Below are 113,177 nucleotides of genomic sequence, written 5' to 3'. Positions count from 1 at the left end.
CAGAACTTTTCCCAGATCAAAAACCTCGTCCTTTCGCCCTAGCAGACAAACTGGAGACAGATGCAACTATTGGCGGATATCCCATTTGGCAAGGTGAAGGAAAGTGGCGAATCGTTGATTTGGTTCGCTCAGACAGTACAGGTTCTGCAGCATCAGTACCGCTGGGAACTGCACGCTTCTTTCAATCTGAAGGCAAACAGTGGATTGCTGCGATGGAAGTTCGGAGCAACCTCCAAAGCGGCAGTGGTTTTTGGAACGGAGAGCCGTGCAAACGGGACGACATGTTGTTCAAACTGCAACTTGGAGCAGGGCGGGAAGACAACTGCGTCACCATTAATCACATTACCCGCTACATGAGCAACCCAGGCGGCAAAGCTGCGGAACTCTATGCACTGCTCAAGGAACAAGGTGTAGACATACCACCTACTGTTCTTTTGATTCAACTCACACGAAATGGACTCAGTCAACGGATGTTGCACTACTACATTTGGATCAATCCGGAACTTGTAGGCTTCGCCCGTGAGACTGAAAGTGAATGGGGCCGCAACCCTTGGAACAAGACAATGTCTTTCAATGACCCTGCCAAAAAGCAATACATTGAAGCCCTTACGATTTGGGCCACTAAATTTGTCAACCAAATGGACAATGGATTGAAGCAGAAGCCCGATGCATTTAGCCAGATTCCGACTTGGCGCGGCATTGCGGATGGCGTTGTCAAGGCGGAAGTTGTGAAGACAAAAATTATTCTGGATTGATCACAAAAAAACCCACTATTTACAAAAATAGCCGGACTGTCTTTCAGGACATGCCGGCTTTTTATTTTGTAGTCTTGCTCTATCAGACGTCCAAACGCACACCCGTTGCCGTGTTAAACCAGTTGGTGTTCGCAGGGCTCACGCGCAAGCCCACCTGATCGCCCGACTTCCACTGGGCGCTGGGCGCAGTGCGCACGGTCACGTCGCCTGCAGCGGTCTTGACCACCACATAGGTGTCGGCGCCGGTGGGTTCCACCACCATCACTTCACCACGCCAAGAGGCATCGGCCAGCAGTTCGATGTGCTCGGGGCGCACGCCCAGCGTGGCATCGCCGGTTGCGGGGGTAGCCAGCTCCAGGCTGCTGCCATTGAAGCTGAATCGGCCTTGGGCTCCAGAGGTTTCCACGTGGCCCTTGATCAGGTTCATAGTCGGCGAGCCGATGAAGGTGGCCACGTAGGTGTTGGCCGGGCGGTTGTAGATGTCGTCAGGCGTACCGATTTGCTGCAGGATGCCGTCCTTCATGACCGCAATGCGGCTGCCCAGGGTCATGGCTTCGATCTGGTCGTGCGTCACATACACGCTGGTGATTCCACTGACTTGGTGCAGGCGCTTGATTTCGGCGCGCATTTCGACGCGCAGCTTGGCGTCCAAGTTGGAGAGTGGCTCGTCAAACAAGAAGAGCTGGGGGTCGCGTGCCAAAGCACGGCCCATGGCCACGCGCTGGCGCTGACCGCCAGACAGCTGCGCAGGGCGGCGGTCCAGCAAATGTTCGATCTGCAGCATGGCAGCGACTTCGGCAATGCGCTTTTTGCGCTGCTCCAAAGGCACCTTGCGCATTTCCAGCGCGAAGCCGATGTTGTCGGCCACGCTCATGGTGGGGTACAGCGCGTAGCTCTGGAACACCATGGCAATGTCGCGCTGCGCGGGGGCCACGCCCACCACGTTTTTGCCGGCGATGCGCAGTTCGCCTTCGGAAGGTTCTTCCAGGCCGGCAATGATGTTGAGCAGCGTGGACTTGCCGCAGCCAGAGGGGCCGACCAGGATCAGGAACTCGCCGGGGGCGACGTCGATTTCGATTTTCTTGAGGACTTCAACGGCTTTGTCGCCCTTGCCGAAAACTTTGCGAATGCCTGCGATTTGGAGAGAAGCTGCCATTTTTTTATCCTTTCACCGCGCCGGCGGTGAGACCTTTCACGAAGTATTGACCTGCCAGTACATAGACCAACATGGTGGGAAGACCGGCAATCACGGCCGCAGCCATGTCGACGTTGTAGCTCTTGACGCTGCTGGAGGTGTTGGCCATGTTGTTCAGGCCCACGGTGATGGGTTTGCTGTCCGCGCCGCTGAAGGCCACGCCAAACAGGAAGTCGTTCCAGATGTTGGTGAATTGCCAAATCAGGGTCACCATCAAGATGGGCGTGGACATGGGCACCACGATGCGGAAGAAGATGCGCCAGAAGCCGGCACCGTCAATGCGCGCGGCGTTGACCAGTTCTTTGGGAATGGCGGTGTAGTAGTTGCGGAAGAACAGCGTAGTACCGGCCAAACCTGCGATGCAGTGCACCAGGATCAGACCACCCAGTGAGCTGGACAGACCCAGAAAACCGAGCACCTGGCTCATGGGCAGCAGCACCACCTGGAAGGGCATGAACACGCCAAACAGCATGAACCCAAACAACACCTCGCTGCCCTTGAACTTCCACATCGACAGCACGTAGCCATTGATGGCGCCCCAGGCGGTGGAGATGATCACGGCCGGCACGGCCATGATGACGGAGTTGACAAAGTAAGGCTGCAGGCCGCGGCAGTCGACCCCGGTACAGGCGGAGGACCAGGCCAGTTGCCAGGACTCGAAGTTGAGCCCATGTGGCAGGCTCAGCAAGTTGCCCGAACGGATTTGCTCGGCGTCCTTGAAGGACGTGGCCAGCATCACGTAGAGCGGCGCGAGGAAGAAGAAGGCGGCGATCAGCAGAACGCCGTAGATCAGGATGCGGGGGAGGTTTTTGGACAACATAGTTTGCGATCGTGGATTAGCGGTCGTGCGGTTTGGCGCGCAATTCGCTGTACAGATAAGGCACCACGAGGGCGGCCACAAAGGCCAGCATCATGGTGGCGCTGGCGGCCCCCAGGCCGATCTGGCCGCGTGTGAAGCTCATGGTGTACATGAAGGTGGCAGGCACATCGGACGAGAAGCCCGGGCCGCCGGACGTCAGGGCCATCACCAGGTCAAAACTCTTGATGGACAGGTGCGACAACACCAGCACGGTGGAGAACACCACGGGGCGCAGGATGGGCAAAATGATGCGCCAGTAGATGCGGGGCAGCGAGGCGCCGTCGATTTGGGCTGCCTTGATGATGCTGTCGTCAATGCCGCGCAAGCCGGCCAACGACAGGGCCATGGCAAAACCAGCGGACTGCCAGATGCCGGCAATCACCACGCAGTAAATAGCGGTGTCAGACTGCACCAGCCAGTCAAAGCTGAAGCTGGCCCAGCCCAGGTCGTGCATGAGTTTTTCCAGGCCCAGGCTGGGGTTCAAGATCCACTTCCAGGCGGTGCCGGTCACGATGAACGAGAGCGCCATGGGGTACAGGTACACGGTGCGCAGCACGCCCTCAAAGCGGATTTTCTGGTCCAGAAAAATCGCCAGGCCCATGCCCAAAATCATGGAACCCCCTACGTACAACACGCTGAACAGGCCCAGGTTCTTGAGCGCCACGTACCAGCGATCCATTTCCCACAGGCGCACGTACTGCTCCAGCCCCACAAATTCTTCGTAGTTGGGCAGCATGCGCGAGCCGGTGACGGAGAGCACGCCGTTCCAGATCATGAAGCCGTAGATGAAGGCGAAGCCGAGCACAAAGCCCGGGGCGATCACCAGCTTGGGTAGGATGTTTTCAAGGGTTTTCATACGTTTCATTTCTGTTTGGGGGCGCTCACCGCCAACAGCTTGGACAGAGTTTCAGCGACTGTCAATTTGTCGTTGTTCCAGAACTCGGACACCGCCGTGCGCATGGCGGCCTGTTGCGACGACGACAGCGCCATGCCGTGGGCCACCGAAGGCACCAAGGTGCCGCTGGCAGACGTGGACACAAAGTCTTTGCTGGATGTCTTGGCGCAGTCGTCAAACTTGTCCATGGGCATGCCCAGACGCACGGGGATGGAGCCCTTGCGCAGGTTGAATTTTTCCTGGAAGTCCTTGCCCATCAGCAGGTAGGCCAGGTAGCCCTGGGCCTTTTGTGCCTCCCAGCCCTTGAGCTGGAACATGGCAAAGGAGTCCACGTTGAAGGTGTAGGCCTTGTCGGTGCCCGGCGCAGCCGAGCAGGTGAAGTCTTTACCGGGGGTTTGGCCTGCAGCCAAGAATTCGCCCTTGGCCCAGTCGCCCATGAACTGGAAACCGGCCTTGCCGTTGATGACCAGCTCGGTGGTCACGTTCCAGTCGCGCCCGAGCGATTTGTCATCGGTGTAGCCCTTGATGCGGCGAAACACTTCCAGCGACTTTTTCATCTCGTCGCTGCTCAGGGCCGCGCGGTCCAGCTTGACCAGGGCTTTGTCGTAAAACGCGGGGCCACCCACGCCCAAGACCACGGATTCAAACACCGTGAAGTCCTGCCAGTCCTGGCCGCCATGGGCCACGGCCACAAAGCCGGCTGCCTTGATCTTGTCGGCAGCGGCAAAAAATTCGTCGTAGGTTTTGGGCAGCGCGGCAACGCCTGCCTTCTTCAGCACGGCAGAGTTGGCCCACAGCCAGTTCACACGGTGCACATTCACGGGCACGGCCACGTAACGGCCTTTGTATTTCATCTGGTCTGCCACCACCTTGGGCAAGACCTCGTCCCATTTTTCAAACGATGCCATGGCATCGAGGCTGGTCAGCACGTTGAGCTCGGCCCATTCCTGAATGGCGGGGCCCTTGATGTTGGCCGCTGCCGGCGCATTGCCCACCAGCACACGCTGCTTGAGCACGGCCATGGCGTTTTGTCCGCCGCCGCCAGTCACCGTGAAATCCCGCCAGGTGTGGCCGCGTTGGGCCATCATGCCTTTGAGTTCGGCTACCGATTTGGCTTCACCGCCCGATGTCCAGTAGTGGAGCACCTCCACCTCGCCAGCCCACAGGCTCGCACCAGCACACAGGGCCACACCGGCCCACAGGCAACGCAAAGAGGATTGGAATGACATGGGGAGCAATCGTGGAAGGGAACGCCCAAACTTGAAACAGCCCCACCCCCGTGGAGGGATGGGGCGTCTGCTTGGCTAGACACTGGCGCTTGCGCGCCAGCACGACTTACTTGGTCGCAGCAGCCTTGGCGATGTTCTTCACACCGTCAGCCACGGAGATCTTGTCGTCGTTCCAGAACTGGGACACGGCATCCTTGATCGCGCCTTCAGCAGCAGGCTTGATGGCCATGCCGTGAGCCACGGAGGGCACCAGACCACCGGACTTGGCGGTGTCCACAAAGTCCTTGGCAGAGGTCTTGGCGCAGTCGTCAAACTTGTCCATCTTCATGTTCAGGCGCACAGGGATGGAACCCTTGTTCAGGTTGAACACTTCCTGGAACTCGGTGCCCATGATGGAAGCAGCCAGATCGCCTTGGGCCTTTTGGGCACCAGCGTCCTTGAGCTTGTACATGGCGAAGGAGTCCACGTTGAAGGTGTAAGCGTTGGAGGTGCCTGGAGCGGCAGCGCAGATGTAGTCCTTGCCAGGCACCTTGCCAGCAGCAGAGAACTCACCCTTGGCCCAGTCACCCATGAACTGGAAGGCTGCCTTCTCTTGGATCACCATGGCGGTGGCCAGGTTCCAGTCGCGGCCAGGAGCGGCTGCGTCGGTGTAACCCTTGATCTTGCGGAAGGTTTCCAGCACCTTGGTCATGGTGGCGCTGGTCAGCGCTTTTTCGTCGAGCTTGATCAGTGCGTCGTTGTAGAACTTGGTGCCACCCACGCCCAGAGCCACGGACTCAAAGGTGGTGAAGTCTTGCCAGTTCTGGCCACCGTGTGCCACGGGGATCAGGCCAGCCTTCTTGACTTTTTCAGCAGCGGCGAAGAATTCGTCCCAGGTCTTAGGAGTGGAGGTCACGCCAGCCTTTTTCAAGACAGCGGAGTTCGCCCACATCCAGTTCACGCGGTGCACGTTCACGGGAGCAGCCACGTAGTTGCCCTTGTACTTCATGACGTCAGCCACCACCTTGGGCAGCAGGTCGTCCCACTTTTCGGCCTTGGCAGTGGCGTCCAGGTTGGCCAACACGCCTTCAGCAGCCCATTCTTGGATAGCTGGGCCCTTGATTTGGGCTGCAGCAGGAGGATTACCGCTCACCACACGGCTCTTCAGCACGGTGGCAGCGTTGTCGCCAGCGCCACCGGCCACGGCAAAGTCTTTCCAGACGTGGCCCTTGGCTTGCATGATCTTCTTCAGCTCAGCAACCGATTTGGCTTCACCGCCGGATGTCCAGTAGTGCAGGACTTCCACTTCACCAGCCACAGCGGCCGAACCAGCAACCACGAGTGCCACTGCGGTGGCGAGTTTAGAAAGCTTCAACATCTTGTCTCCAAAAAAGTTTTGTCTTCGTAGCCCCTTGGTGGGGCCCAAAGCAACGTTGAATTCGGACCGGCACCATGCCAATTCGAATTAATTAATTTTTCATTAATTTTTAACGCTGAACTACTAGGAGTTTCCCTAGGGCCGATTAAATCAAGCCGACTGATTAAAAATCAGGGCACCACCAGCGCCAGGGCGGCGTAGTCGCCCACCTGCTCGCCCAAACCCGCAGGCACAATGTCCACGCCCTGGGTCAGCGCAGGCAGCTTGCCCTGCAAGTAGGCCTGCAGCTTGGGCAGCAGGTAGTCGCGGTTGTGCCAAAAGACGCTGCCGCCCACGCTGATGCGTTGCAGGTCCAGCGTGGCCACCATGTTGAACAGGGTGCGGCCCATGACCTCACACAAACCATCAATAATGGCCACTGCGTCCGTATTACCTGCGCGAGCAGCTATAAAAAGCATAGCAGCATCGGCAAAACCGTCTTTGCCAAACCGGCGTGGAATGGCGTTACCTGCCACCAAGCCCTCGACATCGCCCACCAAACCGCAGCCGCACAGGGCATCGTCATTGCTGATGACAAAGGTGTGGCCCGCGTGGCCCGCGTTGCCGTTCTTGCCGCGCAAAATGTGCCCGTCCACACACAAGCCCATGCCAATGCCGGTGCTCCAGGTCACGTAGGCGCAGTTGTCCAGCCCCTGCAGGGCACCCCAGCGGCGCTCGGCTTCCAGAGCCCCCACGCCATCGTTCTCCACACGCACATTCGGAAAAGCGGCCTTCAACGGGGCTTCCAACAGCGCGGTGGCCCAGTCATTGGGCAGGCCACGCGCCTTGCCGGCCAGGCCGCCGCAGATATTGGGGCCCGCCAGCTCGACCATGCCTTGGTTGATGACAAAGGGGCCGCAGGTGGCCACCCCCACCGCAGAAATGTCGGCCACGGCAATACCTGCCAGCGCACAGCTTTCGCCAATCATGCGAATGATCTGCTGTGCCAGCGCGTCGTTGTTGCCGACCTTGGCGGTAGGTTCCGATACTTTGCCGCGCACGCCTTGGGCGTCGGCCACATTCACAGCCACCTTGGTGCCGCCGATATCCACACAGGCCACCGGCGGGCAGCCAGCGGGCAGTTGAACAATGGGGGTTGACGTTGTTGTTGCCATAGTGATGGTGCTCCTCAATTACTGGCGGCCGTAGTCGTCTTGCAGACGCACGATGTCGTCTTCGCCCAGGTAGGCGCCAAACTGCACCTCGACAATCTCGACCGGCTCGGTGGTCAGGTTGGCCAGGCGGTGCACCTGCCCCACCGCGATGTCGCAGTGCTGGCCCTGTGTCAGCTCAAACACCTGGTCATCCAGCGTGATGCGGGCCGTGCCCTGGGTCACCACCCAGTGCTCGGCGCGCTGGTGGTGCTTTTGCAGGCTCAGCTGCTGGCCCGGCAGCACACCAATGCGCTTGATCTTGTTGCCCGCCACCTCCGACACGGTCTCGTACCAGCCCCAGGGGCGGAGTGTGCGTTCAATGGTCTCAGTGCGGTGGGTGGTGGTCATGATGAAACATTCCTTAAAACTCGCGGCCGATACTACCTTGCAAGCACCCCCGGCTGTTACGACTTCGTTACCAGCAGGCCGTTGCGCCTGGCCTTTTACAACCGATGGGTTCTGTCACCACGGGCAAAGCCCCGCAGAGGGAGGTCAACGCCGCGGCCGAGAGCAATGACCTTAAAAAACTCGCCCATCTCGTGCTCCAGGATGAGCTTTTGTGCGGCGACACGCTCTGGCAAGGGTGCGTCTTGCATGGCCTCGACCAGGCCGCAATTGATCAGAAAGTGGGCTTGGCTGGTGTAGCCCAGCACGTCCAGCCCGGCGTCCTGCGCTGCCAGCGCAATGCCGGTGAAATTGACGTGGGCAGTGATGTCCTTGAGGCCCACGGCCTGCAGCGGATCCGGGTCGCTCCGGTGCGCTTGGTGGCACATCACCGTGCCCATGTGGCGCTGCACATGGTAGTACTCACTCTCGGGGAAACCATAGTCCAGCAACAAGGCGGCGCCCAGCACCAAACGGTCTGCCAGGGTGCGTGCAAAGGCTTCCCCCTGGGGGTGAATCTCCGTCAGGTAGTCGTGCGCACCCTCAATCTCCACCGGCGGGCGCAGGGCGGTGGGGCGGTCGCTCCACTGCAAAGCGCCCTGCTCCACCACCACGCCGCGCTCATGCCAGACACCGCTTTTGCGCACCAACAGCTGCACCGGCATGGCGTCCAGCACCTCGTTGCCCACCACCACACCACGCATTTGCTCCGGCAGCGCGCTGACCCAGCGCACCTTGCCGGCGTGGGACGCCAGCGTCTGCGCCTGCCGCGCCTTGAGCGAATCGGACAGGTCCACAATCGTGTAGCAACGCACCTGGTCACCCAAGGCGTCCAGCAGTTGCAGGGCCAAAGCCCCTGTGCCCGCACCAAACTCCCACACTTCGTCCGTACCGGTAGCGGCCAGCACCTGGGCCACCTGGCGGGCCAGGGCCTGGCCAAACAAGGGGGTCATTTCGGGTGCAGTCACAAAGTCGCTGCCCGCGCCTACCACACCTTCAGCACGCTGCAAGCCCTGGGGCATTTGGCCGAATTTGGACAGGCCATTGGCGTAGTAACCCAGGCCGGGGGTGTAGAGGGCCTGGCCCATAAAGGCGTCAAAACCCTGCCAGCCCCCGGCTTTTTCGATGGCATCCGCGATAATTCGGGTCAGGCTGGCCGGAATGCTTTCGGCAGTGAACATGAACAACGGTCTCGTGTTTGGTAAAGCCAAGGATTATCTTGCCCCCTCACCCCCACCCTGCTCAAGGACTATTTGGTGCTTAAACGCGTGCTCATTACCGGTGGCGCCCATCGCCTGGGTGCGCTGCTGTGCGCCCAGTTTGCGCAAGCCGGTTGGGAGGTGTGGTGCCATTACCAGCGCAGCGCCGACGCGGCCGATGCGCTATGCGCAAGCCTGCGCACCCAAGGGTATGCAGCCCATGCCATCCACGCCGACCTGGCCCAAGAGGACAGCCGTCGCGCCATGGTGCAACAAATCAGCGCCCAATCGGGCCCGCTGCACTGCCTGGTCAACAACGCGTCCAGCTTCGAGCCCGACAGTGGCCAGGCCATGGACGTGGACGGAGCCCGCCAGCAAATCGAGGTCAACCTGCTGGCCCCTCTGTCGCTGTCAAGCCTGATGGCACAAACCGATGCCAACGAGCCCGCAGGTGCGCGCAGCATCATCCACGTGCTGGACCAAAAGGTCTTTAACCTGAACCCCGACTATTTTTCGTACACCCTGACCAAGCTGGCGCTGGAACGCGCCGTGGCCTTGCAGGCGCAGGCGCTGGCACCGGCCATCCGCGTGTGCGGGGTGGCGCCGGGGCTGATGTTTTTGAGCGGTCCGCAAACCCAGGACAACTTTGACCAAGCCGCCCGCGTGAACCTGCAGCGCCTGCCGTTGGACCCGGCGCAGGTGGCCGCCACCTGCGTGTTTCTGGCACAAAACCCCGCCATCAACGGCGTGACCATTGCGGTGGACAACGGGCAGCACCTGGTGCCACTGGCGCGCGACGTGATGTTCATGGTGCCCGCCGCCCAGGAATCCGCAGCATGAGCGAACGCATTTTTGAAACCCTGGCCGTGCAGTGCCGCCGCCTGTTTCTGCGTGACCACGTGGTGCCGGTGCAAATTGGCGCGCACGATTTTGAAAAAGGTGTGGCGCAGCGCCTGGTGTTCAACGTCGAATTGTTTGTGCCCTATGCCAGCACCACCCCCAAGGCCGACAAGCTGGCCGAAGTGGTGGACTACGACTTTGTGCGCGAAGTGATTGCGACCCGCATCTCGCGCGGGCATATCGAATTGCAGGAAACCCTGTGCGACGATTTGGCCGCCCTGTTGCTGGCCCACCCACAGGTGCGCGCTGTGCGCCTGTCCACCCAAAAACCGGACGTGTACCCCGACTGTGCGGGTGTGGGCGTTGAAGTATTCCGCATGAAAGGCATGAACGCATGAAGGCCAGCACCGGTCACCAAACCCTGACCCTGACGGGCCTGCGCTTTGACGCCAACCTGGGCATTCTGGAGTCGGAAAAAACCGCCCCCCAGCCGATCCAGGTGGACGCCGAACTCAGTCTGGGCACCCAGCCGCTGCTTCCGCACGACGATGACATCAACCATGTGCTGGACTACCGCAAGGTGCGCCAGATCATCATCGCGGAGTGCACCGCCGAACACGTGAACCTGCTGGAAACGCTGATTGGCAAACTGGCCAACCGCCTGATGCAACTGCCCGGCGTGCTGGGCGTGCGGGTGAAGATTGCCAAGCTGGAAATTTTTGAAGATTGTGAAGTGGCCATCCGCATGGAATCGGGCCAGTGGTAAGGCGCTTGGCGCAATGGAGAAGACTATGAGTGCAGTGTGGGTAGAAGATGAAACCGCCGAGGCCGCAGAAGCGGCAACCGCGAACCGGAACAAAGAACTGAAGATCGAGCGCGAAACGCACAAGCTCGAAAAACGCCTCTGCCGCCAGATGGGGCAGGCCATCATGGACTTCAACATGATCGAAGAAGGCGACCGCGTGATGGTGTGCATGTCCGGCGGCAAGGACAGCTACGGCATGCTCGACATCCTGCTCAAGATGCAGCAGCGTGCGCCCATCAACTTCGAGATCGTCGCAGTCAACCTGGACCAGAAGCAGCCGGGCTTTCCCGACCACATCCTCCCCGAATACCTGGCCAAGCTGGGCGTGGAGTTCCATATCGAGACGCAGGACACCTACTCCATCGTCAAGAAGAACATTCCCGAAGGCAAGACCATGTGCAGCCTGTGCAGCCGCCTGCGCCGGGGCATTTTGTACAACGTGGCGCGCAGGCTCAAGTGCAACAAACTCGCGCTGGGCCACCACCGCGACGACATGCTGCAGACGTTTTTCCTGAACATGTTCTTTGGTGGCAAGCTCAAGGGCATGCCCCCCAAACTCACCAGCGACAACGGCGAGTTTGTGGTGATCCGCCCGCTGGCCTATGTGGCCGAAAAAGACCTGATCCGCTGGGCCGCCCACCGCGAGTTCCCCATCATTCCCTGCTCGCTGTGTGGCAGCCAAACCAACCTGCAGCGCGTGCAGATTGGCAACATGCTGCGCGACTGGGAAAAGCAGTACCCGGGCCGTGCCGAGACCATGTTCACGGCCCTGCAAAACGTGGTGCCCTCGCATTTGATGGACCACAGCAAACACGACTTCAAAGGCATACGCCCCACCGGCGTGGAGGACGAGAACGGTGACAAGGCGTTTGACGAAGAAGAGTTTCCCGCGCCGGCACTGCCCAGCCTGAGCGGCTTGCCGGGCGTACAGGTCGTCACCCTCTAAGGAGCCATCCATGGCGCTTGATCTGTGGTTTCGCCGCGCACTGCTGGTGCTTGCCGCCGCCGCACTCACGGGCTGCGCGCTGCCGCGCATGATTGACAGCGATGTGCAGAGCTTTGTGGGCAACGCCCCCGCCCTCACGGGCGCGAGTTACCGGTTCGAGCGCCTGCCCTCGCAGGCGGACGACGCCAACCAGGACCACATCGAAGCGCTGGCGCAAGAGGCCTTGGACCACATTGGCCTGCAGCGCAGCGACACTGCGCCGCGTTACCTGGCGCAGGTGAATCTGTCGGTCGACACCATGCGCAACCCGCACTACCGTCCGCCCCGCCCCCGTTTGGTGGTGGGGGCCAATGGCGCAGTGTACGAAGAGTGGCCCTGGACTCTGAGTGTGGAGACCCCCTGGTACCGCCACCGCGTCCAACTGCTGCTGCGCGACGGCGGAACGGGCCAGCTTGCGTATGAAACCGCGGCGGTGTTTGAAGGCCCCTGGCGCGATACCCTGAACCTGCTGCCCCCCATGTTGGAGGCTGCACTGAAGGACTACCCCCTCCCCGGCAAACGCCGCGTGGTGGTGGAGTTGCCTGCCACCAACCGCAGCGAGCGCTGAATGGGGGCGACCCGCATCATTGCCGTGCGCCACGGCGAAACGGCCTGGAACGTGGACACCCGCATCCAGGGGCAGCTCGATATTGGCCTGAATGACCGCGGCCTCTGGCAGGCGCAGCGCGTGGGCCTGGCGCTGGCCGATGAAGCCATTGACCACATCTACAGCAGCGACCTTTCGCGCGCCCACACCACCGCGCAGGCCATTGCACAGCACAGCAGCACCCCCAGCGCGCGCACCGTGCGCCTGCACACCGGCCTGCGCGAGCGCGGCTTTGGCACGTTTGAGGGCCAGACCTGGGCCGCCATTGCGGAGCAGTGGCCCGAAGAATCACGCCGCTGGAAGCAGCGCGACCCGCACTTTGCACCGCCCGGCGGCGAAACGCCCACGCAGCTGCTGGCACGGGTCTCACGCACCGTGAACGAGATCGCCGTCCAACACCGGGGCGAGCACATCGTGCTGGTGGCGCATGGCGGCGTGATGGACATGCTCTACCGCCTGGCCACGCAGCAGGAGCTGCACGCCCCGCGCACCTGGGAGCTGGGCAATGCCGCCATCAACCGCCTGCTGTGGACCCCCGACGCCCTGACCCTGGTGGGCTGGGCCGACACGCGCCACCTGGATGAGGCCGCGCTGGACGAATCCAGCACCTGACACGGAGTACCCCCATGGGCCACTACCTCTTGCACGCAGGCTCGGTCCCCTGGCAGGACCAGTTGCTCTACGCGGGCCTCATCCTTGCGGCCCTCGTAGTGCTGTTTGGCCTGCTCTGGTGGCGCAAGCGCGCGAGCCGGCCCGCACAGGGCGACTTTGCGGCGCTGGCCACCCAGGCCAATGTGGCCGAGGCTCTGGCCGCCCAGGACCGCAGCCCGCTGGCTGACGCGGCCGAGGCGTGGGAGCAGACCCAGCAGGCCGTGGCTACCGTGAAGACGGGCGTAGAACGCGCCCTGGCCCTGGTCTTTGTGCTGCTCTCGGGCCTGGGCTTCCTCATCAGCCTCACGGCCGTATTGGGCGATGCGTTCCGCTTCCCGAATATTTCCTGGGGCTCGCTGCTGTTCTGGCTGGCGCTGGGTGCCGTCTGCGCCTGGTTTGCACGGGTGCAGTGGCGCGATTTCCGCGGCAAATAGTCAGCCCGCTCTACACCGGCCTAGGGTTGTCCCGCTCGGCACCAAGCGCTTGCTCGGCAAAAATGCCGGCATGAGCAAAGTCATCGTATTCGCCACCCCCGTTTTTCTGCTGCTGATCGCCCTGGAGTTCTTCTGGAGCCGCCGCGCAACCGCCCGCGTGCCCAGCGCACAGGCCTACCGGCTGAATGACGCCATCAACAGCATCAGCCTGGGCATCCTGAGCCAGGTGGGCGGCGTGCTCACCAAGGTGCTGAGCGTGGGCATTTACACCGCCGTGTTCGGCGCCGTGGCCCTCTTTACCGATTTGGAGTTCTGGAAGAGCTGGTACGGCGTGCTGCTGGCGCTGGTGTTCTACGACTTCTGCTATTACTGGCTGCACCGTGCCGGCCATGTGGTTGCGCTGTTTTGGGCGGCCCACGTGGTGCACCACCAGAGCCAGCACTACAACCTGTCCACCGCGCTGCGCCAAACCAGCAGCGGCGCCCTGTTTGGCTGGATCTTCTACCTGCCCATGGCGATTGCCGGTGTGCCGCCGCTGATCTTTGGCATCGTCGCCCTGATCGACCTGCTCTACCAGTTTTGGGTGCATACCGAGCAAGTCGGCAAGCTGGGCTGGTTTGACCGCGTGTTCTGCTCGCCCAGCAACCACCGCGTGCACCATGCGGTGAACGACCCGTACATCGACAAAAACTACGGCGGCATTCTGGTGCTGTGGGACCGCTGGTTTGGCACCTTCACCGAAGAGAAGGAGCCCTGCGTCTACGGCACCCGCGGCCCGCTGAACAGCTGGGACCCGCTCTGGGCCAACGCCGATGTCTACTGGGGCCTGGCCAAAGACAGCTGGGCCACCCGCCGCTGGAGCGACAAGGTCCGCGTGTGGTTCAAGCCGCCCGGCTGGCAACCCGCCGACCTGGCCGCGGCCCACCCCAAACCCGCCTTCCGGCTGGAACAAATGCAAACCTACAACCCGCCCCTGCGCCCCGGCCAGCAGTGGTTTGCCGGCCTGCAGTTTCTGGCCTTGTTGGGCGCCGTGGCGGGCTACCTGTGGGTGGCCGATTCGCTCCCCTTCGCCCACGCCGCCGCGGGCTGCATGGCCCTGTCGGCCGGGGTGTGGGCGCTGGGCCGCTACCTGCAGCACAGCCTGCATGCGCTGGAAGTCCTGGCCGTGGAAGCCGCCGCGCTGGCCACGCTGGGTGCCATGGAACTGTTGCCTTACTACCTGTTCACCAAGCCGCTGGTGATGGTGATTGCTATGCTTTTCGTAGCTACTCGCGCATATTCCACGGGCGCTAGTGGCACATTTGGCGCTAAATCTCGCACCTTGCTGCTCGGAGCGCTGCTGTTCTCGCTGGGGGGGGATGTGTTCCTCATGCTGCCGGGCGACTACTTCATTCCCGGCCTGGCCTCGTTTTTGGTAGCCCATGTGTTTTACATCGCCCTGTTCCGCCAGGGCGCGGGCTGGTTTGTGCAACGCCAGGCGCTCTGGGGCCTGCTGGCCTTTGGTGCACTGATGTACGGGGTGTTGTGGGGCAACCTGGGCGACCCGGTGCTCAAGGGTGCCGTGGCTGCGTACGTCACGGTGATCTGCCTGATGGCCGCACAGGCCTGGTCGCGGGCCCATGTGTACGGCGACGCGGCAGCGCGCTGGGTGGCGGTGGGGGCTTGTGTGTTCATGCTCAGCGACTCGCTGATTGCCATCAACAAGTTCCTCACCCCCGTACCCCTGGCCTCGTTCTGGATTTTGCTGACCTACTACGCGGCCCAGTTGCTGATCGTGCACCACGTGGTGCGCACACGCAGCACCCCACCCGCCCAGGCCTGACTCAGTCGCCCAGCAGGTCCACCGCCGGGCCGGCGGGCGCCGTCACCCCCAAGTGCCGGTAGGCGGCCAGCGTGGCAATGCGTCCACGTGGCGTGCGCTGCAGGTAGCCTTGCTGGATCAGGTAGGGCTCGATCACGTCTTCAATGGTTTCGCGCTCTTCGCCGATGCTGGCGGCAATGTTGTCCAGCCCCACGGGGCCGCCGTCAAAGCGGTGGATCACCGCCTCCAGCAGTTTGCGGTCCATCAGGTCCAGACCTTGGGGGTCCACATCCAGCATGGCCAGCGCACGGTTGGCCATTTCCAACGTGATGGTGCCCGCGCCCTTGACCTCCGCATAGTCGCGCACCCGGCGCAGCAGGCGGTTGGCAATACGCGGCGTGCCGCGCGAGCGGCGGGCAATCTCGAAGCCGCCATCCTCATCCATGGGCACACCCAGCAGGCCCGCGCTGCGCTTGACGATGCGGGCCAGCTCCTCATTCGTATAAAACTCCAGCCGCGCCACGATGCCAAAGCGGTCGCGCAGCGGGTTGGTCAGCATGCCGGCGCGCGTGGTGGCGCCCACCAGGGTGAACGGCTGCAGGTCCAGCTTGATGGAGCGGGCTGCCGGGCCTTCGCCGATCATGATGTCGATCTTGTAGTCCTCCAGCGCGGGGTACAAGATCTCCTCCACCACGGCCGAGAGGCGGTGGATTTCATCAATGAAGAGAACGTCGTTCTTTTCCAGCCCCGTCAGCAGCGCGGCCAGGTCCTTGGGTTTTTCCAGCACCGGCCCACTGGTCTGGCGCAGGTTCACGCCCAGCTCATGGGCAATGATGTGGGAGAGCGTGGTCTTGCCCAGGCCGGGCGGGCCAAACAGCAGCACATGGTCCAGCGCCTCACCGCGTTTTTGTGCCGCACCGATGAAAATCTCCAACTGCTCGCGCACCTTGGTCTGGCCCACGTACTCGTCCAGCAGCTTGGGCCGCAGCGCACGCTCGATCGCCTCTTCACTGCTGGAGGTGGGGGCGGCAGACACCACCCGGCTGGCACCAGCGGGCACGGGGGGAATGGCAAAGTCGTCGGTCTGGATGCTCACGCAGGGGGCCTGTAGGTTGCAAAATGGGCGAAACACGGGGTGGGTTGCCACTATAGCCTGCACGGGGCGACGCTCAAGAAGCAGGCCACAACTGCCGATAGCAGAGGTAAGCCCCATTGTCCCGACCGTGCACGTCTGAAAGGCCATGCCCCCATGTTCTCCCGCCGCCCCACAGCTTTGCACCGATCCTTGGCACCGTCCAGACTCCTGGGCGCACTGCTTCTGACTGGCATGGCGCTTGGCGCCGGCCAAGTCCACGCCAACGACCCGCCCCCCGCCCCCAAGGCGGCCGCCAAGAAACCGGTGGCCGACATCACGGCCACCAGCGCCGCCAGCCCCAAAGAAGTGGGCGACCAGTTGCGCGAGGCCCTGGGCACCGCGGTGCCCGCCAAGAAAAAACTCACCATCGTGGTCAGCGGCAAAGCCGCCGGCAATGGCACACCGGCACCGGTGAGCGCCAAAACCGCGCGCGCAGCCGCCGTGGTGGGCCATGGGCAAACGGTGCATATTTCCTCGGTGGCTGCAGCACCTGCTGCAGACGCCCACGGTGGTGAGGCGCACTGGGCCTACGAGGGTGAGGCTGGTCCGCAGGCCTGGGCCAAGCTCAAGCCCGACTTCAACGTCTGTGCCCTGGGAAAACGCCAGTCCCCCATCAACATTGAAGACGGCAACACCCTGCAGGGCCCGGCGGAAGCGGTGAAGTTCAACTACGTGCCGAGCAACGGCACCGTGGTCAACAACGGCCACACCATCCAGGTGGATGTGCAGGGTGACAACAGCATCACTGTGCGCGGATCGCGCTACCGGCTGCTGCAATTCCACTTCCACTCCCCGTCCGAGGAACAAATCAACGGGCAACGGGCCGCCATGGTGGTGCACCTGGTGCACAAGAGTGACGAGGGCCAACTGGCTGTGGTGGCGGTGCTGCTGCAGCCCGGTGAGACCAACCCCCTGATCGACAAGGTCTGGACCTACATGCCGCTGGACGCGGGTGACCGCGTGCGCATGCCGCGCGAGCTGCTCAACCTCAACGAACTGCTGCCCGCCGACCAGCGCTACTACCAGTTCATGGGCTCACTGACCACGCCACCCTGCACCGAAGGGGTGTTGTGGATGGTGCTCAAGCAGCCCTCGCCGCTCAGCCGCAGCCAGCTCAAGCTCTTCACCCAGCTCTATCCCAACAACGCCCGCCCGGTGCAAGCCCTGAATGGCCGTCCGGTGCGCGAAGCACAGTAATTTGCTATCAATTAAGTAGCTTCTCGCGCACTATCTACGGGCGCCAGAGGCTTATTTGGCCAATGCCTTCAGGGCCAGCTTGATACCGTCGCTGACACCCACATCCTTGGGCAGGGCCTTGAGGGCGACCGCCGCCTCCTTGTCGCTGTAGCCCAGGGCCAGCAGCGCCTGCAGGATGTCGGATTGCGCGTCCCCCACCGCCCCCATGGGCGCGCCGAGGTCGGCCCCCAGCTTGCCCTTGAGCTCCAGCAGCAGCCGTTCGGCCGTCTTCTTGCCGATGCCCGGCACCTTGATCAGACGCCCCGCCTCCTGCAGGGTCACAGCCTGCGCCAGGTCCCCCACATCCATGCCGGACAACACCGAGAGCGCGGTGCGCGGCCCCACGCCCGAGATTTTGATCAACTCGCGGAAGGCCTCGCGCTCGGTGCTGGTGGCAAAACCATAGAGGATTTGCGCGTCTTCCCGCACCACGAAGTGGGTCAGCAGGCTCACCTTGTGACCGTCCGCGGGCAGGTTGTAGAAGGTGCTCATGGGCACCTGCACCTCGTAGCCCACACCGCCACAGTCGATGATGATCTGTGGCGGGTTTTTGTCGCTGACGATGCCTGTGAGTTTGCCGATCATGGGGTGGGGTCCGGGTTCTGGGGTGGTGGGTGGCCGACAGGGCCAACATTAGGGACAATGCAGGGGTCGCGCGCTCGTAGCGCCCATTCGCACTCAACCTGCTTTGCCGGATTATCAGCTTGATTCTCAAACACATCTTCACCCCGCTGAACAACACGCGCCTCTCGCACCTGTGCGGCCCGACCGATGAGCACCTGCGCACCATCGAGCGTGAACTGGAGGTGCGCATTGCCCACCGGCATGAGCAGTTCAAGGTGGAAGGTGCCAAGGCCAAAGCCCAGCGCGCCCTGGAAATGCTGCAAGCCCTGTACGAGATTGCCGGACGGCCGATCGCGGCCTCTACCGTGCAGCTCATGCTCAGTGGCGATGGCGGCATGGACGGTGAAGACGGCCCCAGCCTCTCCACCCGCCGCGCCGACCTCAAGCCGCGCAGCCAGAACCAGGCGCTGTACCTGGACAACATTGCCGAGTTCGACATTACGTTTGGCATCGGCCCGGCCGGCACCGGCAAGACCTACCTGGCCGTGGCCGCCGCGGTGGACGCACTGCAGCGCAGCGCGGTGCAGCGCATTGTGCTGACGCGCCCGGCCGTGGAAGCCGGTGAGCGCCTGGGCTTTTTGCCGGGCGACCTGAATCAGAAGGTGGACCCGTATCTGCGCCCGCTGTACGACGCGCTCTACGACCTAATGGGCTACGACCAGGTGCACAAGGCGTTTGAGCGCCAGCAGCTGGAAATTGCGCCACTGGCCTTCATGCGCGGGCGCACGCTGAACAACGCGTTTGTGATCCTGGACGAGGCGCAAAACACCACGCCCGAGCAGATGAAGATGTTTTTGACACGCGTGGGCTTTGGCACCAAAACGGTCATTACCGGCGACGTGAGCCAGATCGACCTGCCCAAGTCGCAAATGAGTGGCCTGGTGGATGCCGAGCGCATCCTGCGCCGCACGCCGGGCATTGCCATCACGCGCCTGACCAGCGCCGACATCGTGCGCCACCCGCTGGTGGCCCGCATCGTGGATGCCTACGAGGCCGCGCGGCTGGAAGACCTGCCGCAGATTGCTATCCCCGAGCCGGAACCCGAGTTGCCCCGCGTGGGCCTGCCCAAAGCCCGCACACCGCGCCGCAACCCAACCCTTTGATGCCCTGAACACCATGCTCCCAGAACTCAGCCTCTCCCTGCAATTCGGCAAAATCAAAGACGCCGACCAACACCGCGACGCCCTCAAGCGCCACAAAGTCATCCGCTGGATCCGCAACACCCTGGAGGTGGAGGGTGAGATCACCGTGCGCATCGTGGACGCCGAAGAAGGCCAGACCCTGAACCGCGAGTATCGCCAGAAGGACTACGCCACCAACGTGCTGACCTTCGACTACACCCAGGAGCCCGTCACCGCCGACCTGGTGCTGTGCGCGCCGGTGATCGCCAAAGAAGCCAAAGAACAAAAGAAAACGCTGGAAGCCCACTACGCCCACATGATCGTGCACGGCACCCTGCACGCCCAAGGCTGGGACCACGAACTGGACGAAGACGCCGAAGTGATGGAGCTGCGCGAGAGCGAGATCATGGCGCGGCTGGGGTTCAAGAACCCGTATTGAGATGCGTGTGGGCCTGCGCTACTTCGGAACGCAGCTCGGGGATGGGGCCTGCGTTTTGCGCCGGTCAAGGAGGGGCCCACGCAGCGGGCGGGGGACACGGAGCAACACGCAGGCCCGATCCCCGGGTACGTGAGCACCAGTCAATTTGCATATCTTTTAACCCTCTAGCCCCCGCCCCATATGCGCGAGCAGCTACCAAATGCATAGCAAAACTCACTGGCTTCTGAGTATCGGCCTGCTGCTCGCAGGGGTTTCGCAGGCGCAGACCTGGAACTTCTCGCCGCCGCGCGATACCTTCCAGCCCGAGGCGCTGCTGGACCTGCGCAGCCTGAACGAAACCACCGCCGGGGAAACCGGCTTTGTGCGGGCGACTGCCGAGGGTGACCTGGTGCGGGGCGACGGCAAGCCGCTGCGCGTATGGGCCATCAACACCCATGTGGCTGGCCGCACCGGCCAGACACGCCCGCAGTGGCCGCTGGGGGCACCCGATCTGGCCCGCCACGCCCGCTTCATGGCCAAACGCGGCGTCAACATGGTGCGGCTGCACCAGCAAATCAGCCCGGCGCTGGACAAAACGCCGAACGCAGCCATCACCGACATCAACCTGGCCGAACGCGACGCCATCTGGCGCTCCGTGGCGGCCATGCGCAAAGAGGGCATTTACACCACGCTCTCGCCCTACTGGGCCGTGTCCATGAAGTTTGCCGCGGCCTGGGGCATAGCGGGGGGCGACAAACAGTCGGCGCTGGGCCTGCTGTTTTTTGACCCCACGCTGCAGGCGGCCTACAAGGCCTGGTGGCGCGCACTGTTGACCGAGCCCAATCCCTACACCGGCATCCCGCTGGCGCAGGACCCCAGCGTGGCCATCCTGCAGTTGCAAAACGAGGACAGCCTGCTGTTCTGGAGCGTAAACGGCATCCAGGGCCCCCAGCGTCTGGCGCTGGAGCGCCGCTATGGCGAATTTCTGGCGCGCAAGTACGGCAGCCTGGACCAGGCCCTGGCCCAGTGGAAGGGCGCCGCCGATGCGGGCGACGCGCCGCAAGACGGCCGCGTCGCGCTGCTCAACCTGTGGGAGCTGACCCAGCCCCCGCGCGACTGGCCCCTGGTGGGCGACCCGCAGGACCTGCGCGGTGGCAAGGCCCTGCGCCGGGCCGACCAGACCGAGTTTTATGCGCGCACCATGCACAGCTTCAACACCGGCATGGTGCAGTACCTGCGCCAGACCCTGGGCGCGCGGCAGCTGGTGAACGCCGGCAACTGGAAAACCGGCAGCACCCGCTACCTCAACGATGCGGAGCGCTGGTCCTACACCGCGGGCGAGGTGGATGCCGCCAACGTCTACACCGGGGGCCTGCACAAGGGGGTGAACAACGGCTGGGCGCTGATGAAGGATGACCAGTTCACCAACGAGAGCATCTTGCACCGCCCGGACAAACTGCCCATCAACCTGAAGCAAACCCAGGGGCGGCCCATGCTGCTGACGGAGGGCAACTGGGTGCTGCCCAACAATTTTGGGGCCGAGGGGCCGTTTCTGGTCTCGGCCTACGCGGCCCTGAGTGGGGTGGACGGGTACTACTGGTTCGCAACCGGCGACGAGGGCTGGACGCCGCCACAGTCGGCCAATGGCTACCTGCCTTCGCAAGGCAAATGGCTATTTGCCACGCCCGAGATTCTGGGCAGCTTTCCGGCCGCGGCATTGGCTTTTCGCATGGGTTATGTACGCCGTGGCACGCCGGTGGTGCTGGAGCAGCGCACGCTGAACGCGCTGTGGCAACGCAAGGCCCCGCTGATTGCGGAAGAAACCAGCTTCGACCCCAACCGCGACACTGGCGACGCCCCGCTGCGCGACGGCCAGGCCACCAGCGCACGCGCCCAGGCCTTCCAGGTCGGGCCCGTGCTGGTGGCCTACGGCCCCCCAAAAACCGCCAGCACCGTGGTGCCACTGGCGCCCTGGGTCGCACCGGGGCAGATCACCTCCAACACCGGGGAGCTGGTGTGGAACACCCTGCTGGGCTACTGCACGGTGAACACCCCGCGGGCCCAGGGGGTGGTGGCCCACTTTGGCAATGCCGCCACCCACCAGTTGCAGGATGTGCGCTTTCGCTCCGGCAACACCTTTGGCGCCGCCATGGCGGTGTCCATGGACGGCGAACCGCTGCGCGCCTCCCAAAAAATTCTGGTTCAATTTGCCACCCAAAGCCGCCCCAACGGCTGGAAAGAAAGCCCGGCCACCCTGGCGCTGGACAACGGCGCCACGGCACCAGGCTTTGTCTTGGAATCGTTCGGCCAGTCGCCTTGGCAAGTGCAGTCTGCGGACCTGGAGATCACGGTGCGCAACCCCCACATCCGCCGCGGCACGGTGCTGGACATGAACGGCATGGCCCTGCAAACCCTGCCGCTCACCCGCAACGGCGAGCTGGCCAGCGTCAAGTTCCCGCCCAACGCGATGTACCTGGTGCTGCAGTAGTACGGTGGGGTGGGACTGGAACAAAGCCGAATTACAAGCCCTTTAAGGCTCCAACCCCGGTGGATACTGCGCAAGCAGCTACCAAATCAATAGCAATCAGGCAGCAGGCGCCACCCGCATCGGAACCGTCACAGGTCCGTCATTGACCAGCTCCACCTGCATGTCCGCCGCAAAAATGCCAGTCTGCACAAGGGAGTGCGCAACGCGGGCCTGGGCCACAAAATAGTCGTACAAACGCCGCCCCTCGTCGGGCGCTGCGGCACCTTTGAAACTGGGGCGGTTGCCACCCGAGGTGTCTGCCGCCAGCGTGAACTGGCTCACGATGAGCAAGCCGCCGTGCAGACCCGCACCATCCAGGTCTTGCACGCTGCGGTTCATCTTGCCTTCGGCATCGCTGAAGATGCGCAGTTTGAGCAGCTTGGCCAAGAGCTTGTCGCCCTGCGCCTCGGTATCACCCTGCTCGGCACACACCAGCACCAGCAGGCCCTGATTGATCTTGCCGACCGTGGCGCCGTCCACCACCACCTGGGCGCGGCGGACGCGCTGTACCAAAGCAAGCATGGCGTGGAATCAGGCGAGGGTCACGCGGGCGAACTTGCGCTTGCCCACCTGCAGCACATAGGTGCCGGCACCGAGCTTGAGGCCCTTGTCGCTCACCACATTGCTATCGATGCGCACACCACCACCGTCGATGAGACGGTTGCCCTCGCCGCTGGACGCCGCCAAGTTGGCAGACTTGAGCAACGCGCCAATACCGACCGGCGCACCGCCCTCACCCAAAGGCAGGCTGATCTCGTCGATCTGGTCCGGCACGCCGCCCTTGCTGCGGTTGATGAAGTCCTGTTCGGCGGCATCGGCCGCGGCGGCGCTGTGGAAGCGCGCCGTGATTTCCTTGGCCAGCGCCACCTTGGCGTCCTTGGGGTTGCGCCCGCCTTCCACCTCGGCCTTGAGAGCGGCAATGGCCGCCTCAGACTGGAAGCTCAGCAACGTGTACCACTTCCACATCAGCACGTCCGAGATGGACAGCACCTTGGCGAACATGGTGTTGGCGTCTTCGCTGATGCCGATGTAGTTGTTCTTGCTCTTGGACATCTTCTCCACGCCGTCCAGGCCTTCGAGCAGCGGCATGGTCAGGATGCACTGCGGCTCCTGGCCGTACTCGGCCTGCAGCGTGCGGCCCATGAGCAGATTGAACTTCTGGTCGGTGCCACCCAGCTCCAGATCGCTCTCCAGCGCCACGGAGTCGTAGCCCTGCATCAGGGGGTAGAGAAATTCGTGCACGGCAATCGGGGTGCCGGCCTTGAAGCGGTCATGGAAATCGTTGCGCTCCATCATGCGGGCCACGGTGTAGCGGCTGGCCAGCTGGATCATGCCGCGTGCGCCCAGCGGGTCGCTCCACTCGCTGTTGTAGCGCAACTCGGTTTTGGTCGGGTCCAGGATCTTGTCGGCCTGGGCGCGGTAGGTTTCGGCGTTGACCTTGATCTGCTCGGCGGTCAGCGGCGGACGCGTGCTGTTGCGTCCCGATGGATCGCCAATCATGCTGGTGAAGTCACCAATCAAAAAGATGACGGTGTGGCCCAGATCTTGCAATTGCCGCATCTTGTTCAGTACCACGGTGTGGCCGATGTGGATGTCCGGCGCGGTGGGGTCCAGCCCCAGCTTGATACGCAGCGGCTTGCCGGTGGCTTCCGACTTGGCGAGCTTTTTCACCCACTCGTCTTGCGGCAGCAGTTCTTCCACACCGCGCAGGGTCACAGCCAAGGCTTCGCGGACACGATCGCTTACAACTAATGGGGGGCTTGAGGCTTGATTCATAAGGGTTTTTTCTTGTTGCCGGGGGATACGCGACCGCTATACTGCGGGCTCTCTCCTGCAACGTGTTCGTTGCCAGCGGCTGGATTTTAGTCGTGCCGCCCCATCCACCGGAGTCCCAGATTTTGAAACACGGATTGACATCCGCCGTAGAAGCCTGTTTTGCCTACGTGCGCAACCTGGCACAACGCCACCCCCAACGTATCACCGCCGTCATGGCCGCCCTCTTGGTAGGCGGTACTGGCGCCACCTTTGCAGTGGCCAATCTGGCCCCCGACGCTGCCGATCTGCCGGTTCGCACGGTGGTGGAGTCGCTCCCCCTGCAACTGGTGCTGCCCGAGGCCACCCTCGCGGCCCTGCCCGCAACGCCCTTGTACCGCTCGGAGCTTACGCGCTCCACCGACACGGCAGACAGCCTGCTCAAACGTCTGGGCGTGTTTGACCCCGCTGCCGCCGCGTTCTTGCGCACCAACAACCAGGTGCAACAAATGCTGCTGGGCCGCGCGGGCCGCAATGTCACAGCAGAGGTGGATGGCCAACAGTCGCTGCTGAGCCTGACGGCCCGCTGGAGCCCGCAGGACGACGGCACCTTCAAACGCCTGAGCATCCGCAAGCAAGGGGCAGACTTCACGGCCCAGCTGGAAACCCTGCCGCTGGTCGCGTCCACCCGTTTGGGCGGCGGCGTGATCCAGACCTCGCTGTTTGCCGCCACCGACGACGCCCGCCTGCCGGATGCGATTGCCGTGCAGTTGGCCGAAATTTTCTCGGGCGATATCGACTTTCACCGCGCCTTGCGCAAGGGAGACCACTTCTCGGTGGCCTACGAAACCCTGGAGGGTGATGGCGAACCTTTGCGCTCCGGCCGTGTGCTGAGTGCCGAATTTGTGAATGCGGGCAAGGCCCACCAGGCCATGTGGTTCCGCGAACCCAGCGCCGCAGAAGCCGCCAAGGGTGGCTACTACACCCTCGAAGGCGAAAGCCTGCGTCGCGCCTTCCTGGCATCGCCCATGGAGTTTTCGCGCGTAAGCAGCGGCTTCAAGATGCGCTTCCACCCCATCTTGCAAAAATGGCGTGCCCACCTGGGTGTGGACTACGCTGCAGCCACTGGCACATCCGTGCGCACAGTGGCTGACGGCGTGGTCGACTTTGCAGGCGTGCAAAACGGCTTTGGCAATGTGGTGATGGTGAAGCACCGCAACAACCAAACCACGGTGTATGCCCACCTGAGCCGCATTGGCGTCAAAAAGGGGCAAACCGTGAGCCAAGGCCAGCACATTGGTGCGGTGGGCTCCACCGGCTGGGCTACCGGCCCGCACCTGCACTTTGAATTCCGCGTCAACGGCGTGCACCACGACCCGCTGACCATTGCCCGCCAAAGCGAATCCATTCCGGTCACGGCCTCCGCCAAACCCCTGTTTGACAAGGCCGCGGCCCAGGTTCGCGCGCAACTCAGCGCCGCAGCCCAGCTCAGCCTGGCCAGCGCAGAATAAGCTGCCCCTCGGTGTCCGAGCTGTACATTGGATTGATGTCCGGCACCTCGCTGGATGGCGTGGACGGGGTACTTGCCGATTTCGCCGCAGGGCAAATGCGTGTGCTGCACCACTGCAGCGCGCCCTTCCCCCCCGATTTGCGCGCCGAACTGCTGGCCCTGAACAGCACCGGCACCGACGAATTGCACCGTGCCGCACTAGCGGGCAACGCCTTGGCGCGCAGCTATGCGGATGTAGTGCAACGCTTGCTTGCCGCCACCCACACGGCGCCTGGCTCGGTGCGGGCCATAGGCGCCCATGGACAAACGGTTCGCCACCGCCCCCGAGAATTCGACCGTACCGGCTATACCTTGCAGCTCAACCAGCCGGCCCTGCTCGCCGAGCTGTGCGGCATCGATGTGGTGGCCGACTTTCGCAGCCGGGATGTGGCTGCCGGTGGCCAGGGCGCACCGTTGGTGCCGCCCTTTCACCACGCATTTTTCGGGCAGACCGACGCAGCACTGGCCGTTCTGAATATTGGCGGCATTTCCAACGTCACCCTCCTGAACCCGGCGTCGGACACGCCAGTCTTGGGGTTTGACTGCGGGCCCGGCAATGCGTTGATGGACGACTGGTGTTACCGCCACACAGGTCAGCCTTATGACGATGCAGGACAGTGGGCCGCCGGTGGCCAAATAGACACGGCCTTGTTGGCCATGTTGCTCAGCGAGCCGTTCTTTGACCAGCCCCCTCCAAAAAGCACGGGGCGGGATCTGTTCAATGCCACCTGGCTGGCGCAGCACCTGCGGCGATTCGAAGCCCTGTCGCCCCAGGATGTACAGGCCACTGTGACCGAGCTGACCGCCCTCTCCTGCGCCCAAGCCCTGCACACCATGGCGCCGACTTGTCACACCCTGGTCGTGTGTGGTGGTGGTGCCCTGAACACCTATCTATTGCAACGCTTGGCACACCACCTGCCAGGCTGTCAGGTCCAGTCGTCCGAAGTCCGAGGGCTCCCCCCCCTGCAGGTCGAGGCCACCGCCTTTGCCTGGCTGGCCCGCCAGGCCTGCCTGCGCCACACCGCAAGCCTTCCAAAAGTAACGGGCGCCCAAGGCGCCCGCATACTCGGTGCAATCTACCCTGCCTGAGCAGGGCACAGCAACACAATCAGGTCGAGAACGAAGAGCCGCAACCGCAGGTGGTGGTGGCGTTGGGATTCTTGATCACGAATTGCGCACCCTGCAGGTCTTCCTTGTAGTCAATCTCGGCACCCACCAAGTACTGGTAACTCATGGCATCGATCAACAAGGACACCCCGTTCTTGGTCATGGTGGTGTCGTCTTCGTTGGTGATTTCGTCAAAGGTGAAACCGTACTGAAAACCGGAACAGCCACCGCCTTGCACAAACACGCGCAGTTTCAGATCGGGGTTGCCCTCTTCCGCGATCAGGTCTGCCACCTTGGCGGCAGCACTGTCGGTAAACAGGATGGGGGCAGGCATTTCAGTTTGGATTTTTTCAGCAACGGCGCTCATGGAACACTCCGGTCTCAATCAGGATAGGGCAAATAGTACAGGAATCCGCTCGGGAATTCTTTCACTGGTTATTTGCCGCTAGTTTCAGTGTGGGCTTTTCTTCGCTGTCCAGCATCGGGCGCAGCTGGCCGGCAATCAGGGCACCTTGGTGCATTTCCAGCGCGGCATACTCCACATCACCTTCGATGCGGGCCTTGGGCTGCAATTCCAGCATGTGGCGGGCGTGGATGGGGCCTTTTACGGTGCCATTGACAATGATGTGGTCTGCCGTGATTTCGCCGGTAATGCTGGCGGAATCGGAGATCACCAAGATGCTGGCACCGCCGTCACTGGCAAGCACATTGCCGACGATGCTGCCATCAACGCGCAATCCGTCCGAAAAGGTCATATTGCCTTCAATCTTGGTACCTTCGGCAATCAGGCTTTTGATCGGGGGCTGTTTCTTTTTATTGAACATGGTGAACCTCTGTAAAAACTACAGCTTGATGGACTGGGCCGCACGAACGACCGCACCGTCAAGAACCCGTGCCGAGACACTTTTGACAAGCACCTGAGGAGGAAGCGCCAACTCGCCCTCCATGCGACCGTACTGTTTCACCTTGATTGGCATGGGCCCATCAGGCAAGGTAGCGGTCCAGGGTTTGCCATTCACCGTGCCCGCAAAAGTGATTTCCAAACGACCATTGAACTCTTGCGTGTTGCGACCCGGCTGCATCACCAGCGTCTGCCATTTTAGCGTCGTCGGGGCAATGAGTTCGGCCTGCAAACCACGGATGGCAAGACCTTCCACCGCACCTGCAGGAATCAATTTTTCAAAGAAACCCAAATCATCACGCAGCAGGCGGTTGTCAGCCTCCAACTGCTTGACTTGCGCCAACAGCTTTTCGTGCGAGGCTTTTTCCGCCGTCACCAGTGTGTCGGCAGTATTGGCGACCGACTGCGCTTCATCCCGTTCGGCCTTGACCGCAACCAACTCGGACCGCAGAGTCGTGACCTCGGTCCTGAGCTGCAGCAACTCGTCTTTGGAGCCCTTCTCCAGACCCGCAATGTCTTTGCCGAACTCAAAGGCCCACAAACCAATTGCAGCACAGAAGCCCAGCACAATCGCCAGCACGGCCCAACGAAACGGCCACGGCAGGGCGCTGCGCACGGCCATGCGGGGGGCACTGATGGTGAGGCGGCGGCGGAGCAGGCGAAATCTCATGGAGGGCGAAGTCTAGCAGCCCAAAAAGAAAAACCGCCAGGATTTGCACCCTGGCGGTTTTTGCAATTGCAACGATTCGTTGCCGGCGATTAACGCTTGGAGAACTGCTTGCGACGGCGAGCGCCGTGGAAGCCGACCTTCTTACGTTCGACTTCACGTGCATCACGTGTCACGAAGCCAGCCTGGCTCAAGACGGGCTTGAGGGTTGCGTCGTAGTCGATCAAAGCGCGGGTAATACCGTGGCGGGTTGCACCAGCCTGGCCAGACTCACCACCGCCAGCCACGTTGACCATGATGTCAAACGTTTCAGCGTGGTTGGTCAACAGCAGGGGCTGTTTGCAGATCATGATGGAAGTTGCACGACCGAAGAAGTTTTCGATCGCTTTGCCGTTCACCACGATTTGGCCGGAGCCTTTTTTCAGAAACACGCGGGCGACGCTGGATTTGCGACGGCCAGTGCCATTGTTCCATTCACCGATCATTGGGCGGCCTCACGTTTCACAGCGTTGTTGGAAATACCAGCGATGTCCAAAACCTTGGGCTGCTGGGCTGTGTGGGGGTGCTCGGCACCGCCATAAACCTTGAGCTTCTTGATCATGGCGTAGCCCAGGGGACCCTTGGGCAGCATGCCCTTGACGGCTTTTTCCAAAGCGCGGCCGGGGTGCTTGGCTTGCATGTCGCGGAAGTTGGTGGCTGTAATGCCGCCGGGGTAACCCGAGTGGCGGTAGTACACCTTGTCAATCGGCTTGGCGCCGGTGACACGCAACTGGGATGCGTTGATGATGACGATGAAGTCACCGGTATCGACGTGAGGCGTGTAAATGGCCTTGTGTTTGCCGCGCAAACGGAGAGCAACTTCGCTGGCTACTCGTCCGAGGACCTTGTCGGTCGCGTCAATCACAAACCACTCGTGCACGACCTCAGCGGGTTTTGCGCTGAAAGTAGACATGAGATTTTCCTAAAAGGAGTGGGTTTGGTGGGTTCTTTTCCACGGTCGGCGTTCCTCTGATGGGAATCTCTTAGGTGGGGAACATTTGGCACCTACCCCCTGAAGGGCGATGCCAAATGACTTCGCCGCGGAACCGCTTAGGCGCTGCGAAGCCCTCGATTATACAAAAAATGTTGAAAAGCCCAAACCCGATGCAGGTCAAGGGCTGAAAGCCTTGTTGTTTTGGCTTTCCCAACGCTTGCGATCGGCAATGCACACTGGCAACTGCGCATATTCCGGCTTTTGGCATTCTTGATACACACACATGCTGCGCGTCCACACACTGGCATTGGGGCACAACTCCGGCGTCGCAGTCGGCGCCACCGGGGCGGAGGCCGCGACCACCGCGGGCCGGCCCTCTGCCCGGACCGGCTTGGCCGGCACGGCAGCAGGCTTTTCCGGCACGGCGGATGTAACTTTGGATGGCACGGGCTTGGACTGAACGACAGCCGGCGCAACAGGACGGGCTGGCATGGCACTGGCCGCCTGAGGTGCCGTCTCGGTTGCCGTGGCCAACGCGCTGGACGCAGCGGCCGGCATCGGTGACTCCTGCACCACAACAGGTTTGCGCAATGCCAAGTAAGCACTCACCATCAGCAACAAGGCCACCGACACCAACCCTCCCCAAAACACCCAATTGGCAACGACGGGGGCACTGGTTTTGCGCCCGGCAGCCCCGCGCGTGCGCTGCGCCCTGCGGACGGCCGTGTTATCGCTGCCCTCCCGACGGTTGCGCTTGGCCGCCAAGGACTGGGTACGTGGCTGAGGAGCGGGCTGCGTGGTGAGCAAGGCCGTGGTTGGGGTATTTGCGTGCTGCGTGTCAGTGTCCAGAGTCACATTGGGACCCAGAGCCTCGCGCCAGTCAAACCGCGCCATGTCAAATGGCGGCTGCAACAGCATTTCCTGGGCAAACGCATCCACACTTTGCGGGCGGTGGTCAGGCTCGATGGCCAGCGCATGGGCCACAGTCCGCACAAAGTCAGGCGTATAGGCTTGGCCAAAGTGTGTTTGTGCCGTCTGGGCCACCTGCGCAAACGGCGGCATGCGGTCACGCACCACCCGAAACGTCGCGGGCAAGGGCGACTCGTTGCACACGCAGCCGTGCACCACGGCCGCCAGGGCGTACAAGTCGGTCCAGGGCCCCTCGCGCAGATCGGGTGCATCGGCGTACTGCTCGATCGGTGCGTAGTTGACTTTCAGGATGGCGGTATGTTTGTGGCTGCTGTCCAGAATGGCGCGCCGGGCGGCCCCCAAATCCAGCAGCACGGGTGGTCCCACATCCTGCAGGAAGATGTTGTCAGGCGACACATCGCGGTGCAACATGGAGTTGCCATGCAGTACCCGCAAGGCCTCAAGCACCGACCACAGCACTTGGCGCAACCACGCCTCAGGGGGCGGGCCGCTCATGCGCCGACGGGCCTCCTTGAGCGTCATCCCTTCATAGAGCGGCATGGCCATGTAGGCGGTGTTATTGGCCTCCCAGAAGCGATAGACCTTGACCAAGGAGGGGTGCTCAAAACGCGCCAGCAGACGTGCTTCCTCCATAAAGGATTGCAAACCGGTCTGAAAAGGCTGGGTGTCGGCCGTGGAGCGCGCGGTCAGCGCCAGGCTTGCATCACGCCCCACCAGGGCCGAGGGCATGTATTCCTTGATAGCCACAGGGCGATGCAAGGTGTGGTCATACCCCCGGTAAACCATGCCAAATCCACCCACCCCCAAAAGCGACTGCACTTCAAACTCGCCCAGCATCGCGCCGGGTGGCAAAGCATCAACATGCCCCAAGGGGACCGCAACAGACGCACCGGGCGGGGATGTTCTTTCACGCATTCTGTAACTGTGTAGAGATCGCGGCGCGAGGCCTTGCGGAACTTGCGGGCCCGTGTGTCCAACGATTACGCCTGTGGCGTGGGTGCCCTGCGTGGGTATCATAGGGGATGTTTAGTTACCGCCACGCCTTTCACGCCGGCAACCATGCCGACGTCCTCAAACACACCGTCCTGCTGGCGGTTCTGCGCTATATGACGCAGAAAGACACCGCCCTCAATGTGTTTGACACCCATGCCGGAGCCGGCCTGTACCGCCTGGATGGTGATTACGCCAAGACCAGCGAAGAGGCCGCGGAAGGATTCTTAAAACTGGTGGGTGCAAAACCCAAACAACCGTTTGCCCCTGCGCTGCAGGACTATGTCGACATGGTGGCGGGCTTCAACAGCGGAGAGCGCTGGAGCGTGTACCCAGGTTCGCCCTTCATCATCCAGAGCCTGCTGCGTGAGCGCGACAAGCTCAAGCTCTATGAACTGCACCCCACCGACACCAAAACCCTGATGGCCAATGTGGCCCAACTGGAGGCAGGCCGCCAAGTCGCCATCCTGCGCGAGGATGGTTTTGAGGGACTCAAAAAGTTTCTGCCGCCGCCGTCACGCCGCGCCCTGGTGCTGTGCGACCCCAGCTACGAGGTAAAGAACGACTACGGCCGCGTGCTCGACATGGTGGCGGATGCGCTGCTGCGCTTTGCCACCGGCACCTATGCCGTGTGGTACCCCATCATCCCCCGGCCCGAAGCACACGACCTGCCCAAGCGCCTGAAAACCATGGCCAACAAAGCGGGCAAGTCCTGGCTGCATGCCACGCTGACGGTCAAGTCCAGCAAGCTGACGCAGGATGCACAAGGCGAAGTCGTTCGCCCCGGGCTGCCCGCCAGCGGCATGTTCCTGATCAACCCGCCGCACACGCTGAAGGCCCAGCTCAAAGATGCCCTCCCGCAGATGGTGGAGCTGCTGGGGCAGGACAGCAACGCCGCGTTTACGCTGGATTCCGCAGGCTAAGTTGGCAAACGCCCCATCAACCAATGGGGCGTACGCAAATCTCAGCTGGCTGACAAGCCCAGGTTCTGGCACAGCGCCAAGGTGGCAGCGCTTTGGTTCATGGTGTAGAAGTGCAGCGCAGGCGCCCCACCGGCGCGCAACTGCTCACACAAGTCCGTCACCACTTCCAGGCCAAAGGCCTTGATCGAGGCCACATCGTCCCCATAGCTTTGCAGGCGCAGGCGAATCCAGCGCGGGATCTCGGCGCCGGAGGCATCCGAGAAGCGCATCAGCTGCGTGGAGCTGGTGATGGGCATGATGCCAGGCACCACCGGCACCTCCAGCCCCAGCGCATCCACCTCTTCCACAAAGCGGAAATAGGCGTCAGAGTTGTAGAAATACTGGGTGATGGCCGAATTGGCACCGGCCTTGACCTTGGCGGCAAACGCCTGCAAATCGCTGGCAGGTGACTTGGCTTGGGGATGCACCTCGGGGTAGGCCGCCACCTCAATGTGGAAGTCGTCCCCCGTCTCGGCGCGGATAAAGGCCACCAGATCACTCGCGTAGTGGAACTCGCCGCCGGCGCCATAGCCGCTGGGCAGGTCCCCACGCAGAGCCACCAGGCGCTTCACGCCCATGGCCTTGAGCGTGGCCAGTTGCGCGCGCACCGTGTCTTTGGTGGCACCAATGCACGAGAAGTGTGACGCCGCGCTCACCCCTTCGGCAAGGATCTCGCGCACGGCGCCGAAAGTGCCTTCTTGCGTGGAACCGCCGGCACCAAAGGTGACCGAACAAAATTCCGGCTGGAGCGCATACAGCTGCTGGCGCACGCCACGCAGCTTCTCCGCACCTTCGGGCGTCTTGGGGGGGAAGAACTCCAGGCTCAGGGGAATTCGGTCGTTGGCAAACATCAGCATCTCCGTCTCACCGGCCCCGCACATGCGGGAATGGTGCTCAGCCCGCCTTGCGGGCGAAAATGAAAAATTCGCGGTTACCGTCGCCACCTTCGATGGACGAGTCGAACCACGCGGTGACCGTCAGGCCCAGTTCGGCGCAGGCCTCGCGCAGGCGCTGTTCGACGATGGCATACATGGCCGGGTCTTTGACAATCCCCCCCTTGCCCACCTGGCCCGGCTGCAGCTCAAACTGCGGCTTCACCAGGGTCAACAGGGAGCCACCCGCTTTGAGCAGGGACACAGCAGCGGGCAACACCAGTGTCTGGGAGATAAAGGACAGGTCCGCCACGAGCACGTCAAACGGCGGAGCGAACTCCGCAGGCAAGGCGGCCAGCTCTGCGTCGTCACCCTCGGAAGGAGGTTCGGCGCCGATCTCGGAGTCATCGAAATCCTCGAAGGTCTCGCCGTCTTCTTCAAGGTCAAATTGCCCCTCAGCGCCCGTACTATCTGCGTAAGCAGCTATCAAATCTGTAGCGGACAAGGTGCGTGCATTGACCCCTTCCACACACAAGACCCGGGCATCCCCGCGCAGGCTGGGGTGCAGCTGGGCGCTGCCCACGTCCACCCCCACCACCGACTGGGCGCCCGCCTGCAGCAGGCAGTCGGTGAAACCACCGGTGCTCTGCCCCACATCCAGACAACGCAAGCCCGCCACTGACAGGCCTACGTGTTTGAGCGCCGCCTCCAGCTTCAGGCCACCGCGCGACACATAACGTGCCTCGGAGTCGTCCAGCAGCTGGATGGGGGCGTCTTCGGGCACATCGTCGCCGTTTTTGACCACGCGCTTCCAGACTTCCCCGCCCACCTCCATCTTTTGCCATTGCACGCCGTCGGCGATCAGGCGCTGTGCTTGCGAGCGGGTGCTGGCCAGCCCGCGCTGTACCAGCAGTTGGTCTATACGCATGGAATCCTTGGCTTAGTAGCGGTAAGTGTCTTTTTTGTACGGACCGGCTTTGGAAACACCGATGTACGCAGCCTGCTCGTCGGTCAATTCGGTCAGCATGGCACCCACCTTCTTCAGGTGCAAACGGGCCACTTTTTCGTCCAGGTGCTTGGGCAACACGTAGACCTTGCCGGCCTTGTATTCCTTGGGCTTGGTGAACAGCTCGATTTGCGCAATGGTCTGGTTGGCAAAGCTGGACGACATCACAAAGCTGGGGTGGCCGGTGCCGCAACCCAGGTTCACCAGACGGCCCTTGGCCAGCAGGATGATGCGCTTCTCGGCCTTCTTGCCGCTCTTGGGGAAGATCACGTGGTCAACCTGGGGCTTGATCTCTTCCCACTTGCACTTGGACAGGGAGGCAACGTCAATTTCATTGTCGAAGTGACCGATGTTGCAAACGATGGCCTGGTCCTTCATCGCATCCATGTGCTTGTAAGTGATGACGTTCTTGTTGCCGGTCGTGGTCACAAAAATATCGGCCTTGTCGGCGGCATATTCCATGGTCACGACCTTGTAACCTTCCATCGCAGCCTGCAGGGCGTTGATCGGGTCAATCTCGGTCACCCACACCTGGGCGCTCAAAGCGCGCAGGGCCTGGGCGGAGCCCTTGCCCACGTCGCCGTAGCCGGCCACCAAGGCCACCTTGCCGGCGATCATCACGTCGGTGGCGCGCTTGATGCCGTCCACCAGGGATTCGCGGCAGCCGTACAGGTTGTCAAACTTGCTCTTGGTCACCGAGTCGTTCACGTTGATGGCGCGCAGGGCCAGCGTGCCCTTGGCGGACATTTCCTCCAGGCGCATCACACCCGTGGTCGTTTCTTCGGTTACGCCAATGATGTTTTTCAGGCGGCGGCTATACCAGGTGGGGTCCAGCTTGAGCTTGGCCTTGATGCTGTTGAACAGGCAAATTTCTTCGTGGCTGCCGGGCTTGGCCAACACCTTGATGTCCTTCTCGGCACGGGCACCCAAGTGCATCAACAAGGTGGCATCGCCACCGTCGTCCAGAATCATGTTGGGGCCTTCAGCCGCGGTGCCCTTCTTGCCGCTGAACTCAAAAATGCGGTGGGTGTAGTCCCAGTAGTCTTCCAGGGTCTCTCCCTTGACGGCAAACACCGGCGTGCCGGTGGCGGCAATCGCGGCGGCGGCATGGTCCTGGGTCGAGAAAATGTTGCACGAAGCCCAGCGCACATCGGCGCCCAAGGCTTTCAGCGTTTCAATCAGCACGCCAGTCTGGATGGTCATGTGCAGCGAGCCGGTGATGCGTGCACCCTTCAGGGGCTGGCTCTTGGTGAATTCCTCGCGGATGGCCATCAGACCGGGCATTTCGGTTTCGGCAATGGTCAGCTCTTTGCGCCCCCAGGCGGCCAGGCCGATGTCGGCAATCTGAAAATCTTCAGCGGCAGCCGCTGCAACTTTGGCGACGATTGTCTTGGCCACAGCGGCCTTCGATGTCTTGGGGGTCTTGGTGGGTTTCAATACAGCGCTCATGGTGTGCTCCAAACGTTCATTTGCATAAGCACTGGCGGCATGGGGGGAGTTTTCAAAACCAACTCACCGCACACGACCAGTGGGTGAGCGCCGTTGACAGGCACGGCGCAGGACGCGGCGTGTTTTCCGAGCCTCACTCGCGGCACCCACGTGGCATGGGCGGCGAGCTGCAACGCTCCTCGGAAGTGGGGGATTTTAGCGCGTTGCTGCGGAGCGCAATAGCCCCGCAGCACCAAGCCCGCAGAAAAAGGTCAAGCTTGCCTCACCGGGCCCGTGCTGCTGCCCAGCTGCAAGGCCGGCTGGCGCAGCACTTGGTAGGGGCCGTCTTGCGGGGCGCGCAATACCTGCATCACCATCTCGGCCAACGCCATGCCTGTCGTCTGCGGGGTGGGCTGCGTGACGGTGGTGACATCGAGCCCGGTGAGGAGGGTGTCTTGCGGAATATCGCCATGGACCACGACCGAGATGTCTTGCCCCACATGCAAACCGGCATCGATGAGCCCGCGGATCAGGCCCACCCCCCCGAGGTTGTTGTCCACCAACACGGCCGTGGGTTTGGGTTGCAGCGCGAGCAACCGTGCCGCCGCCTGCAAACCGCTGCGGCGGTCGTTCACGCCCCCCATGCAGTAACTCGCAGGGATGTCCACCCCGGCCGTGGCCAGAGCGTCCACAAAACCCCGGTGGCGCTGGTAGGCAAAGTTCAGCACCAGCGGTGCATGCACATACGCAATGCGGGTGTGGCCCAGCGCCAGCAAATGCTCCACCGCCAATCGGCTGCCCATGTCATTGTCAAAGTCCAGCCACGAGTAGTGGTCGCACTGCGCCGTGCGGCCATAGCCCACAAAGGGGTAGCCCTTGTCCAGCAGGTAATCCACGCGCGGGTCTTGCACCCGGGTGTTGGGCACAATCACCGCGTCCACCCGCCCGCCCCGGAACAGGCGTTCATAGATTTCCAGCTCGGTCTCGTTTTTGGCCACGGCCAGCAGCAGGTCCAGGTGGTCGCGTTCCAGCCGTTCGGCCAGGCCATCGGCCATGTCCAGGAACTGCGGGTTGCCCAGATTCTCGACGGCTGCGGAATACACAATGCCCACGGCGTCCGTGTTGCCACGCACCAGGCGGCGCGCGCCGGCGTCAGGCCGGTAACCCATGGCAGCCGCCATCTCCTGCACGCGCAGGCGGGTCTGCTCGTTCACATCGGTGTAGCCATTCAGGGCGCGGCTGACCGTGGAGGTAGACAGGCCCAAGGCCTGTGCCAGTTGCTTGATATTGGTCGTGCCACCGCTTTTTTGCATGGCGGGAGTGTAGATGCCCAAGGGATGGAATCAGTCCCTGCCGCTCCGGGCACCACGACGGCGCATCATGCCGGAGCCGCTTGCCAGCAGCGAGGGCCCTAAAATCCCCCCCTTTGCCTCAGCCGCTGCCTGCAGCCCTCCCCCTCCATGTCTTTTCTTGCCGAAACCCGCCGCCGCCGCACCTTTGCCATCATTTCTCACCCGGACGCCGGCAAGACCACGCTGACCGAAAAACTGCTGCTGTTCTCGGGCGCGATCCAGATTGCTGGCTCGGTCAAGGCGCGCAAGGCCAGCCGCCATGCCACCTCCGACTGGATGGAAATCGAAAAGCAGCGCGGCATCTCGGTGGCCTCGTCGGTGATGCAGATGGCCTACCGCGACCACGTCATCAACCTGCTGGACACCCCGGGCCACAAGGACTTCTCCGAAGACACCTACCGCGTGCTGACCGCCGTGGACTCGGCACTGATGGTGATTGACGCGGCCAACGGCGTGGAAGCGCAGACGCGCCGCCTGATCGAGGTCTGCCGCCAGCGCGATACGCCCATCATCACGTTTGTGAACAAGATGGACCGCGAAGTGCGCGAGCCGCTGGACATCCTCGACGAGATCGAACGCGAGCTGGGCATGCCCTGCGTGCCCATGACCTGGCCCGTGGGCCAGGGCAAGGCCTTTGGTGGCATCGTCAACCTGCGCACCCAGGCCATGACCGTGTTTGAGAGCGGCAGCGAACGCCGCCCGCAGGACTTTGACACCGTGTCGCTGGACAACGCCGACTCCCTGTCCCAGCGCTTTGGCCACGAGTGGACCACCGCCATGGAGAGCATGGAGCTGGCCACCGGCGCCAGCCCTGCCTGGGACCTGGAAGCCTTTTTGGCCGGCAAACAGACCCCTGTGTTCTTTGGCTCGGGTGTGAACAACTTTGGGGTGATGGAGGTGCTGGACGCATTGGTCGATCTGGCCCCCAGCCCGCAAAGCCGCACCAGTACCACGCTGGTGAACCGCCAGCCCGTGGTGAAAGAAGTGCAGCCCGAAGACGAGGCCTTCAGTGGCGTGGTGTTCAAGGTGCAGGCCAATATGGACGCCAACCACCGCGACCGCATTGCCTTTGTGCGCATGGCCAGTGGCAAATACACACCGGGCATGAAACTCAAGGTCATGCGCACCGCCAAAGAGCTGCGCCCCACGTCGGTGGTGACCTTCATGAGCCAGCGCCGCGAGGCGGTGGAAGAGGCCTACGCGGGCGACATCGTGGGCTTTACCACCCACGGCGGCGTGCAGCTGGGCGACACGATCACCGATGGCAGCGTGAACCTGATGTACACCGGCCTGCCCTTCTTTGCGCCCGAAATGTTCATGACCGTGGTGCTGAAAAACCCCTTGCGTACCAAGCAGCTGCAGCAGGGCCTGGCCCAGCTGGGTGAGGAAGGTGCCATCCAGGTGTTCAAGCCCGAGATGGGCGGCAACATGCTCCTGGGCGCAGTCGGCCAGCTGCAGTTTGAAGTGGTGCAGCACCGCCTGAAGGCCGAATACGACGCCGACATTCGCCTGGAAGGCAGCCAGTACACCGGCGCACGCTGGATCACGGCCGACAGTCCGGCCGAACTGCGCGAGTTTGTCTACGCCTACCCCCAGCGCATGGCCAAGGACGCGGCCGACACGCTGGCCTACCTGTGCACCAGCCCGTATGACGTGCGCCTGGCGCAGGAGCGTTTCCCCAAGATCCACTTCCACCCGCTGCGCGAGCATGCGGGCTTGGCGCTGCAAAGCGCGGGCTGAGGGTCCACACGCCAGCCGCAGTAAGATAAAAAGCCCGCTGACCCCAGTGGGCTTTTTTATTGGCTTGACCGGACAGGAGCTCCCATGACATTTCCCTCTTCCCTGCGCCTCGCCAGCGCCCTGCTGCTGGCAGCCCTGGGCACTGCCGCCAGCGCAGAACAACTGCAACTGCGCATCCTGGAGACCACCGATGTGCACATGAACCTGCTGAGCTACGACTACTACCAGGACAAGCCCACCGACCAGTACGGCCTGGCGCGCGCTATCAGCCTGATCAAGGCCGCGCGCAACGAGGCGCCCAACAGCTTGCTGTTTGACAACGGCGACCTGCTGCAGGGCAACCCGCTGGGCGATGTGGTGGCGCGCGTGGCGCCGCTGCAGGCTGGCCAGACGCACCCCGCCTACAAGGTCATGAACCCGCTGGGCTACGACGCCGCCAACCTGGGCAACCACGAGTTCAACTACGGCCTGGACTTTTTGCGTCGCACCGTTGCCGGGGCCGGCTTCCCCTATGTGAACGCCAACGTGCTGCTGGCCGACGGCAAGCAGGACAGCGCCAGCCCCACCCACGCCTTCACCCCCTATGTGCTGCTGGACCGCAGCTTCAAGGACGCCAATGGCAAGGCCCACGCGCTGCGCGTGGGTGTGATCGGCTTTGTGCCGCCACAAATCATGCAGTGGGACAAGGCCAACCTGGAAGGCAAGGTGGTCACGCGCGACATGGTGGACATGGCCCGCCGCTATGTGCCCGAGATGCGGGCCAAGGGCGCGCAGTTGGTGATCGCCATCCCCCACTCTGGCTTTGAAAAAGGCGAGGTCGGCAGCTTTGCGGAAAATGCCGTGTCGCGCCTGGCCGAAGTGCCCGGGGTGGACGCGATTCTGTTCGGCCATGCGCATGCCGAATTTCCCGGCAAGGCCTTTGCCAGCTACCCCAAGGTGGACATCGCGCGCGGCACCATCAATGGCGTACCCGCCGTCATGCCCGGCCGCTGGGGCGACCACCTGGGCGTGATCGACCTGACGCTGGACAACCGCAGCGGCAGCTGGAAGGTGGTGGGCAGCCAGGCCGCCATCCGCCCTATCTTTGACCGCACCGCCAAACAGTCGCTGGCGGCCGAAGATCCGATGGTGATGCAGCTTATTGGCGCGGAGCACCAGCGCACGCTGGACTATGTGCGCAACAAGGTGGCCCAGAGCAGCGCGCCCATCTACAGCTACTTTGCACAGGTGGCGGATGACCCGTCCATCCAGATCGTGTCCAACGCACAGATTGCCTATGTGAAGCGCGCCATGCAGGGCACCGACTACGAGAAGTACCCGGTGCTCTCGGCTGCCGCGCCTTTCAAGGCGGGCGGGCGCCAGGGCTGGAACTACTACACCGACATTCCTGCCGGTCCCCTGGCCATCAAGCACATGGCCGACCTCTACATCTACCCCAACACGCTCAAGGCCATGCTGATCACCGGCGCAGAGGTGCGCGAATGGCTGGAAATGTCAGCCGGCCAGTTCCTGCGCATCGACCCGCAGGGCCCGGCACGCCAGCCACTCATCAACGACGCCTTCCCGTCCTACAACTTCGATGTGATCGACGGTGTGCAGTATGAGATCGACGTGAGCCAGCCCGCCCGCTACGACGCCAAGGGCCAGCTCGCCAACCCGGACGCCCACCGCATCCGCACGCTGCTGTTTGAAGGCAAGCCCATCGTGGACACGGCCCGCTTTGTGGTCGCCACCAACAACTACCGCGCATTTGGCGGCGGCAACTTCCCCGGCCTGAAGGCCGACAAGGTGGTGCTGGACGCGCCCGACGAAAACCGCCAGGCCCTGGTGGAGTACCTGCGCATGTCGGACAAACTGGCGGCGGACCACACCGTCAACCCGTCTGCCGACGGCAACTGGCGCATCGCCCGCATCGCCGGTGTGCACCCCACCTTTCTGTCGGGCAGCGCGGCCAGCCGCTTTCTGGGCCAGCACCAGGAGATCCGGCTGGTGCAGGACAACGGCGACGGCTCCGCCCTCTACGAGCTGGTGGACTGAGGCCGGCTAGGGCGTGTACTGCCAGCCGTTGGGGTTGGTGTCGGCCTGGTGGCACAGGGCCAGCCCCAGCTCGGTGACCGAGCCGCTGAAACACACCAAGATGGCTTGGTGGGTGGCCCACTGGCGATTGCAGTGTTTCTGGAAGTTGGTCTTGAGCCGGCCCTTGCGGTGCTCGGCCCACATCTGCAGCACCGACGGGTTCTGGGCCTCGGCCTGGTACTCCAGCACCATGGCATGCCAGTCTTCGATGAGCGCATCCATCTTGCTGGCGGCACGCTGGCAGGTGAAGGCCTGGTCGCCCCGCGTCTGTGCCGCGGCGCCCCAGGCCAGCAGCCACAATGACAACCCCATGACGACCCAACGCTGCATCACCAACTCCCGGACAATGGCGCCTTTGTGCGCACAAGCCGCAGCATACCCAACCGCCGCATGCAAGCCCTGACCCTTTGGCCCCAAGAAGCCCGCCGCAAGCTGGTGGGCGTGTTCACCGACATTGACGACACCCTGACCACCGAGGGTGCCATCACGCCCGACGCGCTGCAGGCGCTGGCCGACCTCAAGGCCGCGGGCCTCATCGTCATCCCCATCACCGGGCGCCCCATTGGTTGGTGCGAACCCTTCATGGCGGGCACCCACGGCGCCGCTTGGCCCGTGGACGCCATGGTGGCGGAGAACGGGGCGGTGGCGTTTGCGCATCAAAAAGGCCTGCAGAGCGCATGGAATATGCGCGAACCGCTATCAAAACTGTATCAACAAGACGTCGCCACGCGTACCGACAACCAGGCCCGCATGCAGGCCATCGCCGCGCAGGTGATGGCCGAGGTGCCCGGCGTGCAACTCAGCCGCGACAGCGCCGGGCGCGAAACCGACCTGGCGTTTGACTACGCCGAGTTTGCCCGCCACTCGCCCGAGACCGTGCAGCAGGTACTGGCCGTGCTGCAGCGCGCGGGCATGCAGACCACGGTGAGCAGCATCCACATCCACGGTTGTTTTGGCAACTTCAACAAATGGCAGGGGGCCTGCTGGATTGCCCAGGCGCTGTTGGGACGCGACTTACCGAACGAACGGGACCGCTGGGTGTTTGTCGGTGACTCGGGCAACGACCAGGCCATGTTTGCGCACTTCACGCATAGCGTGGGGGTGGCCAATATTGCGCGCTTTGTGCCACAGCTGGCGCACCTGCCGGGCTATGTGACTGCAGCCGAGCGCGGCGCCGGCTTTGCCGAAGTGGCGCGGGCCATTCTGCAGGCCCGCAGCCCATGACGGACGCAAGCGCTCGCCGCACGTCGACGGGCTCGCTCCTGGGCCTGCTCAGCGTGTTTGGCTCCACGCTGTTCCAGCTGTCGGGGGTGTTCATGCTGTCGCCACTGATGCTGGTGCTGCTGAAAGAGCGCGACGTGTCCACCACCGTGGCGGGCCTGTTTGCGGCCACCACCTGGCTGGGCATCTTCATCGTCACCCCGTTTGCCGCCGCACTCACCCGGCGCTGGGGCCAGCGCACCACCATGTGGTTTGCCTCCGGCGCGCCGCTGCTGGCGGCCATCGGATTTTTGACCACCGACGCGCTCTGGCTGTGGTTTGCGCTGGAACTGCTTGCAGGCGTGGCGGGCGGGCTGCGCTGGGTGCTGGCCGAGGCCTTCATTGCCGAGTTCTCCCCGTCGGACCGGCTGGGCCGCACCATCGGCATCTACGCCACCATGGTGGGGGCCACCTTCATCATCGGCCCCACGCTGCTGGCCTGGGTGGGCTCGGACGGCCCTGCGGCGCTGGGCCTGGCGATTGCCCTGCTCAGCATCGGGCTGGCGTGGACCACGCAGATCCCCGTGGTGGCGCCGCATGCCGAATCGGCCCACGCGCCGGTAGGCCTGCACGGCCTGTGGCTGGCAGTGCGGAACCACCCCATCATCATGCTGGCCGGCTTTATTGGCGGTTTTTTTGAACTGGGCCTGGCCTCCATCCTGCCGCTCTACGGCCTGGCCATGGGCTTGGGGGCCGCAGCGGCGGCGCTGTTGATTTCGGTGAGCGGACTCGGCAGCACCCTGATTGCCATTCCGGTGGGCATGGTGGCGGATCGTTTTACCGACAAGGTCCGCGGGCGACGCACGCTGATGGCGGTATGTGTAGCCATCGCCCTGCTGGCCGCCTGCGGGCTGCTGTTGGTGGCGCAGGCGCAGTGGCTGGCCTGGCCCATTGTGTTTGTGCTCGGTGCGGCGGGTAGCAGCCTCTACACCCTCAGCATGACGGATATCGGCGCGCGGGAGCAGGGCATCCCCCTGGTCAACAGCACCGCCGTGCTGGTGTTGAACTACACGCTGGGCGGGCTGGTGGCCTCGGCCATATCAGGGGCCTTGATTGATTGGTCCCCCACCGCAGGGTTTCCGCTCGTGCTGATTGCGGTGGCCGCCATCGGTTGGTTCGCCCTGCTGCGCACCTGGCGCAGCGGCACGGTCTAACGCCCTGCGGGCGTGCCCTATTTGCCGGACTTTTTGGGGACGGCTTTCGTCTTTTTGCCGACTGCTTTGGCGGCAGGTTTGGTGGCCGCTTTCTTCTTGGCCTTGGCGGTTTTTTTGACCGCAGCCCGCTTGGGAGCGGTCGATTTTGGCGGTATCAGGTCTTCCACCGACATGCCCGCGCTTTGTGCCATCGCCCCCCAGCTCAGGCCCTGGGCGCGCTGCGGCAGCACACCAGGCAGCACCTTGGGGCCGTTGGCCGTATCGACGGTGCCGCCATGCAAAGCCGCCTGGATTTGCGCGCCGCTGGGCTGGGTCACACCTTCTTGCGCCAAGGTGGCTTGCGCCAGCTTGAGCGCCAGGCGCGTTTCGCCATAACCCAGCGCACCGGTGGCAGGCACCCCACCGGCCACCCCGCTGGGGTCCAGCGCCTGACCGCTTTGCAGGCTCTGCACCAACACCGCGGTGTCCTGCGGGCTGCCCACCCAGGGGGCGAACTCGGTCACCAAGCGCTCGGTGTAAGCATCGTCGGCATAGGCCAGTGATGGCGCACCGGCACCGGCCATCAGGGTACCCAGCAAGCTGGCCAGCAGCCAGCGGCGGGGCCCGGCGCACAGGCGCGCCGGCAACAAGAAAATTCGGGTCATGGGGCAGGAGCTTAGCCGCACCGGGACGGCCCGGCGTGCAGCCAATGGTTAAGCAGCGGTAAAACCTTGCAGCACGTTCACCGCGTTGATACCCACCTCTTCCACCGCATAACCGCCTTCAAAGACAAAGGCCGTGGGCAAGCCAGCGCGCGCCAGCCGTTCGCCCACGCGCAGGTAGTCATAGCTCTTCAAGGTGAAGCCCGAGATCGGGTCGCCCTCAAAGGTGTCCATGCCCAGCGACACCACCAGTGCCTCTGCACCAAACTTGGCAATGGCCGCCAGCGACGTGTCCAGCGCCTGCGCCCAAGTGGCGTAATCAGTGCCACGCGGCAGCGGCAAGTTCAGGTTGGCACCCAGACCTGCGCCCTGCCCGGTTTCGTCGGCATGGCCCAGGTAGAACGGGTACTCGGTGCGCGGATCGCCATGGATGCTGGCAAAGAACACATCGGGCCGCTCGTAAAAGATGGCCTGCGTGCCGTTGCCATGGTGGTAGTCCACATCCAGCACGGCCACCTTCTGCATGCCGGCGTTACGCAGGTGCTGCGCGGCCAACGCGGCGTTGTTGAGGAAGCAGTAGCCGCCAAAAAAGTCCGCGCCCGCGTGGTGGCCCGGCGGGCGGCTCAGCGCAAACGAGGCACGGTCGCCGTCCAGCAGGGCCTGCGCCGCACTCAGCGCGCAATGGGCGCCAGCACGCGCCGCCACCCAGGTGCCGCTGGTAAAGGGCGAGCCCGCGTCGTACGAATACAGACCCACCTTGGCGGCAAAGTTGTCCGGCTCGATGTCGGTGCGGAAGGTGCGTGTGGGCCACACCGAGGGCAGGATGTCCTTGTCGGCGTTGGCCGGGTCCAGCGCCACCCACTGGTCCCAGGCCGTGGCCAAGAAATTCAGGTAGCGCGGGCTGTGGATGGCGGTGAGCGCGCTGTCGTCAAAGGCCTGGGCTTGTAGCACGGTGCCCAGCTGGCGGCGCTGCAACTCGGCCAGCACATGGTCGGCGCGGGCCGGTACCTCAAAACACGGCACCAGCGCGCCACGGAACATTTCGACCTTGCCCTGGTGCTGGGCGTGCAGGTGGTTGTAGAAGGTTTTCATGGTTTAGGCATCAAATAGGGCTTCAGCCCCCGTGGATATTGCGCAAACAGCTATTCTTTATATAGCAGACTCAGACCTTCTGGGTGATGCGGGCACCCAGCGCCAACAGTTTTTCGTCCAGCTTTTCGTAGCCGCGCTGGATCATGTTGGCGTTCTGCACGGTGGACTTGCCGCTGGCGCACAGGGCGGCGCCCAAGAGGGCCATGCCGGCACGGATGTCGGGCGACGGCAGCGTGGTGGCGCGCAGTTTGCTGCGTCCGCTGATGACCACGCGGTGCGGGTCGCACACCACGGCGGCGGCGCCCATGGCGATGAGCTTGTCGACAAAGTACAGGCGCGACTCGAACATCTTCTCGAAGAACAGCACATTGCCCTCCACCTGCGTGGCCAGGGTGATCATGCAGCTCATCTGGTCGGTGGCGAACTGGGGCCAGGGGCCGTCGCCAATCACCGGCATGGCGCCGTCAAAGTCGCGGGTGACCTGCATGCGCTGGTTGCCGGACAGGAAGATGTGTTTGTCGTGCAAGTCGATCTTGACGCCCAGGGTCTCGAACACGCGGTGGCACATGCCGTAGGCGTGTTTGTCGGTGCCCTCCACCGTGATTTCGCCACCAGTGGCGGCGGCCAGCGCCAGGTAGGACGCGGCTTCGATGTGGTCGTGGCACACGGTGTAGCGGGTGCCGTGCAGCGAGTCCACACCTTCCACGCTGAGCTGGTTGGTGCCGATGCCGCTGATCTTGGCGCCCATGGCGTTGAGCAGATGGGCCAGGTCTTGCACATGCGGCTCGCAGGCGGCGTTGCGGATCAGCGTGTGGCCGCGGCTCACCACGGCGGCCATGAGGATGTGCTCGGTGCCGGTCACCGACGGTTCGTCAAAAAACAGCTCGGCGCCGGTGAGCGGGCCGGGCATGGTGAAGTCGTAAGTGCCATCGATGCTGACCTTGGCGCCCAGCTTCATCAGGCCGTAGAAGTGTGTGTCCAGCCGGCGGCGGCCAATGACGTCGCCCCCCGGCGGGTACAGGCGCGCGGAGCCAGTGCGATGCAAGAGGCCGGCCACACACAGGATGGAGGTGCGCACCTTGTTGCACAGGGCCTGGCCGATTTCGCTGGTGCGCACGCTGGCCACATGGATGCTGACGCGCTCGCCACTGCGCTCCACCTTGCCGCCGAGCGCAATGATCACGTCCAGCATGTGGCGCACATCAATGATGTCGGGCACGTTGTCGAGGATGACCTCCTGGTCCGTCAGGATGCAGGCCGCAATCATGGGCAGGATGGCGTTTTTGTTGCCGGAAGCGCGAATGGTGCCCCGCAGGGGCACGCCGCCTTCAATTTCGAATGTGGACATGGTTTAGGAGATAAGTGATTGATGAGATTGAGGGCATTGTTCGCTCGGCTTAAACGGCCAAGCCAGCGGCAATGTTCGTAAAGCGCTGCAGCACAAGGCCTGCGCGTGCGCTCTGTGAAACGATGCCGGGCAATACGTTGGTGAAATCAGGGTGCTGCAAAAGCTCGCCAAAGGTAGATGCTACAAAGCTCCGCACATCGGTTGGCGCGGATCTCATCTCAACGGCCAGCTCTTCGCGGCCATCAACTACCGCGATGACGTCTTCCAGATCATGGCTCATGTAGACGTCATTGTTACCCCGGTCTTTAAATGCTTCCAGCTTGGTAGCCATAAAGTACGGCGCAGACAGATGCCGCAGTTGCAAACCTGAAGGCAAGGTTGCGGTGTTTGCCGCTTCGAAACCTGGTTTGTACCAGCGGTTGGCAAAGCCAAGCACCTTCTCGTCCAGAGGTACCAAGTCCAGCTGCATGCCATTCCAGTACCACCGGAATGGCGGTGTGTTGTCAGCCATGGTTTGCTTGAAACCCAGATCCATGAGCTGCCGCGCAAGTGCGTGGTATCCCACCAGCGAGGCCACTTCGACAATGGCGTCGACATCCTCAGTAGCCCGTGCATCCGCAACGATGGGCTGGGTTATCAGCAATCCAGTTGCGCAACCACCCACAAACACCACCTGCTCTCGCAACCCACCCATCGCGTTGGCAATGGATGTAAGCAAGTCAAGGTTCGGATTAGCCATACATGGGCCTCTCTGCGGGCTTGGGGCCGTCGGGGTAAATCAATAACGGCAGTCGTTTGAGCGCCATGCCCCGCTCACGGGCCCGGCCTACGCGTAGCGCATCAAACAAGGCCAGCATTTCGTAAAGCTTGGTGTCTTGCATTGCGGCAAAAGGCACGCTGGGGTGCAATGGCTCCAGCCCCTGCCCACGTACCGAACCATTGGGGTGCGGCCACACCCAATCATCAGAGCCCGGCGCGAACACACTCGTAAACGCTGGCGCGCTGTGGCTGGTGGGCACGCCCACCGAGACAGGCAGCCTATCGGCTGGGAATGCATATTTGGCCCCATGCACGGCAAACTCTGCCAAGTTGCGGCCGTGCACTTTGGCAGGATTATCCGCGCTGCCGGTGCTGTCAGAAGAGTCCGCCCTGGCCCGGCGGGGCCGCGCCTGTACGCGATAAACCGCACCACCCTCTTGTACGCCTGGTGCAACCTCTGGCGGCGGAATCAACAAAGCGGTATCGACCAACAGCCCCGCCTGCAAGCCGCGCTTGATGCAGGCATGGGCCTCCGACACACTGATGCCCAGCTCCTGCGCCAGCCGCGCATACGTCCAGCGCTGCTCACCCCAAGCCACCAGCTTGAGGGCAACCAGGAAGTCTTGAGGTTTCAGTTGCATTTACATTCAATATTCGTGAATCGCGAATATTGAATGTAAATGAATGGATGACCAAAGGCAAGTCATGAATGAAATTAACCTCTAGCCCATGCAGATACTGCGCAAGCAGCTATCAAAACAGGAGTGAATTAGCCCCGTGCCCGCACCGCCAGCTCGTCATACCCGGTTGCCGCGTCCGGCTCGCGGCTGAACTGCCAGTCGGGCAGCAGGGCCAGCAGCACCTCGGCCGTAGTGAGCACGGTGCAACCCGGCGCCACATGCCCGCCCAGCACCTGGCCCGTGGCAGTGGAAATGGCCATGTGCATGTGGGAGGCGGTCTTGCCACCCTCAGTCACCGCCACCGTGCCCGACAGCGTGAGGATTTCCATGCTCTCGGTCAGCCGCGTGGGCTGCGCCGCGCCCGCAAGGCGAATGCCAGCTGTGGACAGGCTGCCAATGCCGGACAACACGAAGGCCGCGCGGCAGTTCTGGCTCTGCACCGCGGCTTCCAGCGCGGCGCGCAGGTCCTGGCCGGGGGTGAGGCGGATGGGGAAGGTTTTCATGGATTTCATATCAAATCAGCCTCCAGCCCTTATGGAGTATGCGCAAGCAGCTATACAAAACGTAGCAAATCAGGCCTTGTGCGGCGGCAACACCACCACAATTTCGAGCCCCGGCTGCGCATTGCGCACGGCAAAACTGCCGCCATGCGCCTGTGCCACCAGACGGCACAGGTAGAGGCCCAGGCCGACGCCGCCGCCTTCGCGGGTGCGGGCTGCGTCGGGGCGGAAGAAGGGTTGGCCCAGGTGGGGGATCTGGTCGTCTGCCACGCCAGGGCCAAAGTCGCGCACGGTGATTTGCACGGCGCCGCCCGCCAGCGGCTGCACCTCGATGCGTGGTGCGGCGCTGCCCTCGTGGCTGTGGCGCAGGGCGTTGTCCAGCAGGTTGCGCACCAGCAGGCGCATGCGGGTCGGGTCTAGCGGCAGCCGGGGCAAGGCGGCGGGCAGCGTGGTGTTGATGGACGGTGCGCCCGAGCCATCGGGTTGCGCGTGGGCGATTTGCAGTTCGCACACCACATCGCGCACCAGCGCGGGCAGGTCTACCGCCTCGCGGTGCAGCGCTGCATGCGGGCTGGCCAGGCGTTCACTCTCCAACAGGTCGGTCACCAGGTCGCGCATGAGGGCCAGGTCGCGCAGCAGGGCTTCGCGGCTGGGCTGCACCTCGGTGGATTCGGGCAGCAGTTCGGTGTTCAGGCGGGCGCGGGTGAGCGGGCTGCGCAGCTCGTGGCTGATGGCCAGCAGCAAGGTGCGTTTGGCTTCCAGCATCTGGTGGATGTCGGCGCCCATGGTGTTGATGGTGGCGGCCAGCTCGCCCAGTTCGTCCGGATGGTGGGCGTGGCGCACCGGGATGTTTTGGGCAAAGTCGCCCGCGCCAAAGCGCAGGGCACCGGCGCGGATATCGTCCAGCGGACGCAGCATGCGGCGCACCCACTTGTAGGCCACCCAGGTCAACAGCAGCAAAGTGGTCAGGGTGACCCAGCCGATGAAGCGGGGCTTTTGGTTCCAGGCTTGCACGCTGATCCCGAACTGGACGCGGTGCCCGTCGGCCGTGGTGCGCTGGAAGAACTTGTATTCCTCCCCGGGGCCGTGGTCGTCGTACATCCAGTCCAGCTCGGGCTCCTGCGGGTGGCTGCGCCAGTTGAGTTGCGGGCCGCTGATGCGGATGCTCAGGGGCAGGTGCTCGGTCAGGGCCAGGGCCCTTGCGGTGCTGGGTGGGCTGCCAATATCGGCGGCCAGGCGGTCCACATAATCGGTGAGCAGGGGCTTGGCCACGGCGCGCCAGCTGGCCCCGATGGCCGCCTGCATGCCGAAGGTAAATGCGGCCGCCATGGTAAGCGCCAGCACCACAAACAGGGCCACCAGCTTCACGCGCAGCGAATGCGCCAGCGCGTGTTTGGCACGGCGGTGCGCCATGACACAGAACTTGAGCCCCCGGAATTTCATGTGGCGCTACCGGCCAAGGCCAGGGTGTAGCCAGCGTTGCGCAGGGTTTTGATGCAGTCCAGCGGCTCCAGCTTCTTGCGCAGGCGGCTCACCACGATGTCCACCGCGCGGGTGTAGAGCTCGGCCTCATGGCCGCGCAGCTGGTTGAGGATGTCGTCGCGGCTGAACACCTTGCCGGGCGCACGCGCCAGCAGCAACAGCAAATCGAACTCGGTGCTGGTGAGGTCCACCGCCTCGCCCTGGCGCAGCACGGTGCGGGTGGTGGCGTTGACCTGCAGGCCGTCAAACAGCAGCGTGTTGGCATCGGGCGGCGCCATCTTGGCGGCCACGGGCGCACGGCGGCGCAGCACGGTTTGCACACGGGCCACCAGTTCGCGTGGCTCGAAGGGTTTGGGCACGTAGTCGTCGGCCCCCAGCTCCAGGCCCACCACGCGGTCCATCACCTCGCCGCGCGCAGTGAGCATGAGGATGGGAATGTCGCTCTCCTTGCGGATGGCGCGGCACAGGGCAAAGCCATCCATCTCGGGCAGCATCACGTCCAAGATGGCGGCATCAATGCCGCCCTGCTGCAGACGCGCCAGCCCCTCGCTGGGGCGCAGCGCACACTCCAGCGCCATGTCAAACCGCGCAAAGTACGCGGCCAGCGGGCCACCGAGTTGGGTGTCGTCGTCGATCAGCAGGATGCGGTGCATACGTTGGGGCTAGTGGGCGGCCTGCGCATTGTCCCACCGGCTGCGGTGGCGCAGGATGAGGGTGCGCAGGCGCTGCCGCTCAGCCTCCGGCAGGCTGTCAAAGTGGTCCGCGGCCTGGCGCACGGCCTGCAGCACCTGCGGCACATAGCCGGGTCGGCGCTCCAGCAGGGTGTGGGCGTGCTCCCGGTCAAACCGGGGGCCCCACACCAGCGCCATGATTTCGGCATGGGGTTCCTCGTAGCCCTCAAACACCACGGGACCATAGGCCCGGAGTGGCGCGGCAATGGCGTTCAATGCGGCGGTGGCCATGGCGCTCACCCGCGGCTGAACCAGTGGCCGCGACCTTCCATATAGTCGCGCACTTTTTGTTGTTGCACCGGGTTCAGGCTGTTGTAGAAGTCGGCCAGCGCGGCAATCACTTCGGGGCTCTTGGCCTGCAGGGCGGTGGTTTTTTCGTTGATGAGGGCCTGGGCCCGCACGGCATCAAACTTCTCCCCGGCCATCAGTGCTTGCAACTCGGCACGGGGGTTCTTGGTCTGACCGATGAGTGCGGTGCGCTGCTCGAACAGCTTGTCGCCCAACACGCTCAAGCGCTTCTTCTGGTCTTCGTTGAGGTCGAGCTTGCTGGCGGCCTTGTCCACCATCTTGTCGCGCTTCTGGGCGTATTGCTCGGCGTTCATGCTGGCGCCGACTTCGTGGCGGCTGCCAGCGCAGGCGGCAAGGCCACCGACCAACACGGTGGCGGTCAGGGCCCCCAAAAGGGTGCGTTTGAGGCTGATGCGGGAGAAGTGAGTCATGGCGGTCTTTCGTGTCCCACAGGACGGGTTGAACATGACCGCCATGGTGCCGCCGGGGCCCTGACACTGGGTGTCAGGGCAGTTTCGCTTTGTTTCGGTTTATGTCGCTCAAAAGGCGTAGTTCAGCGCCAGCAGCGCCGAGTTGGCACTGGACTTGCGCACCATGGGCGCGTCTTTGGCGTCGCCCAGCAGCTGGGTATGGCGCAGCCCGCCCGTCAGCGACCACTGCGGGCTGATCAGGTAGGTCAGGGCCACACGCGCGCTCACGTCCCGCGGGCCGGCCGAGGGGGTGTAGACGGCATAACCGCTGGCCTGGGCCTGCTGGGCCGTAACACCGAAGTAGGACTGCAAGTAGTCTGCATTGGCGTAGGTCACACTCAGCTCGCTGCCCAGGCGCCAGCTGGCCCCCAAGGGCTGGCCGTACTCCAGCCCCAGGTCCCACAGCGCCCCTTTGTTACCCACACCAGAACCCGCACGCAGGCTGGTTTTGGCCGCAAAGCCCTGGCCCAGGGCATAGCGGGCAAAGCCGCCCAGCTCCGCGCTGGCGTCCACACTGCCCAGGCCGCGCAAGGCGCTGCTGCGCCCCTCCTCGCGCCCCATGTCAACACCGAGCTTGAGGCCATACTGCAGCGCACCCGTGCTCCACTGGCGCCCCACGCCATTGATACCAGCGAACCACCCATTGGCCCAGGTGTAGTCCAGCGTGGGCAGCACCAGGGTGCGTGTTTCGTCCGAGCCCTGGTACTCGTAGCCGCCGATCGCGACCAGCCCCACTCGCCCACCGTCTTTGGGAGCTTGCTGGGCGTGGGCACCCCCCACGAATGTGGTGCCGACAACAGCCAACGCGGAAAGAGACAAAGCAGATACGCGGAGATACATCACAGAAACTTTCGGAAAAAAAAGAGATGCCGATAGTGGGGTCGCTCCCGTGACGCCGGGTGTCATGCCGGTTTCGCTTTGTTTCGATTTATGTCAGGGGCTTACTTTTTGCTGCCACCCCCACCTCCACCGCCACCTCCATGCCCAGACCGTCCCGATGCACTGCCCCCACTGTGATGCGCGTATTCGCTCTTCTGGGATGACTCGGCCTTGCTCTGGCGGGCCGTGCGCTCGGCCCCTGCCTTGGACTTGTCCGTTTTGCTGGCGCTGACCACCGACCCTAGCTTGACGCCTAGCGACTGGGCGATCTGCCCCCAGCCACTGCCTTCTTGCCGCTGCGTCAGCACACCCGCCACACTGGTGGTGGAGGTGCTAGAGGTGATCACACCACCATTCAGCGCGGCACTGAGCTGCGCGGGCGTGGGATTGGTGATGCCCTGCTGCGCCAAGGAGGCCTTGGCCAGTGACAGGGCAATACCCACCTCCCCCACCCCCAGCTTGCTGCTTGCCGGGGTGAACGTGCTGGCTGTACCGCCGCCCGCGGCATTGAGTGTGACGGACGACCCCGTGTTCAGCCCTTGCACCAAAGACGTGGCGTTTTCTCTGGACCCTGCCCACGGGCTGTACTGGGCAATGAGCTTGCTCATTGCGTTGCTGGTGGCCACGGGCTTGGTGGCGGGTGCGGTGGTGGTCTGCGCCCCCGCCGTCAGGGCAGCCGTAGCGCCAAACACTATGGCCAACAGGGCCCATTGCTTAAATACCTTGGGTGCGGTTTTCATGGTGACTCCTTCTCATGTTCCAACGAATAAACAGTTTAGGCAGCCCCACTCGGCGCGTCCAGTCTCCAAGTGTTACGCCCTGTCACCGCGCCAAAACCGCCTCCAACGCCTTGCCCGTGTGGGTGCCCAAGCGCACCACCGCCTCAGGTGTCGTCGCCGCCACCACCCGGCCACCACCATTGCCGCCGTCCGGCCCCAGGTCAATCACCCAGTCGGCTTCGGCGATCACATCCAGGTCGTGCTCGATCACCACCGCGCTGTGGCCACCGTTCACCAGGCGGTGCAGCACGTGGATGAGCTTTTCCACATCGGCCATGTGCAGGCCCACCGTGGGCTCGTCCAGCACATAGAGGGTGTGGGGCACCTTGTTGCCGCGCTTGCCCACGTCGTCGCGCACCTTGCTGAGCTCGGTCACCAGCTTGATGCGCTGGGCCTCGCCACCGCTGAGTGTGGGCGACGGCTGGCCCAGCGTGAGGTAGCCCAGGCCCACGTCTTTGAGCAACTGCAGCGGGTGTGCGATCACGGGCATGGCGGCAAAGAAGTCCACCGCTTCGTCCACTTCCATCTGCAACACATCCCCAATGTTCTTGCCGCGCCAGGTCACTGCCTGGGTCTCAGGGTTGAAGCGCGCGCCCTTGCAGGTTTCGCACAGCACCTTCACGTCCGGCAGGAAGCTCATGCCGATGGTGCGTATGCCCTGCCCTTCGCACGATGGGCAGCGGCCCTCACCCGTGTTGAAGCTGAAGCGGTTGGACGCATAACCGCGTGCCTTGGCTTCCAGTGTGTCGGCAAACAGTTTGCGGATGGTGTCCCAGAAACCGATGTAGGTGGCGGGGCAGCTGCGCGGTGTTTTGCCAATGGGGGTTTGGTCCACTTCGAGCACGCGGTCCACGGTCTCGAAACCTTCCACGCCCTCGCAACCGGTCCACTGAATTTTCTCCCCCGCGTCCAGCGCATCGCGGCCCGCCTTGGTGCTGCGTTTTTGCACGGCCACTTGCACGTTGGTGAGCAACACGTCGCGCGCCAGCGTGGACTTGCCGGAACCGCTGACGCCGGTGATGGCGACCAGGCGTTTCAATGGCACATGGGCGGTGACGTTTTGCAGGTTGTGCAGGTTGGCGCCTTTGACGGTTAGCCAGTCGATTTTTGGCTTTGGCTCATGTGTTTTTGCTGTGCCCGCAGCGGGTAGCCCGGTGGCAGGCTCCTCATGCATTTGCTGCGCAACTGCCAAATCGTCACCCACCGCCGGGCTACCCGCTGCTGCGACGGACATTTGGGCGGCGCGACGGTCGGCCAGGGCGGCGTATTCGGCAGCTACCTTGGTGCGTTCGGCAAGTTCGGCGTTGGCCGTTTCGCTGGCGCTCACCTGGGCGGCGGCCACTGCGGCCTTGGCTGCTTTTGCACTGAGTTTCTTCGCAGGTTTGCCAGCCCCCGTGGCGGAAGTCGATGCGCCGGGTGACGATGTTGGTTCGCCGTATGAGGAACCCGGCGCCTCGGCTTCCGCCGCGTCGAGCACCAAAGTCTCTGCATAAGAAACCATGCCCCGCCGCACGGCCAAGGGATGCTTCATCGCATGCAACAGGTAGCGCCCCGTCTGCGATTCGGGCGCATTCTGCACATCCGCAATCGACCCCTGCGCCACCAACCGCCCCCCGCGCTTGCCCGCGCTGGGGCCAATGTCGATGATGTGGTCCGCGTGACGAATCGTGTCTTCGTCATGCTCCACCACCACCAGTGTGTTTCCCTTGTCACTGAGGCTTTGCAAGGCACCCAGCAAAATCTTGTTGTCGCGCGCATGCAGACCAATGGTGGGCTCGTCCAGCACGTAACACACGCCCTGCAAATTGCTGCCCAGCTGCGCCGCCAAACGGATGCGCTGCGCCTCGCCACCAGAAAGCGTGGGCGCGCCGCGGTCCAGCGTCAGGTAACCCAGGCCTACCTCTTCCAGAAATTCCAGCCGGCTCTTGATCTCGGGCACCAGGTCGCGTGCGATGTCGCCCTCGCGCGTGCTCATGCCACCCGCCACTTGCAGCGTCTGTACCCACTTGCGCACATCGGTCACGCTGAGGCGCGCAATGTCGGTGATGCCCACGTTGGCGAACTTCACGTTGCGCGCCGTCGCGTTCAGGCGCGTGCCACTGCAGGTGGGGCAAGTCGCATCGTGCAGGTCTTCAATGTCGGCCTCGGCAAAGGTCTGCTCGCGGCCCTTGTTGTCATCGTCCTTCACGGAGTCGTCGAACACCTTGCGCTGCTCCTTGGTCAATGCCACACCGGTGCCCACGCAGTCCGGACACCAGCCGTGTTTGCTGTTGTACGAAAACAGGCGCGGGTCCAACTCGGCATACGAGGTGGAGCACACCGGGCAGGCGCGCTTGGTGGAAAACACCTGCACCTTGCCAATGTCCGCAGCAGGCGTGCCGGCCAGCATGGCCTCGCGCAGCCCGTCAATCTGGCTCAGCACATAGACCACGCCCTTGCCGTGTGTGAGCGCATCGGCCAGCGCCTGGCGCAGCGCGGGCTCGTTGGACGGCGTCACATCCAGGCTGGCCACTGGCAGCTCGATGTTGTGTTCCTTGAAACGGTCAATGCGCGGGAAGCTGGTGGTGGGCAAGAAGTTGCCGTCCACCCGCAGATGCGTGTAGCCACGCGGGCGAGCCCAGTCCGCCAGTTCGGTGTAAACGCCTTTACGCCCCTGCACCAGGGGCGCCAACAGGCCAATGTGCTGGCCGCGGTAGTTTTTGAGCAACTGCGCTGCAATGCTGTCCGCCGACTGCGGCTCCACCGCAGCGCCGTCCTTGTAGCAATGCTGGGTGCCCAGCTTCACGTACAACAGGCGCAAGAAATGCCACACCTCGGTGGTAGTACCCACAGTGGACTTGCGCCCGCCACGCGACAGGCGCTGCTCAATGGCCACGGTCGGCGGAATGCCATACACCGCATCCACCTCCGGCCGCCCTGCGGGCTGCACGATGGAACGTGCATAGGCGTTGAGCGACTCCAGATAACGGCGCTGGCCTTCGTTGAACAGAATGTCAAACGCCAACGTGGACTTGCCCGAACCCGACACCCCCGTCACCACACTGAACTTGCCACGCGGAATATCCACTGACAAGGATTTGAGGTTGTGCTCCTTCGCATTCACGATACGAATGGAGTTAGACGTATCGACAACCCCAGCACCGGAGGTGGATGGGCTTGCGCCCGGGGCCGACTTTGCAATCGCGGAGCGAGTGTATGAGGCACTGGGCGCAAGCCCATCCGCCGCAGCGAGAGAGGAAGCCCGCACCAAATACTTGGCAGAGGGTTCGGCCACCTCATGCACCACCCCCATAGCCGCCGCGTAATCACGCAAAGCCTGACCCGTGTGCGACGTGGCATGCAGCATCACGTCTTCCGGTGTGCCGTGCGCCACCACCTCACCCCCCGCGTCCCCACCCTCAGGCCCCAAATCAATCAGCCAGTCCGACGCCCGAATCACGTCCAGGTTGTGCTCAATCACCACCAGCGAATGGCCCGCATCCAGCAGCTTGCGCAGCGCACGCATCAGCTTGGCAATGTCATCAAAATGCAGCCCCGTCGTGGGCTCGTCCAGCATGAACAGCGAACCGCGTTTGGCCAAGAACTGCGCACTCGCACTCTTGCCCTTGGCCGCCTCCGCCAAAAAGCCCGCGAGCTTGAGGCGTTGGGCTTCGCCACCCGACAGCGTGGGCACGGGCTGCCCCAGCTTCACATACTCCAGCCCCACATCCACAATCGGCTGCAACACGCGGATCACATCGCGGTCGGCGCTGAACAGATCGGCCGCCTCGCTGACCGTCAGGTCCAGCACATCGGCCACGTTCACATTACGGCCCTTGCGCTCAATGGTCACTTCCAGAATCTCGGGCCGGTAACGCTTGCCATCGCAGTCCGGGCAACGTAAATAGACGTCGCTCAAGAATTGCATCTCCACATGCTCAAAGCCGGAGCCGCCGCAGGTGGGGCAACGGCCATCACCGCTGTTGAAGCTGAACTTGCTGGCCGTGTAGCTGCGCTCTTTGGACAAGGCGGCGCCCGCAAACAACTCGCGGATCGCGTCCCACGCACCCACATAACTCACGGGATTGGAACGCGCCGTCTTGCCGATGGGTGACTGGTCTACAAACACCACTTCGCTGAGCAGCTCGGCGCCCAGCAGGCGCGCATGGGCGCCAGGCGTCTCGGTAGCCTTGCCAAAGTGGCGCAACAACGCGGGTGCCAGCACATCCTGAATCAAGGTGGACTTGCCCGAGCCCGACACACCGGTCACACAGACCAGGCGCTGCAGCGGAATCTCGACCGACACGTTCTTCAGGTTGTGCTCGGTCACGCCTTCCAGAATCAGGCGCGGGGTGTTGGGTGCCACCATGCGCTTGAAACCCATGCCCACCTGCTTGCGGCCGCCCAGGTAGGCGCCGGTCATGGTGTCCGCGCCCTTCAGCGCTTCGGTGGTGCCGTCAAACACAATCTGCCCGCCCTTCTCGCCCGGGCCGGGGCCCATGTCAATCATGCGGTCTGCGGCCAGCATCACGGCGGGGTCGTGCTCCACCACCACCAGCGTATTGCCCGCATCGCGCAGGCGCTGCATGGCCACGATGATGCGGTTCATGTCACGCGGGTGCAGGCCGATGCTGGGCTCATCCAGCACAAACAGGGTATTCACCAGCGAAGTGCCCAAGGCGGTGGTCAGGTTGATGCGCTGCACCTCCCCGCCACTGAGCGTGCGGCTTTGCCGGTCCAGCGTGAGGTAGCCGATGCCGACGTCACACAGGTACTTGAGGCGTGTGCCGACTTCTTCGAACAAGAGCTTCAGCGTTTTAGCTTCAGCCTCAGACTGGGCCGGAGCAACATCACCCGAACGCGAAGCGGAACCAGGGGTGTCGGTAGGGGCCGACTTGGCAATCGCGAAGCGAGTGTCTGAGGCCTCTGCCGACACCCCTGGCTCCGCCCCACTGCCATCCAGCTGCACCTGCAGCGAATCAAAAAACCGCCTCAGCTTGTCCAGCGACAGCAGCATCATGTCGTGCAAGCAAAGTCCCGGCAGCGCCTCCAGTTGATCGCGCGACCACTTCACGCCTTGGGGCATAAACCGCTTGGCCGGTGGCAGCACCGCATCGGCCTGCGCCTTGGTGCCAATGCGCCACAACAGGCTCTCGGTCTTGAGCCGCGCGCCGCCACAGGTGCCACAGGGCGTGTAACTGCGGTACTTGGACAAGAGCACCCGGATGTGCATCTTGTAGGCCTTGCTCTCCAGGTACTCAAAGAAACGGTCCACGCCGAACCAGTGCTGGTTCCACTTGCCGTTCCAGTTCGGGGAGCCCTTGTAAACCCAGTTTTTTTGCTCTTCGGTCAGCTTGTACCAGGGCGTGTCGCGCGGAATACCGCTCGCCTCGGCGTGGCGCATCAAATCGTCCTGGCACTCCTGCCAGGCCGGCGTCTGCATGGGCTTGACGGCACCGGCCCGCAGCGTGAGTTTGTCGTTCGGGATCACCAGCCCATAGTCCACCCCCACCACACGGCCAAAACCGCGGCAGGCCTCACACGCACCGACCGCCGAATTGAACGAGAACATCGAGGCAATGGGGTCGGTGTAGCGCAGATCGCTTTGCGGGCAGTGCAGCCCGGTGGAAAAGCGCCACAGGACGGGCGCTGCATTTGCTACAGTTTCAGGAGCTGCTTGCGTAGCATCCACGGGCGCCAGAGCCTCATTTAATGCATAAACATTGAGGCGGCCGCTGCCACGCTTCAAAGCGACCTCAATGGCCTCCAGCACACGGGACTTCTCCACGCCGTCGATGCGGAACCGGTCTGCCACCACATCCAGAATCTTGCGGGGGCCGCTGACCGTGGCCACTTCGCGCTCGGCCTGCACACGGGTAAAACCGCTGGCGCTGAGCCATTGGGTCACTTCCTCCTGCGTCGTGCTGGCGGGCAGCTCCACGGGAAAGGTCAACACCAGACGGGGGTTGCCTTCGCTGGCGGCACGCCGCAACAGTTCGGCATAGATCGTCTCGGGCGTGTCGTGCTGCACCGGCAGCGCAGTGTCTTTGTCGAACAGCTTGCCCGCGCGGGAGAACAGCAGCTTCAAATGGTCGTTGAGCTCCGTCATCGTGCCCACGGTGGAGCGGCTGGAGCGTACCGGGTTGGTCTGGTCGATGGCGATGGCGGGAGGAACACCTTCCACCTTGTCCACCGCGGGCTTGTCCATGCGGTCCAGAAACTGGCGCGCATAGGCAGAGAAGGTTTCCACGTAGCGGCGCTGGCCTTCGGCGTACAGCGTGTCAAACACCAGGCTGGACTTGCCCGAACCGCTGGGACCGGTCACCACGGTCAATTCGCCGGTGCGAATGTCCAGGTCAAGGTTCTTGAGATTGTGTTGCCGCGCTCCGCGAATGCGGATGGTTCCCTGGGACATAAGTGAATGCTCTTCTGGAGGAGGAGAGACATTCTAGGCAGCCCGGTACGTGCAACCAGGGCGTGAGGATATTTTTGCAGACGTCCGCGCGGGACGCTTCCGGTGCGGCGCAGTGCCGCAGCGAATCAGTCTTTCAGGGCGCGCTCCAGCTCGCTAGCGAGCTTGCTGCCCACCGCATCCTGGATCTTGGGCAGCAGGGTCAGCAAGTCGTCAAACCCGGCGGCGGCTTCAACGGACAGGTTCAGGCGAAAACCGCGCAAACCCAAACCGGCAGTGAGCTTGGTGGCAATGGGTTTGGCATCCGCGTAGCGCTCTTGCGGTGTGCGGTTGCTGGGGGGGCGCGCCGCATCTTCGGCTTTCTGAATGGCCTCGGCCGTGGCCACCGGGCCAAGCGCCGTGGCGGAGCCCGCAGCCAGGGTCAGAAAACCCTGCGCTACCATGTGCTCCACATCCTCGACAGTCACACCCATGCCGGCCGCGGCGGCCAACACTTGCTCCAGGGTCTTGTTGCCATCAAACAGGATGAAGGTGGACCGCTGGCGCGCAGAAAAGAGCGGCGAGCGTTCCTTGAACGCTTGCTGCCCCAATTCTGTTTTGATGTATTTCATGCGGGCATTTTAGGGCGAGCCCCTCGCCCTGGCAGCGTTTTCATGCTGCCTGCAACATCAGGTAAACCCTACTACTTGGCTTCGCTGGCGGCGGCGGCGGGTGCAGGTGCGGCAGCTGGGGCTGATGCTGTAGCGGCAGGCGCCTCGGTGTGCAGGGCTTCCGCACCGTGCTTTTCACCACCCATGTCGACGTCACCGCCCTTGCTCAGGACAAACAGCGCCAAACCTGCAAATACGACAAAACCCACAACAATTTTCCACATACCACTTCTTTCAAAAAAAAGGCCCCCACAAGGAGAGCCTGGAAATTGCCCCGGCCACACGGGCCGGGGCGCTAACTCAACTTCGCTCGAAACTTTTAGTCGTTGGCGTAGATGTCCACGTCTTTGGTTTCCTTGATGAACAAGCCACCGATCACCACAGTTGCACCGGCAATGACGATGGGGTACCACAGACCGTTGTACATGTTGCCTGTCTGGGCCACGATGGCGAAGGCCGTGGTGGGCAGCAAGCCGCCGAACCAGCCGTTACCGATGTGGTAGGGCAAGCTCATGGAGGTGTAGCGAATGCGGGTCGGGAACATTTCCACCAACATGGCGGCAATAGGACCGTACACCATGGTCACCAGGATCACCAAGTAAGTCAGGATGATGATGACCTTGACCTTGTCGAACTTGGCCATGTCAGCCTTGGCAGGGTAGCCAGCGGTCTTCAGGGCTTCGTTCAGGGCCTTGTTGAATTCGGCAGCCTTGGCAGCGCCTTCTTCCTTGCTCAAGCCTTTGGAGGTGTAACCGGGGATCACGGTAGTGCCCACGGACACGGTTGCAGGCGTACCTGCAGCGGCCACAGCGTTGTCGTAGCTCACCGAACGACCAGCCAGACCTTGTTTGGCAATGTCGCAGGAGCTGATGAACTTCACAGTACCGGTGGGGTTGAACTGGAACGAGCATTCAGCAGGGTCTGCGGTCACAACCACTTTGTTGGCAGCTTGTGCAGCAGCCAGATCAGGGTTGGCAGCTTTGGTCAGCGCTTCGAACACGGGGAAGTAGGTCACCGCGGCCAACAAGCAACCAGCCAAGATGATGGGCTTGCGGCCAATCTTGTCCGACAGCGAACCGAAGACGATGAAGAACGGTGTGCCGATGATCAGCGAGATGGCCACCATGATGTTGGCGGTAGCACCGTCCACCTTCAACGCTTGCGTCAGGAAGAACAGGGCATAGAACTGGCCGGAGTACCAGACCACGGCTTGACCGGCAGTCAAACCGATCAGGGCCAGGATCACGATCTTCAGGTTTTTCCACTGGCCGAAAGATTCGGACAACGGTGCCTTGGAGGTCTTGCCTTCGGCCTTCATTTTGGCGAAAGCGGGGGACTCGTTCATGCTCAAACGGATGTAGACCGACACGGCCAACAAGAGAATGGACACGATGAACGGAACGCGCCAGCCCCAATCGGCAAACGCGGCTTCACCAATGATGGAACGGGTACCCAGAATCACCATCAGGGACAAGAACAGGCCCAAAGTGGCGGTGGTCTGGATCCAGGAGGTGTAGGCACCACGTTTGCCATGGGGGGCGTGTTCAGCCACGTAAGTCGCAGCACCGCCGTACTCACCACCCAAAGCCAGGCCTTGCAGCATACGCAAGGCGATCAGGATCACGGGGGCCGCGACGCCGATGGTGGCGTAGTTCGGCAGGATACCCACGATGAATGTGGACAAACCCATGATCAAGATGGTCACCAGGAAGGTGTACTTGCGACCGATCATGTCACCCAAACGGCCGAAGAAAATGGCACCGAAGGGACGCACGATGAAACCTGCAGCAAACGCCAGCAAGGCAAAGATGAAGGCGGAGCCTTCGTCCAGACCGCTGAAGAATTGCTTGGCAATGATGGCTGCCAAAGAACCGTACAGGTAGAAGTCGTACCACTCAAAAACGGTGCCGAGCGAGGAAGCGAAGATAACTTTCTTCTCTTCCTGCGACATCGGCCGTGGGGCTGCTGTTGCCATAGTGTGTGTCTCCAATTGTTGTAGAGCCTCCGACATGGAGGTTGAACGTATTCTTGGAGTGCGCACTGACCCTGCTCTGACGCGAAACCAACGCTGGCTTGCGCAGAACTGACGGCCCTCTGACGGTTTAGGGTCTAACCCTTAACCGTCATTTCACATCGCGGCAATTCAGCGGGGGCGCACGGGTATACCCGATGGCCACCCTTGCACGCAGTTCCAGCGCGTGTCAGCGTCGCTACCGGCCAGGCTGGTGTCACCTTCCAGGTAGGCGCGCAGCATGGGCAGCGCATCCAGGCCCCAAAACACCTTGCCATCCACCTCAAAGCTGGGCACGCCAAACACCTCCTGCGCAATGGCTTCGTCGGCGTGGGCCTTGAGCTGGGCTTTCACGGCATCGCTGCCCGGGTCTTGCACGGGAGCCAGGGCTTGGGTCACTTCGGCCAGGCGCTGCGGGTTCGCAGCATCGGCCCCGCCCACCCACACATGGTGAAACAGGGTTTCGCAGACATAACGGTTGGGCAGGCCTTGCGCATCGCTGGCCACGGCCAGGCGCAACAGGCCCAGGGGGTTGAAGGGATGTGCGGCCGGAAAATCCAACGGCACACCGTTGCGCTGCGCCAGCCACTGCACGTGGCGGTAGATCCAGTGGCGCTTAGGCGGCACCTCGGCCGGGCCCAGCACCGCATTGTGCTTGAGCAGCCCCCCCAGAAACACCGGCTTGTAGCGCACGCTGTAGCTCAAGCCCTGCAGCGCGTGCGGCAGTTCCTCAAACGCCAGGTAGGCATAAGGCGAAATGAAGTCCAGGTAAAACGTGATCTGTTTCATGGGGGCCTTGGTGTGGCAGCGGGTTCAGGCAAACGCGCCGGGGTGGGTCTGGCGCAGGCGCTCGGTGATGTGGCCCCACATTGCCTTCTTGGCCGCGTCATCGCTGCGGCCCCACTCCCGGATCTCGTCGATGGTGCGAAAGCAGCCTTCGCACAGGCCACTGCCCGTGTCCATGCGGCACACGTTCACACAAGGACTGGGCACATTTTCGGCCACAGCGCTTATGGACAGTGCACGAGCAGCTAGCGTTTTGATAGCATTTTCACGCGCCATCGTGTCCAGCGCATCCTCTTCCTCGGGCACTTCCACCACATCCGCCACTGGCGCACCAGTCAGCACCACCAAGTGCTGCGGATGCAGCTTGAACACCCCGTGCGGGTGCCCGGCCGCCGCCCACACCTCGTCAAAGCGGAACAGCTCGCGGTCGATCAGCGTCACCCCCGGCATGGCATGCGCCACCGGGCTCACCCCGCCAATGCTGAAACCGGTGCGCTCTTTCACAAACGCCGCGTTGGCCCGACCCAAGGGCCCCACCAGCGCAGCCACCTTGGCCTCGTCCACGCGGCGGTCGCCCGAGGTCACCACCAGCACCGCCACATCGTCCTCGATGCGCTTGAAGATGATGCTCTTGGCAATCTGGCCCACGGCCACGCCCAGCGCATCGGCCGCCTGCTGCGCGGTGCGCGCGGCACCGTCCAGCATCACCGGGCTGTGCGGGTGGTTTTTCTCTTGCAGGGCCGCAGCGACACGCTGTACGCCTTCAGGTAGTTCTATCAATTCAGCTCCACACATGGTGTTGTTTATCCGAGGCGCTTGGTCAGCAATGCATTGGCGGCGCGGGAATGCGGCTTGCGCTGCAAAAAGTCGCTGATGAATTGGCCTGCGTCGATCAGCTTGTCCAGGTCAATGCCGGTCTCAATGCCCATGCCGTGCAGCAGGTAGACCACGTCCTCCGTGGCCACATTGCCGGTCGCGCCCTTGGCATAGGGGCAGCCGCCCAGCCCGGCCGACGAGGTGTCGAAGTGCCAGATCCCCATTTCCAGGCAGGCCAGCGTGTTGGCCAGCGCCATGCCGTAGGTGTCGTGGAAGTGGCCCGAGACTTCGTCCACGCTGTAGTACTGCAGCGCCGCGTCCAGCGCGCGTTGCACCTTGAGCGGCGTGCCCACACCAATCGTGTCGGCCACGCCCACATGCTCCACACCAATGTCTTTCATGAGCCGCGCCACCAGAGCCACACGCTCGGGCGCAATCTCGCCCTCGTAGGGGCAGCCCACGGCGCAGGAGATGGCGCCGCGCACCGCAATGCCCGCCGCCTTGGCCGCTTGCGCCACGGGGCGGAAGCGCTCGATGCTTTCCTCGATCGAGCAGTTGATGTTCTTCTGGCTGAAGGCCTCGCTGGCCGCACCAAACACCACAATCTCGTCGGGCTTGGACAGCACAGCCGCCTCGTAGCCCTTCATATTCGGTGTGAGCACCGAGTAGCGCACACCAGGCTTGCGCTGGATGCCCGCCATGACTTCCGCGTTATCCGCCATCTGCGGCACCCACTTGGGGCTGACAAAGCTGGTGACTTCAATTTCCTTGAGGCCCGCATCCTGCAGGCGGTGCACCAGCTCCACCTTCACGGCGGCCGGTACGGCTTGCTTCTCGTTCTGCAGGCCGTCGCGCGGGCCTACGTCGATGATGGTGACTTTGGAGGGGATGGACATGGTCTGTGTCTTTCGTTTTAGTAGCCACGCACCGCATCCACGCGGCCTGCCACGGCTTCGCCGCGCTGCAACGCGCCGATCTTGCTGGCAATCTGCGTGATGCTTTCGCTGCGCAGCGTGCGGGCGGAGGTATGCGGGGTGATGGTGATTTTGGGATGGTTCCAGAAGGCGTGGCCCGGCGGCAGCGGCTCCACGCGGAACACGTCCAGCGTGGCACCGGCAAGATGCCCGCCGTCAATGGCAGCCAGCAGATCGGCATCGACCACATGGGCGCCGCGCGCCACGTTGATGACATAGCCACCGGGACGAATCTTCGCCAGGCGTTGGGCATTGAGCAGGTTTTCGGTATCCAGGGTCAGCGGCAGCAGGCAAACCACGATGCGGCTGGCGGCCAGGAAGGCGACCAACTGGTCTTCGCCTGCAAAGCTGTGGATGCCGGGCACCGCCTTGGGTGAACGGCTCCAACCGTTCACCGGAAAGTCAAACTGCGCCACCGCCTTGGCCACACGCTCGCCCAACACGCCCAGGCCCAGCACCCCCACGGGGAAGTCCACGCGGCTGCGCGGCTTGCGGAAGGACCACTTGCCCTGGCCCATGTCGACCTCGTACCCATCGAGTTCACGGAAGTGACGAATGACGGCGTGGCACACGTACTCGGCCATCTGCACCGACATGCCGGCGTCGTCCAGCCGGATCACCGGCACACCTGCCGGCAGGTTCAGCTTCATCAGCGCATCCACGCCCGCACCGGTGTTGAAGATCGCTTTGAGACCCGGCTGCTCGTCCAGCAGCTGCTGGGGCGGCTTCCACACCACCGCGAAATCCGCCTGCGGCGCACCAGGCTCCCACAGGGTGACCGAGGCACCGGGCAAGGCCGCTTGCAGGCCGGGAATCCAGGAGGCCGCATCCATGTCGGCCGAGTAGTAGGTAACGTTCAAAGAAGGCATGCGGGGATTTTCGCCGCTTTGCAAAGCCCCTTCCCCGTCCGCGTTTCAGGCCGCTACGTCCAGGCGCAGCAATTCGGCCCCTTCGGTCACCTGGTCGCCGGGCGCAAACAGCAGCTCGGCCACGGTGCCATCGGCGGGCGCAGCAATGGTGTGCTCCATCTTCATGGCTTCCATCACCGCCAGCGCCTGGCCCTTGGTCACCGCGTCGCCCGCCTTCACCGCAAACGACACCACCTTGCCTGGCATGGGTGCGGTCAGGCGGCCACCCTCGGCATGGGTTTCCCCGGCATGCGCCAGTGCGTCAACTGCTACGATTTGTATAGCGCCTTGCGCAGTGAATACGTGGGCTACATCGCCATTTCTATAGATATGGGCCAATACCCGCTGCGCGCCGAGCTGCAAGTCCAGCGCGCCCGTGGCGCTTACGGCCCACTGCAGCGGCAAGGTCTGCCCCGCCACGGCCAGCGTGGTGCCGCCGCGCACGGTGGTCAGCACCGCGGTGTGGGGTTCGCCGGCGTACTCCAGCGCAAAACCGCGCACCGACGGACCATGTGAACGCCAGCCGTCGCGCTGCGCCCAGGGGTCGCGCCAGCCGGCCGTGTCGGTCTGCGCGCCGTGGTCCTGCTCTGCCTGCAACGTGTGCGCCACCAGAGCCGCGGCGGCCAGCGGCAGACCCAGCTTGTCCTGGTTGAACAGGGCTGCGGCTTCGCGTGGAATCAGCGCCGTGTCCAGATTCGCCTGGGCGAACGACGCGCTGGTGGTCACATGGCGCAGGAACTGCACATTGGTCGCCAGCCCCACGATGTGGGTCTGCGCCAGCGCGGCATCCATGCGCGCCAAAGCTTCGTCACGCGTGGCGCCATGCACGATGAGTTTGGCCACCATGGAGTCGTAGAACGGGCTGATGGTGTCGCCCTGGCGCACGCCGGAGTCCACCCGTGTGCCATGGCTAGCCCGCTCAAAGGTCACATGCGCGGGCAGGCCGTAGACCTGCAGCGTGCCGGTGGCGGGCAAGAAATTGTTGTCGGGGTTCTCGGCGCAGATGCGCGCCTCGATCGCGTGGCCGTGAATCTTCAGTTCACTTTGTCGCAGCGGCAGCGGTTCGCCCGATGCCACACGCAGCTGCCACTCCACCAGGTCTTGCCCGGTGATGGCTTCCGTCACCGGATGCTCCACCTGCAGGCGGGTGTTCATCTCCATGAAGAAAAAGGTCATGGCGCCGTCGGGCTTTTGCTCGACGATGAATTCGACGGTACCGGCGCCCACGTAATTCACCGCACGCGCCGCAGCGACGGCGGCTTCACCCATCTGCTGGCGGAAGGCCTCCGTCATGCCCGGTGCGGGCGCCTCTTCCAGCACCTTCTGGTGACGGCGCTGTACCGAGCAGTCGCGCTCGAACAGGTAGACGTAGTTGCCCAGCGTGTCGCCAAACACCTGGATCTCGATATGGCGTGGGCGCTGCACATACTTCTCGATCAGCACCGCGTCATCGCCAAAGCTGTTGATGGCTTCGCGCTTGCACGACGCCAGCGCGGCGGCAAAGTCCTCCGCCTTGTCCACCGCGCGCATGCCCTTACCGCCACCGCCTGCGCTGGCCTTGATGAGCACGGGGTAGCCAATACGATCGGCCTCGCGCTGCAACAGCGTGGGGTCCTGGTCCTTGCCGTGGTAGCCAGGTACCAGGGGCACGCCGGCTTTCTCCATGAGCTGCTTGGACTCAGCCTTCAGCCCCATCGCCAGGATGGCAGATGCGGGCGGTCCAATAAAGACCAACCCCGCCGTGGCGCAGGCTTGCGCGAACTCTTCGTTCTCGCTCAAAAAACCGTAGCCCGGGTGGATGGCCTGGGCGCCCGTCGATTTGGCGGCTTCAATGATCTTCTCCCAACGCAGGTAGCTGTCTTTGGGCGTGCTGCCGCCAATGTGCACCGCCTCGTCACAGGCAGCCACGTGCTTGGCAGAGGCATCCGCATCGGAATACACGGCGACGGTTTTGATAGCGAGTCGCGCAGCCGTAGCGGCCACGCGGCAAGCAATCTCTCCCCGATTGGCAATCAGAATTTTGGTGAACATGTTGTTTTCCTCGGGTACTCAGACCAGCCAGTTCGGCTTGCGTTTTTGCAGGAAGGACTGGACGCCCTCCTTGCCTTCGCTGCTGCTGCGGATGTCGGCAATGCCTTCCACGGTGTGGGCAATCAGGGTGCCATCGATCTCGCGTCCGGCCACGGTCTGCACCAGCTCTTTGCAGCTGCGCACGGCATTCGGACTGGCGTTGACCAGTGCTTTCACCAGTTCGGCCACCTTGGCGTCCAGCTGCTCGGCAGACACCACCTCGTGCACAAAACCGATGCGCAGCGCCTCCTGCGCGCTGAAGCGTTCGGCCGTCAAAAAGTAGCGGTGTGCAGCGCGCGCGCCCATGGCTCGGATGACATAAGGGCTGATGGTGGCGGGAATCAGGCCCAGCTTGACCTCGCTGAGGCAAAAGCCCGCGCTGTCGACGGCCACCGCCATGTCACACGCGGCCACCAGGCCCATGCCACCGGCCACCACATCGCCCTGGATGCGCGCAATGGTGGGCTTGGGGCAGGCGTACATCACACGCAGCATCTCGGCCAGCTTGGCGGCGTCCGCCAGGTTCTCGGCACGCGTGTAGTCGGCCATGCGGCGCATCCAGTTCAGGTCGGCGCCCGCACAGAAGGCGGGGCCCTCAGAAGCCAGCACCACGGCGCGTGTCTCGGCGCTCGCTGCTGCAGTCTGGAAGGCTTGGGTCAGTTCGGCAATCACCTCGTCGTTGAAGGCGTTGCGCACCTCGGGGCGGTTCAGCGTGATTGTGAGCAGCGGGCCGGTGTGGGTCAGGGTCAGTGCGGTCATGGCGCAATCCCTTACATGCGGAAGACACCGAACTTGGTGTCTTCAATCGGCGCGTTGAGTGCGGCGCTCAGGCCCAGGGCCAGCACACGGCGCGTGTCGGCGGGGTCGATCACGCCGTCGTCCCACAGGCGGGCGCTGGCGTAGTAAGGGTGGCCTTGCTCGTCGTACTGGCGGCGGATCGGCGCCTTGAAGGCCTCTTCCTCCTCCATGCTCCAGGCGCCGCCCTTGCCTTCAATGCCGTCGCGCTTGACGGTGGCGAGCACACTGGCCGCCTGCTCGCCGCCCATGACGCTGATGCGCGCGTTGGGCCACATCCACAAAAAACGCGGGCTGTAGGCACGGCCGCACATGCCGTAGTTGCCGGCGCCAAAACTGCCGCCGATGATGATGGTGAACTTGGGCACCTTGGCGGTGGCCACGGCGGTCACCATCTTGGCGCCGTTGCGGGCGATACCCTCGTTCTCATACTTGCGGCCCACCATGAAGCCGGTGATGTTCTGCAGGAAGACCAGCGGGATCTTGCGCTGGCAGCACAGCTCGATGAAGTGCGCGCCCTTGAGGGCCGATTCGCTGAACAAAATGCCGTTGTTGGCGATGATGCCCACGGCCATGCCCTCGATGTGGGCAAAGCCGCAAACCAGCGTGGCGCCATAACGCGGCTTGAACTCGTGGAACTCGCTGCCATCCACGATGCGGGCGATGATTTCGCGCACATCAAAGGGCTTGCGCGTATCGGTGGGGATCACTCCGTACAACTCATCCGCTACATATTTAGGAGCTATTGGCGCAAGCGTGGCAAGGGCTGGAGGCTTCTTTTTATTCAAATGCGCCACCGCCTGGCGGGCCAGGGCAATGGCGTGCAGGTCGTTCTGCGCCAGGTGGTCCGCCACGCCGCTAAGCCGCGTGTGCACATCGCCACCGCCCAGGTCTTCGGCCGTCACCACCTCGCCGGTGGCTGCCTTTACCAGCGGTGGGCCGCCCAAAAAGATGGTGCCCTGGTTCTTGACGATGATGGTCTCGTCGCTCATGGCGGGCACATAGGCGCCACCTGCGGTGCAGCTGCCCATGACCACGGCAATCTGCGCAATGCCCTGCGCGCTCATATTGGCTTGGTTGAAGAAGATGCGGCCAAAGTGGTCGCGGTCGGGGAACACCTCGTCCTGGTTGGGCAGGTTGGCGCCGCCGCTGTCCACCAGGTAGATGCAAGTGAGGTTGTTTTGCGCCGCGATCTCCTGCGCGCGCAAATGCTTTTTGACCGACAGCGGGTAGTAGGTGCCGCCCTTCACGGTGGCGTCGTTGCACACAACCATGCAGTCCACCCCACTCACACGGCCAATGCCGGCCACGATGCCGGCGCCCGGCGCCGCGTTGTCGTAGACGTTGAGCGCGGCCAGCGGTGCCAGCTCCAGAAACGGCGTGCCGGGGTCCAGCAGCATGGCCACGCGGTCGCGCGGCAGCAGCTTGCCGCGTGCCACATGTTTGGCACGGGCCGCCTCTCCGCCGCCTTCGGCAATACGGGCCACCTGGGCCTGCAAGTCGTCGACCAGGGCGCGCATGGCGCTGGCGTTGGCCGCAAAGTCGGCCGAGCGGGGGTTGAGCTGGGATTCCAGAATCGTCATGGGCGCATCCGGTCAGGGGTTGGACAGTCAGCAGGCATTGTGCGTCCGCCGCTCCGCGGGCGGGACGCCACCGAGGTTGCAAATCCTGCCACAGCCTTCGCATTTTTTGGCACACTGCAGGCATGCCACGCCCCAGCCCCGTTGCCGCCACCCCCATGGCCTTTGTCCAAGCCATTGTGGCGGCCTATGCGCGTTATGGCCTGGACCCGGCCAGCACCCTGACCCAGGCACAGATTGCGCCAGAGCAGGTGCTGCAAAACCATGCCCGCATCACGGCCTGGCAGATGGAGCGCATTTCGGACCTCGCCATGCGCGAACTGGACGACGAGGCGCTGGGCTGGTTCAGCCGCCGCCTGCCCTGGGGCAGCTACGGCATGCTGGCGCGTGCCTCCATCAGCGCGCCCACGCTGGCACTGGCCGTCAAGCGCTGGTGCCGCCACCATGGCCTGATTGCCGACGACATCACGCTCACGCTGCAGACCAGCGGCACCACGGCCAGCATCCTGATTGCTGAAAACCGCGACCTGGGGGCGCTGCGCGAGTTCTGCCTGGTTTCGGTGCTGCGCAACATCCACGGCCTGGCCTGCTGGCTGGTGGACTCGCGCATTCCGCTCTTGCACGCACAGTTCCCGTTTGCGGCCCCGGCGCATGCCGAGGCCTACCAGGTGCTGTTTTCGGGCCCGACCCGCTTCGGGCAAGCGCAGGCCGCTATCAGTTTTGATGTGCAGTACCTGCAGCTGCCACTGCGGCGCGACGAAAAGGCCCTGCAGCAGATGCTGCAGCACGCCCTGCCCTTGACGGTGTTGCAGTACCGGCGCGACCGCCTGCTGGTGCAGCGCGTGCGCCAGCTGCTGGGCGCCCAGCCGCAGGATACGCACGGTGCCGAGGCGCTGGCCGCGCTCTTGCATGTGTCTCCGCGTACGCTGCACCGCCAGCTCAAGGAAGAAGGCGCCACGCTGCAGGCCCTGAAAGACGAGGTGCGCCAGAGCCGCGCCACCGAACTGCTGCTGCGCACCCAGCGCCCCATCAAGCAGGTGGCCGAGGCGGCGGGTTTTCAGAACGAGAAAAGTTTTATCCGCGCCTTCAAGGGCTGGACCGGCCAGTCCCCCGCCGAGTTCCGCCGCAGCGCCACGCCGCTGGCGTGATTTGTGGCCTTGTTGGCGCACGCTGCGCCACAGCGCTCCATAGACTCAGCCCATGATTGAGATTGACGACGCAACCACCATAGGCCAGGCCTTTTTTGCGGCCTGCGCGCGCTACGCCACCCACAGCCTGCTGGCGGTGCCCGCCAACCCGGCACGCGCCTACGACCCCGAAGGCCGCGAGATCACGTATGCCGAGGCCGCCGACACCGTGCGTGGATTGATGGCACAGTACCGCGCCGCGGGTTATGGCCTGGGCCACCGCGTGGGCCTGTTGTTGGAGAGCCGGCCGGAACACATGTTGCACAAGCTGGCACTCAACAGCCTGGGCGTGTGCTGCGTGCCCATCAACCCCGACTACCGCCCGCGCGAACTGGCCTACCTAGTGGACCATGCGCGCGTGGACCTGGTCGTGGTGCTGGCCAGCCGCCTGGAGACCGTGCAGGCTGCCCTGGCGATAAGCCAGCACCAGCCACCGGTGTGCGTGCTGGAGGCACTGGCAGACGCGCCCTTGCCCACCCCAGCCACACCGCCCCAGGCCGGAGAACCGGTGGGCGACACACCCGCCAGCATCCTCTACACCTCGGGCACCACGGGCCAGCCCAAGGGCTGCGTGCTGTCCCACACCTACGAGCTGGCCGCCGGCCACTGGTACGCCCACCAGGGCGGGCTGGGCACCGTGCGCGAGGGGCAGGAACGCCTCTACAACCCGCTGCCGCTGTTCCATGTGAACGCGTCCATCCTGTCCTTCTATTGCATGTTGCTGAGCGGTGGCTGCCAGGTGCAGACCGACCGCTTCCAGCCCAGCCGCTGGTGGGCCGAGGTGGTGCAAAGCCGCGCCACCATCGTGCACTACCTGGGTGTGGTGGTGCCCATGCTGCTGAACCAGCCCGAAAGCCCGCTGGAGCGCGCCCACTGCGTGCGCTTTGGTTATGGCGCAGGCGTGGAGCCGCAACTGCATGCCACGTTTGAAGCCCGCTATGGCTTCCCCTTGCTGGAACTGTGGGGCATGACCGAGATGGTGCGCCCGCTGTGCGATTGCCACGCACCGCGCCAGGTGGGCACACGCGCCTTTGGCCGTGCCCGCCCCGGCCTGGACGCCTGCGTGATGGACGAGGCGGGGCAGGTGCTGCCCGATGGCACGCCGGGAGAGCTGGTCATCCGCCACAGCGCGGCCACGCCGCGGCGCCATTTCTTCAGCGGCTACCTGGACAACCCCGAGGCCACGGCCGACGCCTGGCGCGGCGGCTGGTTCCATACCGGCGATGTGGTGCAGCGGGGGGAAGACGGCATGTTTCACTTCATGGACCGGCGCAAGAACATCATCCGCCGCTCGGGCGAAAACATTGCCGCAGCCGAGGTGGAGGCGCTGCTGCTGACGCACCCGCTGGTGGCCAACGCCGCCGTCATGGCGCTGCCCGATGAGGTGCGCGAGGAAGAGGTGCTGGCCTGCGTGGTGCTCAAACCAGCGCAGGGGCAGGAGACCGCCGACACCGCGCGCGCCCTGTTCGACTTTTGCCACCAGCAACTGGCCTATTACAAGGCACCGGGCTGGCTCTGGTTTGCGCCCGAGATCCCCACCACCGGCACGCAGAAGATCCAGAAGCACCGCATCTTCCCCGAAGGTAGCGACCCGCGCACCCTGCCCGGCATGCACGACCTGCGCGCCCTCAAGAAACGCTAGAAAGCCACCACCATGCTTGTTTTGCACCACTGCGTCAGCGCACGTTCCCTACGGCCCCTGTGGATGCTGGAGGAATTGGGTCTGCCCTACGAATTGCGCATGCTGCCCTTTCCGCCCCGCGCCCTGGCGCGTGACTACTTGCAGGAGAACCCGCTGGGTACGGTGCCGCTGCTGGTGGACGGCGCCACGCGCATGACCGAGTCCGCCGCCATGTGCCAGTACCTGGCGGCACGCCATAGCGCGGGCCAGCTCGATGTGCCAATGGACGATGCGGCGTTTGGCACCTACCTGAACTGGCTGCACATGAGTGACGCCACGCTGACCTTCCCGCAGACCCTGGTACTGCGCTACACCCACTTCGAGCCGCCCGAACGCCTGCAACCGCAGGTGGCGACCGACTATGCGCGCTGGTTTCTGGCGCGCCTGCGTGCGGTGGACACCGCGCTGCAGCACGCGGACTACCTGTGTGCGAACCGATTCACTGCAGCCGATGTGGCCGTGGGGTATGCGCTGCTCTTGGCCCAGCACCTAGGCTTGTCTGCACAGTTCTCGCCCACCGTTGCCGCCTACTGGCAGCGCCTGCAGGCGCGCCCTGCCTACCTGCGCACACTGCAAATACAGCAGCAAGCGGCACGGGACCAGGGTGTGCCCACCACGCCCTCGCCCGACATCCGCCCCTGATACAGGTTCAGGCGGGCTGGCGCAAATCTGCGCCCAGCAGGCAGGCGTGCAGGGCGTCCATATGCGTGAACACCTGGTGGGCGCCAGCCTGGCGCAGCACATCCCCCTGCCCTGCCGGCGCATAGGCAAACACCGTGGCGCCAGCGGCCACACCCGCCGCTATGCCGGTCACGGTGTCTTCCACCACGGCGCAACGCTTGGGGTCTGCGCCCAGGGCGGCCGCGGCGGCCAGGTAGACATCGGGGTGCGGTTTGGAGCGTGGCATCTCGTGCCCGCTGAACACCCGTCCATCAAAGTAGGGCCACAGGCCCACCTTCTGCAACTGCATCTCCACCTTGATGCGGTCGGCCCCCGAAGCACAGGCAATGCGCCCCTGCACGCTGGCGTGCACCGCAACCACGGCAGGCACGGCACCGGCAATGGCGACCACCTGCGCATCCAGTGCCGCATTGCGCCGGGCACGAAAAGAAACCATCCACTCAGGGGTCAGTGGCTTGCCTGTTTCTGCCTCAATGCGGGCGCGCTCATCGATCACCGCTTTGCCCACAAAAATGTCCATACATTCCTGTACGCTCAGCCGCCAGCCCTGTTCGGCCAGCATGTCACGCAGCACACCGTTGGTAATCGGCTCGCTGTCCACCAGCACACCATCGCAGTCGAACAACACAGCATCAAACTTCACAGGGCATCTCCATCCACGTACAGCCAGTGGCCGTCTTCCAATACAAATCGGCTGCGCTCGTGCAGGCGCACGGCGGGGCCACTGAGCGGTTTTTGGCGCGCCACAAACTCCACCTGCGCATGCGTCGCGTCCTGCACCGTATGGCTGCGCACCTCCAGCCCCAGCCATCTGACGCCAGGGTCGAATTCGATGCTGGCCGGGCGGTGGCTGGCATGCCAAGTCATGAGCAGGTAAGGGGCGCGCTCCAGGGCAAAGGCGCTGTAGCGGCTGCGCATCAGGCTTTCGGCATCGGGCGCGGGGGTGTCGGTGTCCAGCCAGCGGCCACAACAGGCGCCGTAGGCGAGGGCTTTCTTCTGGTGCAGCCTGCCGCATGGGCAGGCGGAATTGATCTCACAAGGTTTCATGCCCGCCATCATGCCTTGGCGGCGCGGCGGGCTTTCTGCTGGTCCAGCGTTTCAGTGGGGCCCCCTGCCTGCAGCCAGCCCTCCCAGCCGCCGTCCATATGGGCCACGTTGGCCATGCCCATGTCCTGCAGTGTCTTGGCGGCCAGCGCGCTGCGCCAGCCCAGGCCACAGAACAGGATGAATTCCTTGTGTTCGTCGGCAAACAGCTTCTTGTGGTACGGCGACGCGGGGTCCACCCAGAATTCGAGCATGCCGCGCGGCGCATGGAAGGCCCCTACCACCGTGCCGGCGTCCAGCTCGCGGATATCGCGAATGTCCACCAACTGCACGCGCGGGCTCTCCAGCTTGGCCAGCACTTCAGCCACGCTGTAGGTGGTGACCTGCGCCATGGCGGCGTCCACCAGCGCGCGAAATCCTTTGGTGATGGGCATGGTGCGGGTCCTCAGGGTTCAAGTTTGTAAATCCGGACAGCGTTCTGAAACGCCACTTTGCGCGCCACGTCAGGAGGCAAGGCCGCCAAGACCATCAGGATGCCCTGGCGCTGGGTGGCAGAGCGCTCTGCAAAAATGCGCGCGGCGGGGCCACCCTGGGCCTTGTCGGCCACCAGAAAACTGTCACTGCCCATGACAAAACGATCGGCATATTTCTGCACCACCGCCATCCACTCCGGATTGAGTTTGCCCCGGCCTTGCAACATCACCCCAGCTTGCATGCCGCGGGGGCGCAGGCTCATGTACAGATTCGGATGCCGCTCCAGCATGGCGGCTGCGAGCCGCGGGGTGAAGTCACCCAGCATGTCGTTGCCACCGGCATGGGCCCACACGATCCGGGCCTTGCGGTTGTAGGCCAGGAGCCGCTCAAAGGCTTCGAAATTGGGCGCAAACTCGGCAGGGTTGTTGGGTGATGTCAGCTCTGCAGGTTTGGCCATTCTGGCCAGCACCGGGTCGAAATGGACATCCAGCACCAGATCGTATTGGGCCACCACATCCACAAGGGTTTTGACCAAACCGTCGTCGGCGGGAATCGCCTCATAGGCATGCAAATCGTTCAGCGAGAGGTGGTGCAAGGCGATTTCACCGAAGCCCTTGACGCCACTCTGCGCGGACTGCTCCGCCAGGGCCCGGAAGGCGGCGACTTTCTCCGGCGGGACTTTGCCTTCGTGGATCTGGTGCATCAGAGGATTCAGGGAGTTGCCGCCCGCCATGACGGCAAACTGCTTGCCGTCCGCCGCCAACTCGCGCTGTACCGCCAGGAAATCGGACCCCGCCATATTGGGCCGCGGCTGCGAGGACACCACCATCATGCGCATGTTCTCTGCCTGCATGAGGGTCCTGGCTTTGGCCACCAGCTCGGCAGTGCTGGAGGCATCGTCCATGGTGAAGTGAAAGTGGGTGTCTATCCACTCCACCGATTGGGCCCGGGCACCGCCCCAACACAGCAGCATTGCGGCAAAGCAGAACAATCGGCATCGCATCGGCAGTACCTCCAGAATGTGGTTCAACCAGCGTTGTACACCACGCCATCTTGCACGTGAGCAGCCCCCGAGCGCACGAGGTCTTGCACCAGTTGACCCGCCGCGGCTTCAAAAGCCTGCCCCGCAAAGTGCGTGGCCAGCATGGTCGCAAAGTAAGGCGTGCCGCGGGCCCAGCCCAGCAGCGTGTCCATCTCCAGGTGCTGGGCCTCCAGCAGCTTGAACTTGAGCAACACTTTGGCCGCGTATTGCAGATGCTTGGCCGGGTTCTGCACAAAGCCGTTGAGCCGCTGGCGTGCAAACGCGATCGCCGCGGGCGCATCGGCAAACGCGGTGCCGTGGCCAGGAATGACGGTGGCCGGGTTCAGCCGCTCAATCAGGTCCAGCGTGGCGGCCACCTCGTCAAACGCACCTTCGCCATCCAGCTCGGGGAACACCACGCCAAAGCCACGCTCCCACAGCGCATCGGCCGACACCAGGGTGCGGCTGGCAGGCTCGAACAGGATGACTGAATGCGGGTCGTGCCCCGGCGCGGCATGTACCTGCCACGGCAGGTCGCCCAGGCGCATCTCGGTACCGGGCTGCAGCGTGGCATCCAGCCGAAACGGTGGGCACTGCTGCCCCGTGGGTGTGTAGCTCAGTGCGTGCGCATCCCACACACGCACGTACTCGGCGTGGCCCGGCGGAATGTGGGTCTGCAGCGCCGGGTAGCGCACCTGCAGCGCGGCATTGCCACCGCAGTGGTCGCTGTGCAAATGGGTGTTGAGCAGCAAGTCCAGTGGGCGCCCCTGCAAAGCAGAGTCCACCAGCGCCAGCGTCTGCTCCGCATGGGTGCAGTAGCCGCTGTCGATGAGTACGGTACCGCCCTCGCCCTCGATCAGGACGTTGTTGCTGGAGAGCCAGCCCCGCTCGAAGAGGGTGACACCGGAAGGCAAGGTGACGGCCATGGGTACCTCAGCCCAGTGCGCGCTGGATGATGATCTTCTGCACGTCACTCGTGCCTTCGTAAATCTGGCAGACGCGCACATCGCGGTAGATGCGCTCCACCGGAAAGTCGCTCACGTAGCCGTAACCGCCCAGCGTCTGGATGGCGGTACTGCAGACCTTCTCCGCCATTTCACTGGCAAAGAGCTTGGCCATGGCGGCTTCCTTCAAACAGGGGCGACCCGCATCGCGCAGCGCGGCGGCGTGCCAGATCAATTGCCGCGCGGCCTCGATCTGCGTGGCGCATTCGGCCAAACGAAAACCCACCGCCTGGTGGTTGAAGATGGGCTGTCCAAAACTCTGGCGGTCCTTGGCGTAGGCCACGGCCACCTCGAAGGCGCTGCGCGCCATGCCCACGCTTTGCGCGGCGATGCCAATGCGCCCGCCCTCCAGCCCGCCCAAGGCAATGCCGTAACCCTCGCCCTCTTTGCCGATCAGGTTCTCTACGGGCACGCGGCAGTTGTCGAAGTTAATCTGCGCGGTATCACTGCTGTGCTGGCCCAGCTTGTCTTCCAGCCGCGCCACCACGTAGCCCGGCGCGTTGGTGGGCACCAGAAAGGCGCTCATACCCTTCTTGCCCGCACCCTTGTCGGTCACCGCGATGACGATGGCCACATCGCCATGCTTGCCGCTGGTGATGAACTGCTTTACGCCGTTGATGACGTACTCGTCGCCCTCTCGCACGGCGGTGGTTCTGAGCGAAGAAGCATCGCTGCCCACATGCGGCTCGGTCAGGCAGAAGGCACCCAACAGTTGGCCTTGCGCCAGCGGCTCCAGCCACTGCTGGTGCTGCTGCGCGTTGCCGTATTTCATGAGGATGGCGTTGACCGGGCAATTGGTCACACTGATCACCGTGCTGGTGCCACCATCGCCCGCAGCAATTTCTTCCAGCACCAGGGCCAGGGTCACGTAGTCCAGCCCCGCACCGCCCTGGTGTTCGGGTACGCAGATACCGTAGGCGCCCAGCGCGGCCAGGCCCTGGTGGGCGGCCTTGGGGAAGGTGTGGTCCTTGTCCCACTGGGGCGCGTGGGGCCAGAGTTCGGCCTGGGCGAAGGCACGTACGGCGTCGCGCACCATTTCCTGGTCTTGGGTCAGCAGCATGGGCTTGTCTCTCTCGTTTTTTTGGGGGGGCGTGCCGGCTTACCAGCTATCGAATGCGCTGCCGTCCCAGCGCAAATACGGCACGTCGCCACAGGCAAACCCGGTCTTGTCTGTCTTACGTGCCGCCACGGTGGTGCGGATGGCGGCGACGCTCTCTTCGGGCAGCAGAGGGGCATCGGGGGTGCCCATGTCGGTGCGCACCCAACCGGGGTGGATCAGCAAAAACTGCGCCGTGGGGTAGTCGGGTTGCGCCGCCACCACGGCCATGTTCAGCGCAGCCTTGCTGACGTGGTAGACCCAAGCGCGGCTGTTTTCGACACCGCTGATTTGCGCAAAGTCGCTGGTCAAAAACACGAACTGGCCCTGCGCCTCTTCCACCCAGGGTGCCACCTGCGGCAGCGCCTGCATGGCGCCCAGCACGTTGGCGTGCATCATGGAATCAAAAGCCTGCTGCGTGGGTGGGGACTTGGCATCCTCTTGCGCGAACACACCAGCCACGTAATAGGCCACATCAATCTTCTCGCCATCGAGCTGCCAGCTCAGGCCGCTGATGCTGGCGGGGTTGCTCACGTCCAGCTTCATGGCCTGGGCGCCCAGGTCGCGCAGGCGCGCCAGTCCCGCTTCGTCGCGTGCGGTGGCAATCACGCGTTCACCGGCATCCAGGTACTGGCGCACCAGTTCCAGGCCAATGCCGCGCGATGCACCTATTACAAAAACAGTCATGCTCACTCCAAGTTAGTGGCGCCCGCTATGCAGGAATGCGGAGTGCCGGGGGCCTCATACTGCCAAACGCGCAGAAATCGGCCCCCGACACTCCACATCCCCGCATGGTCATTTGGCACTCCAGCCCACGCAGAATATGCGCAAACAGCTCCTGAATTTATAGCAATTCCAGCGCCAGCGCGGTGGCTTCACCGCCGCCAATGCACAAGGTCGCCACACCTTTTTTAAGGCCACGCGCCTTCAGCGCGTGGATCAGCGTCACCATGATGCGCGCACCGGAGGCGCCAATCGGGTGGCCCAGCGCGCAGGCGCCGCCGTTCACGTTGACTTTGTCGTGCGGAATGTGCAGCTCGGCCATCAGCGCCATGGGCACCACGGCAAAGGCTTCGTTGACTTCCCACAGGTCCACGTCCTCCACCTTCCAGCCGGCTTTGGCCAGCAGCTTCTGCGTGGCGCCCACAGGGGCGGTGGCAAACCAGTTGGGCTCCTGCGCGTGGGTGGCGTGGGCCACGATGCGGGCCAGGGGCTTGCAGCCCAGCTCGGCAGCGGTGCCCGCGCGCATCAGCACCATGGCGGCCGCGCCGTCGTTGATGGAGCTGCTGCTGGCGGCGGTGATGGTGCCGTCTTTCTTGAACGCGGCCTTGAGCGTGGGAATCTTGTCCAGCTTGATCTTGCCCGGGCCTTCGTCCACGCTGATCTGCACATCGCCCGCACGGGTCTTGACCGTCACGGGGGTGATTTCCGCCTCAAATGCTCCTGATTGGATAGCTGCCTGCGCACGCTGCACGCTGGCCGTGGCGAAATTGTCTTGTTGTTCGCGGGTGAAGCTGTACTTGGCGGCGCAGTCTTCACCGAAGGTGCCCATGGAGCGGCCAGCCTCGTAGGCGTCTTCCAGGCCGTCCAGCATCATGTGGTCCATCACGCGGTCGTGGCCGATGCGGATGCCGCTGCGGCCCTTGAGCAGCAGGTGCGGTGCGTTGGTCATGCTCTCCATGCCACCGGCCACCAGCACATCGTGGCTGCCGGCCAGCAGCATGTCGTGCGCAAACATGGCCGCGCGCATGCCGGAGCCGCACATCTTGCTCAGCGTGACCGCACCGGCGCTCTTGGGCAGGCCGCCCTTGAATGCCGCCTGGCGCGCCGGTGCCTGGCCTTGGCCGGCCATCAGGCAGTTGCCAAAAATCACTTCGGTCACCAGCTCGGGGCTGATGCCGGCGCGCTGCACGGCGGCCTGGATGGCGGCACCGCCCAGGTCATGGGCGGCAAGGCTGGAAAAATCGCCCTGAAAGCCCCCCATGGGGGTGCGGGCGGCGCTGACGATCACGATGGAGTCTGGCATGGTCTTCCTCGGTTGGCTGGGGGTGAATGCAATTGACGTTTACGTAAACGTCAATTGTGGCAGAAAAAACTTTACCGCCGCTTCACCTGCGGCACACACGTCTTCATGCGGGCCCGGCACCATGGGCGGCATGAAAGCCCTTGCCCCCACCCTGCCGCGCCTGATGCGCACCGCCCTTCTCGTCCTGGCTGGCACCAGCCTCTTGGCCACCGGCCACGCGCAAACCACCAGCCCCGCCAGTGCAACGCCACCGGCCATCCGCACGCTGGGCACACCCGACTTTGCGCAGATCGTGCAACGCTACGGCCCGGCGGTGGTCAACATCAGTGTGAGCGGCACGCGGCTGATCACCGCGGACAGCAAGGACAACAGTGCCAACGCCAAAGGCGCCGACAGCGAAGACCCCACACAGCTGTTTCTGCGCAAGTTCCAGGAGCAGTTTGGCGCCACCGGCGCCAGCATGCAGATCCCGGTCAGTGGGCGGGCGTCGGGCTTCATCGTCAGTACCGACGGCCTGGTGCTGACCAATGCCCACGTCATCGCCCATGCCACCGAAGTGACCGTCAAACTGACCGACCGGCGCGAGTTCACGGCCAAGGTACTGGGCAGCGACGCCAAGACCGACGTGGCCGTGCTGAAGATTGAAGCCAGCAACCTGCCCACCGTCGCCATCGGCAAGCCGGCCGACCTGAGCGTGGGCGAATGGGTGTTGGCCATCGGCTCACCGTTTGGGCTGGACAACACCGTCACCACCGGCGTGGTCAGCGCCAAGAGCCGCAGCCTGCCCGACGACTACACCGTGCCCTTCATCCAGACCGATGCCGCCATCAACCCCGGCAACTCGGGCGGCCCGCTGTTTAATGCGCGCGGTGAAGTGGTGGGCATCAACTCGCAGATCTACACCCGCAGCGGCGGCTACCAGGGCCTGAGCTTTGCCATTCCCATTGATCTGGCGCAATCGGTGCAGCGCCAGATCGTCGCCACCGGCCATGCATCACATGGCGTGCTGGGTGTGTCGGTACAGGAAGTGACCCAGGCGCTGGCCGATGCGTTCAAGCTGCCCCGCCCCGTTGGCGCCCTGATCTCGGAAGTCCGCACCGACACAGCCGCGGCCAAGGCGGGTTTGCAGCCCGGCGATGTGATTGTGGGCATCGATGGTCACGCCATCCTGGCATCGAGCGACCTGCCGCTGTGGGTGGCCATGGCCGTGCCAGGCCAGCAGATGCAGATCGACGTCTTGCGCAACGGACGGGCAATTCAGACGCGCGCCACACTGGAAGACCCCACCCTGGCCAAACCGCTGGCCGACTCGCTGGCCAACGTTCCTGTGCTCCCCCAGCTGGGCTTGGCCGTGCGCCCCCTGCTCCCCGTGGAACAGCGTGCCGCCGATGCGCGCCACGGCCTGATGGTCGAAGGTGTGCAGCCCGAGGCTGACAAAGCCGGCATTGCACCCGGCGACATCCTTCTGGCCATCAACCATGTACCCGTCACCTCGGTGGAGCAGGCCCGCGCGCTGCTGGCGCAGGCCAAAGGCTCGGTGGCGCTGCTGGTGCAGCATGAAGGGGACAAAAACTACATCGCCCTCACGCTCAAGTCGAAGGTGTAGTGCCGCACGCAAAGCCCTGCAGCAGCGCCGTGCAAGCCTGTTCCGGATCGGCCGCCTTGGTGATCGCCGAAATCACCGCCGCGCTGGCCGCGCCCGTCGCGGCCACCTCGGCCACGTTGCCGGCATCAATGCCCGCAATGCCCACCACGGGCAGGGGCAGCACGCGGGCCCAGTAGCGCAGGTTGTCCAGCCCCTGGGGAATCCAGGGCATGTCTTTGCTTTGCGTGGCGAAGATGGGGCCGCAGGCGATGTAGCTGGGGCGCAGCGCCCAGGCGCGGGCCACCTCCCAGTAGCTGTGGGTACTGAGCCCTAAGCGCACGCCGACCTGGCGCAGCGCCTGCAGGTCCACCTGCTCCAAATCCTCCTGACCCAGATGCACGCCATACGCACCGTGCTGCAGGGCCAGTTGCCAGTGGTCGTTGATGAAGAGTTGCGCACCCGGCGTGGCGCGTGCGATGGCAATGCTCTCTGCCATTTGCGCCGCCAGCGTGGGCTCCGCGGGGTCTTTGATACGCAGCTGCACGGTGCGGATACCGGCGGCCAGCACGCGGCGCACCCAGGCGGCGCTGTCCACCACGGCGTAGACACCCAGCGCCGGGTTGCTCAGCGGTGCGAAGGGCTGCAGCGCATGCACGGCCAACGGTGCTGTGGCACCCGGCAGCGTCAAAGCGGGCAGGTTGTCGATGTGTTGCGCAAAGTCCGGCAGCGCCTGCACCGGGCCCGCGCCCTGCCCTGCGGCGTAGGCGTGGCGCAGGGCGTGCGTGGTGGCCATCTTGGCCAGCACCAAGGCGTCGGCCACGCAGTAGCCGCTGGCCAGCGCGGCGGCGGCGGTGGCGGCAAAGGTGCAGCCCGTGCCGTGGTGGTGCCGCGTGTCCACGCGTGGCAGGCTGAGCCAGCCGGTGGCTTGCGGGCAGTGCAGCCAGTCGGCGGCCAGCCCGTCGCGCCCCGATGTATCGCCGCCCGTGACCACCACAGACAGACTGCCTGGTGCCAGCCCCGCAAGGGCGGCCGCGGCCTCCGGCACTGTGGCAGACGCACCTTGCCCCACCAACGCCAACAGGCGTTCAGCCTCCGCACGATTGGGTGTGACCAGCGTGGCACGCGGCAACAACTCCTGCACATACGCTTGCACCAGCGCGTCGCCCGCAAAACGGGCCCCGGTCGTGGCGCCCAGCACCGGGTCCACCACCAGCGCCACCGGTTGGCCCTGCGCGCGCAGGCGGTCCACCCACTGGCAGACCACGCGCACGTTGTCCACGCTGCCCAGCAGCCCGGTCTTGATGGCCTGCGGCGGCAAGTCTTGCGCCAACGCACGCAGCTGCGCGTCCAGCACATCGGCGCTCACCGGCTCCACGCGGGTGACGGCCACCGAGTTTTGCGCCGTGATGGCGGCCACGGCCGTACAGCCATGCACGCCAAAGGCCTGTAGCGCTTTTAGGTCCGCCTGCAGGCCGGCGCCAGCGCCCGAGTCCGAGCCGGCAATGCTCCAGACTACGGGGCGCACGCCAGCGGCCACCGGGCGTACTTCAGTACCAAAAGTGCCTCTAGCCCTTATGGATATTGCGCGAGCAGCTTCTTTTTTCATAGCACTCTCAGAGCAAGATGGGATGGCCCGCCACCGGGGTGGAGGCTACGGCCATGTCCTGGCGGGCCATGACGCCAGCCTCGAACGCCATGCGGCCAGATTCGATACCCAGCTTGAAGGCGCGCGCCATGCGCACCGGGTCCACGGCGTGGGCCACGGCACTGTTGAGCAGCACGGCGTCCAGCCCCAGCTCCATGGCCTGCACGGCATCGGCCGGCGAGCCGATGCCTGCATCCACGATGAGCGGCACGCCGGGCAGGCGCGCACGCAGCGTGCGCAACGCGCCAGGGTTGACCAGCCCCTGGCCCGAGCCAATGGGCGCGCCCCAGGGCATCAGGAGCTTGCAACCCGCGTCCAGCAGGCGCTGGCAGCTCACCAGGTCGTCCATGCAGTAGGGGAAGACCTCAAAGCCGTCTTTCACCAACTGCGTGGCGGCGGTCAGCAGCTCAAACGGGTCGGGCTGCAGGGTGTGGGCGTCGCCCACCACTTCGAGCTTGATCCAGGTGGTGTCAAACAGCTCGCGCGCCATGTGGGCCAGGGTGATGGCTTCGCGTGCGGTGTGGCAGCCGGCGGTGTTGGGCAGCAGGTGGGCGCCGGTGGCTTGGATGAGCGCAAAGAAATCGCCAGCCTCTGCGCCATGGGCGAGTTGGCGGCGCAGGCCCATGGTGACGACCTGGGCGCCGGAGGCGGCAATGGCTTGTTGCAGCACGTGCGGGGACGGGTAGCTGGCGGTGCCCAGGAAGAAGCGGCTGCTTAAGGTGCGGCCGCCTATGTGCCATTGGCTTTGATCGGCGGAGCGACTGGGAAGCCGGACGTTCTGCTCCGTGTCCCCCGCCCGCGGTGCGGGCTCCTCCTTGACCTGCGCAAAGCGCTCAGGCGCCCAGTCTCTTGGTGTTGCGGACATGCTCAACCTCCTTCTATCGGTTGGAAGGTCAGGATGGTGTCGCTCTCATTCAGCGGCTGCTGGGCGCGCTGGCTGCGCGGCACAAACTGGCCGTTGACGGCGGTGGCAACGGCCGCAGGCAGCACGCCGCGCGCCTCCACCCAGGCTTGCAGGGTGCGGGCGGTGGTACTTTCGGGGTTGCCATTCACCACCACGGTGATGGTGTGCAGCGCAGTGTCTGGGGTGCTCATAGCGATAACTCGTGCAGGGCCTGCTCCACCAAGGCCGGTGCAATGAGCCAGCCGTGGCGAAAGAGGCCGTTGATGACGGTGAGGCCCGGTGCGTGGCGCAGTGCGGGCAGGTTGTCGGGCAGCGCGGGGCGCAGGTTGGTCTCGGTGTGGACCACGCGTGCCTCGGCCAATGCGGGGATGGCGCTGTGGGCGGCGCTCAGCAGCTCCAGCGTGCTGCGCAGGGACACGGGGGAGCGGTCGTCGCTCTCGATCTCGCTGGCGCCGACCACGATGACATCATCCGGCCGCGGCACCAGGTACACCGAGTGGCGCGGATGCAGCAGGCGCACGGGGCGGTGCAGCGGCACACCAGGCGCGTGCAGCCAAAACACTTCGCCGCGCACACCACGCACCGGCAGCGCGGGCTTGGCGCCCACGCCGCGCACGTCAAACACGTGGTCGAAGGTATGCCGCTCGGGGTGGATGGCACCCACCAGCAACTCACCCGCATCCACCCTTGTCACACTACGATTCCAGTGCCATTGCACGCCCTGCTCGGCCCCTTGTGCGGCCAGGGCCTGCAGCGCCTGCCAGGGGTGAATCTGCCCCTCGCAGGGCAGCAGCCAGGCCAGCGCCGGGCCTTGAATGGCGGGCTCCAGTTCGCGCAGTGCGTCCAGTGACAAGGGTTGCGGTTGGTACGGTGCATCAGCCTTGGCCTGCAGCAGCCCGACCACGCGCTGGGCCGCGCCCGCATCGCCGCGGTGCGCCAGCAGCAGGCTGCCCTGCATGCGCAGGTCCACGGGCTGGTTCAGGCCTTGCACAATCTGCGGCCACAGCACACAGGAACGCAAGCCCAGCGCAAACACCTCGGCCCCCGCACGCTCCAGTTCGGCCACCGGGCTCAGCATGCCCGCCGCCGTCCAGCCTGCCGCCAGCGAGCCCGAGTCCGCCTGCGGACCAGGCCCGGATGCAGGGTCAAACACCTGCACGGCGTGGCCCGCGCGGCTGAGCGTGAACGCCAGCAGCCGACCGAGCACGCCGGCACCGGCAATGCCTATGCGTTGGGCTGCCACGGTCAGGCCTTGGCGATGGGGATGTAGATTTCCCCGCCCACCTTCTTGAACGCATCGGACATCACATCCATGCCCGACTGCAGCGCCTGCTCGTCGCTCACGCCCAGGTTCTTGGCGTACTCGCGCACCTCTTGCGTGATCTTCATGCTGCAGAACTTGGGGCCGCACATGGAGCAGAAGTGCGCCACCTTGGCGCCCTCGGCCGGCAGGGTTTCGTCGTGGAACTGCTTGGCGGTGTCGGGGTCCAACGAGAGGTTGAACTGGTCCATCCAGCGAAACTCGAAGCGCGCCTTGGAGAGTGCGTCGTCCCGTGCCCGCACGCCCGGATGGCCCTTGGCCACATCGGCCACGTGCGCGGCAATCTTGTAGGTGATGATGCCGACCTTCACGTCTTCGCGGTCGGGCAGGCCCAGGTGTTCCTTGGGAGTGACGTAGCAGAGCATGGCAGTGCCGAACCAGCCAATCATGGCGGCGCCGATGCCGCTGGTGATGTGGTCGTAGCCGGGTGCAATGTCCGTGGTCAGCGGCCCGAGCGTGTAGAACGGGGCTTCGCCGCAGTGCTTGAGTTGCTCGGTCATGTTGGCCTGCACCATGTGCATGGGCACGTGACCGGGGCCTTCGATCATCACCTGCACATCTTGCTGCCAGGCTTTGTGCGTCAGCTCGCCCAGCGTGCGCAGCTCGGCGAACTGGGCTTCGTCGTTGGCATCCGCACCGCTGCCGGGGCGCAGGCCATCACCCAGCGAATAGCTCACGTCGTACGCACGCATGATCTCCGTCATCTCGTCGAAGTGCGTGTAGAGGAAGTTCTCCTTGTGGTGGGCGATGCACCACTTGGCCATGATGGAGCCGCCGCGTGAGACGATGCCCGTCACACGATTCGCCGTGAGGTGGATGAAGGGCAGGCGCACACCGGCGTGCACGGTGAAGTAGTCCACGCCCTGCTCGGCCTGCTCGATCAGCGTGTCGCGGAAGATTTCCCAGGTCAGGTCTTCGGCAATACCACCGACTTTTTCCAATGCTTGGTAAATCGGCACGGTGCCGATGGGCACGGGGCTGTTGCGCACGATCCAGTCGCGCGTGGTGTGGATGTTTTTGCCGGTGGACAAGTCCATCACCGTGTCGGCGCCCCAGCGGATGGACCAGACCAGCTTTTCCACTTCCTCTTCGATGCTCGACGTCACCGCCGAGTTGCCGATGTTGGCGTTGATCTTGACCAGGAAGTTGCGGCCAATGGCCATGGGCTCCAGCTCGGTGTGGTTGATGTTGGCCGGGATGATGGCGCGGCCACGGGCCACCTCGTCGCGCACAAACTCGGGCGTCACCACTTTGGGGATGCTGGCGCCAAAGCTGTTGCCGGCCAGGCGCGCTTCACGCTCGGCATTGCCCAGGTACTGCGCCTGCCACTCCAGGTTCTGGTTTTCGCGCAGGGCCACGTACTCCATCTCGGGCGTGACGATGCCTTTGCGCGCGTAGTGCATTTGCGTGACGTTGGCACCACTGCGCGCGCGGCGTGGCTGGCGCTGCAGACCGGCGGCCTGGGCGCGCAGGGCGGCCAGCGCATCGGTCTCGCCGTTCTTCAGGCCATCGTCCAGCGCAAACGGCGGGCGGCCCACGTACAACTCGGTATCGCCCCGACCATCCACCCAGCCCTGGCGCACCAGCGGCAGGCCCTGGCGCACGTCGATGTCGGCGCGCGGGTCGGTATAGGGGCCGGAGGTGTCGTAGACCGTGATGGCCTCGCCGTTGCTCTGCATGATTTCGCGCAGCGGCACCTGAATGTCGGGGCGGCTGCCTTGCAGATAACGTTTGGTGGAGGCGGGAAGCGGTTCGCGCGTGAGGCGAATGAACTGGGCGAGTTTGTCGGGTGCGTTCACGGGAGTTCTCCGGTTAAGACCCGAAGACTCAGAGAAAAAACACGGCTCCGCAAACTGATGAAAAAAGACGCCGCCCGGACGGCATTCGGCCGTCGGCTGCGCTGCACTTCTTACGCTGGTATGAACCAGATCAAGTTCGCGGGTTCGGAATCCATCTCAGCGCAACCATTGCGCACCCCGGGCAGGGCGGAGTGTACGTCAAACCCAGATGCGACTCCGTCAACGGAGCACGCTGTCCATCAACCAAACGCTTAAATCCTGCACGACGCGGCGTTCCAATCCATTGAAGCCGTGGTAAGCCATGGCCTCGCAGGGGTCCCCGACATTGCCGCCCCCTTCGTACATGCGAACCTGATACCCCGCGGGCAATTTGCCCAATAGCATGGGCAAGTCCGCGGGTGAACACAGTTTGCATCCGTCCTGCTGGTGGTGCATGACCAGCACCGGAATACGCAGCGTGTCCAAGGCCATCTTGGGCACGGCCTTGCTCTGCGGATCGGTGAGGATGGTCGAGGTCAGGACCAGCGCATCCGGACCTCCGGACTCGGCCAGGGCGATGGCCACTGCCGCTGCAGACTGCGTTCCCCGGCTGGTCCCCACCAGCGCCACCGGAAGCTGGCCGCGCTGGCGAACATCCGCGATCAATGCCTTCAGGTCTGCCACATGCTCGGGCGTCTGGCGAAACCCGCTGAGAAATGGCGGCACCTGCCGGTCCGAGGGGGCGTCCATCAGTGCCACCGCCAGGCCTTGCTGGAGGAATTGCGCACGGGTGCGCGACAAGAAGTTCCCCCCCATGCCACCAAGGCTGCCGTCAGCCCCCAGGTGCAAACCACCATTGCCGCCGACCAGCAAAATGACGCTTGCCCGGGGTTGCGCAGGAACTTGCCACAGGTAACGCACCGTCACCCCCGGGCGCGTGGGCACATCCACCACGGTGCCCACCTCGGCCTGGGTCACGCCGGATAGAAGGCTAGCAACCACAGCCACTGCTGCGCGCCAATATGTCCTCATAGGCTAGACCTCCTGACGTGGGCCGCGAGGAAACCGCTTGCCCTTTTCATACGGAAACACATCATGCACATACCCCGCCGCAATACGCTCCTTCTGCGTCTGCCAGAAGGCAGGATCGAGCAGGTTGGCGTGGTACTGCATGAAAACCTCGCGCACCAGCGGGTTGCCCAATAGAAAAGGCGCGAAAGTCTCGGGGAACACGTCGTGCGGGCCGACGCGGTACCAGATCTCGCCGGACATTTCCTCTTCCTCGTTACGGGGCTCGGGCACCTTGCGGAAGTGGCAGTCGGTCAGGTATTCGATCTCGTCGTAGTCGTAGAACACCACCTGGCTGTTACGCGTGACACCGAAGTTCTTCCAGAGCATGTCGCCAGGAAAGATGTTGGCTGCCACCATGTCCTTGATGGCGTAGCCGTAGTCGATGACGGCACGGGTGATTTGCTCGCGCGCACGCAGCGCTGCCGGGCTGGTGTTGGCGGGGTCGGCACCACCGGCGTCAAAGGCTTCCTGCAGGTAGATGTTGAGCGGGATCATGCGCCGCTCGATGTAGAGGTGCTGGATGATGACCTCGGTCTGTCCATCCCCATCGCGGTCGCTGATCTCCAGCTGGCTGGCGGCAAACTGCTGCAGCTCGGCGATCAGCGCATCGCTGAAGCGCTCCCGTGGAAAGGCCACATCCCCATAGTCCAGCGTGTCGGCCATGCGGCCCACGCGGTCGTGCTGCTTCACCAATTGGTACTTGGCCTTGACCTGCGCGCGTGTGGTCTCTTTCTGGTGGGGAAAGTGGTCTTTGATGACTTTGAACACATAGGGGTAGCTGGGCAGGTCAAACACCAGCATCACCATGCCCTTGATGCCCGCGGCGATGCGGAACTGGTCGGTGCTGTGCTGCAGGTGGTGCAGAAAGTCGCGGTAGAACAGGGTCTTGCCCTGCTTGGCCAGGCCCAGCGCGTTGTAGAGCTCGTTGCGTGGCTTGCGGGGCATCATGCCGCACAAAAACTGCACATAGGCGCTCGGTATCTCCATGTCCACCATGAAGTAGGCGCGTGCAAAGCTGAACAGGCGCAGCAGGTCGTCTTCGCCAAACAGCGCGGCATCGATGCGCAGCTTGCCGCCAGGCCCATGCAGCACCGGCAGCGCAAAACCGTGCTCGACAAACCCATTGATGAGTTTGCCGATGATGTAGCAACCCTTGTTGCGAAAGAACAGGTTGGACAGCACCTGGACCTGGAAGTTGGCGCGCAACTTGACCTCGCCCAACTGCGCGCGCATCACCTCCATCACCCGATGGGTATCCCGCTCCAGGTCGTCAAACGGCACACGCAGGTCGAAGTCCTGCACCATGCGCACCAGCTGATCCTGCACTTGGTCCTGGGCGGGGTAGTAGCTGCGGTAGGTGGGGCGGTGGCTGGGGCGGCCCGCGGACGCCAGGTTTTCGATGTACTCGGTGCTGACCGCGGGGCGCACAAAGATGAAGTCGTTCTGGAAGTAGCTGCGGTGCAGGATCTTGGTGGTGACCGAGTTGAAAAACGTCTCGGCCAGCTCAGGCTGGTGGTGGTCCACCAGCAGCCCGATGTAGTGCAGCTTGATTTGCTGCCACACCTCCATGCCCTGCTCTCCTGCCTTGAACTCACGCTCCAGCCGTTTGGAGCATTCCTTTACGCGCAGGTCGTAAAACTCGATGCGCTCCCGCTGCGCACGCTGCTGTCCATGCCAGTCGGCCACTTCAAAGCGGTGCTTGGCGCGCGCACTCTCTGCGCGGAAGAGCTGGTAGTGGCGTTTGAAGCCGTCCAGCATCGCCCGGGCGATGTCGTAGGCCACCGAGGAGTCGAGCCGTGTGGGGAACATGGGCGACAAAATGCTATGAATTTAATAGCTACTCACGCATATTCCACGGGCGCCATAGGCCTATTTACCTTGGATTTCGTGGCATCAGGCGCACGCCGGAGATGGCCTCGCGGTACAGGGCGTCCAGGTTGTCCTGGCGCGCTACGGTCATGTGCAGGTCTTGCACCAAGCCGTCATGCACGCCATACACCCAACCATGCAGCGTGACATCCTGCTCCGCGGCCCAGGCGTCTTGCAGCACCGTGCTCTGCGCCACATTGACCACCTGTTCGATGGCATTGAGCTCGCACAAGGCGGCCGCCTTGCCGTGCTCGGGGATGACGTCCAGGATGTCGCGGTGGCGATCCCGTACGTCCTGGATGTGGCGCAGCCAGTTGTCGGCCAAGCCGATACGCGCACCTTCGAGCGCGGCCTGCACACCCGAGCAGCCGTAATGGCCCACCACCATGATGTGCTTGACCTTGAGCCGCTCCACCGCGAACTGAATGGTGGACAGCGCATTCAGATCGGAGTGCACCACCACATTGGCCACGTTGCGGTGCACGAAGATTTCGCCCGGCGCCAGGCCAATGATCTCGTTGGCGGGCACACGGCTGTCGGAGCAACCAATCCACATGTACTTGGGCTTTTGCTGGTTGGCCAGCCCGGTGAAGAAGCCGGGGCGGGTGCGCTCCATCTCGGCGGCCCATTCGCGGTTACGGGAAAAGAGGTCGTTGAGTTTGTCAGTCATGGCCGTGATTATTTCTTAAGTGAGATGCGAACATGCCAGTCCAGAAGTCCGTACCGGGCTCGTTCTTGCTGGTCGTCCAGAGCGTTGAACTCGCACTGCCCCGCAGGCGGCTTGGCCGCCGTGCACACAAACGAGGCTTTATTGCCGAGTTGCCACATGCCTTGGGCGTTACGCGCCTCGCCCGTGAAGAACATGGCTCGCGGCGCGTTCATGGGGTCGGGCTGAGCGGGCAGGTCTTTAAGCAGATTGCGCCCGGCGTTGATATAGGGCGCATCAATGCCCGCCAAGGGCAGCAAGGTGTTGAACATGTCGCGGTGGCTGGCCGGCTGGTCCAGCTGGTTGCCGCAAGTGAGCTTGCTGCCCCAGATCACAAAGGGCACTTGGCGCACCAGATAGCGGCGGCTGGCCTCGGCGTAGACGCCAAACGAGCGCACATTGTGGTCGCCCGTACCGGCAATGATGGTGGTGTCCTTGAGCGGGCCACTTTGCACCTCTTGCACAAATCCGCCCAGCAGGTCCGCCGCGTAGTGGTAGCTGTCCAGGTTGGGGATGAGTGTCTCCGAGTTGGTTTCTCCCTTCCAAAGACTCATGTCGCGCGGCACGCGTTGGTAGTCGGCGGGCAGGTCATAAGGCGGGTGGTTGGTGCTGGTGAGCACAAACACAAACAGCGGCTTGTCGGTGGGCTGGGCGGCCATGCGTTTGCTCAGGTACTTGAAGACATAGCTGTCCCACACGCCCCAGATGCCCAGTGTGGCCTCGGGGTAGGCTTCCTTGAGGGTGTTGGCATCCACCACTTCGTCGAAGCCCTGCACTTTGAGCACGCGGTTCAAATCGCGCCAGCCCGAACGGGCGGAGGTCACAAACAGCGTTTGGTAACCGGCGTCCTTCACCACCTTGGCCAGCGCCCAGGGAATGGGCTTACGCCCCACGTCGCCCAGCGTGAGCGGGGTGATGGGGGTGGAGAACAGAATGGCTTCCAGCGAGGGGTGGGTGCCTGCATGGGCCGAGTCAAAGTTGCGGAAGTGGCACACCTTGCTAGGGTCCGTCAATGTGGGAGCCAGACGCCCCAGCACATCGAACTGGGGGCTCTGGTAGAGCATGGGCTCGGCGCTCCACGACTCCATCAGAAAGAACACCAGGTTTTTCTTGGCCGTGCCCATCGGCAAGGGATCGTGCTGGTAGAGCGCGGCCTTGACTTCCTCGTCCGACCCCATGGGCAAGCCGAGCGCCTGGGCCGCAGCTTGCGGGGACTCGAAGCCCATGGCCTTCAGGCCCACCAGCGGGTCCGACAGGTTTTGCGACTGGCCCCGGCTGTCCCACGCGTACTTGAGGGCAATGATGCCGTTGGGCACCATGTCGTTGAGAAACTGCGAAGTGGTGACCGTCAAATGCTGGCGCTGCAGCGCCATCTGCCGCAAGGTGCCCTTGCCCGCAAACAGCATGGCAAACAGCACCAACACGGCCACCAACACCTTGGTCATGGCATGGCGGGTCTGCAACAAGGTGTCCGGCTGCAGGCGCTGCACCAAGCCGCGGTGCAAGGCGATGGCAGCCCAGGTCAGTGCTGCCGCCAGCAACAGGGTCCAGATGACCGGAAAGTCGCGCCAGATGGTTTCCAGCACGGCGGCGGTGTCGTCCTCCACCAGCCCGAACACCAGGGAGTCGATGGGGGTTTTGTAAAAGCCGAAATAGTGCAGATTGACCAGCGAGGCCATCACAAACACAAAGGCCACCACACCGGCGATACGCGCCTGCACCTTGCCCGACACCCAGGGCAAGAGCAGGAGCAGCACAAAGCCCGCAATGGCGCTGACCTTGAGGTCAAAGCGCAGCCCCTGAATCACCACCGCGGTCAGGTCAGCACCAGACGCCTGGTAGCCACTGGGCCAAAAATAGGCCAGTTGTCCGAGCCGAACCAAGGACAGTGCCAGCACCAGCGGCACCACCAGCACCCAGGCGCGCAACAGGCCGCGCAGGGCACCATGGAGAAGGGTTGTCAGGGTACGGGCAATGGCGGATTTCATTCAGGTTAGGACAATGTAGGGCTAGGTTTCACCGCAGGGCCGCCCCAAGGTGAACGCGGCCCCCTCGGGGGGCAGGGCGCCACACGCAGTGGGTAACCGTGGGGGCAATGCTCTACATTGTCTCAGCGAACAGCTCCCGGCCAATCAGCATGCGGCGAATCTCACTGGTGCCAGCCCCGATTTCGTACAGCTTGGCGTCACGCCACAGGCGGCCCAGCGGGTATTCGTTGATGTAGCCATTGCCGCCGAAGATCTGCACGCCCTCGCCGGCCATCCAGGTGGCCTTCTCGGCCGTCCACAAAATAACGGAAGCGCAGTCCTTGCGCACCTGGCGCACGTGTTCGGTGCCCAGCAGGTCCAGGTTCTTGGCCACGGTGTACGCAAACGACCGGCCGGCCTGCAGCACGGTGTACATGTCGGCGACCTTGCCCTGGATCAGCTGGAATTCGCCAATGCTCTGGCCGAACTGCTTGCGGTCGTGGATGTAGGGGATGACGTTGTCCATGACGGACTGCATGATGCCCAGCGGGCCGCCGGTGAGCACCGCACGCTCGTAGTCCAGCCCGCTCATCAGCACCTTGGCGCCGCCGTTGACCTGGCCCAGCACGTTTTCCAGCGGCACTTCCACGTTCTGAAATACCAGCTCGCCGGTGTGGCTGCCGCGCATGCCCAGCTTGTCGAGCTTTTGCGCAATGCTGAAACCGGGCATGCCCTTTTCGATCAAAAAGGCGGTGACACCACGCGCGCCCAACTCGGGCTCGCTCTTGGCGTAGACCACCAGCGTGTCGGCGTCGGGGCCGTTGGTGATCCACATCTTGTTGCCATTGAGCAGGTAGTAGCCGCCTTTGTCTTCGGCCTTGAGCTTCATACTCAAGACATCCGAACCCGCCCCGGGCTCGCTCATGGCCAAAGCGCCCACGTGTTCGCCACTGATGAGTTTGGGCAGGTATTTGGCGCGCTGCGCGTCGGTGCCGTTGCGCTTGATCTGGTTGACGCACAGGTTGCTGTGCGCGCCATAGGAGAGGCCCACGCTGGCCGATGCGCGCGAGATTTCTTCCATGGCAATCATGTGCGCCAGGTAACCCATGTTGGCGCCGCCGTATTCCTCGCCGACGGTGATGCCGAGCACGCCCAGGTCCCCCATCTTGCGCCACAGGTCCATCGGGAACTGGTCGTTGCGGTCGATCTCGGCAGCGCGGGGGGCGATTTCGGCTTGGGCAAATTCGCGCACCGCGTCGCGCAGGGCGTCAATGTCTTCGCCGAGTTGGAAATTCAGTCCGGGCAGGTTGTTCATGGAAGTCTCCTCGTGATGGTGTTTTGAAATGGCCGCTCAGCTGGCAGCTTTTTTGGGGGTGGTGGCGGGCCGGCTGGCCTTGGCTTCGCTGGCCAGCAGCAGCGCCCGTGCTTCGCGCTGGTGCACCTTGATCTCGTCCAGATTGGATTGGAGCTCGGCCATCTGCTCTTCCACCTGCTTGCGGTGGGCAGCCAGCACGTCCAGAAACTTCTTCAACTGCGCCCCCGTGTCCCGCGGACTGTCATACATCTCGATGATGTCCTTGGCCTCGGTCAGGCTCAGCCCCAGGCGCTTGGCCCGCAGCGTGAGCTTCAGGCGGGTGCGATCACGCCCGCTGTACACGCGGTTGCGCCCGCCCGGCCCGGTGCGCTCGGGCTCCAACAGCCCCAGGTCCTCGTAGAAGCGAATGGCACGGGTGGTCAAATCAAATTCTTTGGCCAGATCGCTGATGCTGTAGGTGGTGCTCATGGTGCGGTAAAGGTGGCGACAGGGCAGCAGGCCCCGCCTGTCTACAATGCCCAAGATTGACGTTTACGTAAACGTCAATTATGAAGCAAAACGATTGGGGCTTATGAACGACCTGGAACAGCGCCTGCATTACCCCTTGGGCGACGCCCTGCCCGAGAACGGCCGCTGCATCGAGGTGGCGCCGGGCATCAAGTGGATCCGCATGGCCCTGCCCTTCGCGCTGAACCACATCAACCTCTGGCTGCTGCGCGACGAGATGGACGGTGTAGCCGGCTGGAGCGTGGTGGACACCTGCATTCACCGCGACGAGGCCAAGGCCCAGTGGGAAGAGATCTTCGCCCACGAGCTGGAAGGCCTGCCCATCCTGCGCGTCATCGCCACCCACATGCACCCCGACCACATTGGCCTGGCGCACAGGCTGTGCCAGCGTTGGAACGCACCCTTGTGGATCAGCGGACTGGACTACCAGGTGGCGCGCCTGGCCTGCATGGCGCCGACCAGCTTTGGCGGTGCACGTACGGCGGCCTTCTTTGCACAACATGGGCTCAACGATGCCCAGACCCAGACCCAGCTGCTGAACCGGCGCGACTACTTCACCACCCTGGTGCCTTCGGTGCCCGACGACTACCACCGCCTGCTGGACGGCCAGACGCTGCGCATAGGCGCGCACAGCTGGCGCTGCATCAGCGGCTACGGCCACGCGCCCGAACACATGGCGCTGTACTGCGAAGGCCTGAACGTGCTGATAGGCGGTGACATGATGCTGCCGCGCATCTCCACCAATGTCAGCGTCTACGAGTCCGAGCCCGAAGCCGACGCACTGGCCCTGTTCCTGGGTTCCATCGACAAGTTCCGTCCCCTGCCCGAGTCCACACTGGTACTCCCCGCGCACGGCAAGCCCTTCACAGGCCTGCATGAACGCATCCAGCAGCTGCACGACCACCACCGCGCCCATCTGGACAAGGTGCGGCAAGCCTGCCGCCAGCAGGCCTGCAGTGCCGCCAACATCATTCCCGTGCTGTTCACGCGCGCCATGGACTTTCACCAGACCACCTTCGCACTGGGTGAGGCCGTGGCCCACCTGCACGCGCTCTGGTATGCGGGGCAGCTGCAGCGCACGCGGGGCGCTGACGGCGTGTTGCGCTTTGCAGCCACCCCGGGCTAGCCGCACACCGCTGGTCAGTTACAAAACTGGAACGCTGCAGGACACCCTGCCGTAGCGCCTGAGGGCGCAACGATCGCCGCTACAGTGGGCCCATGCTGCGCACCCACCATTTGCTGTTTTACGCCTCCTTGCTGCTCTCGCGCCTGGCGGACCAGGTCTTGCTGTTTTTGGTGCCACTGGTGGTGTACCAACAGACCGGCAGTGCGTCGTGGACCGGGATTGCATTTTTTGTGGAAACACTCACGCGTTTTGTCGCCTTCCCCGTCTGCGGGGTGCTGAGCGACCGGCACCCGCCCATGCGCCTGCTGCGGCAAAGCCAGGCCCTGCGGGCTCTGAGCTGCATCGCCGGACTGGCAGCCGGCGTTGCCTTGCATGGGCATGCCGCGCTGGTGGCACTGGTGCTGGTGTCGGCGGCCTGCGGTGTGTTCACCACCCAGGGCGTGATGGCGCGCGAGGTGCTGCTGCCCCACATCTTTCCCGGGGACCGGTTTGAGCGGGTGTTGGCCCACGCGCAGATTGCCGACCAGTTGGGCATGGTGGCCGGCCCGGCGGTGGCTGCTGCGGCCCTGGCACTGTGGCCCTGGCAAGGCGTGTTGGGGGTCAGCGCCTTGTTGTTTCTGCTGGCCGATGCCGGGCTGGCCTGGTGGCAGCGCCAGCACACCGGCGCCCTGCCCCAGGGCCGCAGCGCGCAGGGGGAACGCTGGTGGGTACCGCTGCGCACCGCACTGCACCACATCGTGCAACTGCCCGGCCTCAAACCGCTGATTGCGCTAGCGGCCGGCGTCAACCTGGTGGTGGGTGTGACGCAAGCCACCGCCGCCGCCATGGTGACCGGCCTGCTGGCCCAAAGCAATGCGGTGTATGCGCAGCTGCAAACCGCGGGTGCGGTGGTTACCGTGCTGGTGCTGGCCTGGGTGGCCCGCGTGCACTGGCGCGGCCACGCGCTGGGCGTGTGGTCCTACACCTTGTTGCTGGCGGGTGGGCTGATGACGGCCTGGGCCGTGCACCCCGCGGTGTATGGGCTGGGCTTTTTGCTGGTCATCGGGTTCGACAAGATGTTCAGCATCTACATCCGTGCCAGCCGTCAGCGCATCATCCCGCCGCAAGACTTTGGCAAAACCAGCGGTGTGGTCGTGCTGCTCAACAACCTGACACAACCGCTGGCAGGGCTGGCCGTCGGCCTGGGTGCGCAGGGCGCGGACGCACGCGGCGTGATTACCGTGCTGGTGCTGGGCATGGGACTGATCGGTGGGGCCGTGCTGTGGATTGGGCGCGGTGCTGCAAGCCCAAAGCAAATCGGCTAAGGTTTGCGCTCTTTGAAAAGGGAGCGCTTTGCATGATTGACCTGTACTACTGGACCACGCCCAACGGCCACAAGATCACGATGTTTCTGGAAGAGGCCGGCCTACCCTACCAGTTGCACACCGTCAACATTGGCCGCGGCGAGCAGTTCCAGCCCGAGTTTCTGGCCATCGCACCCAACAACCGCATTCCCGCCATCGTGGACCAGTCGCCCAGCGACGGAGGCGCAGCGATTCCACTGTTTGAATCCGGCGCCATCCTGCTGTATCTGGCAGACAAGATCGGCCGCTTTGTGCCGCAGGACCTGCGCGGGCGCAATGTGGCGCTGCAATGGTTGTTCTGGCAGATGGGCGGCCTGGGCCCCATGGCTGGGCAGAACCACCACTTCAACCAGTACGCGCCCGAGAAACTGCCCTACGCCATGGAGCGCTACACCAAGGAAACCGCGCGCCTGTACGGCGTGCTGAACAAACACCTGAGCGATGGCCGCGAGTACATTGCGGGCGACTACAGCATCGCCGACATGGCGAGCTACCCCTGGGTCGTGCCCTACGAACGCCAGGGCCAGAAGCTGGAAGACTTCCCCCACTTGGCCGCCTGGTTTGCCCGCGTAGCGGCGCGCCCCGCCACCGCACGCGCCTACGCGATTGCCGACAGCATCAAGAACCCGGGCATGGACGAGGCGGCCAAGAAGATTCTGTTTGGGCAGGACGCCCAGACCGTCCGGTAAACCGCAGGCTCCCCGCTAGGGAGCGACCACCAAGGTCTGGATGGAAGGGACGTCGTCAAACGCAGTCGGGGGCTTGGAAAAAGCGATCGCCTTGTTCACGCCGTCTTGCAGAAACCTCACCACTGGGGCAGGGTCGGGTCCTTGAGGCTGCCGCGCAACTCCGCGTAATCGGGTACGACCGAGCGCACGGTGTCCCAGAAGCGGGGGCTGTGGTCCATCACGCGCAGGTGGCTCAGCTCATGGGCTACCACGTAGTCGATCACGGCCTGGCGGAAGTGGATGAGGCGCCAGTTCAGGCGGATGGAGCCATCGGACTTGGCGCTGCCCCAGCGGGTGCCGGCGTTGCTGAGGCTCAGCTTCTTCCACTGCACCTGCAGCTGGGGCGCGAAGTGGTCCAGGCGCTGCACAAAGTTGGCCTTGGCCTGGCGCATCAGCCAAGCCTGTACGGCGTCGCGGATCTGTTCGGGCGTGGCGGTGTGTGGCAGGGCCACATGCAGCGGCAACACGCCCTGCGCATTGGGCTCTGCTGCCAGCTGGGCGCCCTTGGCAGCAAAACCGTGGCCGGCGTCCAGCACCATGCGCACGGTCTGGCCCAAGTAGGGGAACTCGGCCCCGTCTTGCCAGACCACTTGGGTCTGCTGCTGCCGGGCCTGGCGCTGACGCGTCTCGGCCAGTTTGCGCAGAATCCAGCTGGCTTTTTCCTGCAACGCCGCATCCACCTCGGCCAGCGGCGTCCAGCGTGGGGCACGCACGCTCAAGCCGTCGGGCCCCACGGCAAACCCAATGGTGCGGCGCTTGCCGCGGGCAAAGGCATAGGCCACCACGGCACCGTCCAGGCGCACCTCGCGCGTGGCTTTGGGATGGGCGTAGTGGGCGGGTGAAATCGCCTGCTGCAGCGGTTGCCCGGCCACAAAGGGCTGGTCCGGTGGGATATTTGCTATGTTTTTAGGAGCTACTTGCGCAATATCCACGGGGGCCTGGGCCTCAAAAGGCTCAAAAAGATCGAGGGTGTAACGCAACAAGGCCGCCCCCACACTCCCTGCGACACCTGCGGCATTGCCCACTGGGGGCAGCCGTTTCACCTTGGGGCGACCCGTTGGTGAAACAGGACGCTGGCTAGCCAAGGTAGGCCTCGGGGTCCAGGCGGCGCATCTCGGCCTCGATCCAGGCCTGCACCTCTGCCATCAGCTCCTTGGGCTCGCGGCCTTCGCTGGGGATGGGTTTGCCAATCGACACTTCCACCACGCCCGGCGTCTTGATAAAGGCCTTGCGCGGCCAGCACTTGGCCGAGGTCACCGCGACGGGAATGACTGGTGCCCCTGTCGCCACGGCCAGGCGCGTGCCGCCCAGCTTGTAGGTACCGGTCTGACCGCGTGGAATGCGTGTGCCTTCGGGAAACATGATGACCCAGATGCCCTGGGCCAACAGGCGCTTGCCCTGCGCCACCACTTTGGAGAACGACTCGGCGCGCTGGCTGCGGTCGATATGGATCATGTCCAGCCGCCCCATGGCCCAACCAAAAAAGGGCACATAGAGCAGCTCTTTCTTGAACACATAGGCCAGCGGGTGCGGCATCAAGGTGGGCATCAAGAAGGTCTCGAAGGTGGACTGGTGCTTAACCAGCAGAATCGCGGGAGCGGTGTCGCCCGTGGGCAGGTTCTCCCAGCCGATCACATGGGTGCGGATGCCCAGCAGCACACGTGCGCCGCCAATGGCCCAGCCCAGCCAGCGCACCGCCATCCACCACAGTGGTTTGCCGCGCACGCGGATGGATGCGACCAGCATGATGATGCCCCAGGGCATCACCGTCACCAGCATCCACAGCATGTGGAGGCTGGAGCGCAGCACGGCCATCAGCCAGTTGGGGCGGGCGGGTTGCCCAATGTTCGGAACCGGGGGCATGCCGCTCATGCCTGTGCCACCAGGTGTTCGGCAAATGCAGCCAGGTCGTCATGGACGATGGTGCCGGCAGGAAAGCTCTCGGGCAACTCGCGCCCCTTGTAGACGGCGGCCTTGCCGGTCAGCACCAGGTGCGGCACACAGCCCACGGCGGCACCGGCAATCAGGTCGCGCGCCGAGTCGCCCACGGCGGGCATGCCCTTGAGGTCCACGCCAAAGCGCTCACCAATCTGCTCGAACAGGCCCGGCTCGGGCTTGCGGCAGTGGCAGTTGTCATCAGGCGCATGCGGGCAGTAAAAAATGGCGTCCACCCTGCCACCGACTGCCGCCAGCATGGTGTGCATCTTGGCGTGCATGGCGTTCAGCGCCACCACATCAAACAGGCCGCGGCCCAGGCCGCTCTGGTTGGTGGCCACCACCACATGCCAGCCCGCGTGGTTGAGCTTGGCAATGGCTTCGAGCGCGCCCGGCAGAGGCCGCCACTCGTGGGGCGATTTGACGAACTCCGCACTGTCGATGTTGATGGTGCCGTCGCGGTCGAGGATGCAGAGTTTCATGGGGGCTGTGGTCCGGTTAGGCAGCGAGCTTGGACAGATCGGCCACGCGGTTCATGGCGTCGTGCAGGCACTTGAGCAGGCCCAAACGGTTCAAACGCAGATCCAATTGCTCCGCATTCACCATCACATCCTCAAAAAACGCATCCACCGGCACGCGCAGTGCGGCCAAAGATTGCAAAGACGCGGTGTAGTCCCCCGACTGCCACTGGTTTTGTGCCTGGGGCAATACGGTTTGCATGGCAACGAAGAGCGCTTTTTCGGCCGCTTCCTGCAGCAGCACCTCGCTCACATGCGCATCCACATCGTCCGTCTTTTTGAGGATATTGCTGATCCGCTTGTTGGCGGCGGCCAAGGCGGGGCTCGCGGGAAGTGCGGCAAAGGCACGCACGGCCGCCAAGCGCTTGGCGACATCCCCCAGGCGTTGGGGCTTCAAGGCCAGCACAGCGTCCACTTCCTGGGCGCTATAGCCCTGCTCGCGCAAAGAGCCGGCCAGGCGGTCGAAGATGAAGTCGGACAAGGCGGTGGAGGCATCCGAGATCTTGTCGCCGAAAGCAGGCGCCGCACCTTGCACCAAAGCCGACACGTCCAATGCCAAGTCTTTCTCGACCAGCATGCGGATCACGCCCAGCGCATGGCGGCGCAGGGCAAACGGGTCTTTGTCGCCGGTGGGCAGATTACCGATACCGAACATACCGACCAGGGTTTCCAGCTTGTCGGCCAGCGCCACCACCACACCCACATCGTTGCGCGGCAGGCTGTCGCCCGCAAAGCGCGGCTTGTAATGGTCTTCAATCGCATGGGCCACCGCCTCGGGCAGGCCGTCATTGAGCGCGTAATAGCCCCCCATGATGCCCTGCAGCTCGGGGAACTCACCCACCATGTCGGTCACCAGATCGGTCTTGGCCAGTTGCGCGGCCTGGTCGGCTTGCGCCACCAGCGTCAAGTCCCGCAGCTGATGAGCAATGGTCCTAGCTATCACGCGCACGCGCTCCACCCGCTCGCCCTGTGTGCCCAGCTTGTTGTGGTACACCACCTTGCCCAAACCATCAACACGCGAGGCCAGCGTCTTTTTGCGGTCCTGGTCGAAGAAAAACTTGGCATCGGCCAGACGCGGACGCACCACGCGCTCATTGCCACCGATCACAAAACTCGTGTCGTCGGGGTTGATGTTGCTCACGACCAAAAACTTGTTGGTCAACTTGTTGTTGGCGTCCAGCAGCGGGAAATACTTCTGGTTGGCCTTCATGGTCAGGATCAGGCATTCCTGCGGCACGTCCAGGAACTGAGTCTCGAACTCGCAGATCAGCACATTGGGGCGCTCGACCAGCGCGGTCACTTCGTCCAGCAGCGCGTCGTCGTCGATGGGCTTGCAACCGCCGCCCACTTTGGCTGCCGCAGCTGCCAGTTGACGAACGATCTCGGCACGACGCTCGGCGAAACTAGCAATCACGGCGCCATCCATGGCCAACACGGCGGCATAGGCATCGGCATCGGGGACCACCACGGGCGACACAGCCGCTTCAAAGCGGTGACCCTGCGTGCTGTTGCCGGCGTTGAGACCGAGCGCCTGCACCGGCACAACGTCACGCCCATGCAGCGCCACCAGACCATGTGCGGGACGCACAAAACTCACACTACTCCAGCCCGGCAGTTCGCAGCCGCTCTCCAGCTGGTAGGTCATCACCTTGGGAATGGGCAATTTGGCAATCGCGTCCAGCAGCGCCTTTTGCAGGCCTTCGGTCAGCGTGGCGCCTTTGACGGTGCTCTCAAAGAAAAGGGCCTCAGCCTTACCATCGGGCGCACGCTTGAGGTTCGCCACCGCAGATGCGTCCGCACCCAGGGCTTGCAGCTTCTTCAGCAATGCGGGGCTTGCGTTGCCAGCCGCATCCAGGCCCACAGCCACGGGCATCAGTTTTTGGGACACGGCTTTGTCGGCCGCCTGTGCGGCAACGGACGTGACGTGCACGGCCAGACGACGCGGCGACGCAAAATGGGTCACCACCGCATCGGCCGCCGCCAGCCCTTGGGTTTTCAGCGAATCCGCCAACACGGAGGAGAACGCCTCACCCAGCTTCTTCAAAGCCTTGGGGGGCAGCTCTTCCACAAACAGTTCAACGAGCAGGTTTTGGGTAGTCATCGTCATTGCTCTCACGCGGCTTTCTTCGTCATCTGTTCCACCCACTCGCGCGGTGCCATGGGGAAGCCCAGGCGCTCGCGGCTCTCGTAATAACTCTGCGCCACGCTGCGCGCCAGATTGCGGATGCGGCCGATGTAGGCTGCGCGCTCCGTCACGCTGATGGCGCCACGCGCGTCCAGCAGGTTGAAGCTGTGCGCACACTTGAGCACTTGCTCGTACGCCGGCAGGGCCAACTGGTTTTCCATCAAATGCTTGGCTTGTTTTTCATGCGCATTAAACGCGGTGAACAGGAAGTCAGCGTCGCTGTGCTCGAAGTTGTAGGTGGACTGCTCCACCTCGTTTTGCTTGTACACGTCGCCATAGCTCAGGCCTTCGGTCCATGTCAGGTTGTAGACGTTGTCCACGCCCTGCAGGTACATGGCCAGGCGCTCCAGGCCATAGGTGATCTCGCCGGTAGCAGGCTTGCAGTCAATGCCGCCGACCTGCTGGAAGTAGGTGAACTGCGTGACCTCCATGCCGTTGAGCCAGACTTCCCAGCCCAGGCCCCAGGCGCCCAGCGTGGGGTTTTCCCAGTCATCTTCCACAAAGCGGATGTCGTTTTTCTTCAGGTCAAAGCCCAGAGCTTCTAGCGAGCCCAGGTACAGCTCGAGGATGTTGCTGGGCGCTGGCTTGAGCACCACCTGGTACTGGTAGTAATGCTGCAAACGGTTGGGGTTCTCGCCATAGCGGCCGTCCTTGGGGCGGCGGCTGGGCTGCACGTAGGCGGCCTTCCAGGGCTCGGGGCCAATGGCGCGCAAGAAGGTTGCGGTGTGCGAGGTGCCGGCGCCCACTTCCATGTCATAGGGTTGCAACAGGGCGCAGCCCTGGTCAGCCCAGTAGGACTGCAGTTTCAAAATGATTTGCTGAAAAGTAAGCATGGTGCGTGGGCTGGTGCGCGGCGGGGTGCCGCGGCAAGAACGTTCGTTCGAGTAAACCCCGCATTTTACGGGGCTGCGGCTGCTAGCGCGTGCGGCGGCCCGCACGCCAAGCCGCACCGGCCAACAGCAAGCACACCACCCACAAAGGCCAGAGCCCGAAGCGTGCTGCCCACCAGGCAAATGGCGTCACCCCGGTGCGGCCTTGCACCTCGCCCACCAGCACGCCGCGGGTGCGGGTGGGCAGGGCTTTTTGCACCACGGCCTGGTGGTCCAGGATGGCGGTAGCACCCGTGTTGGTGGCCCGTACAAACGGCCGCTGAAACTCCAGCGCGCGTGTGCGTGAGATGTTCAGGTGCTGGTCCAGCGCAATGGAGTCGTTGAACCAGCCCAGGTTACTCACATTGGCAAACACCGTTGGGGCCTGTGCGGCGTCCGTGAACCGGCTGGCCAACTCCTCACCATACAAATCTTCGTAGCAAATGTTCGGCGCCACGCGCTCACCGGCCACCGACAAGGACGGCTGGCCCAGGGGCCCGCGGTTGAAGTCGCCCAGCGGGATATTCATCATGCGGGTGAACCACTTGAACAGCGGCGGAATGAACTCGCCAAACGGCACCAGGTGGTGCTTGTCGTACCGCCAGAGCTCGGTCTGCCCCGGTGCCAGACCCAGCACGGAGTTGGTGTAGCCCTGTGTGTAGCTGCCCAATGGGATACCTACCAGTGCCACTGACGTGCCGCTGGCAAAGCGCTGTTGCAGTGCAGTCCAATAGCCGTCCGGCAACTGCTGCGGCAACAAGGGCACGGCGGTCTCTGGCGCCACGACAAGCGCAGTGTTACTGGCCAGCAACTGCTGCGCGTACCACTGCAGCGCCATTGGCACGCCACTGCCTGTCTCAAACTTCTCGTCTTGCGGAATGTTGCCCTGCAGCAGGGTGACGCTCAAGCTGCCACTGGCTTGGGTCCACTGATTCCACACAGGGGGGGCAATCAGCGGGAGCGCCAGCAAGCCCGCCAACACGACGGCGTTGGCGAGCCCTTTGCGTGCCAGTAGACCCAGCGTAGCCGCGCCAAAGGCGGCCAGCCAGCCCACACCATAACTACCCAGCCAGGGCAGGTACCAGGCCAAAGGACCATCGAGGTGCGCATAGCCCACCGCACCCCAACCAAAACCCGTGAGCCAGGTGCCACGCGCAAGCTCGGCCATGGTCCATAAGGCGGCGAAGCCCAAGGCCAACAGCACCGGTGGGGCCCTGCGCCAGCGCCAGAACAAGTAGCCAGCGATGGCGTAGTACAGCCCCAGGGCCGCAGCCAACGCGACGATGGCAAGCACCGCGAGCACCGAGGGCAGGCCACCGTAGGTATGCAAGGCAATAAAGAGCCACCAGAAGGTGGTGCTGAGCCACACGGTGGCAAAACACCAGGCCAGGCCCGTCGCCGCACGCGCAGTGGGTGCACACAACAGTGCCGCCACGAAGATCCCATGGGCCAACAGCTGCAGCCACCACAGCGTGTCGCCGCGGTCAAGAAAAGCATCAAAAGGCCATGCAGCCCCCGTGGATTGTGCGCAAGCAGCTATCAATACAATAGCAAACCACATCCGCGATACGGGCGCAGCAGGCGCCCCGGCAAAGTACGTGGCCCCTGCGGTCACGCCGCAGCAGTTTCGGTGGTGGGCGACACCTTGAACCACTTGACCGCCCCCCCCTTGGTGTGCAGGACCAGAAAGTCCAGCCCGCCCAGCGTGTAGCGTTCGCCGCGCTTGGGCACGTGGCCCATCTCGTGGGCGATCAGACCGCCAATGGTGTCAAAGTGGTCTTCAGGGTCGGACCCCGCCAGGATGACCGAGAAAGCGTCGTTCACGCGCTCCAGTGGCGTGTCGCCACTCACGCGGTAGGTGCGGTCGGCCAGGGCGAAGATATCGCCCTCGTCTTCGGGAATGTCGAATTCGTCTTCAATCTCCCCGACGATCTGTTCCAGCACATCTTCAATGGTGATCAGCCCGGCCACACGGCCAAACTCGTCAATCACGATGGCCAGGTGGTTGCGGTTGCCACGAAACTCCCGCAGCAAGTCGTTCAAGCCTTTGGACTCCGGGACAAACGCCGCGGGGCGCAGCAAGGCGCGGATATTGAGTTCAGGCGCCCGCTGCAGCTTGAGCAAATCCTTGGCCATCAGGATGCCAATGATGTTCTCACGCTCCCCTTCGAACACCGGAAAGCGCGAGTGCGCGGTGTCGATCACGGTGTGCAAGAGGCTGTCCAGAGGTTCCTGGATGTTGAGCAGGTCCATGCGTGTGGCAGGAACCATCACGTCGCCGGCAGTCATGTCGGCCATGCGGATCACGCCTTCGAGCATGACCCGGGATTCCGCTCCGATGATGTTGTTGTCCTCCGCCTCCGCCAACGTTTCGATCAACTCGGCGGTGGAATCCGGTCCAGGATGGATGAATTCGGCCAATTTTTGGAGAAAGGTGCGCTTATCTTCTTTTTCAGACAGGCGCGCAGGATGAGGATCGGACACTCGATTAGGGCAAATAACTGCCGTGGTTGCGGAACGCCAAGGATAGCGGATTTGAAAGTCAGGGAGAACTGCGCTGGTTGGCATCAATCGTGTCGCGGCGTATAGCCTGCAGATCGGCCAAAAAGCTCCAAAAACTCTTCGCCTGTGATTTCAGCCGATAGTCGGTCTGTGCAATCTGCTCTTCGATTATTTCTGTGACCCGTGAGTCCAGTGTTGCAGGCGGCAAGCGGAGGTAGGCTTCGGACTCCGCACCGTCACGCTCGACTTTTGCACCAGCATTGCGCGCAATTTTGAGCATGGCTGCGTTCTCGCTCAGGGCATGGATAAACATGAGGCTGATGCCATCATTGGCAGCGTGCATGGCCGCACGATCGAACAGGCGGGCTCCATAGCCCCGCCCACGCGCTGCGGGCAGCACAGATACACCAAACTCGGCACAGTTGTCATGTCCTTGGTCCTGGGCATAGGCCAGGTGTGCCACTGCAATCAGCGCTAGCTTGCGGTTATAGATGCCAAATATCTCGTCGCGCTCAAAGTCCAAGGACGCGGAATACCTTTGAATTTGCTCGTCATTGGCCCAATGGCCGAACCGCAAGTAACGGTCATGGGGTGCGAGCGCGAGCAGGTGTTCCGTTATCCGCCCCCTGTGGTTTTCACCCAAGGACCGGATGGGCACCAGCGCTGGCGCAGGGCGGCTCGGAGCCTCGGCCTCCCGCTCTGAAGGCGGCCGCAAAAACTCCCGCCCGGCCTCGAACGAGGCTTTGATCAGAGTTTTAGTGTCCACCATGGTGTAACTATAAGGGTTTTCCCCTAGTCAGGACACCTCAATCTCGTTGAACTTGTTGTTCGTTAATCCCTATGGCTGCGTGTATGGTGGTGACTCTGTCTTTTGCCACATGTTCGCTTATGGATGCCGCAACCACGATTCGTCACTCTCTGTCCCGCGTCGTAGACCTGCGCGCACAAGCGGCTGCATCACGCCCCCTGCAGACGGCACTGCAGCACATCAAGCAATTTCAAGCGCGCCGGTTCGCTGGTACCTACCAAGATTTGTTGCGTTCTCCCACATTCGCCGCACCAACCGGTTTTTTCCTTAACGAACTTTACGGCGTCCGGGACTTTTCCGACCGTGATGCCCAATTTGCACGTATCGCCAGCGCGTTACAAACTTTTTTCCCAAAACAGGTGGTCGCAACCGCTGTTGCGTTGGCCGAGCTACATGCCTTGACGGAGGAGCTTGATCTGGAGATGGCGCATCAGTATTTGCAGTTGCACGCACATGCATCACAATCGATGCTGGATGGCAGCGTTTATCTAAAGTGCTGGAAGTCCGTTGCGAATCCCGCGCTGCGCCTGGGGCAACTCCAGTCAGTGCTGGAGATTGGCCGGGAGCTGGACAATCTCACGCGCACCAAAGGCCTGCGTATGACTTTGCGCATGATGCGTGGCCCCGCCAGAGCAGCTGGCTTGCAGGCTTTGCAGTCCTTTTTGGAAGTCGGTTTTGACACGTTCGCCAGCATGGAGGGCGAAGGGCAGCAAACGAAACAATTTCTGTGCACCATCCATGAACGCGAGACCGCGTGGATCGAGAAACTGTTCAATTCGCCCCCAAGCTTGTGCGAAGCTGAATTGGAAGCTTGCCTTGCAAAGGCTTTATAACTCGTCCCCTCAAGCGAGTGGGTCGGGCAAACGCTGGTAGACACGAGGGGCGTAAAAGTAATGGCCAAAAAAAAGCCCCGTCTAACTAGACGGGGCTTTTTCCACTGTAATAGCCTGACGATGACCTACTTTCACACGGGAATCCGCACTATCATCGGCGCTGACTCGTTTCACTGTCCTGTTCGGGATGGGAAGGAGTGGTACCAAGTCGCTATGGTCGTCAGGCATAACTTTTTGTCATCCAGACGAGGTCTGGACAACCAATTTATAGAGCTAATCAGCTTGTCTTTCGACGCTGTGCATGCTGCTTAGACATGTCACAGGTATTTTGAATGCGTCAACTTGGCATAACTTCCTTGAGACACTTTCGTGAATCAAAGTTATAGGGTCAAGCCGCACGAGCAATTAGTATCAGTTAGCTTAACGCATTACTGCGCTTCCACACCTGACCTATCAACGTCCTGGTCTTGAACGACTCTTTAGGGGGCTCAAGGCCCCGGCAGATCTCATCTTGAAACGAGTTTCCCGCTTAGATGCTTTCAGCGGTTATCTCTTCCACACTTAGCTACTCGGCAATGCCACTGGCGTGACAACCGATACACCAGAGGTGTGTCCACTCCGGTCCTCTCGTACTAGGAGCAGGCTTCCTCAAATCTGCAGCGCCCACGGAAGATAGGGACCAAACTGTCTCACGACGTTTTAAACCCAGCTCACGTACCTCTTTAAATGGCGAACAGCCATACCCTTGGGACCGGCTACAGCCCCAGGATGAGATGAGCCGACATCGAGGTGCCAAACACCGCCGTCGATATGAACTCTTGGGCGGTATCAGCCTGTTATCCCCAGAGTACCTTTTATCCGTTGAGCGATGGCCCTTCCATACAGAACCACCGGATCACTATGTCCTGCTTTCGCATCTGCTCGACTTGTCAGTCTCGCAGTTAAGCACGCTTATGCCATTGCACTATCGTCACGATGTCCGACCGTAACTAGCGTACCTTCGAACTCCTCCGTTACGCTTTGGGAGGAGACCGCCCCAGTCAAACTGCCTACCATGCACTGTCCCCGATCCAGATAATGGACCTAGGTTAGAACCTCAAACACACCAGGGTGGTATTTCAACGTTGGCTCCACGATACCTAGCGGCACCGCTTCAAAGCCTCCCACCTATCCTACACAGATCTGTTCAAAGTCCAATACAAAGCTACAGTAAAGGTTCATGGGGTCTTTCCGTCTTTCCGCGGGGAGATTGCATCATCACAAACATTTCAACTTCGCTGAGTCTCGGGAGGAGACAGTGTGGCCATCGTTACGCCATTCGTGCAGGTCGGAACTTACCCGACAAGGAATTTCGCTACCTTAGGACCGTTATAGTTACGGCCGCCGTTTACTGGGACTTCAATCAAGAGCTTGCACCCCATCATTTAATCTTCCAGCACCGGGCAGGCGTCACACCCTATACGTCCACTTTCGTGTTTGCAGAGTGCTGTGTTTTTAATAAACAGTCGCAGCCACCGATTTTTTGCAACCTCATTGGGCTCCATCCGCGAGGGACTTCACCTACTAAAGGCACACCTTCTTCCGAAGTTACGGTGTCAATTTGCCGAGTTCCTTCTCCCGAGTTCTCTCAAGCGCCTTAGAATACTCATCTCGCGCACCAGTGTCGGTTTGCGGTACGGTCGTGTGTAGCTGAAGCTTAGTGGCTTTTCCTGGAAGCAGGGTATCACTCACTTCGAGTGCAAGCACTCTCGTTATCACTCCTCATCTAAGCCCGGCGGATTTGCCTACCAGGCACGACTACAAGCTTGAACCAACATGTCCAACAGTTGGCTGAGTTAACCTTCTCCGTCCCCACATCGCACTACACATCGGTACAGGAATATTGACCTGTTTCCCATCAGCTACGCATCTCTGCCTCGCCTTAGGGGCCGACTCACTCTACGCCGATGAACGTTGCGTAGAAAACCTTGCGCTTACGGCGAGGGGGCTTTTCACCCCCTTTAACGCTACTCATGTCAGCATTCGCACTTCTGATACCTCCAGCACGCTTTACAACGCACCTTCACAGGCTTACAGAACGCTCTCCTACCACTTGCAATAAATTGCAAATCCGCAGCTTCGGTAACTGGCTTAGCCCCGTTACATCTTCCGCGCAGGACGACTCGATCAGTGAGCTATTACGCTTTCTTTAAATGATGGCTGCTTCTAAGCCAACATCCTGACTGTTTTAGCCTTCCCACTTCGTTTCCCACTTAGCCAATTTTAGGGACCTTAGCTGGCGGTCTGGGTTGTTTCCCTCTTGAGTCCGGACGTTAGCACCCGGTGCTCTGTCTCCCAAGCTGTACTCTGCGGTATTCGGAGTTTGCATTGGTTTGGTAAGTCGCCATGACCCCCTAGCCAAAACAGTGCTCTACCCCCGCAGGTAATACTTGAGGCACTACCTAAATAGTTTTCGGAGAGAACCAGCTATTTCCAAGTTTGTTTAGCCTTTCACCCCTATCCACAGCTCATCCGCTAGTTTTGCAACACTAGTCGGTTCGGACCTCCAGTACCTGTTACGGCACCTTCATCCTGGCCATGGATAGATCACTTGGTTTCGGGTCTACACCCAGCGACTAGACGCCCTATTCGGACTCGATTTCTCTACGGCTTCCCTATTCGGTTAACCTTGCCACTGAATGTAAGTCGCTGACCCATTATACAAAAGGTACGCAGTCACCCTTGCGGGCTCCTACTTTTTGTAAGCACACGGTTTCAGGATCTATTTCACTCCCCTCCCGGGGTTCTTTTCGCCTTTCCCTCACGGTACTAGTTCACTATCGGTCAATGATGAGTATTTAGCCTTGGAGGATGGTCCCCCCATATTCAGACAGGATTTCTCGTGTCCCGCCCTACTTGTCGCAAGCTCAGTACCACACAGGTCATTTCACGTACGGGGCTATCACCCGCTATGGCCAGCATTTCCAGGCTGTTCCGTTATGTCTTGTGCTATCACTTGCAGGCTTCTCCGATTTCGCTCGCCACTACTTTCGGAATCTCGGTTGATGTCTTTTCCTCGAGCTACTGAGATGTTTCAGTTCACCCGGTTCGCCTCGCATACCTATGTATTCAGTATGCGATACCCCAAAGGGTGGGTTTCCCCATTCGGAAATCTCCGGATCAAAGCTAATTTGCCAGCTCCCCGAAGCTTATCGCAGGCTATCACGTCCTTCGTCGCCTATCATTGCCAAGGCATCCACCATGTGCTCTTATTCACTTGACCCTATAACTTTGACGTTTCTTTCGAAACCAAAGTTATCTACAAGGAATATTGTCAGGTCTTTCACCTGACGCGTTATGCCGTATTCAATTAACTTGAATAACTCGAATTTCAAACGTGAAGTTTGATATTCATTTTGACGCAATCAAAATTATGTTGCTAACCACTACGCAAGGCACGGTCTGCACTAAACCTTTACGAATGTGCAGTTTCCTCACGCAGCTTATATGTTAGCAACGCTGATTAAACTCTATAAATTGTTAAAGAACAGCCGATTGATCAAGAGATCTTGATCAACAACAAAGTAGCCTTTAGCCCCTAGGGGCTTAAAGCAACTTTGGTGTTGACTTAATAAGTATCGTTGAATGGTGGAGGATGACGGGATCGAACCGACGACCCCCTGCTTGCAAAGCAGGTGCTCTCCCAGCTGAGCTAATCCCCCATGGTCATAGACTATTGGACGGGATGGTGGGTCTGGTTGGTCTCGAACCAACGACCCCCGCCTTATCAAGACGGTGCTCTAACCAACTGAGCTACAGACCCAAGCCGGTCACTTTGGACCAAGCAAGCCTGATCGTTAGCGACAACCTTCCAACAACCGATAAGTGTGAGCGTTCAAATTAAGTTGCAGTTTTCCAGAAAGGAGGTGATCCAGCCGCACCTTCCGATACGGCTACCTTGTTACGACTTCACCCCAGTCACGAACCCTGCCGTGGTAATCGCCCTCCTTGCGGTTAGGCTAACTACTTCTGGCAGAACCCGCTCCCATGGTGTGACGGGCGGTGTGTACAAGACCCGGGAACGTATTCACCGTGACATTCTGATCCACGATTACTAGCGATTCCGACTTCACGCAGTCGAGTTGCAGACTGCGATCCGGACTACGACTGGCTTTATGGGATTAGCTCCCCCTCGCGGGTTGGCAACCCTTTGTACCAGCCATTGTATGACGTGTGTAGCCCCACCTATAAGGGCCATGAGGACTTGACGTCATCCCCACCTTCCTCCGGTTTGTCACCGGCAGTCTCATTAGAGTGCCCAACTAAATGTAGCAACTAATGACAAGGGTTGCGCTCGTTGCGGGACTTAACCCAACATCTCACGACACGAGCTGACGACAGCCATGCAGCACCTGTGTTACGGTTCTCTTTCGAGCACTAAGCCATCTCTGGCGAATTCCGTACATGTCAAAGGTGGGTAAGGTTTTTCGCGTTGCATCGAATTAAACCACATCATCCACCGCTTGTGCGGGTCCCCGTCAATTCCTTTGAGTTTCAACCTTGCGGCCGTACTCCCCAGGCGGTCAACTTCACGCGTTAGCTTCGTTACTGAGTCAGTGAAGACCCAACAACCAGTTGACATCGTTTAGGGCGTGGACTACCAGGGTATCTAATCCTGTTTGCTCCCCACGCTTTCGTGCATGAGCGTCAGTACAGGTCCAGGGGATTGCCTTCGCCATCGGTGTTCCTCCGCATATCTACGCATTTCACTGCTACACGCGGAATTCCATCCCCCTCTACCGTACTCTAGCTATACAGTCACAAATGCAGGTCCCAGGTTGAGCCCGGGGATTTCACATCTGTCTTATATAACCGCCTGCGCACGCTTTACGCCCAGTAATTCCGATTAACGCTCGCACCCTACGTATTACCGCGGCTGCTGGCACGTAGTTAGCCGGTGCTTATTCTTACGGTACCGTCATTAGCGAACTTTATTAGAGCTCACCGTTTCGTTCCGTACAAAAGCAGTTTACAACCCGAAGGCCTTCATCCTGCACGCGGCATTGCTGGATCAGGCTTGCGCCCATTGTCCAAAATTCCCCACTGCTGCCTCCCGTAGGAGTCTGGACCGTGTCTCAGTTCCAGTGTGGCTGGTCGTCCTCTCAGACCAGCTACAGATCGTCGCCTTGGTGAGCCTTTACCTCACCAACTAGCTAATCTGATATCGGCCGCTCCAATCGCGCGAGGTCTTGCGATCCCCCGCTTTCATCCATAGATCGTATGCGGTATTAGCACAGCTTTCGCTGCGTTATCCCCCACGACTGGGCACGTTCCGATATATTACTCACCCGTTCGCCACTCGCCACCAGGATTGCTCCCGTGCTGCCGTTCGACTTGCATGTGTAAGGCATGCCGCCAGCGTTCAATCTGAGCCAGGATCAAACTCTATAGTTCGATCTTGATTTTTCGCTCTTTCGAGCAACTCATAAATTGGAATCGACGTGAATATCATCTCTGACTTTCACATCTTTTTTACTTCATGAGCGTTTAAAGTCTTGCGACTTAGTTCCAAAGAACTTGGCAACCACCTTCAAACGCCCACGCTTATCGGCTGTAAATTTTTAATGATCCGAAACATTTTTTACTTTGTTTCGCTTACTTTGCTGTGATCAGCGAAGCCTTGAATTATGACACACTTTTTGAAGCCCTGTCAAATCAAGCAAAAGTTTTTTGCTTTTTTTAGAACTGCACGCAGCACTAAAAAAAACACCCCGCCGAATGACGGGGTGTTTCCACTGTAATAGCCTGACGATGACCTACTTTCACACGGGAATCCGCACTATCATCGGCGCTGACTCGTTTCACTGTCC

The 113,177-nt window shown here is 62.9% G+C and carries 101 protein-coding genes, 2 tRNA genes, 3 rRNA genes and 2 riboswitches (1 of these 108 cut by a window edge); of the genes, 28 read left to right on the top strand and 78 right to left on the bottom strand.

Annotation, left to right across the window (positions count from 1 at the left end; genetic code table 11):
• Window positions 1-755 carry the 3' portion of a hypothetical protein gene (locus AC3WS7_RS10690; RefSeq protein WP_492656331.1) on the top strand. It extends 67 nt beyond the left edge of the window, so only the last 755 of its 822 coding nucleotides appear in the window; its start codon lies beyond the left edge, outside the window; its stop codon occupies window positions 753-755.
• An 82-nt stretch (window positions 756-837) separates the two neighbouring features.
• Here AC3WS7_RS10690 and AC3WS7_RS10685 read toward each other — a convergent pair whose 3' ends face one another.
• From AC3WS7_RS10685 to AC3WS7_RS10650, 8 genes are all read right to left on the bottom strand, one after another.
• Entirely contained in the window at window positions 838-1,911 is a 1,074-nt protein-coding gene (locus tag AC3WS7_RS10685) for an ABC transporter ATP-binding protein (RefSeq protein WP_296472637.1), read from the bottom strand.
• Window positions 1,912-1,915: 4 nt separating this feature from the next.
• The gene (locus AC3WS7_RS10680; protein ID WP_492656330.1) at window positions 1,916-2,770 is read right to left on the bottom strand and encodes a carbohydrate ABC transporter permease; all 855 of its coding nucleotides are present in this window, start codon (window positions 2,768-2,770) and stop codon (window positions 1,916-1,918) included.
• A 16-nt stretch (window positions 2,771-2,786) separates the two neighbouring features.
• Window positions 2,787-3,665: a carbohydrate ABC transporter permease gene (locus AC3WS7_RS10675; RefSeq protein WP_296472635.1), complete on the bottom strand. Its 879-nt coding sequence runs from the start codon at window positions 3,663-3,665 to the stop codon at window positions 2,787-2,789.
• A 5-nt stretch (window positions 3,666-3,670) separates the two neighbouring features.
• Complete coding sequence (locus AC3WS7_RS10670; RefSeq protein WP_296472633.1) at window positions 3,671-4,933, bottom strand: ABC transporter substrate-binding protein; 1,263 nt, start codon at window positions 4,931-4,933, stop codon at window positions 3,671-3,673.
• A gap of 106 nt (window positions 4,934-5,039) precedes the next feature.
• The gene (locus AC3WS7_RS10665; protein WP_296472631.1) at window positions 5,040-6,290 is read right to left on the bottom strand and encodes an ABC transporter substrate-binding protein; all 1,251 of its coding nucleotides are present in this window, start codon (window positions 6,288-6,290) and stop codon (window positions 5,040-5,042) included.
• Window positions 6,291-6,460: 170 nt separating this feature from the next.
• Window positions 6,461-7,444 (bottom strand): ROK family protein, encoded by a 984-nt coding sequence (locus tag AC3WS7_RS10660; protein ID WP_492656329.1) that lies wholly within the window; start codon window positions 7,442-7,444, stop codon window positions 6,461-6,463.
• 18 nt (window positions 7,445-7,462) lie between these two features.
• Window positions 7,463-7,831, bottom strand: a complete 369-nt coding sequence (locus tag AC3WS7_RS10655) for a phosphomannose isomerase type II C-terminal cupin domain (RefSeq protein ID WP_492656328.1) — start codon at window positions 7,829-7,831, stop codon at window positions 7,463-7,465.
• 95 nt (window positions 7,832-7,926) lie between these two features.
• Window positions 7,927-9,048, bottom strand: a complete 1,122-nt coding sequence (locus AC3WS7_RS10650; protein WP_492656327.1) for a class I SAM-dependent methyltransferase — start codon at window positions 9,046-9,048, stop codon at window positions 7,927-7,929.
• 75 nt (window positions 9,049-9,123) lie between these two features.
• On the opposite strand from AC3WS7_RS10650, the gene AC3WS7_RS10645 reads away from it, so the two are divergent.
• The 8 genes from AC3WS7_RS10645 (at window position 9,124) to AC3WS7_RS10610 (ending at window position 15,210) form a co-directional block, all read left to right on the top strand.
• Window positions 9,124-9,906 (top strand): SDR family oxidoreductase, encoded by a 783-nt coding sequence (locus tag AC3WS7_RS10645; protein ID WP_296472626.1) that lies wholly within the window; start codon window positions 9,124-9,126, stop codon window positions 9,904-9,906.
• Complete coding sequence (locus tag AC3WS7_RS10640; RefSeq protein ID WP_296472624.1) at window positions 9,903-10,304, top strand: dihydroneopterin aldolase; 402 nt, start codon at window positions 9,903-9,905, stop codon at window positions 10,302-10,304. Before AC3WS7_RS10645 ends, AC3WS7_RS10640 begins: the two co-directional genes overlap by 4 nt.
• The gene (locus AC3WS7_RS10635) at window positions 10,301-10,672 is read left to right on the top strand and encodes a dihydroneopterin aldolase (protein WP_296472622.1); all 372 of its coding nucleotides are present in this window, start codon (window positions 10,301-10,303) and stop codon (window positions 10,670-10,672) included. Before AC3WS7_RS10640 ends, AC3WS7_RS10635 begins: the two co-directional genes overlap by 4 nt.
• A gap of 25 nt (window positions 10,673-10,697) precedes the next feature.
• On the top strand, window positions 10,698-11,657 hold the full coding sequence (ttcA, locus tag AC3WS7_RS10630; RefSeq protein WP_296472620.1) for a tRNA 2-thiocytidine(32) synthetase TtcA: 960 nt from the start codon (window positions 10,698-10,700) through the stop codon (window positions 11,655-11,657).
• Window positions 11,658-11,667: 10 nt separating this feature from the next.
• Complete coding sequence (locus tag AC3WS7_RS10625) at window positions 11,668-12,264, top strand: DUF4136 domain-containing protein (RefSeq protein WP_492656326.1); 597 nt, start codon at window positions 11,668-11,670, stop codon at window positions 12,262-12,264.
• Window positions 12,265-12,915 (top strand): histidine phosphatase family protein, encoded by a 651-nt coding sequence (locus AC3WS7_RS10620; RefSeq protein ID WP_296472616.1) that lies wholly within the window; start codon window positions 12,265-12,267, stop codon window positions 12,913-12,915. It begins immediately after the preceding gene.
• Between the two features lie 14 nt (window positions 12,916-12,929).
• Window positions 12,930-13,388, top strand: coding sequence for a hypothetical protein (locus AC3WS7_RS10615; RefSeq protein ID WP_492656325.1), 459 nt, complete (start codon window positions 12,930-12,932; stop codon window positions 13,386-13,388).
• 70 nt (window positions 13,389-13,458) lie between these two features.
• Complete coding sequence (locus tag AC3WS7_RS10610; protein ID WP_492656324.1) at window positions 13,459-15,210, top strand: lysoplasmalogenase family protein; 1,752 nt, start codon at window positions 13,459-13,461, stop codon at window positions 15,208-15,210.
• A gap of 1 nt (window position 15,211) precedes the next feature.
• On the opposite strand, the gene ruvB is transcribed toward AC3WS7_RS10610, so the two are convergent.
• On the bottom strand, window positions 15,212-16,285 hold the full coding sequence (ruvB, locus tag AC3WS7_RS10605) for a Holliday junction branch migration DNA helicase RuvB (protein WP_296472611.1): 1,074 nt from the start codon (window positions 16,283-16,285) through the stop codon (window positions 15,212-15,214).
• Window positions 16,286-16,438: 153 nt separating this feature from the next.
• Here ruvB and AC3WS7_RS10600 point away from each other — a divergent pair, with 153 nt between their 5' ends.
• On the top strand, window positions 16,439-17,521 hold the full coding sequence (locus AC3WS7_RS10600) for a carbonic anhydrase (RefSeq protein ID WP_492656323.1): 1,083 nt from the start codon (window positions 16,439-16,441) through the stop codon (window positions 17,519-17,521).
• Window positions 17,522-17,572: 51 nt separating this feature from the next.
• Here the strand turns inward: AC3WS7_RS10600 and ruvA are convergent, their stop codons facing one another.
• Window positions 17,573-18,145: a Holliday junction branch migration protein RuvA gene (gene ruvA, locus AC3WS7_RS10595; RefSeq protein WP_296472606.1), complete on the bottom strand. Its 573-nt coding sequence runs from the start codon at window positions 18,143-18,145 to the stop codon at window positions 17,573-17,575.
• Between the two features lie 119 nt (window positions 18,146-18,264).
• On the opposite strand from ruvA, the gene AC3WS7_RS10590 reads away from it, so the two are divergent.
• From AC3WS7_RS10590 to AC3WS7_RS10580, 3 genes are all read left to right on the top strand, one after another.
• The gene (locus AC3WS7_RS10590; RefSeq protein WP_492656322.1) at window positions 18,265-19,287 is read left to right on the top strand and encodes a PhoH family protein; all 1,023 of its coding nucleotides are present in this window, start codon (window positions 18,265-18,267) and stop codon (window positions 19,285-19,287) included.
• 13 nt (window positions 19,288-19,300) lie between these two features.
• Complete coding sequence (ybeY, locus tag AC3WS7_RS10585; RefSeq protein WP_296472602.1) at window positions 19,301-19,744, top strand: rRNA maturation RNase YbeY; 444 nt, start codon at window positions 19,301-19,303, stop codon at window positions 19,742-19,744.
• A gap of 199 nt (window positions 19,745-19,943) precedes the next feature.
• Window positions 19,944-22,211, top strand: coding sequence for a hypothetical protein (locus tag AC3WS7_RS10580; RefSeq protein WP_492656321.1), 2,268 nt, complete (start codon window positions 19,944-19,946; stop codon window positions 22,209-22,211).
• Window positions 22,212-22,307: 96 nt separating this feature from the next.
• Here AC3WS7_RS10580 and dtd read toward each other — a convergent pair whose 3' ends face one another.
• On the bottom strand, window positions 22,308-22,772 hold the full coding sequence (gene dtd / locus AC3WS7_RS10575) for a D-aminoacyl-tRNA deacylase (RefSeq protein WP_492656320.1): 465 nt from the start codon (window positions 22,770-22,772) through the stop codon (window positions 22,308-22,310).
• Window positions 22,773-22,781: 9 nt separating this feature from the next.
• Entirely contained in the window at window positions 22,782-24,026 is a 1,245-nt protein-coding gene (gene tyrS, locus AC3WS7_RS10570; protein ID WP_492656319.1) for a tyrosine--tRNA ligase, read from the bottom strand.
• Between the two features lie 122 nt (window positions 24,027-24,148).
• Here tyrS and AC3WS7_RS10565 point away from each other — a divergent pair, with 122 nt between their 5' ends.
• Together AC3WS7_RS10565 and AC3WS7_RS10560 are read left to right on the top strand one after the other, a co-directional pair.
• The gene (locus AC3WS7_RS10565) at window positions 24,149-25,513 is read left to right on the top strand and encodes a M23 family metallopeptidase (RefSeq protein WP_492656318.1); all 1,365 of its coding nucleotides are present in this window, start codon (window positions 24,149-24,151) and stop codon (window positions 25,511-25,513) included.
• A gap of 11 nt (window positions 25,514-25,524) precedes the next feature.
• The gene (locus AC3WS7_RS10560) at window positions 25,525-26,640 is read left to right on the top strand and encodes an anhydro-N-acetylmuramic acid kinase (protein WP_492656317.1); all 1,116 of its coding nucleotides are present in this window, start codon (window positions 25,525-25,527) and stop codon (window positions 26,638-26,640) included.
• 19 nt (window positions 26,641-26,659) lie between these two features.
• Here the strand turns inward: AC3WS7_RS10560 and erpA are convergent, their stop codons facing one another.
• The 6 genes from erpA to AC3WS7_RS10530 all read right to left on the bottom strand — a co-directional run bounded on the left by erpA (window position 26,660) and on the right by AC3WS7_RS10530 (window position 31,044).
• Complete coding sequence (gene erpA, locus AC3WS7_RS10555; RefSeq protein WP_492656316.1) at window positions 26,660-27,025, bottom strand: iron-sulfur cluster insertion protein ErpA; 366 nt, start codon at window positions 27,023-27,025, stop codon at window positions 26,660-26,662.
• A gap of 61 nt (window positions 27,026-27,086) precedes the next feature.
• Window positions 27,087-27,482 (bottom strand): bactofilin family protein, encoded by a 396-nt coding sequence (locus AC3WS7_RS10550; RefSeq protein WP_492656315.1) that lies wholly within the window; start codon window positions 27,480-27,482, stop codon window positions 27,087-27,089.
• 18 nt (window positions 27,483-27,500) lie between these two features.
• Window positions 27,501-28,229, bottom strand: coding sequence for a DUF6776 family protein (locus tag AC3WS7_RS10545; protein WP_492656314.1), 729 nt, complete (start codon window positions 28,227-28,229; stop codon window positions 27,501-27,503).
• 89 nt (window positions 28,230-28,318) lie between these two features.
• Entirely contained in the window at window positions 28,319-28,711 is a 393-nt protein-coding gene (gene rpsI / locus AC3WS7_RS10540; protein ID WP_105261330.1) for a 30S ribosomal protein S9, read from the bottom strand.
• Window positions 28,708-29,178 carry a 50S ribosomal protein L13 gene (rplM, locus tag AC3WS7_RS10535; RefSeq protein ID WP_094477216.1) on the bottom strand — a complete coding sequence of 157 codons (471 nt, stop codon included), beginning with the start codon at window positions 29,176-29,178 and terminating at the stop codon, window positions 28,708-28,710. Before rplM ends, rpsI begins: the two co-directional genes overlap by 4 nt.
• A gap of 198 nt (window positions 29,179-29,376) precedes the next feature.
• Window positions 29,377-31,044, bottom strand: coding sequence for a serine/threonine protein kinase (locus AC3WS7_RS10530; protein ID WP_492656313.1), 1,668 nt, complete (start codon window positions 31,042-31,044; stop codon window positions 29,377-29,379).
• A gap of 107 nt (window positions 31,045-31,151) precedes the next feature.
• Here AC3WS7_RS10530 and AC3WS7_RS10525 point away from each other — a divergent pair, with 107 nt between their 5' ends.
• Window positions 31,152-32,042 (top strand): 23S rRNA (adenine(2030)-N(6))-methyltransferase RlmJ, encoded by an 891-nt coding sequence (locus tag AC3WS7_RS10525; protein WP_296472585.1) that lies wholly within the window; start codon window positions 31,152-31,154, stop codon window positions 32,040-32,042.
• A 41-nt stretch (window positions 32,043-32,083) separates the two neighbouring features.
• On the opposite strand, the gene metF is transcribed toward AC3WS7_RS10525, so the two are convergent.
• The 4 genes from metF to AC3WS7_RS10505 all read right to left on the bottom strand — a co-directional run bounded on the left by metF (window position 32,084) and on the right by AC3WS7_RS10505 (window position 36,700).
• Window positions 32,084-32,932, bottom strand: coding sequence for a methylenetetrahydrofolate reductase [NAD(P)H] (gene metF, locus AC3WS7_RS10520; RefSeq protein ID WP_492656312.1), 849 nt, complete (start codon window positions 32,930-32,932; stop codon window positions 32,084-32,086).
• 43 nt (window positions 32,933-32,975) lie between these two features.
• Window positions 32,976-33,881: a TlyA family RNA methyltransferase gene (locus AC3WS7_RS10515; protein WP_492656311.1), complete on the bottom strand. Its 906-nt coding sequence runs from the start codon at window positions 33,879-33,881 to the stop codon at window positions 32,976-32,978.
• Between the two features lie 12 nt (window positions 33,882-33,893).
• Window positions 33,894-35,408 carry an adenosylhomocysteinase gene (gene ahcY, locus AC3WS7_RS10510; RefSeq protein WP_296472579.1) on the bottom strand — a complete coding sequence of 505 codons (1,515 nt, stop codon included), beginning with the start codon at window positions 35,406-35,408 and terminating at the stop codon, window positions 33,894-33,896.
• 78 nt (window positions 35,409-35,486) lie between these two features.
• Window positions 35,487-35,595: riboswitch (S-adenosyl-L-homocysteine riboswitch) on the bottom strand.
• Between the two features lie 64 nt (window positions 35,596-35,659).
• Window positions 35,660-36,700 carry a LacI family DNA-binding transcriptional regulator gene (locus AC3WS7_RS10505; RefSeq protein WP_492656310.1) on the bottom strand — a complete coding sequence of 347 codons (1,041 nt, stop codon included), beginning with the start codon at window positions 36,698-36,700 and terminating at the stop codon, window positions 35,660-35,662.
• 147 nt (window positions 36,701-36,847) lie between these two features.
• Here AC3WS7_RS10505 and AC3WS7_RS10500 point away from each other — a divergent pair, with 147 nt between their 5' ends.
• Window positions 36,848-38,479 carry a peptide chain release factor 3 gene (locus AC3WS7_RS10500; RefSeq protein WP_492656309.1) on the top strand — a complete coding sequence of 544 codons (1,632 nt, stop codon included), beginning with the start codon at window positions 36,848-36,850 and terminating at the stop codon, window positions 38,477-38,479.
• Window positions 38,480-38,563: 84 nt separating this feature from the next.
• Window positions 38,564-40,516 (top strand): bifunctional 2',3'-cyclic-nucleotide 2'-phosphodiesterase/3'-nucleotidase, encoded by a 1,953-nt coding sequence (locus tag AC3WS7_RS10495; protein ID WP_492656308.1) that lies wholly within the window; start codon window positions 38,564-38,566, stop codon window positions 40,514-40,516.
• Window positions 40,517-40,522: 6 nt separating this feature from the next.
• On the opposite strand, the gene AC3WS7_RS10490 is transcribed toward AC3WS7_RS10495, so the two are convergent.
• Complete coding sequence (locus AC3WS7_RS10490) at window positions 40,523-40,885, bottom strand: hypothetical protein (protein ID WP_296472571.1); 363 nt, start codon at window positions 40,883-40,885, stop codon at window positions 40,523-40,525.
• A gap of 60 nt (window positions 40,886-40,945) precedes the next feature.
• Between AC3WS7_RS10490 and AC3WS7_RS10485 the strand changes: the two genes are divergently transcribed.
• Together AC3WS7_RS10485 and AC3WS7_RS10480 are read left to right on the top strand one after the other, a co-directional pair.
• Window positions 40,946-41,779 carry an HAD family hydrolase gene (locus AC3WS7_RS10485; protein WP_492656307.1) on the top strand — a complete coding sequence of 278 codons (834 nt, stop codon included), beginning with the start codon at window positions 40,946-40,948 and terminating at the stop codon, window positions 41,777-41,779.
• Window positions 41,776-42,969 carry an MFS transporter gene (locus AC3WS7_RS10480; RefSeq protein WP_492656306.1) on the top strand — a complete coding sequence of 398 codons (1,194 nt, stop codon included), beginning with the start codon at window positions 41,776-41,778 and terminating at the stop codon, window positions 42,967-42,969. The genes AC3WS7_RS10485 and AC3WS7_RS10480 overlap by 4 nt, the downstream gene beginning before the upstream one ends.
• A 17-nt stretch (window positions 42,970-42,986) precedes the next feature.
• On the opposite strand, the gene AC3WS7_RS10475 is transcribed toward AC3WS7_RS10480, so the two are convergent.
• The 23 genes from AC3WS7_RS10475 to AC3WS7_RS10365 form a co-directional block, all read right to left on the bottom strand.
• Complete coding sequence (locus AC3WS7_RS10475) at window positions 42,987-43,613, bottom strand: hypothetical protein (RefSeq protein ID WP_492656305.1); 627 nt, start codon at window positions 43,611-43,613, stop codon at window positions 42,987-42,989.
• A gap of 48 nt (window positions 43,614-43,661) precedes the next feature.
• A complete protein-coding gene (locus AC3WS7_RS10470) occupies window positions 43,662-44,702 on the bottom strand; it encodes a histone deacetylase family protein (RefSeq protein WP_492656304.1) in 1,041 nt (346 codons plus the stop codon).
• Window positions 44,703-44,772: 70 nt separating this feature from the next.
• Window positions 44,773-46,050 (bottom strand): UDP-N-acetylglucosamine 1-carboxyvinyltransferase, encoded by a 1,278-nt coding sequence (murA, locus tag AC3WS7_RS10465; RefSeq protein WP_492656303.1) that lies wholly within the window; start codon window positions 46,048-46,050, stop codon window positions 44,773-44,775.
• Between the two features lie 49 nt (window positions 46,051-46,099).
• The gene (locus tag AC3WS7_RS10460; protein WP_492656302.1) at window positions 46,100-46,789 is read right to left on the bottom strand and encodes a hypothetical protein; all 690 of its coding nucleotides are present in this window, start codon (window positions 46,787-46,789) and stop codon (window positions 46,100-46,102) included.
• Window positions 46,782-47,450, bottom strand: coding sequence for a hypothetical protein (locus tag AC3WS7_RS10455; RefSeq protein ID WP_296472558.1), 669 nt, complete (start codon window positions 47,448-47,450; stop codon window positions 46,782-46,784). Before AC3WS7_RS10455 ends, AC3WS7_RS10460 begins: the two co-directional genes overlap by 8 nt.
• A gap of 128 nt (window positions 47,451-47,578) precedes the next feature.
• Entirely contained in the window at window positions 47,579-47,992 is a 414-nt protein-coding gene (locus tag AC3WS7_RS10450) for a PPC domain-containing DNA-binding protein (protein WP_492656301.1), read from the bottom strand.
• A gap of 69 nt (window positions 47,993-48,061) precedes the next feature.
• Window positions 48,062-49,402, bottom strand: a complete 1,341-nt coding sequence (locus AC3WS7_RS10445) for a sensor histidine kinase (RefSeq protein ID WP_492656300.1) — start codon at window positions 49,400-49,402, stop codon at window positions 48,062-48,064.
• A gap of 26 nt (window positions 49,403-49,428) precedes the next feature.
• The gene (locus AC3WS7_RS10440) at window positions 49,429-50,124 is read right to left on the bottom strand and encodes a response regulator transcription factor (protein ID WP_492656299.1); all 696 of its coding nucleotides are present in this window, start codon (window positions 50,122-50,124) and stop codon (window positions 49,429-49,431) included.
• Between the two features lie 9 nt (window positions 50,125-50,133).
• Window positions 50,134-50,433 (bottom strand): hypothetical protein, encoded by a 300-nt coding sequence (locus AC3WS7_RS10435; RefSeq protein WP_296472551.1) that lies wholly within the window; start codon window positions 50,431-50,433, stop codon window positions 50,134-50,136.
• A 5-nt stretch (window positions 50,434-50,438) separates the two neighbouring features.
• Window positions 50,439-50,921: a Spy/CpxP family protein refolding chaperone gene (locus AC3WS7_RS10430; RefSeq protein WP_296472549.1), complete on the bottom strand. Its 483-nt coding sequence runs from the start codon at window positions 50,919-50,921 to the stop codon at window positions 50,439-50,441.
• A gap of 108 nt (window positions 50,922-51,029) precedes the next feature.
• On the bottom strand, window positions 51,030-51,800 hold the full coding sequence (locus AC3WS7_RS10425; protein WP_492656298.1) for a MipA/OmpV family protein: 771 nt from the start codon (window positions 51,798-51,800) through the stop codon (window positions 51,030-51,032).
• Between the two features lie 101 nt (window positions 51,801-51,901).
• Complete coding sequence (locus AC3WS7_RS10420) at window positions 51,902-52,579, bottom strand: hypothetical protein (RefSeq protein ID WP_492656297.1); 678 nt, start codon at window positions 52,577-52,579, stop codon at window positions 51,902-51,904.
• Between the two features lie 82 nt (window positions 52,580-52,661).
• Window positions 52,662-59,012 carry an excinuclease ABC subunit UvrA gene (uvrA, locus tag AC3WS7_RS10415; RefSeq protein ID WP_492656296.1) on the bottom strand — a complete coding sequence of 2,117 codons (6,351 nt, stop codon included), beginning with the start codon at window positions 59,010-59,012 and terminating at the stop codon, window positions 52,662-52,664.
• Window positions 59,013-59,137: 125 nt separating this feature from the next.
• Window positions 59,138-59,620: a hypothetical protein gene (locus AC3WS7_RS10410; RefSeq protein ID WP_492656295.1), complete on the bottom strand. Its 483-nt coding sequence runs from the start codon at window positions 59,618-59,620 to the stop codon at window positions 59,138-59,140.
• 71 nt (window positions 59,621-59,691) lie between these two features.
• Window positions 59,692-59,883 (bottom strand): hypothetical protein, encoded by a 192-nt coding sequence (locus AC3WS7_RS10405; RefSeq protein ID WP_296472541.1) that lies wholly within the window; start codon window positions 59,881-59,883, stop codon window positions 59,692-59,694.
• 95 nt (window positions 59,884-59,978) lie between these two features.
• Window positions 59,979-61,634: an MFS transporter gene (locus AC3WS7_RS10400; protein ID WP_296472539.1), complete on the bottom strand. Its 1,656-nt coding sequence runs from the start codon at window positions 61,632-61,634 to the stop codon at window positions 59,979-59,981.
• A gap of 168 nt (window positions 61,635-61,802) precedes the next feature.
• A complete protein-coding gene (locus AC3WS7_RS10395; protein WP_296472538.1) occupies window positions 61,803-62,459 on the bottom strand; it encodes a 2-hydroxychromene-2-carboxylate isomerase in 657 nt (218 codons plus the stop codon).
• 24 nt (window positions 62,460-62,483) lie between these two features.
• Window positions 62,484-63,251 (bottom strand): YbaK/EbsC family protein, encoded by a 768-nt coding sequence (locus AC3WS7_RS10390; protein WP_492656294.1) that lies wholly within the window; start codon window positions 63,249-63,251, stop codon window positions 62,484-62,486.
• Between the two features lie 8 nt (window positions 63,252-63,259).
• Window positions 63,260-64,168, bottom strand: coding sequence for a hydroxymethylglutaryl-CoA lyase (locus AC3WS7_RS10385; RefSeq protein ID WP_492656293.1), 909 nt, complete (start codon window positions 64,166-64,168; stop codon window positions 63,260-63,262).
• 17 nt (window positions 64,169-64,185) lie between these two features.
• A complete protein-coding gene (locus tag AC3WS7_RS10380; protein WP_492656292.1) occupies window positions 64,186-65,115 on the bottom strand; it encodes a 2-hydroxyacid dehydrogenase in 930 nt (309 codons plus the stop codon).
• Window positions 65,116-65,160: 45 nt separating this feature from the next.
• Window positions 65,161-67,185 carry an acetyl/propionyl/methylcrotonyl-CoA carboxylase subunit alpha gene (locus AC3WS7_RS10375; RefSeq protein ID WP_492656291.1) on the bottom strand — a complete coding sequence of 675 codons (2,025 nt, stop codon included), beginning with the start codon at window positions 67,183-67,185 and terminating at the stop codon, window positions 65,161-65,163.
• Window positions 67,186-67,203: 18 nt separating this feature from the next.
• Window positions 67,204-67,983: an enoyl-CoA hydratase/isomerase family protein gene (locus tag AC3WS7_RS10370; RefSeq protein WP_492656290.1), complete on the bottom strand. Its 780-nt coding sequence runs from the start codon at window positions 67,981-67,983 to the stop codon at window positions 67,204-67,206.
• 11 nt (window positions 67,984-67,994) lie between these two features.
• A complete protein-coding gene (locus AC3WS7_RS10365; protein ID WP_492656289.1) occupies window positions 67,995-69,602 on the bottom strand; it encodes a carboxyl transferase domain-containing protein in 1,608 nt (535 codons plus the stop codon).
• A 122-nt stretch (window positions 69,603-69,724) separates the two neighbouring features.
• On the opposite strand from AC3WS7_RS10365, the gene AC3WS7_RS10360 reads away from it, so the two are divergent.
• From AC3WS7_RS10360 to AC3WS7_RS10350, 3 genes are read left to right on the top strand one after another with little or no spacing between them, the layout of a single operon-like run.
• Window positions 69,725-70,747, top strand: a complete 1,023-nt coding sequence (locus tag AC3WS7_RS10360) for an AraC family transcriptional regulator (RefSeq protein ID WP_492656288.1) — start codon at window positions 69,725-69,727, stop codon at window positions 70,745-70,747.
• Window positions 70,748-70,799: 52 nt separating this feature from the next.
• Window positions 70,800-72,428, top strand: a complete 1,629-nt coding sequence (locus AC3WS7_RS10355; protein WP_492656287.1) for an AMP-binding protein — start codon at window positions 70,800-70,802, stop codon at window positions 72,426-72,428.
• 12 nt (window positions 72,429-72,440) lie between these two features.
• Window positions 72,441-73,109 (top strand): glutathione S-transferase family protein, encoded by a 669-nt coding sequence (locus AC3WS7_RS10350; protein WP_492656286.1) that lies wholly within the window; start codon window positions 72,441-72,443, stop codon window positions 73,107-73,109.
• Between the two features lie 7 nt (window positions 73,110-73,116).
• Here the strand turns inward: AC3WS7_RS10350 and AC3WS7_RS10345 are convergent, their stop codons facing one another.
• The 8 genes from AC3WS7_RS10345 to AC3WS7_RS10310 form a co-directional block, all read right to left on the bottom strand.
• Window positions 73,117-73,791 carry an HAD family hydrolase gene (locus tag AC3WS7_RS10345; protein WP_492656285.1) on the bottom strand — a complete coding sequence of 225 codons (675 nt, stop codon included), beginning with the start codon at window positions 73,789-73,791 and terminating at the stop codon, window positions 73,117-73,119.
• Window positions 73,788-74,204: a YchJ family protein gene (locus AC3WS7_RS10340; protein ID WP_492656284.1), complete on the bottom strand. Its 417-nt coding sequence runs from the start codon at window positions 74,202-74,204 to the stop codon at window positions 73,788-73,790. The genes AC3WS7_RS10345 and AC3WS7_RS10340 overlap by 4 nt, the downstream gene beginning before the upstream one ends.
• A complete protein-coding gene (locus AC3WS7_RS10335; protein ID WP_492656283.1) occupies window positions 74,204-74,626 on the bottom strand; it encodes a rhodanese-like domain-containing protein in 423 nt (140 codons plus the stop codon). The genes AC3WS7_RS10340 and AC3WS7_RS10335 overlap by 1 nt, the downstream gene beginning before the upstream one ends.
• An 11-nt stretch (window positions 74,627-74,637) precedes the next feature.
• On the bottom strand, window positions 74,638-75,669 hold the full coding sequence (locus AC3WS7_RS10330; RefSeq protein WP_492656282.1) for an amidohydrolase family protein: 1,032 nt from the start codon (window positions 75,667-75,669) through the stop codon (window positions 74,638-74,640).
• Between the two features lie 23 nt (window positions 75,670-75,692).
• A complete protein-coding gene (locus AC3WS7_RS10325; protein WP_492656281.1) occupies window positions 75,693-76,613 on the bottom strand; it encodes an MBL fold metallo-hydrolase in 921 nt (306 codons plus the stop codon).
• Between the two features lie 7 nt (window positions 76,614-76,620).
• Window positions 76,621-77,751, bottom strand: coding sequence for an acyl-CoA dehydrogenase family protein (locus AC3WS7_RS10320; protein ID WP_492656280.1), 1,131 nt, complete (start codon window positions 77,749-77,751; stop codon window positions 76,621-76,623).
• 39 nt (window positions 77,752-77,790) lie between these two features.
• Window positions 77,791-78,474 carry an SDR family oxidoreductase gene (locus AC3WS7_RS10315; RefSeq protein WP_492656279.1) on the bottom strand — a complete coding sequence of 228 codons (684 nt, stop codon included), beginning with the start codon at window positions 78,472-78,474 and terminating at the stop codon, window positions 77,791-77,793.
• Between the two features lie 157 nt (window positions 78,475-78,631).
• On the bottom strand, window positions 78,632-79,813 hold the full coding sequence (locus AC3WS7_RS10310; protein WP_492656278.1) for an acetyl-CoA C-acyltransferase: 1,182 nt from the start codon (window positions 79,811-79,813) through the stop codon (window positions 78,632-78,634).
• Window positions 79,814-79,943: 130 nt separating this feature from the next.
• Here AC3WS7_RS10310 and AC3WS7_RS10305 point away from each other — a divergent pair, with 130 nt between their 5' ends.
• Window positions 79,944-81,419 carry a Do family serine endopeptidase gene (locus AC3WS7_RS10305; RefSeq protein ID WP_492656277.1) on the top strand — a complete coding sequence of 492 codons (1,476 nt, stop codon included), beginning with the start codon at window positions 79,944-79,946 and terminating at the stop codon, window positions 81,417-81,419.
• Here AC3WS7_RS10305 and thiD read toward each other — a convergent pair.
• From thiD to AC3WS7_RS10250, 11 genes are all read right to left on the bottom strand, one after another.
• Window positions 81,403-83,004 (bottom strand): bifunctional hydroxymethylpyrimidine kinase/phosphomethylpyrimidine kinase, encoded by a 1,602-nt coding sequence (thiD, locus tag AC3WS7_RS10300; protein WP_492656276.1) that lies wholly within the window; start codon window positions 83,002-83,004, stop codon window positions 81,403-81,405. The genes AC3WS7_RS10305 and thiD overlap by 17 nt on opposite strands.
• A gap of 7 nt (window positions 83,005-83,011) precedes the next feature.
• A complete protein-coding gene (locus AC3WS7_RS10295) occupies window positions 83,012-83,908 on the bottom strand; it encodes a thiazole synthase (protein ID WP_492656275.1) in 897 nt (298 codons plus the stop codon).
• A gap of 2 nt (window positions 83,909-83,910) precedes the next feature.
• Window positions 83,911-84,138 (bottom strand): sulfur carrier protein ThiS, encoded by a 228-nt coding sequence (gene thiS, locus AC3WS7_RS10290; RefSeq protein WP_492656274.1) that lies wholly within the window; start codon window positions 84,136-84,138, stop codon window positions 83,911-83,913.
• Window positions 84,135-85,190: an FAD-dependent oxidoreductase gene (locus AC3WS7_RS10285; protein ID WP_492656273.1), complete on the bottom strand. Its 1,056-nt coding sequence runs from the start codon at window positions 85,188-85,190 to the stop codon at window positions 84,135-84,137. The genes thiS and AC3WS7_RS10285 overlap by 4 nt, the downstream gene beginning before the upstream one ends.
• 2 nt (window positions 85,191-85,192) lie before the next feature.
• Window positions 85,193-87,067 carry a phosphomethylpyrimidine synthase ThiC gene (gene thiC / locus AC3WS7_RS10280; protein ID WP_492656272.1) on the bottom strand — a complete coding sequence of 625 codons (1,875 nt, stop codon included), beginning with the start codon at window positions 87,065-87,067 and terminating at the stop codon, window positions 85,193-85,195.
• An 89-nt stretch (window positions 87,068-87,156) separates the two neighbouring features.
• A riboswitch (TPP riboswitch) is annotated at window positions 87,157-87,257 on the bottom strand.
• A 29-nt stretch (window positions 87,258-87,286) separates the two neighbouring features.
• Window positions 87,287-88,048 (bottom strand): alpha/beta hydrolase, encoded by a 762-nt coding sequence (locus AC3WS7_RS10275; RefSeq protein ID WP_492656271.1) that lies wholly within the window; start codon window positions 88,046-88,048, stop codon window positions 87,287-87,289.
• A gap of 33 nt (window positions 88,049-88,081) precedes the next feature.
• Window positions 88,082-89,926: a bifunctional isocitrate dehydrogenase kinase/phosphatase gene (aceK, locus tag AC3WS7_RS10270; protein ID WP_492656270.1), complete on the bottom strand. Its 1,845-nt coding sequence runs from the start codon at window positions 89,924-89,926 to the stop codon at window positions 88,082-88,084.
• A 64-nt stretch (window positions 89,927-89,990) separates the two neighbouring features.
• A complete protein-coding gene (can, locus tag AC3WS7_RS10265) occupies window positions 89,991-90,656 on the bottom strand; it encodes a carbonate dehydratase (protein WP_492656269.1) in 666 nt (221 codons plus the stop codon).
• A gap of 8 nt (window positions 90,657-90,664) precedes the next feature.
• On the bottom strand, window positions 90,665-92,680 hold the full coding sequence (locus AC3WS7_RS10260; RefSeq protein WP_492656268.1) for an LTA synthase family protein: 2,016 nt from the start codon (window positions 92,678-92,680) through the stop codon (window positions 90,665-90,667).
• A 112-nt stretch (window positions 92,681-92,792) separates the two neighbouring features.
• The gene (locus AC3WS7_RS10255) at window positions 92,793-93,974 is read right to left on the bottom strand and encodes an isovaleryl-CoA dehydrogenase (protein WP_492656267.1); all 1,182 of its coding nucleotides are present in this window, start codon (window positions 93,972-93,974) and stop codon (window positions 92,793-92,795) included.
• Between the two features lie 36 nt (window positions 93,975-94,010).
• Window positions 94,011-94,442, bottom strand: a complete 432-nt coding sequence (locus AC3WS7_RS10250) for a MerR family transcriptional regulator (protein WP_296470580.1) — start codon at window positions 94,440-94,442, stop codon at window positions 94,011-94,013.
• 103 nt (window positions 94,443-94,545) lie between these two features.
• Between AC3WS7_RS10250 and AC3WS7_RS10245 the strand changes: the two genes are divergently transcribed.
• From AC3WS7_RS10245 to AC3WS7_RS10235, 3 genes are all read left to right on the top strand, one after another.
• Window positions 94,546-95,607: an MBL fold metallo-hydrolase gene (locus tag AC3WS7_RS10245; RefSeq protein ID WP_492656266.1), complete on the top strand. Its 1,062-nt coding sequence runs from the start codon at window positions 94,546-94,548 to the stop codon at window positions 95,605-95,607.
• 95 nt (window positions 95,608-95,702) lie between these two features.
• Window positions 95,703-96,911 carry an MFS transporter gene (locus AC3WS7_RS10240; protein ID WP_492656538.1) on the top strand — a complete coding sequence of 403 codons (1,209 nt, stop codon included), beginning with the start codon at window positions 95,703-95,705 and terminating at the stop codon, window positions 96,909-96,911.
• Between the two features lie 32 nt (window positions 96,912-96,943).
• Window positions 96,944-97,639 (top strand): glutathione binding-like protein, encoded by a 696-nt coding sequence (locus AC3WS7_RS10235; protein ID WP_492656265.1) that lies wholly within the window; start codon window positions 96,944-96,946, stop codon window positions 97,637-97,639.
• Window positions 97,640-97,755: 116 nt separating this feature from the next.
• On the opposite strand, the gene AC3WS7_RS10230 is transcribed toward AC3WS7_RS10235, so the two are convergent.
• The 8 genes from AC3WS7_RS10230 to AC3WS7_RS10195 all read right to left on the bottom strand — a co-directional run bounded on the left by AC3WS7_RS10230 (window position 97,756) and on the right by AC3WS7_RS10195 (window position 106,456).
• The gene (locus AC3WS7_RS10230; protein ID WP_492656537.1) at window positions 97,756-98,712 is read right to left on the bottom strand and encodes a M48 family metallopeptidase; all 957 of its coding nucleotides are present in this window, start codon (window positions 98,710-98,712) and stop codon (window positions 97,756-97,758) included.
• A gap of 43 nt (window positions 98,713-98,755) precedes the next feature.
• Window positions 98,756-99,493, bottom strand: coding sequence for a lysophospholipid acyltransferase family protein (locus tag AC3WS7_RS10225; RefSeq protein WP_296470657.1), 738 nt, complete (start codon window positions 99,491-99,493; stop codon window positions 98,756-98,758).
• Between the two features lie 53 nt (window positions 99,494-99,546).
• The gene (gmhB, locus tag AC3WS7_RS10220) at window positions 99,547-100,095 is read right to left on the bottom strand and encodes a D-glycero-beta-D-manno-heptose 1,7-bisphosphate 7-phosphatase (protein ID WP_296470565.1); all 549 of its coding nucleotides are present in this window, start codon (window positions 100,093-100,095) and stop codon (window positions 99,547-99,549) included.
• A gap of 16 nt (window positions 100,096-100,111) precedes the next feature.
• The gene (gene glyS / locus AC3WS7_RS10215; protein WP_492656264.1) at window positions 100,112-102,232 is read right to left on the bottom strand and encodes a glycine--tRNA ligase subunit beta; all 2,121 of its coding nucleotides are present in this window, start codon (window positions 102,230-102,232) and stop codon (window positions 100,112-100,114) included.
• Window positions 102,233-102,243: 11 nt separating this feature from the next.
• A complete protein-coding gene (gene glyQ / locus AC3WS7_RS10210; RefSeq protein WP_492656263.1) occupies window positions 102,244-103,149 on the bottom strand; it encodes a glycine--tRNA ligase subunit alpha in 906 nt (301 codons plus the stop codon).
• Window positions 103,150-103,231: 82 nt separating this feature from the next.
• The gene (gene lnt / locus AC3WS7_RS10205) at window positions 103,232-104,746 is read right to left on the bottom strand and encodes an apolipoprotein N-acyltransferase (protein WP_492656262.1); all 1,515 of its coding nucleotides are present in this window, start codon (window positions 104,744-104,746) and stop codon (window positions 103,232-103,234) included.
• A gap of 50 nt (window positions 104,747-104,796) precedes the next feature.
• Window positions 104,797-105,669: a CorC family transporter gene (locus AC3WS7_RS10200; protein WP_492656261.1), complete on the bottom strand. Its 873-nt coding sequence runs from the start codon at window positions 105,667-105,669 to the stop codon at window positions 104,797-104,799.
• Window positions 105,670-105,727: 58 nt separating this feature from the next.
• Window positions 105,728-106,456 (bottom strand): GNAT family N-acetyltransferase, encoded by a 729-nt coding sequence (locus AC3WS7_RS10195; RefSeq protein ID WP_296470552.1) that lies wholly within the window; start codon window positions 106,454-106,456, stop codon window positions 105,728-105,730.
• 83 nt (window positions 106,457-106,539) lie between these two features.
• Between AC3WS7_RS10195 and AC3WS7_RS10190 the strand changes: the two genes are divergently transcribed.
• Window positions 106,540-107,328: an FFLEELY motif protein gene (locus AC3WS7_RS10190; protein ID WP_492656260.1), complete on the top strand. Its 789-nt coding sequence runs from the start codon at window positions 106,540-106,542 to the stop codon at window positions 107,326-107,328.
• A gap of 112 nt (window positions 107,329-107,440) precedes the next feature.
• Here AC3WS7_RS10190 and rrf read toward each other — a convergent pair.
• The 5 genes from rrf to AC3WS7_RS10165 form a co-directional block, all read right to left on the bottom strand.
• Window positions 107,441-107,553, bottom strand: a 5S ribosomal RNA gene (gene rrf / locus AC3WS7_RS10185).
• 159 nt (window positions 107,554-107,712) lie between these two features.
• Window positions 107,713-110,590 (bottom strand): 23S ribosomal RNA (locus tag AC3WS7_RS10180).
• A gap of 363 nt (window positions 110,591-110,953) precedes the next feature.
• Window positions 110,954-111,029: transfer RNA gene (locus AC3WS7_RS10175), tRNA-Ala, on the bottom strand.
• Between the two features lie 24 nt (window positions 111,030-111,053).
• A tRNA-Ile gene (locus AC3WS7_RS10170) sits at window positions 111,054-111,130 on the bottom strand.
• A 96-nt stretch (window positions 111,131-111,226) separates the two neighbouring features.
• Window positions 111,227-112,761 (bottom strand): 16S ribosomal RNA (locus tag AC3WS7_RS10165).
• The 16S, 23S and 5S rRNA genes sit together here with 2 tRNA genes alongside, the layout of an rRNA operon.
• Window positions 112,762-113,177 lie beyond the last annotated feature (416 nt).

Source organism: Rhodoferax sp. EU05-FHT12H12 (assembly GCF_058791215.1).
This window is presented reverse-complemented; position numbering and strand designations above follow the sequence as displayed.

What these genes read in the sequence shown, in the direction of transcription:
- AC3WS7_RS10685 (WP_296472637.1), bottom strand. Translation starts at nt 1,911, where the DNA reads ATGGCAGCTTCTCTCCAAATCGCAGGCATTCGCAAAGTTTTCGGCAAG.
- AC3WS7_RS10680 (WP_492656330.1), bottom strand. Translation starts at nt 2,770, where the DNA reads ATGTTGTCCAAAAACCTCCCCCGCATCCTGATCTACGGCGTTCTGCTG.
- AC3WS7_RS10675 (WP_296472635.1), bottom strand. Translation starts at nt 3,665, where the DNA reads ATGAAAACCCTTGAAAACATCCTACCCAAGCTGGTGATCGCCCCGGGC.
- AC3WS7_RS10670 (WP_296472633.1), bottom strand. Translation starts at nt 4,933, where the DNA reads ATGTCATTCCAATCCTCTTTGCGTTGCCTGTGGGCCGGTGTGGCCCTG.
- AC3WS7_RS10665 (WP_296472631.1), bottom strand. Translation starts at nt 6,290, where the DNA reads ATGTTGAAGCTTTCTAAACTCGCCACCGCAGTGGCACTCGTGGTTGCT.
- AC3WS7_RS10660 (WP_492656329.1), bottom strand. Translation starts at nt 7,444, where the DNA reads ATGGCAACAACAACGTCAACCCCCATTGTTCAACTGCCCGCTGGCTGC.
- AC3WS7_RS10655 (WP_492656328.1), bottom strand. Translation starts at nt 7,831, where the DNA reads ATGACCACCACCCACCGCACTGAGACCATTGAACGCACACTCCGCCCC.
- AC3WS7_RS10650 (WP_492656327.1), bottom strand. Translation starts at nt 9,048, where the DNA reads ATGTTCACTGCCGAAAGCATTCCGGCCAGCCTGACCCGAATTATCGCG.
- AC3WS7_RS10640 (WP_296472624.1), top strand. Translation starts at nt 9,903, where the DNA reads ATGAGCGAACGCATTTTTGAAACCCTGGCCGTGCAGTGCCGCCGCCTG.
- AC3WS7_RS10635 (WP_296472622.1), top strand. Translation starts at nt 10,301, where the DNA reads ATGAAGGCCAGCACCGGTCACCAAACCCTGACCCTGACGGGCCTGCGC.
- ttcA (WP_296472620.1), top strand. Translation starts at nt 10,698, where the DNA reads ATGAGTGCAGTGTGGGTAGAAGATGAAACCGCCGAGGCCGCAGAAGCG.
- AC3WS7_RS10625 (WP_492656326.1), top strand. Translation starts at nt 11,668, where the DNA reads ATGGCGCTTGATCTGTGGTTTCGCCGCGCACTGCTGGTGCTTGCCGCC.
- AC3WS7_RS10620 (WP_296472616.1), top strand. Translation starts at nt 12,265, where the DNA reads ATGGGGGCGACCCGCATCATTGCCGTGCGCCACGGCGAAACGGCCTGG.
- AC3WS7_RS10615 (WP_492656325.1), top strand. Translation starts at nt 12,930, where the DNA reads ATGGGCCACTACCTCTTGCACGCAGGCTCGGTCCCCTGGCAGGACCAG.
- AC3WS7_RS10610 (WP_492656324.1), top strand. Translation starts at nt 13,459, where the DNA reads ATGAGCAAAGTCATCGTATTCGCCACCCCCGTTTTTCTGCTGCTGATC.
- AC3WS7_RS10600 (WP_492656323.1), top strand. Translation starts at nt 16,439, where the DNA reads ATGTTCTCCCGCCGCCCCACAGCTTTGCACCGATCCTTGGCACCGTCC.
- ruvA (WP_296472606.1), bottom strand. Translation starts at nt 18,145, where the DNA reads ATGATCGGCAAACTCACAGGCATCGTCAGCGACAAAAACCCGCCACAG.
- ybeY (WP_296472602.1), top strand. Translation starts at nt 19,301, where the DNA reads ATGCTCCCAGAACTCAGCCTCTCCCTGCAATTCGGCAAAATCAAAGAC.
- AC3WS7_RS10580 (WP_492656321.1), top strand. Translation starts at nt 19,944, where the DNA reads ATGCATAGCAAAACTCACTGGCTTCTGAGTATCGGCCTGCTGCTCGCA.
- dtd (WP_492656320.1), bottom strand. Translation starts at nt 22,772, where the DNA reads ATGCTTGCTTTGGTACAGCGCGTCCGCCGCGCCCAGGTGGTGGTGGAC.
- tyrS (WP_492656319.1), bottom strand. Translation starts at nt 24,026, where the DNA reads ATGAATCAAGCCTCAAGCCCCCCATTAGTTGTAAGCGATCGTGTCCGC.
- erpA (WP_492656316.1), bottom strand. Translation starts at nt 27,025, where the DNA reads ATGAGCGCCGTTGCTGAAAAAATCCAAACTGAAATGCCTGCCCCCATC.
- AC3WS7_RS10550 (WP_492656315.1), bottom strand. Translation starts at nt 27,482, where the DNA reads ATGTTCAATAAAAAGAAACAGCCCCCGATCAAAAGCCTGATTGCCGAA.
- AC3WS7_RS10545 (WP_492656314.1), bottom strand. Translation starts at nt 28,229, where the DNA reads ATGAGATTTCGCCTGCTCCGCCGCCGCCTCACCATCAGTGCCCCCCGC.
- rpsI (WP_105261330.1), bottom strand. Translation starts at nt 28,711, where the DNA reads ATGATCGGTGAATGGAACAATGGCACTGGCCGTCGCAAATCCAGCGTC.
- rplM (WP_094477216.1), bottom strand. Translation starts at nt 29,178, where the DNA reads ATGTCTACTTTCAGCGCAAAACCCGCTGAGGTCGTGCACGAGTGGTTT.
- AC3WS7_RS10530 (WP_492656313.1), bottom strand. Translation starts at nt 31,044, where the DNA reads ATGCGTGAAAGAACATCCCCGCCCGGTGCGTCTGTTGCGGTCCCCTTG.
- AC3WS7_RS10525 (WP_296472585.1), top strand. Translation starts at nt 31,152, where the DNA reads ATGTTTAGTTACCGCCACGCCTTTCACGCCGGCAACCATGCCGACGTC.
- metF (WP_492656312.1), bottom strand. Translation starts at nt 32,932, where the DNA reads ATGTTTGCCAACGACCGAATTCCCCTGAGCCTGGAGTTCTTCCCCCCC.
- AC3WS7_RS10515 (WP_492656311.1), bottom strand. Translation starts at nt 33,881, where the DNA reads ATGCGTATAGACCAACTGCTGGTACAGCGCGGGCTGGCCAGCACCCGC.
- ahcY (WP_296472579.1), bottom strand. Translation starts at nt 35,408, where the DNA reads ATGAGCGCTGTATTGAAACCCACCAAGACCCCCAAGACATCGAAGGCC.
- AC3WS7_RS10505 (WP_492656310.1), bottom strand. Translation starts at nt 36,700, where the DNA reads ATGCAAAAAAGCGGTGGCACGACCAATATCAAGCAACTGGCACAGGCC.
- AC3WS7_RS10500 (WP_492656309.1), top strand. Translation starts at nt 36,848, where the DNA reads ATGTCTTTTCTTGCCGAAACCCGCCGCCGCCGCACCTTTGCCATCATT.
- AC3WS7_RS10495 (WP_492656308.1), top strand. Translation starts at nt 38,564, where the DNA reads ATGACATTTCCCTCTTCCCTGCGCCTCGCCAGCGCCCTGCTGCTGGCA.
- AC3WS7_RS10490 (WP_296472571.1), bottom strand. Translation starts at nt 40,885, where the DNA reads ATGCAGCGTTGGGTCGTCATGGGGTTGTCATTGTGGCTGCTGGCCTGG.
- AC3WS7_RS10485 (WP_492656307.1), top strand. Translation starts at nt 40,946, where the DNA reads ATGCAAGCCCTGACCCTTTGGCCCCAAGAAGCCCGCCGCAAGCTGGTG.
- AC3WS7_RS10480 (WP_492656306.1), top strand. Translation starts at nt 41,776, where the DNA reads ATGACGGACGCAAGCGCTCGCCGCACGTCGACGGGCTCGCTCCTGGGC.
- AC3WS7_RS10475 (WP_492656305.1), bottom strand. Translation starts at nt 43,613, where the DNA reads ATGACCCGAATTTTCTTGTTGCCGGCGCGCCTGTGCGCCGGGCCCCGC.
- AC3WS7_RS10470 (WP_492656304.1), bottom strand. Translation starts at nt 44,702, where the DNA reads ATGAAAACCTTCTACAACCACCTGCACGCCCAGCACCAGGGCAAGGTC.
- murA (WP_492656303.1), bottom strand. Translation starts at nt 46,050, where the DNA reads ATGTCCACATTCGAAATTGAAGGCGGCGTGCCCCTGCGGGGCACCATT.
- AC3WS7_RS10460 (WP_492656302.1), bottom strand. Translation starts at nt 46,789, where the DNA reads ATGGCTAATCCGAACCTTGACTTGCTTACATCCATTGCCAACGCGATG.
- AC3WS7_RS10455 (WP_296472558.1), bottom strand. Translation starts at nt 47,450, where the DNA reads ATGCAACTGAAACCTCAAGACTTCCTGGTTGCCCTCAAGCTGGTGGCT.
- AC3WS7_RS10450 (WP_492656301.1), bottom strand. Translation starts at nt 47,992, where the DNA reads ATGAAAACCTTCCCCATCCGCCTCACCCCCGGCCAGGACCTGCGCGCC.
- AC3WS7_RS10445 (WP_492656300.1), bottom strand. Translation starts at nt 49,402, where the DNA reads ATGGCGCACCGCCGTGCCAAACACGCGCTGGCGCATTCGCTGCGCGTG.
- AC3WS7_RS10440 (WP_492656299.1), bottom strand. Translation starts at nt 50,124, where the DNA reads ATGCACCGCATCCTGCTGATCGACGACGACACCCAACTCGGTGGCCCG.
- AC3WS7_RS10435 (WP_296472551.1), bottom strand. Translation starts at nt 50,433, where the DNA reads ATGGCCACCGCCGCATTGAACGCCATTGCCGCGCCACTCCGGGCCTAT.
- AC3WS7_RS10430 (WP_296472549.1), bottom strand. Translation starts at nt 50,921, where the DNA reads ATGACTCACTTCTCCCGCATCAGCCTCAAACGCACCCTTTTGGGGGCC.
- AC3WS7_RS10425 (WP_492656298.1), bottom strand. Translation starts at nt 51,800, where the DNA reads ATGTATCTCCGCGTATCTGCTTTGTCTCTTTCCGCGTTGGCTGTTGTC.
- AC3WS7_RS10420 (WP_492656297.1), bottom strand. Translation starts at nt 52,579, where the DNA reads ATGAAAACCGCACCCAAGGTATTTAAGCAATGGGCCCTGTTGGCCATA.
- uvrA (WP_492656296.1), bottom strand. Translation starts at nt 59,012, where the DNA reads ATGTCCCAGGGAACCATCCGCATTCGCGGAGCGCGGCAACACAATCTC.
- AC3WS7_RS10410 (WP_492656295.1), bottom strand. Translation starts at nt 59,620, where the DNA reads ATGAAATACATCAAAACAGAATTGGGGCAGCAAGCGTTCAAGGAACGC.
- AC3WS7_RS10405 (WP_296472541.1), bottom strand. Translation starts at nt 59,883, where the DNA reads ATGTGGAAAATTGTTGTGGGTTTTGTCGTATTTGCAGGTTTGGCGCTG.
- AC3WS7_RS10400 (WP_296472539.1), bottom strand. Translation starts at nt 61,634, where the DNA reads ATGGCAACAGCAGCCCCACGGCCGATGTCGCAGGAAGAGAAGAAAGTT.
- AC3WS7_RS10395 (WP_296472538.1), bottom strand. Translation starts at nt 62,459, where the DNA reads ATGAAACAGATCACGTTTTACCTGGACTTCATTTCGCCTTATGCCTAC.
- AC3WS7_RS10390 (WP_492656294.1), bottom strand. Translation starts at nt 63,251, where the DNA reads ATGTGTGGAGCTGAATTGATAGAACTACCTGAAGGCGTACAGCGTGTC.
- AC3WS7_RS10385 (WP_492656293.1), bottom strand. Translation starts at nt 64,168, where the DNA reads ATGTCCATCCCCTCCAAAGTCACCATCATCGACGTAGGCCCGCGCGAC.
- AC3WS7_RS10380 (WP_492656292.1), bottom strand. Translation starts at nt 65,115, where the DNA reads ATGCCTTCTTTGAACGTTACCTACTACTCGGCCGACATGGATGCGGCC.
- AC3WS7_RS10375 (WP_492656291.1), bottom strand. Translation starts at nt 67,185, where the DNA reads ATGTTCACCAAAATTCTGATTGCCAATCGGGGAGAGATTGCTTGCCGC.
- AC3WS7_RS10370 (WP_492656290.1), bottom strand. Translation starts at nt 67,983, where the DNA reads ATGACCGCACTGACCCTGACCCACACCGGCCCGCTGCTCACAATCACG.
- AC3WS7_RS10365 (WP_492656289.1), bottom strand. Translation starts at nt 69,602, where the DNA reads ATGACGATTCTGGAATCCCAGCTCAACCCCCGCTCGGCCGACTTTGCG.
- AC3WS7_RS10360 (WP_492656288.1), top strand. Translation starts at nt 69,725, where the DNA reads ATGCCACGCCCCAGCCCCGTTGCCGCCACCCCCATGGCCTTTGTCCAA.
- AC3WS7_RS10355 (WP_492656287.1), top strand. Translation starts at nt 70,800, where the DNA reads ATGATTGAGATTGACGACGCAACCACCATAGGCCAGGCCTTTTTTGCG.
- AC3WS7_RS10350 (WP_492656286.1), top strand. Translation starts at nt 72,441, where the DNA reads ATGCTTGTTTTGCACCACTGCGTCAGCGCACGTTCCCTACGGCCCCTG.
- AC3WS7_RS10340 (WP_492656284.1), bottom strand. Translation starts at nt 74,204, where the DNA reads ATGGCGGGCATGAAACCTTGTGAGATCAATTCCGCCTGCCCATGCGGC.
- AC3WS7_RS10335 (WP_492656283.1), bottom strand. Translation starts at nt 74,626, where the DNA reads ATGCCCATCACCAAAGGATTTCGCGCGCTGGTGGACGCCGCCATGGCG.
- AC3WS7_RS10330 (WP_492656282.1), bottom strand. Translation starts at nt 75,669, where the DNA reads ATGCGATGCCGATTGTTCTGCTTTGCCGCAATGCTGCTGTGTTGGGGC.
- AC3WS7_RS10325 (WP_492656281.1), bottom strand. Translation starts at nt 76,613, where the DNA reads ATGGCCGTCACCTTGCCTTCCGGTGTCACCCTCTTCGAGCGGGGCTGG.
- AC3WS7_RS10320 (WP_492656280.1), bottom strand. Translation starts at nt 77,751, where the DNA reads ATGCTGCTGACCCAAGACCAGGAAATGGTGCGCGACGCCGTACGTGCC.
- AC3WS7_RS10315 (WP_492656279.1), bottom strand. Translation starts at nt 78,474, where the DNA reads ATGACTGTTTTTGTAATAGGTGCATCGCGCGGCATTGGCCTGGAACTG.
- AC3WS7_RS10310 (WP_492656278.1), bottom strand. Translation starts at nt 79,813, where the DNA reads ATGCCAGACTCCATCGTGATCGTCAGCGCCGCCCGCACCCCCATGGGG.
- AC3WS7_RS10305 (WP_492656277.1), top strand. Translation starts at nt 79,944, where the DNA reads ATGAAAGCCCTTGCCCCCACCCTGCCGCGCCTGATGCGCACCGCCCTT.
- thiD (WP_492656276.1), bottom strand. Translation starts at nt 83,004, where the DNA reads ATGAAAAAAGAAGCTGCTCGCGCAATATCCATAAGGGCTAGAGGCACT.
- AC3WS7_RS10295 (WP_492656275.1), bottom strand. Translation starts at nt 83,908, where the DNA reads ATGTCCGCAACACCAAGAGACTGGGCGCCTGAGCGCTTTGCGCAGGTC.
- thiS (WP_492656274.1), bottom strand. Translation starts at nt 84,138, where the DNA reads ATGAGCACCCCAGACACTGCGCTGCACACCATCACCGTGGTGGTGAAT.
- aceK (WP_492656270.1), bottom strand. Translation starts at nt 89,926, where the DNA reads ATGTTCCCCACACGGCTCGACTCCTCGGTGGCCTACGACATCGCCCGG.
- can (WP_492656269.1), bottom strand. Translation starts at nt 90,656, where the DNA reads ATGACTGACAAACTCAACGACCTCTTTTCCCGTAACCGCGAATGGGCC.
- AC3WS7_RS10260 (WP_492656268.1), bottom strand. Translation starts at nt 92,680, where the DNA reads ATGAAATCCGCCATTGCCCGTACCCTGACAACCCTTCTCCATGGTGCC.
- AC3WS7_RS10255 (WP_492656267.1), bottom strand. Translation starts at nt 93,974, where the DNA reads ATGAACAACCTGCCCGGACTGAATTTCCAACTCGGCGAAGACATTGAC.
- AC3WS7_RS10250 (WP_296470580.1), bottom strand. Translation starts at nt 94,442, where the DNA reads ATGAGCACCACCTACAGCATCAGCGATCTGGCCAAAGAATTTGATTTG.
- AC3WS7_RS10245 (WP_492656266.1), top strand. Translation starts at nt 94,546, where the DNA reads ATGAACGACCTGGAACAGCGCCTGCATTACCCCTTGGGCGACGCCCTG.
- AC3WS7_RS10235 (WP_492656265.1), top strand. Translation starts at nt 96,944, where the DNA reads ATGATTGACCTGTACTACTGGACCACGCCCAACGGCCACAAGATCACG.
- AC3WS7_RS10225 (WP_296470657.1), bottom strand. Translation starts at nt 99,493, where the DNA reads ATGGCCGTGCTGCGCTCCAGCCTCCACATGCTGTGGATGCTGGTGACG.
- gmhB (WP_296470565.1), bottom strand. Translation starts at nt 100,095, where the DNA reads ATGAAACTCTGCATCCTCGACCGCGACGGCACCATCAACATCGACAGT.
- glyS (WP_492656264.1), bottom strand. Translation starts at nt 102,232, where the DNA reads ATGACTACCCAAAACCTGCTCGTTGAACTGTTTGTGGAAGAGCTGCCC.
- glyQ (WP_492656263.1), bottom strand. Translation starts at nt 103,149, where the DNA reads ATGCTTACTTTTCAGCAAATCATTTTGAAACTGCAGTCCTACTGGGCT.
- lnt (WP_492656262.1), bottom strand. Translation starts at nt 104,746, where the DNA reads ATGTGGTTTGCTATTGTATTGATAGCTGCTTGCGCACAATCCACGGGG.
- AC3WS7_RS10195 (WP_296470552.1), bottom strand. Translation starts at nt 106,456, where the DNA reads ATGGTGGACACTAAAACTCTGATCAAAGCCTCGTTCGAGGCCGGGCGG.
- AC3WS7_RS10190 (WP_492656260.1), top strand. Translation starts at nt 106,540, where the DNA reads ATGGTGGTGACTCTGTCTTTTGCCACATGTTCGCTTATGGATGCCGCA.